The following is an 89,844-nucleotide window of genomic DNA, read 5'->3' on the forward strand; positions in this document are numbered from 1 at the left end:
ATCCACCGGACGGAACTGCTTCGCCATACCCAATGATCGATCGAGTACCGCGAAAGCGGAACTATCCACACATACCGAAAACGCAACAGGCTCCCTGACGACAGCGATCCACAGAGCAAGCCTCGCGGCGCCCCGAGGGGCATCCGGTCAACTACGGAGTCGGACACGCGATGGTGCGCAATGGGCGCCGGCGACGCCCCCTACCCGCCACACGGCAGACCAGCACCGCGCCGTCCGACCGGCGCCCCGACCCGACCCGCCCCGCCCCGGCTCTACTCGTCGCGCCCCGTGGCCGGCTCCGCCTCCGTCGACAGCGGCGGCGCCGGCACCGCCGCCGGCTCCGGGAACGGTGGCGGCGTCCCGCCGAACGCCGGGCAGAGTGCCTGGTGGGCGCACCACCCGCACAGCCGGCTCGGCTGGGCCCGGAAGTCGCGCTCCGCCGTGGCCCGCTCGATCGCCTGCCACAGCGCGAGCAGGGTCCGCTCGAAGCGCTCCAGCTCCTCGGCGTCCGGGGAGAAGTCGCAGACCTCGCGGTCCTTCAGATACATCAGCCGCAGCACGCGGGGCACGACGCCGCGGGTGCGCCACAGGACCAGGGCGTAGAACTTCAGCTGGAACATGGCGCGGGCCTCGAACGCCTCGCGGGGCGCCCCGCCGGTCTTGTAGTCCACGACGCGGATGTCGCCGGCGGGCGAGACGTCGAGCCGGTCGATGTAGCCGCGGATGACGAGCTTGCCGTCGACCTCGGCCTGGACGAACGCCTCCCGCTCCGCGGGCTCCAGCCGGTTGGGGTCCTCCACGGCGAAGTAGCCGCCGAGCAGCTCCCGGCTGGACTCCAGGAACGCCTCCGTGTCGGCGAACAGGTCGGCCAGGCCCTCCTCGGTCTCCACCAGGCGCTGCCACTGCGGCGCGACGAGGGCGGCGGCACGCTCGGGGGTGCGGGTGCCGGTGGGCTCCTCGAACAGCGCCTCCAGCACCGCGTGCACGAGGGTGCCGCGCATCTGGTCGGGCGTGGGGCGCTCGGGCAGGCGGTCGATGCTGCGGAACCGGTACAGCAACGGGCAGGTCTTGAAGTCCGCGGCCCGCGACGGCGACAACGTAGGCAGGGTGGTGATGGTCTCCGTCATGCGTGGAAGGTTAGGCCACGGGTACGACAGTTTTCGCGGACCGGCACCTTGGCGGGTGGTACCCGTAGCATCATGGGCAATGGACGACTACCGCTCGGCACCCGCGCCGGCGTCGTCGGCTGCCCGGACCCGGCCGCCTGAGCGCGGCTCCGGGATCCCGCTGGGGCGGCTGCTCGGCGTCCCGATCTATCTCGCCCCGTCCTGGCTGCTGCTCGCCGCGCTGATCACACTGACGTATGGCCAGTTCCTGACCTCGCGGCGGGAGCTGTCGCTGACCACCGGTCTCGCGGTCGGGTTCGGGTTCGTGGTGTGCCTGCTGGTGTCGGTGCTGCTGCATGAGCTCGGTCACGCGATCACCAGCCGGCAGTCCGGGATCGGTGTGAGCGGTATCACGCTGGAGATGCTCGGCGGGTACACCGAGATGGAGCGGGAGGCGCCGCGGCCCGGGGTCGAGCTGTTCGTGTCGCTCGCCGGGCCGGTCGTGTCGCTGCTGCTCGGGCTCGCGGCCGGGGCCGCCGCGGTGGTCCTGCCCGCCGGCGGGATCGCCGAGACGTTCGCGTTCCAGCTGGCGCTGAGCAACATCGTGGTCGCCGTGTTCAACGCGCTGCCCGGGCTGCCGCTGGACGGCGGCCGGGCACTGCAGGCCCTGGTGTGGAAGCTCAGCGGCGACCCCAACCTCGGCCGGCGGGTCGCCGGCTGGTCCGGCCGGCTCGTCGCGGTGGCCACCGCCGTCACGGCGGTCGCGCTGTTCGCCCAGGGAGTGCTCAACGGGTACTTCGGGCTGGTGTTCACCCTGCTGGTGAGCATCACCATGTGGGTCGGCGCCGGCCAGGCGATCCGGCACGGGAAGGTCGCCGCGAGCCTGCCGCCGTTCAACGCCCGGGAGCTGGCCAGGCCGGTCGTCCCGGTCGCGGCCGACACCCCGCTCGCCGAGGCGGAGCGCATCGCGGCCGATCTGCACCAGCATCTGGCGGTGGTCGACGGGGCCGGGGCGATGCTCGGGTTCGTGCACGGCGCGTCGGCGCGGGCGGTCCCGCCGGAGCGCCGGCCGTGGGTACCCGTCGGCGACGTCACCCGCCGGCTCGACGAGCACCACGTCCTACCAGGCGATCTGAGGGGTACTGACCTGCTGCACGCCATCCGTGACGACCCGGGCGGCGACTACCTGGTGGTGACGGGCGAGGATGTGCACGGCGTCCTGCGCGGCGCCGAGCTGCTCTCGCTCGTCGAAACACGCCGGTCCGACGACCGGCCCACCAGAAGGAATCGCACGTGACTGTGTCCCTCGACCTGCCAGCGACCCGCAGGGGACCGTTCCAACCGGGTGACCGGGTCCAGCTGACCGACCCCAAGGGCCGGATGCACACGATCGTGCTCGAGCCGGGCAAGGAGTTCCACACCCACCGCGGGGCGCTGCCGCACGACGACCTGATCGGCGCGCCCGACGGCAGCGTGGTCACGTCGGCCGGAGGCACCGCGTACCTGGCGCTGCGGCCGCTGCTGTCGGACTACGTGCTGTCCATGCCGCGCGGCGCGCAGGTCATCTACCCGAAGGACGCCGCGCAGATCGTCGCGATGGGCGACATCTTCCCCGGTGCCAGGGTCCTGGAGGCCGGCGCGGGCTCCGGCGCGCTCACGTGCTCCCTGCTGCGGGCGGTCGGTCCGGCCGGCACCGTGACGTCGTACGAGATGCGCGAGGACTTCGCGGCGATCGCCCGGCGCAACGTGGAGGCCTTCCTCGGCGGCCCCGTGGAAGGGTGGACCTTGCGGGTAGGTGACGTAGCGGGCTGCGAAGATGTCGGTTTTGATCGGATAATCCTAGACATGCTGACCCCGTGGGAGATCCTGCCGCTCGTGTCCCGGGCGCTGATCCCCGGTGGGGTGTTCATCGGATACGTGGCGACCACGCCGCAGCTGTCCGAGCTGGTGGAGGCCCTGCGCGAGGACGGTGGCTACACCGAGCCGCGCGCGTGGGAGAGCCTGGTGCGTGACTGGCACGTCGAGGGACTCGCGGTGCGGCCCGATCACCGGATGATCGCGCACACGGCGTTCCTGGTCAGTGCCCGCAAGCTGGCGCCGGGGGTGACGGCGCCGCCGCGGCGGCGCAAGCCGAGCAAGGGCGCCGAGGCATACGCGGCGCGGCGGTTGGCAGCCGCCGCGGTCGCACGGGAGGAGGAGGCAAAGGATGAGCCGTCCGAGCTTCAGTGACCTACCTGCCGTTTTTCCGGACTGGTCGCCGTATCCGGACCTCGAGTCGGCGGCCAGGGCATACCTGCGCGACCCGGACATCGCCCTGGACGCGATGGCCGGGGTGCTGCGCGGGCAGAGTGTGCTCGGTTTCACCCTCGAACGGTTCGTCAACGACGTCAACGGGGTGTGGCAGGAGGTCGTCGTCTGCGACGGCACCCGGCTCATCCTGTGGCACGGCGAGGACATCCCGCCGGAGGAGGCCCCGCCGGGCTCGATGACGTCGTCGCTGCGGGTGGTGGCGCTGTCCGCGGTGACCGAGGTCGGCTGCCGCCGGCGGCTGAGCCGCAACCCCAACGGGCACGCCCGCGTCGACAGCGTCGACGTCTACCTGCTGCTGACCTCGCTCGACGAGGCGAACGTCGCCGCGGAGGAGGCCGGCTCGGTGATCCGGCACGACGCGCTGCGCTTCGGCAAGACCCTCGACGACGGCGGCGCCGGACAAATTGCCCGCTTGGAGGAGTTTGCCCGACTCGTCTCTTCTCTCGTGGGTAAACCGATGCTGTGACGAATCAGTCGGCGTTGGGCCCGGCGACCGGCACGTCGTCGGCCGCCCGGTGCACGTGGATGCAGTCGCCGGGGCACTCCTTGGCGGCGTCGATGACCTCGAGGCGGAGGTGTTCGGGCACGTCGACGCGGCTGCCCGGGGCCAGCAGGAGCTCGCCGTCGGGGCCCTTCACATAGGCCAGCCCGTCGACGTCGAACTCGAAGACCTCAGGCGCGTACTGCACGCACAGCCCGTCGCCAGTGCACAGGTCCTGGTCAACCCACACCTCAAGAGCGCTCACGCCGCAACATTACAGGGCTGGTGGAAAGTGCCTCCAGGCCGCAGGATTTGTAAAAGCCCTGTGGCGCACGGGTTCGAAGGAGCCCAGACCGGCGAACAGCGGTTAGTGTTAGAGCACAACGTTCAAAGCCCCCGGGGAGGTGGGACGTGGCACGCAGCGACGACGCGGAGACGCGCGCCGCACGATGGGAGAAGGACGCCCACGATCTCTCCACGCAGGTCGCTTTCCTCCAGGAGGAACTCGCCCTGGTGCGGCGCAAGCTGACGGAGACCCCGCGACACGTGCGACAGCTCGAGGAGCGGCTCGCCGCAGCGCAGGCGCAGATTGCCCGGCTGACCGAAAACAACGAGCGGCTCGTGGCCACCCTCAAGGAGGCCCGCGCCCAGATCGTGACGCTGAAGGAGGAAGTTGACCGCCTGGCACAGCCGCCGAGCGGTTACGGCGTCTTCCTCGCCCGCCACGAAGACGGCTCTGTCGACGTCTTCACCGGCGGGCGCAAGCTGCGCGTGGCGGTCTCCCCGGCCATCGAGGTCGAGGAGCTGCGCCGAGGCCAGGAGGTCCTGCTCAACGACGCCCTGAACATCGTCGACGCGCTCGGGTTCGAGCGGGCCGGCGAGGTCGTCATGCTCAAGGAGATCCTGGAAGGTGGTGACCGCGCGCTCGTCATCTCGCACGCCGACGAGGAGCGGATCGTCCACCTGGCCGACACCCTCGCCGACGCGCCCCTGCGCGCCGGCGACTCGCTCATGATCGAGCCCCGCTCGGCGTACGCGTACGAGCGGATCCCGAAGAGCGAGGTCGAGGAGCTGGTGCTGGAGGAGGTGCCCGACGTCGACTACACCGACATCGGCGGCCTCTTCTCGCAGATCGAGCAGATCCGCGATGCCGTGGAGCTGCCCTTCCTGCACGCGGAGCTGTTCCGCGAGCACCTGTTGCGCCCGCCGAAAGGCGTCCTGCTCTACGGCCCTCCCGGCTGTGGCAAGACGCTGATCGCCAAGGCGGTCGCCAACTCGCTGGCGAAGAAGATCGCCGAGCGGCGCGGTGAGGAGCGCAAGACCAGCTACTTCCTCAACATCAAGGGCCCCGAGCTGCTCAACAAGTACGTCGGCGAGACCGAGCGGCACATCCGGCTGATCTTCCAGCGCGCCCGTGAGAAGGCGAGCGAGGGCACTCCGGTCATCGTGTTCTTCGACGAGATGGACTCGGTGTTCCGCACGCGTGGCTCGGGGGTCTCCTCCGACGTCGAGAACACGATCGTGCCTCAGCTGCTGAGCGAGATCGACGGCGTCGAGGGCCTCGAGAACGTGATCGTCATCGGCGCGTCCAACCGGGAAGACATGATCGACCCGGCCATCCTGCGCCCCGGCCGGCTCGACGTGAAGATCAAGATCGAGCGTCCGGACGCCGAGGCGGCGAAGGACATCTTCTCCAAGTACATCCTGACCACGGTGCCGCTGCACAAGGACGACATCGCCGAGCACGACAACTCGCCCGAGGCGACGGTCGCGGCGATGATCGACGCGGTGGTGCTGCGGATGTACTCCGAGACCGAGGAGAACCGGTTCCTCGAGGTGACCTACGCCAACGGCGACAAGGAGGTCCTGTACTTCAAGGACTTCAACTCCGGCGCGATGATCCAGAACATCGTCGACCGGGCCAAGAAGATGGCGATCAAGGACTTCCTCAGCAACGGCCAGAAGGGCATGCGCCTCCAGCACCTGCTCGACTCCTGCGTTGACGAGTTCCGCGAGAACGAGGACCTTCCCAACACCACCAACCCCGACGACTGGGCCCGCATCTCCGGCAAGAAGGGCGAGCGGATCGTCTACATCCGCACGCTCGTCTCCGGCGGCAAGGGCGCGGAGGCCGGCCGGTCGATAGAGACCGCCACCAACACCGGCCAATATCTGTAGGACCGCGACACGGGCGGGCGGTGGCCTCAGGGCCGCCGCCCGCTTCGCGTGCGTCGAGGGTGCATGGCTCGGGTCCGCGGTGGTCCGGGCCGTCGCTCCCGCCAGCCACCGGTCGGCCGTGAACGGCCTCCCTGCCAGGTCCGTGTGCGGTTGCGCACACGCGGCCGCGGACGGCCGCGACGCGGCCTGGCGGCCGCGACAACCCCACCGCCGGCTGACCTTGGAGACCTTGACCCCGCCCAGGACGTGTCAAAGTCTCCAAGGTCAACGCGCGGCGTCCGTCAGGACCGACTCGAGCGTGGTCAGTACCGCCGACGCCTCCGCGAGGGACACGTGGTGCGTGTCGGCATAACACGTCAGGACCGTCGCCCGCCCCGCGTCGTCGGCGTGCACGAACACCCGGCTCGACGGGCTGTCCTTGAACGGCGTCCAGTCCAGCGTGCGGCGGGCCAGGGCCCGCTCCAGCGACCCGCGCGCCGCCGGCGGCTGCGGCCCGCGCCGGTCGTTGAGGTGGAAGTCGACCCGGAACTGCGGCCCGCGCTCCTCGGCGACCCGGTCCACCAGCGACTCCCGGCCGGCGGTGTCGTAGTACGCGTGCTTGTACGCGGCCGTCGCGGCCCGCCGGGCGCCGTCCAGGACCGTGTCGAACCCGGCGTCGGCGACCTCCACCAGGCACAGGCCCGGCTGCGCGACCGGCGCCACGACGTCGGCGAGCCCGGAGCGGAAGCGGTTGCTGGTGACCAGCAGCACCGGCACCGGGTCGACACCGGAGCAGCGGCGTACCGCCACCGCGAACGCCGCGAGCAGGGTCGTGGCCGGGTCCGCGCCGGTGCGCTCCTGCAGCAGCCGGGTGGCGAGGGGGATCGCGGGGGAGACCAGGCGGCCCTTCCAGTGCCGGGGCCGCTCCGGCCGCCGCGACCGGACCGGCCACGGCGCCGGCATCGCCCGCAGGACCCGCTCCCAGTGCCGCAGCGCGCTGCGGCTCTGCCGGGCGCCGGCCGCCGAGGACTGCCAGCCGGCCTGCTCGAGGGGCTGCATCCCGGCGACCGGCTCCTGGACCCTGGCGGCGACCTCCCGCAGCATCACCGCCGCGCCCGAGCGGTCCATCGCGAGGTGCCAGATCACCGCGCACAGGTGGGTGAGCCGGCCGCGGTGCCGCACGACCCCCATCCGCAGCGGCCAGTCCCGGGTGAAGTCGACGGGTTCGCGACGGTACCGCCGCAGCATGTCCTGCGCGGCGGCGGCCGGCTCGTCGGCGTCGAGGACCTCCAGGACGGTCTCGCCGGCGGCCGCCACGACCTGCCGCGGGGTGCCGTCGGCGGCGAACCGCAGGCGGGTGCGCAGCACCTGGTAGCGGCCCATGAGGTAGCGCAGCTCGGCCACGACGTCCTCGACGCCGGTGCCGTCCGGCAGCGGGTCGACCCCGCCGAGCGGCAGCTGCTCGCCGAACCTGGTCATCGACGCCCAGATGTCCTGCTGCCCCCACGTCAGCGGGGCCTCACCCGCGCCGGGACCCTCGAACGGCACGCAGATCCGCATCCGTGGATGTTACGGGGGGCGACCACTGCGCAACAATCGGACATCATGCAAACCTGGCGCGCCGCGGTGGAGGCAGACTGTCGTACCTTGCGACTAGGGTTGTGGGCATGAGTGTGCGGCGCGTGATGGGCACCGAGGTCGAATACGGCGTGTCCGTTCCCGGCCAGCCGGGAGCCAACCCGATGGTGACGTCATCCCAGGTGGTCAACGCCTATGGTGCCCGGCCAGAGCTCACCAAGGGCGGGCGGGCCCGGTGGGACTACGAGGAGGAGTCCCCGCTGCGCGACGCGCGCGGGTTCACCTACTCCGGCGCCCTCTACGACCCGGCGGAGGCCCTCGCGGACGAGGACCTCGGCCTCGCCAACGTGATACTGACCAATGGCGCGCGGCTCTATGTCGACCACGCCCACCCTGAATACTCCACGCCGGAGTGCACCAACCCGCGCGACATCGTGCTGTGGGACAAGGCCGGCGAGCGGGTGATGGCCGAGGCGTCCCGCCGCGCCGCCACGATCCCGGGGACGCTGCCGATCCATCTGTACAAGAACAACACCGACAACAAGGGCGCCAGCTACGGCACCCACGAGAACTACCTGATGCGCCGGCAGACGCCGTTCGCCGACATCGTCATGCACCTCACCCCGTTCTTCGTCACCCGGCAGATCGTGTGCGGGGCGGGCCGGGTCGGCATCGGGCAGGACGGCTCCGCCCCCGGCTTCCAGATCTCCCAGCGCGCCGACTTCTTCGAGGTCGAGGTGGGTCTGGAGACGACGCTGAAGCGGCCGATCATCAACACCCGCGACGAGCCGCACTCCGACGCCGACAAGTACCGGCGGCTGCACGTCATCATCGGCGACGCCAACCTGTCGGAGATCTCCACCTACCTCAAGGTCGGCACCACGTCGCTGGTCCTCGCGATGATCGAGGACAAGGCGCTGCCGTCCGACCTCGGGATCGCCGACCCGGTCACCGAGCTCAAGTCGGTCAGCCACGACCCGTCGCTCAAGCACCTGATCCGCATGCGCGACGGCCGGCGGCTCAGCGCGCTGGACATCCAGTGGGCGTTCTACGAGCGGGCCCGCGCCTATGTGGAGTCCCGGCAGGGCTCCGACGTCGACGAGCAGACCGCCGACGTGCTGGAGCGCTGGGAGAGCGTGCTGGACCGGCTCGGCCGCGACCCGATGCTGTGCGCCGGCGAGCTGGACTGGGTCGCCAAGCTGCGCCTGCTGGAGGGCTACCGGGAGCGCGAGTCGCTCGGCTGGTCGTCGCACAAACTGCAGCTGGTGGACCTGCAGTATTCCGACGTCCGCGCCGAGAAGGGCCTCTACCAGCGGCTCGTGGCGCGCGGTTCGATGGCGACGCTGTTCACCGAGGACGAGATCCAGCGCGCGATCGTCGAGCCGCCGGACGACACCCGCGCCTACTTCCGCGGGCGGTGCCTGGCGAAATACCCCGCCGAGGTGGTTGCCGCCAGCTGGGACTCCGTCATCTTCGACGTGGGCCGGGAGTCGCTGGTGCGGGTGCCGATGATGGAGCCCGAACGAGGGACCAAGAAGCACGTCGGTGCACTGTTCGACAAATGCCCGAGCGCGAAGGATCTGCTGGAAGCGATCACTTCCGGGTAAGTTCGATGCAGCGGTTGTTTGGTGGTCCCCCCGAGGAGGATGAGACATGGCTACGAGGGATACGGGCGGGCAGTCCCAATCCGGTAAGTCCCGGCGTGACGAGGAAGAGGACGTCGCCGCGCCCGAGGTGAACCCGGAGACAGCCGAGCGGGTCGAGCAGTTGGGTGAGGACGTCGACGACCTCCTCGACGAGATCGACTCGGTGCTCGAGGAGAACGCCGAAGAGTTCGTCCGCGGATACGTGCAAAAGGGCGGCCAGTAGCCGTCACCGAGAAGGTCCCGTCGGTCCGGGTGTATCCGGGCCGACGGGCGTATTGTTTGGTCAACTACATTCGATCATGTGAAAGGAGCTCCGTTGCCGACGGGTCTTGACCACTCTGGGCGTCTGCCGGCCGCGTTCCACGCCGCGGGGACCTCGTCGTTCAGCGAGTTCCTGTCCGCGGTCGCCCCGGAGATGCTCCCGGGCCGCCGGCCGCTGCCGCCGGGGATGGCCGCCGACGTCAGCGCGCACGCCACCACGATCGTCGCGATCACCTGCGCCGACGGCGTGCTCATGGGCGGCGACCGGCGCGCCACGATGGGCAACCTCATCGCCCAGCGGGACATCGAGAAGGTGTTCGCCGCCGACGCGTATTCGCTCGTCGGCATGGCAGGCACCGCCGGGTTCGGGCTGGAGATGCTGCGGCTGTTCCAGGTCGAGCTGGAGCACTACGAGAAGATCGAGGGCACCATGCTCTCCCTGGAGGGCAAGGCCAACCGCCTCGCCACCATGGTGCGCAACAACCTCGGCGCCGCCATGCAGGGCCTGGCCGTGGTGCCGCTGTTCGCCGGGTTCGACGTCGACGCGAAGTCCGTCGACAAGGCCGGGCGCATCTTCAGCTTCGACGTCGCCGGCGGGGTCTACGAGGAGCGCGGCTACGACTCGATCGGCTCCGGTTCGCTGTTCGCGAAATCGTCGATGAAGAAGCGGTACAAGCCCGGCATCACCACCGCGGACGCGGTCAAGGTCGCCGTCGAGGCGCTCTACGACGCCGCCGACGACGACACCGCCACCGGCGGCCCCGACCTGCTGCGCAACATCTTCCCGGTCATCATGACGGCGACCGTCGAAGGCACGCACCGCTACACCGACGAGGAGATCCGCGCGGTCGCCGAGACGGTCATCGCCGAGCGCGCCGAAAACCCGGGCGCCTGATCCCCAAGTCCTGTTCCGAGCCAGCAGTTCACCTACGCCAGAAGGAGAACCCGCCACCGTGGCAATGCAGTTCTACGCCTCGCCCGAGCAGATCATGCGGGACCGCTCGGAATACGCGCGTAAGGGCATCGCGCGTGGTCGCAGCGTCGTGGTGCTCAGCTACGAGGGCGGCGTGCTCTTCGTCGCCGAGAACCTGTCGACCGCCCTGCACAAGGTCAGCGAGATCTACGACAAGATCGGTTTCGCCGCCGTCGGCCGCTACCCCGAGTTCGAGAACCTGCGCTCGGCCGGGGTCCGCCTCGCCGACCTGCACGGCTACTCCTACGGCCGCCGCGACGTCACCGGCCGGCAGGTCGCCAACATCTACGCCCGCACCCTCGGGGCGATCTTCACGCAGGAGCAGAAGCCGTACGAGGTGGAGATCTGCGTCGCCGAGGTCGGCGCCACCGTCGAGGACGACGAGCTCTACCGGATCACGTACGACGGCTCCGTGCAGGACGAGCCCGGCCTGGTCACCATGGGCGGCCAGTCCGACGCCATCTCCGGCGCCGTGAAGAGCCGGCTGCGGCCCGACCAGACGCTCGCTGAGGCGCTCAAGCTCGCGGTCGAGGGTCTGGGCAGCGTCGGCGGCGAAAACGGCCAGCCGCGCAAGCTGGCGGCCAACCAGCTGGAGGTCGCGGTCCTGGACCGGCGCCGCCCGGGCCGCACGTTCCGCCGCCTGACGGGGCTCGCCCTCACCGCGATCCTCGAGGACCCGGCCAAGGCCGCGGACCCCGAGGCCGGCCTGGAGGACAAGCCCCAGCCCCCGGCGTCGCCGAACACCCCCGCCGACAACGCCAGCGGCCCCGCCCCGGACGGCGAGGGCACCGCGGGCGAGACCCCCGCCGAGGGCGACAAGCCCGCGGAGTAGCCCGTGGGGTGACCCCCGGACAGACACCTCGAGGCCGGGTGCGGCGATCCGCTGCGCCCGGCCTCGCCATGTCCGCGTGGAGTGCCTGCCGGCCCCGTCTGGGCGGCCCTGTCCGGCCGAGCTGCGCTGTGCTGGCGGCTGTGTCCGCGTGTGGCTGTGCGTGTGGGCGGCGCCGTGCCGGCAGCCGCGTGCGGGGCGCTTAATACGAGCGGCGCTGTGCCGGCGGCCGTGCGGCCGCGTCCGTGCGGGCGGCGCTGTGCTGGCGGCCGCGTGTGGCTGTGTCCGCGCGAGCAGCGGCATGCCGGCGCGCGTGCGGCCGTGTCCGCGTGGTGCCGCGGGCGAACTGTGGTCTTGCGGCGAGGCCGGGCCCGTTCGCGGTGAAGCCCGGGGCCTGTCTGCCGGTGAGCGCGGGAGCCCGTTCGTCGGCGAGTTCCGGTGTTGTCGGCCGACGCTCGTTGCACCGGCACGCGCGGGCGGGCGAGACCGTCGATCAGGCCTCTAGAGTGCGTCGGTGTGGACACTGCCGAGCCCGACGGCCGGCGCCGGTCGTTTGAGCAGCAGCTCCCGCAGGAGGTCGTGCGGGCGCTCGCCGAGCACGGTCACCTGGACCTGCTGCGCCGGGAGGCCGAGGCCGGCGACTACGAGTGCGCCGACGCGCTGGGCCGGCTGCTGCGCGCTCGCGGCGAACCCTCCGAGGCGGCCCTGAGGCTGCTGCGGCCGTTCCTCGACACGGACTGGGTGGCGCGGGCGGTGGACCACATCGCCGAGATCCTCGTGGAGGACGGCGACGTCGGCCCGGCGATGGAGCTGCTGCGCCCGTTGGCCGACGAGGGCCAGCTCGAGGCCGTGGAGCGGTTCGGCGCCCTGCTGGTGGGGCTGGGCCGCGACGACGAGCTGCTCGCCATGCTGCGGCGGGGGCTGGCCGACCACCTGCACCCGATCGACGTGGTGGTCGAGCTGACCCGGGACCTGGGCCGCGACGACGAGGTGATCGGCCTGCTCCGGTCGCCGGTCGCCGCCGGGGCGGGCGTGGACAGTCTGCTGGCCTCCGTGCTGGAGCGCGCCGGCCGCCCGGCCGAGGCCGTCGCCGTGCTGTGGGCGTGCATCCGCGGAGGGCCGTACGCCGTCCAGGACGCCGAACAGCTCGCCGATGTCCTGGCGCGGCACGACCCGGAAGCGCTCGCCGACCTCGCCGCGGGCCACCGCCGTGCGTTCGCCGCGCGTCGCTACGCCCGCTGGTGCGAGGAGCGGGGCCGTGTCGACGACGCGGTGGCGGTGCTGGCGGGCCTCGCCGCGCGGCAGCAGCGGAAGCGGGAGCGGGAGCAGCGGCGGGAGCACGGCCTCGTCCCGTACCGCATGGCGACGTGGTACGGGCCCGTCACCGAGGCCGCGCTCAACCGGAACGCGGCGTGGCTGCACGCCGACCTGCTGGCCCGGCACGGCCGGGTGCAGGAGGCGATCACGGTCCTGCGATCGGCGGCCGCTGCCGACCCGGCCCTCGTCCGCCCGCTGTGCGTGCTGCTGATCGGCCAGGACCGGCCGGACGAGGCGCGAGCCGTCGCGGCCGGGATCGCCGCCGCGGGATGGCCGGACCCGGTCCTGGTCCGACTGGAGTGGATCGAGGCGCTGGTCGCGGGCGGCCGCCACGAACAGGCGATCGCCGAGCTGCGCACCGATCCCGACGCGGACGGCGGGTACGCCCGCGAGCGCCTGGCCGCCCTGCTGGCCGAGGCCGGCCCGCCGGACGAGGCGATCGCCATGCTCGGCCCGGCAGCCGAAGGGCATAACCGGATCCTGCTCGCGACGGCGTTGATCCGCGCGGGCCGGCCCGATGAGGCGATCGCGGCGTTGCACGCCGTGCCGGCGACGCACTGGGTGTGAATGGACGCGCGAGTGCCGCCGCGTCCGCAGTTGGATGCCCCGGTGGTGGCGTTGGTGGACGGATGTCAGACGTGCGTCGTACATTGGTGGCATGCCGTACCGCTGGTGGCCGGCGACGCTCGCGGCGCTGGTCGGCATCACCGACACCGAGGTGCTGCAGGCGTTGAACGCCGATCGTCGGCGCCCCCTGCCGGGGTCCGCGCTCGGCATCCCGGCGCTCAGCATCTGGGCCCGCACCGAGGCGGGACGGCCACTGATCGTCGTGGTGAAGCAGGAAGGCCAGTTCAGCTGGGGCATCCTCGGAGCGAGGGACCTGAGCCCCGACGAGCTCGCCGAGTTCGAGAAGTGGGAGGCGAGCGCAGCATGAGCACCGACCCGCTCACCGAGCAGCAGATGGACGCCATGGTCGCGGCCGTCGCCGCCGGGGAGTTCACGTTCGACCGGGACGCGCCGCCGCCGGCCCTGCCGCCGAAGCCCGACGCCGAGGTCATGGCCGTCTACTCGATGCGGCTGCCGTCCGACGTGGCGCAGCGGCTCGCCGCCGTCGCGAAGAGCAAGGGTGTCAAGCCGTCGACGCTGATGCGGCAGTATGTCGAATGGTGCCTGGCCACCGAGCTCAACGACCGACCGATCTCCCTCACCGACGCCCTGCGCGCCCTCACCCAGCTCCGCCCCGCCGCCTGAGAGCCCGACCAGCCTGAGAGCCCGACCAGCCTGGGAGCCCGACCAGCCTGGGAGCCCGACCAGCCTGGGAGCCCGACCAGCCTGAGAGCCCAGCCGGCCTGAAGACCTGACCGCCGGCGCGGCGCCCGGGAGGGAACGGCCGCCGCCACCGGCCGGCAGGTCAGGTGCGGATCAGCGCCAGGAGCAGCACGATGCCCGCACGCCCCAGGTAGATCGTCGACTTCATCGGCGAGGCGCTCGGGGTGCCCGCCATCCGGGGGCGCATCGCCACGGGGATCTGCGTGATGCGGTAGCCGGACCGGGCGACCCGCACCAGCACCTCGATCGTGTCGCCGAGGTACTCCGCCGGATACCAGTGCGCGAAGAACTCGATGAGCTTCCGGTTGCAGGCACGGTGCCCCGACGTGGTGTCGGTGAGCTTCGTGCGGGACAGCCGGGACAACACCGCCGAGAGCATCCGCATCGCCCACTTGCGGGGCCCGGTGACGCTGTACCCGCCCTCGCCGGCGAACCGGGCGCCGATGACCAGGTCGTGCTCGTCCAGGGCGTCGACGAGCTTCGGGATGTAGCGCGGGTCGTGCTGGCCGTCCGCGTCGACCTGGATCGCCACGTCGTAGCCGTGGTCGCGGGCGTACCGGTAGCCGGTGCGCATGGCACCGCCGACGCCCAGGTTGAACGGCAGCCGGGCCACGATGGCGCCCGCCGACGCGGCACGCAGGGCGGTGTCGTCGGAGGAGCCGTCGTCGACCACGATGATGTCGACGCCGGGCAGCTCGCCGTGGACCTCGGCGACCACGTCGGCGATGGAGCCGGCCTCGTTCCACGCCGGGATGATGATCAGGACCTTCTTACCGTTGATCATCGGAGACCTCGGTGGTGGGGGCCGGCACGGCGGAGGACTCGCGGGGACGGCCGAGCTCGCTGCGCAGCAGGGCCAGGTCCTCGGCCAGGGTCCGGGTCTCCTCCTCCAGGCGGCTCACCTCCCAGCTCAGGTGCACCGTGACCAGGAGCAGGAAGACGATGCCGAGGAACAGCACGAGGCTGACCCCGGACGCGATGCCGATCGCCTCGGCCAGGTTGTCCGTCAGGAACGGGAAGAACGCCATCGGCAGGATGACGATGCTGACGACGAGCCACAGGATCGCGTACTTCTCCTGCAGCTGCCGGCGGCGCAGCAGCTCCACCATGAAGGCCAGGACCGCCAGGGCGGTCAGCCCCGTGACGATGGTGAGTTTCACCCGGCACCCCCACTGGTCGTGCTCACGACGGCTGCGAACGCGGGGTCGTGCAGCGCCGCGGTCAGCATGGTATGCCAGTCCCGCAGCGGCGCCATCCCCGCGGCCGCCCACCGGTCGTGGCCGAGCACGCTGTAGGAGGGCCGGGCGGCCGGGGTCCGGTACGCGGCGCTGGTCGTGCGCCGCACCCGGGCGGGGTCCAGCCCGGCGATGGTGAACACCGCCTGGGCGAGCCCGTGCCACGTGGTCTGCCCCGACGCGGTGCCGTGGTACACCCCGGCGGGGGCGTCGGCGTCGGCCAGCTCGACGAGCCGCCGGGCCAGGTCCCGCGACCAGGTCGGCTGGCCCGCCTGGTCGTCGACCACGTCGACGAAGTCGCGGGTGGCGGCGAGGCGCAGCATCGTCTTGACGAAGTTGCGGCCGGCCGCGCCGTACAGCCAGGCGGTGCGCACCACGTACCCGGTGGTGGGCAGCGTGGCCAGCACGGCCTGCTCGCCGGCGAGCTTGCTGCGCCCGTACGCGTTCAGCGGCGCGGTCGGCGCGTCCTCCGGGTAGGGCGACGTGCCCGCCCCGTCGAAGACGTAATCGGTTGAAACGTGCACAAGTCGGGCACCGGTCGCGTGGCACGCCGAGGCGAGCACCGCCACGCCGGTGCCGTTGACCGCGAGGGCGGCCTCGTACGCCGTCTCCGCGCCGTCCACGTCCGTCCAGGCCGCCGCGTTGAGCACGACGTCGTGCCCGGCGACCGCCTCGGCCACCGCCGGGGCGTCCGTGACGTCCAGGTCGGCGCGCTTGAGGGCGGTCACCGCCCGCCCGTCCAGCGCCGCGAGCAGGTCCTGGCCGAGCATCCCGCCCGCGCCGGTGACCAGGTAGCGCGTCACAGGGCCGCGCGCGTCTTCAGGGGCTCCCACCAGGAGCGGTTCTCCTTGTACCAGGCCACCGTCGCCGCGATGCCGTCCTCGAACGACACGGCCGGCGCGTAGCCGAGCTCGTTGCTGATCTTCTCGTGGCTCAGCGAGTAGCGCCGGTCGTGGCCCTTGCGGTCCTCGACGTGGCGCACCGCCGACCAGTCCCGGCCGGTCGCCGCGAGCAGCACCTCGGTGAGCTCACGGTTGGTGAGCTCCCGGCCGCCGCCGATGTTGTACACCTCGCCGGCACGGCCCTTCTCCAGCGCCAGCTGGATGCCCGTGCAGTGGTCGGACACGTGCAGCCAGTCACGGATGTTGCCGCCGTCGCCGTACAGCGGGACCTGCTGGCCGTCAATGAGGTTCGTGACGAACAGCGGGATGACCTTTTCAGGAAACTGGTAATGACCGTAGTTGTTGGAACACCGGGTGACCACGACCTCCATGCCGTGGGTGCGGTGGTAGGCCAGCACCAGCAGGTCGGAGCCGGCCTTCGACGCCGAGTACGGCGAGTTGGGCTGCAGCGGCCACTCCTCGGTCCACGAGCCCTCGTCGATCGAGCCGTACACCTCGTCGGTGGACACGTGCAGGAAGCGCCCGACGCCGGCCCGCCGCGCCGCGTCGAGCAGGACCTGGGTGCCGATGACGTTGGTCGTCACGAACGGCCCCGCGCCCAGGATCGAGCGGTCGACGTGCGACTCCGCGGCGAAGTGCACGACCGCGTCGTGCCCCGGCATGAGCTGCTCGACCAGGTCGGTGTCGCAGATGTCGCCCTCGACGAAGGTCAGGGCGGAGTCGCCGGCCACGGGTGCCAGATTGTCCCGGTTGCCGGAATAGGTGAGCTTGTCGAGCACGGTCACGGCCGCGCCGGCGTGGGCCGGGTAACCGCCTCCGAGGAGGGTGCGGACGTAGTGGGAGCCGATGAACCCGGCACCGCCGGTGACGAGGATTCTCACGGGTTCGGGAGTCTAGTCCACCACGATGGACGCTGAGTCGACCGAGGGTGCGCACAACCCGTAAGGTGGCCGGGTGCGTGGCATCATCCTCGCCGGTGGCACCGGCTCCCGCCTCTGGCCGCTGACGAAAGCGGTGTCGAAGCAGCTCATGCCCGTCTTCGACAAACCGATGATCTACTACCCGCTCACCACGCTGGTGATGGCCGGGGTGCGCGAGATCCTCGTCATCACCACCCCGGAGGACCAGGACCAGTTCCGCCGGCTGCTCGGCGACGGCTCCCAGTGGGGCCTCGAGCTCAGTTACGCGGCGCAACCACGCCCCGAGGGCCTCGCCCAGGCGTTCATCATCGGCGCGGACTTCATCGGCGACGACAGTGTCGCGCTGGTGCTCGGCGACAACATCTTCCACGGCGCGCAGCTCGGCCAGCGCCTCGCCGACAACGGCGAGCTCAAGGGCGGGCGGGTGTTCGCCTACCCGGTGGCCAACCCGCAGGACTACGGCGTCGTGGAGTTCGACGCCGACGGCAAGGTCCTGTCGATCGAGGAGAAGCCGGCCCGGCCGAAGTCGCGCTACGCGGTGCCCGGTTTGTACTTCTACGACAACCGGGTGGTCCAGATCGCCCGCGAGCTCAAGCCCAGCGACCGGGGGGAGCTGGAGATCACCGCGGTCAACGCCGCCTATCTCGAGCGCGACGAACTGCACGTGGCAATCCTGGATCGCGGCACGGCGTGGCTCGACACGGGTACGTTCAACACGATGGTCCAGGCCGCCGAGTTCGTCCGCGTGATCGAGGAGCGGCAGGGCCTCAAGATCGGTTGCGTGGAGGAGGTCGTGTGGCGTGCGGGCTTCATCGACGACGCACAGCTGCGCGCACTCGCCGAGCCGTTGCGCAAGAGCGGCTACGGCGAGTACCTGATCCAATTGCTGGATTGGGAAGGCTGAGCGGCGCTCCCACAATGAGCCGACAGAGCAACACAACGACATCGCGACGGGTGGGGCCGCATACGTGAAGTACCGACAGCTTTCGATCGCCGGAGCCTGGGAGATCACCCCGGTGCAGCACGGTGATCCCCGCGGGCTGTTCCTGGAGTTCTACCGGTTCGAGCAGCTCAGCGCCGAGGTCGGGCACCCGCTGCGGCTGGCGCAGGGCAACCTGTCGGTGTCCGCGCGGGGGGTCGTGCGGGGCATCCACTTCGCCGACGTGCCGCCGGGCCAGGCGAAGTACATCACCTGCACCAGGGGCGCCCTGCTCGACGTCGTCGTCGACATCCGGGTCGGATCCCCGACATTCGGCCGGTGGGAGGGTGTGCAGCTCGACGACGTCGACCGGCGGGCGCTGTACCTCAGCGAAGGCCTCGGCCACGGGTTCTGCGCGCTCACCGACGACGCCACCATCACCTACCTGTGCTCGGAGAGCTACAACCCGACGGGGGAGCACGGCATCCACCCGCTCGACCCGGAGCTCGGCATCGTGTGGCCCGTCGACGAGCCGCAGCTGTCCGCCCGCGACGCCGCCGCGCCGTCACTGGCCGAGATGCGCGACGCCGGGCGGCTGCCGGACTTCGCCACCTGCGAGGCGTATACACAAAGTCTGCGGGCGCAATAGGGCCGGATCGGCGTTCAGGCGGCTAATGTTCGTACATGGACCGGCGAATTTTCGGCCTTGAGACCGAATACGGGGTCACGTGCACCTATCGGGGACAGCGCCGCCTGTCCCCCGACGAGGTCGCCCGCTATCTGTTCCGGCGCGTCGTGTCGTGGGGCCGTTCCAGCAACGTGTTCCTGCGCAACGGCGCGCGCCTCTACCTGGATGTCGGCTCCCACCCGGAATACGCGACGCCCGAGTGCGACTCGGTGCCCGACCTGGTCGTGCACGACCGGGCCGGCGAGCGGATCCTCGAAGGCCTGCTGGTCGACGCCGAGCGCCGGCTGCACGACGAGGGGATCGCGGGCGAGATCTACCTGTTCAAGAACAACACCGACTCCGCCGGCAACTCGTACGGCTGCCACGAGAACTACCTGGTCAGCCGGCACGGCGAGTTCGGACGCCTCGCCGACATCCTGATCCCGTTCCTCGTCACCCGCCAGCTCATCTGCGGCGCCGGGAAGGTGCTGCAGACCCCTCGCGGCGCCGTCTACTGCCTCTCGCAGCGCGCCGAGCACATCTGGGAGGGCGTCTCCTCGGCGACCACCCGGTCCCGCCCGATCATCAACACCCGCGACGAGCCGCACGCCGACGCCGAGCGGTACCGGCGCCTGCACGTCATCGTCGGCGACTCCAACATGAACGAGGTCACCACGCTGCTCAAGGTCGGCACCGCCGACATCGTGCTGCGGATGATCGAGGCCGGCGTCGCCATGCGGGACCTGTCGCTGGAGAACCCGATCCGCGCCATCCGGGAGGTGTCCCACGACATCACCGGCCGCCGGCGGGTCCGCCTGGCCAGCGGCAAGGAGGTCAGCGCGCTGGAGATCCAGCAGGAGTACTTCGAGAAGGCCACCGAGTTCCTCGACCGGCGCGGCGCCGACGCGGCGACCAAGCGGGTCATGGACCTGTGGGGCCGGGTCCTCAACGCGGTCGAGACCGGCAGCCTCAAGGACGTCGAGCGGGAGATCGACTGGGTGACCAAGCTCGGCCTGATCGAGCGCTACCAGCAGAAGCACGACCTGCCGCTGTCGCACCCGCGGGTCGCGCAGATGGACCTGGCGTACCACGACCTGCGCCGCGGCCGGGGCCTGTACGGACTGCTGGAGCGCCGGGGCAAGGTCGACCGGGTCGCCACCGACCTCGACATCTTCGAGGCCAAGGAGACCCCGCCGCAGACCACGCGGGCCCGCCTGCGCGGTGAGTTCATCCGGCACGCGCAGGAGCGCCGCCGCGACTTCACCGTCGACTGGGTCCACCTGAAGCTCAACGACCAGGCGCAGCGCACCGTGCTGTGCAAGGACCCGTTCCGGGCCTACGACGAGCGCGTCGACCGACTGATCGCCAGTATGTGAACGTTGGGTTAGGCTGACCGGCGCTATGGATGACGAGATTCCCGCCGGTCAGCCCGCCCCCAAGCCGAAGGCGAGTGACAACCCGGACAAGCCGCGGTCCAACCGCCACGGCCGCCGGTTGCAGCGCATCCGCGAGGAGATCGAGCGCAACCGCACCGAGGGCCCGGCCATCCCGACGTGGGTCCTCGCGCTCACCCTCGTGCTCATCATCGCCGTCATGACCGCGCTGGTGGTCTACTCGTGAAGCGCCTCGCGGCCACCGCCGCTGCCGCCTGCCTGCTGCTCGCCGGCTGCACCGACGACGGCGAGCGCCGCACCCCGCTGCCCGCCAGCCCCGCCGTCACCGGCGAGGCGTCCGCGCTGCCGCTGCCCTCGCCGAGCCTGCCGCCGGTGGTCAACTCCGACGGTTGCCAGGGTCTCGTCACCGCCGCCCAGGTGCAGAAGGCCACCGGGCTGGCGGTGCAGGCCAGCGCCGGCGACGGCGCCGCCGCGGTCGCCCAGTACGGCCAGGCCGTGCAGAGCCTCGGCCTCAACGCGCGCGCCCGGATGTGCCCGTTCGGCAACGCCGCCGGCGACCAGGTCACCGTGGTCGCGCTGACGTTCCCCGACGCGGCGCAGTCGCAGAAGCTGTGGACGACGATCAAGTCGCTCGAGGCGGTCGGCGGCGTCGGCGAGGCCGCGCTCAGCGACCGGACCAAGACCCTGCTGGCCCGCCGCGGCAAGGCGATCGTCGCGGTCTACCTGGTCGCGGCGGCCGCGCCCGAGGCCAACCACCTCGGCCAGCTGCAGTCCGTCGCCAACGCCGCCCTCGCCAAGGCCTGAGCCGGCGGCCCTCGCGAGGGCTCAGCGGCCGCGTTCGTCGACGCCCGGGTCAGCCCCGCTCGGCGAGGCCGGCCGCGGCGACCCGTCCGGCCGCCGCCGCCGACAGGAAGTACGCCCGGTCCTGCTGGTAGCCGCGGCCCATCGTCGACAGCCTGACCGGCAGGGCCAGCAGCGCCGCCTCGAGGTCCTGGGACGGGGCCGTCACCACGCGGTGCGGCGGACACAACGGCCGAAGCTTTCCATGTACGACCGCCGCCAACTCCTCCGGCAGGTCCGCCGGCACGGCCAGGTCCGCCGGCGCGAGCGCCACCCGCCCGAACGCGGTCAGGCTGTGGTGCGACACGCCCCGGTGCCGCGGCCGCGGGTCCGCGTCGGAGATGCGCGGCGCGGCGACCGGCCGGCCGCCGAGCGCGGCGACGGCGTTGACGGCCTCGCCGGCGGCCACCCCGGAGAAGCCCCACGACGTGCCGGTGCCCAGGTTGCCGGGGCCCTGCGTGACGACCGCCAGGTCGGCGCCGAGGCCGTGGCGGGCGGCGAGCAGGCCGCTGTGCACGTTCGTGGACTCCAGGTCGCCGCCGAACGCCTGGCCGGTGGTGACCGTGCCGGCCAGCAGCGGGCGCAGCGCGTCGAGGGTCCGGGAGAACCAGGCGGGCAGCGCGCCGCCGTCGGTCATCACGTACGCGACCCGGGCCGTGGGCCGGTCGGCGAGCACCCCCGCCAGGACGGCGGGCAGCGCCGAGTGCAGGTCCGCCACCACGACCGGCATGCCGGATATGTCGGTCTGCTCGGCGAGCGCGCCGCGCAGCGGCGAGGCCTCTTCGTCGGCGGCGAGCACCACCGCCTGCAGCGGCGTGTACCGCGCCTTCACCACGTGCCCGGGCGCGTCGACGTCCTCGGGCAGGCGGTCCGGGATGGCGACGATCAGCGCGTACCCGCCGGTGCCGAGACCCAACGCGAGCGCGTTGACGTTCAGCAGCACCCGGTCACCGACCCGCGGCTCGCCCACCAGGGCCGGATACGCCAGGGCCCGCACCTGCCCGGGATCGTCCGGCCGGCGCGCCTCCACGGCCACCTGCACCTCGACGCTGCCCTGCCACGATGTACGGGGAGCGACGACCGTCCCCCAGCGCCAGCGGATCATCGGCACAACCTACCGTGTCAGCGTCCCGTGTCCGCGCTGTGACGCTACGTTGAGTCACCGCGTGGGCGACGCCGTTTGGGCGTCGGGGCTGGTAGGTTCGCTGGCGTGTCGCGGACCCGAACCGAGCGCCTGGTCAATCTGGTGATCTGCCTGCTCTCGACACGCCGCTTCCTGACCGCCGGTCAGATCGCCTCCATCGTGCCCGGATACGAGCACGACCCCGAGGACGAGCGCGACCACGAGGCGTTCCAGCGCAAGTTCGAGCGGGACAAGGCCGAGCTGCGCGAGCTCGGCGTGCCGCTGGAGATCGGCACGCCGTCGGTGTGGGACAACGAGCCCGGCTACCGCATCGCCCGCCGCGAATACGCGCTGCCCGACATCCCCCTCGCGCCCGACGAGGCGGCCGCCGTCGGCATCGCCGCCCGGCTCTGGCAGCAGACCGGCCTCGCCGCGGCGGCGTCCTCCGGCCTGGCGAAGCTGCGCGCCGGCGGCATCGACGTCGACCCGCACGCCACCCTCGGCGTCGAGGCCGTGGTCACCGTCGATCCCGCGTTCGAGCCGCTGACCGCCGCCGTGCGCGACCGGCAGGCGGTCACGTTCGACTACCACGTGCCCGAGCGCGACACCGCGCGCACCCGCAAGCTGCAGCCGTGGGGCGTCGTGTGTTGGCGCGGCCGCTGGTATGTCGTCGGCCACGACCTGGAGCGCGGCGCCGAGCGCTGCTTCCGGCTGTCCCGGATCGTCAGCGGCATCCGCCGGGTCGGCCGGCGCGGGGCGTATGAGCCGCCCAAGGTCGACCTCATCGCCTATGTCGCGAAGACCAGCGGCCCGGTCGAGCGCACCGGCCGCGCCACCGTCCTGGCCCGCTCCGGCCGCGCCGCCGGCGTGCGCCGGTGGGCGGAGACGTGCGTGCCCGGCCCCGACGGCGACCGGCTCACGCTGCGCTACGCCGACGTCGACTTCTTCGCCGGCTGGCTGGTCGGCTACGGCGCCGACGTCGTCGTGCTCGACCCGCCCGAGCTGCGCGAGGAGGTCGTCAAGCGGCTCAAGGCCATCGTCGCCGGCGCGCCCGGCCTGCCGGACGCCCCCGCGCAGGTCACCGACCGGACGGAGGTGGCGGTGTGACCACGTCCGTGGACCGGCTCGGCCGGCTGCTCAACCTCGTGCCGTACCTGCAGGCCAGGCCCGGCATCACGCTCGCCGAGGCGGCCGAGGACCACGACATCACCGAGCGCCAGCTGCGCGACGACCTCGAGCTGCTGTGGCTGTGCGGGCTGCCCGGCTACGGCCCCGGCGACCTCATCGACATGGCGTTCATCGGCGACGGCGTCACCGTCACCTACGACGCCGGCATCGACCGGCCGCTGCGCCTCACGCCCGACGAGGCGCTCGCGCTCATCGTCGCGCTGCGCATGCTCGCCGAGACCCCGGGCGTCGCCCAGCGCGACGGCGTCCACCGCGCCCTCGCCAAGATCGAGCACGCCGCCGGGGACCTCGCCGACGCGCCCGTCGCCGTGCGCCTGCCCGGCAACGCCGACCGCCTCGAGGAGCTGCGCGGCGCCGTCGAGCGCCAGCACGCGCTGCGGATCACGTACTACACCGCGACCCGCGACGAGACCACCGACCGCGTCGTCGACCCGATGCGCGTCCTCGTCGTCGGCCGGTGGGCCTACCTGGAGGCGTGGTGCCGCCGCGCCCAGGCGGTCCGGCTGTTCCGGGTCGACCGCATCGACGCCTCCACCGAGCTCGACGAGCCCGCCCGCGTGCCCGTGCAGGCCCGGCCGACGGACACCCGCACCGGCACCCTCTTCCGCCCCACGCCCGACCTGCCGCTGGTCACGCTGCGGGTCGGCCGGGGCGCCCGGTGGATCACCGAGCAGTATCCGTGCGAGGAGGTCGTCCGAGGGCCGGGGGAGCACTGGACGGTGTCGCTGCGCGCCTCCGACCTGGACTGGGCCCGGCGGATGGTGCTCGGGCTCGGGGCCGAGGTGTCGGTGGTGTCGCCGCCGGAGCTGGCCGCGTCGGTGGCGCAGGAGGCGCGGGCCGCCCTGGCCGCCTACGACGCGCCGGTGCCGACCCTGCCGTGACCTGACCCGCCGCCGCCCGTGCTGTCCTTTCCGGATTCCGGGTTTTCGGTCGGTGCCCGGTGCCCGGCGCCTGGCGCCGGGCACCGGGCACCTGATGTCTGGTGCCGTCCGTGCGCCGCGCTGCCGGGTCTGCGGGGGTGCATTAAGGTCGGTGCGTGCTCTGGTGGATCTCGGGTGGCATCGTCCTGCTCTCGCTCGTCGTGTTCATCGCGGTCGTGATGTCCACGGCGGCCCGCGTGCGTCAGTTCGGTAACACCGCGCTGTCGCTGCAGCGGCGGCTGCTCGACGGCGAGAAGCGACTGCAGCCCCATCTGGCCCGCCTGCAGCAGACCGCGGAGGAGATGCAGCCCCGGCTGCAGGCCATGCAGGAGCAGGCATTGATCATCCAGGCCCGCCGCGGCGAGCTCGAAGACGCTGATCAGCGCCCTGCCAGCCGGTAACAGTTAAGAATCCTGGCGGATCAACCGGGCAATTAACGCCTTTGTCCGGACGGATGGTTGACGATCGGGCGTTCCAGCGTCAACACTCGTCAGGACTTCAGCGGCCGGACGCTTTCGCGCAACCGGGCCTCTGCCCGTCACCCGATGTCACCAGTACGATGGGTCGGGCAATACAAGACTGTGAGGTGGCTTCACATGGGTGCACTCAAGCCGTGGCACATCATCGTGCTGGTGGTGGTGCTGATCCTGCTGTTCGGCGCCAAGCGTCTGCCCGACGCGGCGCGGTCGTTGGGTCGTTCGCTGCGCATCATCAAGGCCGAGACCAAGGGGCTCGCCGACGACGACGTCGAGGCGAAGGCCGAGGCCCAGTCAGGTCGCGCGCCGCTGTCCGGCACGATCGACGACAACAAGCCGTCGCCCGCGCCGACCGTCGACCCCGTCAACCGCGTTCACGAGCGCTGAGGCGCTAGAGCGTCGTGAGCATCCTCGCCGGACGGCGCCGGAACAAGGCGCCGTCGCAGTTCGAACGCGCCGCAGACGGCTCCATGACCCTCATGGAGCACCTGCGGGAGCTGCGTAACCGACTGTTCAAGGCGTGTCTCGGTCTGGTCTTCGGCTTCGCCATCGGCTTCTGGCTGTCCGACCGTGCCATCGTGCTGGTCAAGCAGCCGGTCTGCGACGTCATGAAGTCCCGGGACCGCCCGTGCGACTTCGTGCAGCTGGGCGTGGCCGACTTCTTCCTGCTCGAGCTGAAGGTCGGCCTGTGGCTCGGCCTGCTCATCACGGCACCCTGGTGGATGTATCAGCTGTGGGCGTTCATCGCCCCCGGCCTGCACCGGCACGAGCGCAAGTACGCGTACATCTTCATCTCGATCGCGACCCCGCTCTTCGCGCTCGGCGCGTTCCTCGCCTGGTTCGCCCTCGGCCACGGCCTGCAGTACCTGCTGCCGGACGAGGACGTCGTGCACACCTCGCTGGACATCACGCGCTACGTCAACTTCATCACCACCGGCATGGTGGTGTTCGGCGTCGCGTTCGAGTTCCCGCTGATCGCGATGATGCTCAACTTCGCCGGCGTGTTGAGCGGCCGCAAGTTGCTCGGCTGGTGGCGCACCGTCGTGTTCGTCTTCTTCGCCTTCGCGGCCGTCGCGACCCCGACGCCCGACCCGTTCACCATGTCGGGTCTGGCCCTGGCGATGTCGCTGCTGTACTTCGCCGCGGTCGGCGTCGCCCTGATCAACGACCGGCGCAAGGGCCGCGACCGCCCCGCGTACGCCGACATCGGCGACGACGAGATCTCCTCGATCGACGACTACGCCCCCGAGCCGGTCGCGGCCGCGACCTCCGTCGGCGGCTACGACCCGATCGACGCGCCGACCCCGGTGGACGCGCCGACCCCGGTCGAGCGTCCGAGGTCCCTCGACAGCCGCTACGACGACATCACCTGATCCGACCGACCACACATCGCGCCCGCCGCAGGCCACGCCTCGGCGGGCGCGCTGCTGTCCGCAGGAGGCCGGGCGCGAGGTGCCGGGCGCGGGGTGCCGGGCGGGTATTGCCGGGCGGGTATTGCCGGGCGGGTATTGCCGAGCGCGGGATGCCGGGCGCCTTGTGCGGGTCCGGGCGCCGGAGTAGCGGAGGCTTCCGGTGGGCGGGCCGGGCGGGTCGCTGTTCGTGCGCCGGCGGTGGTGGGTGTGCGGGCGGGTCGCTGTTCGTGCGCCGGCGGTGGCGGGCGGGCGGCTGCTGTTCGCGCGCGGGCGGGCCGCTGTTCGCGCACCGGCGGTGGCGGGCGGGGATGCGGGCGGGCCGCTGTTCGTGGGGCGGCGCAGGACCTAGCATCCTCGCGTGAACATCGCGTTGCTCGCCAACCCCACCGCCGGCAAAGGGCGGAAGGCGGGACTGCTGCCCGAGGTCGTGGCGCGGCTGCGGGCCGGCGGGCACACCGTCGACGTGGTCAGCGCCGGCACCCGGGACGGCATGGTCGAGCAGGGGCGGCAGGCGGTCGCCGACGGGCGGACGGTCGTCACCATGGGTGGGGACGGCACGGTGCACCTGGGGCTGCAGGCGGTCGCCGGGACCGGTGCGCCGTTCGGGATCGTGCCCGCCGGCACCGGCAACGACTTCGCGGTGCGGCTCGGGCTGCCGACCGACACCCTGCGGGCGGCCGAGGCGATCGCGGCGGGCACCGGGACGCGCGGCGTGGACCTGGCGCGGGTCACCGGGGCCGACGGCACCTCGGCGTGGTTCGGGGCGGTGCTGGCCGCCGGGTTCGACGCGTTCGTCAACGAACGGGCCAACCGGATGCGCTGGCCCCGCGGGCCGCAGCGCTACAACCTCGCCATCGTCGCGGAGCTGCTGGCGCTGCGCAGCCGGCGGTACCGGATGCGACTGGACGGCGACGAGAGCGAGTTCGACTCGGTCCTTGTCGCGGTCGGCAACACCGAGAGCTACGGCGGCGGCTTCCGCATCGTGCCCGACGCCGACCCCACCGACGGGCTGCTGGACGTGGTGGTCGCCGAGCCGCTGGGGCGGGGCACCCTGATGCGGCTGCGGCCGAAGGTGTTCAAGGGCACCCACGTGCTCGACCCGCGGGTGTCGACGCACCGGGCGAGGAGCGTGGAGCTGGCCGCCGAGGGGGTCACCGCGTACGCCGACGGGGAGCGGATCTGCCCGCTCCCCGTGACGATCACCTGTGTCCCAGGTGCGCTGAACCTGATCGGCTAGGCGGCGTTGTGGATGCGCACCGTCACGCCGTCGGCGGACGGGGTGGTGGAGACGTCGGACTCGGTGACACCGTCGGGCAGGGAGAAGCTGCGGCTGAAGGAGCTGGAGCTCGACGAGCTCGACGTGAACGTGGCGCCGCCCTCGGAGCGGTGCTCCGAGGTGCTGGTGCCGCCGCCGCCCTTGATCGTGAGGCGGCCGCCGGAGACCTGGACGTCGACGTCGGAAGGGTCGACGCCGCTGACGGTGATGACGAGGTCGTCGCCCTCGGTCGCGGTGGACACGGAGGCGGAGTGGGCGTGCGCGGCGGCGTCGCCGACCTCGGCCTCGATGCGGGCAAGGGCGTCCGACGGGTTCCAACGGCTTAACGGCATGATGATCCTCCGGAAGTCAACGGTCTGTGTCCCTGCACTGTCGCTGCCTGGCGGGGAGCCGACAAGCACACAGGCGGTGTTGCGACAGTGGTGCCCAACAGGGGCGATGTTTAAAGCAGCCGCAGCACCGCGCCGAGGCCGTGCACCCTGCCCGGTTCACTCTCCGGGAGGACGAGCACGGAGCAGCCCGCGGCGGCGGCGCCGGCGTCCGCGGGGCTGTCGCCGACCATGAGGGTGCGCTCCGGGTCCGTGCGCAGCGCCGCGCACGCCTTCCAGAAGATCGCCGGGTCGGGTTTGCAGCGGCCCACCTCGTACGAGAGCACGAACTCGTCGACGAGGTCGGCGAAGCCCAGCTGGTCCGCCAGGTCACGCAGGTCGAAACCGATGTTGGAGACCACCGCCACCGGAACGCCACGCTCGCGCAGCGCCCGCAGGGTGGGGATGGTGTCGGCGTACAGCTGCCAGCCGTCGGCGACGAGCAGCCGGTCGTAGAGGGCCTCGGCGAGGTCGGGGTCCACGGTCGCGGCGAGCCCCGAGTAGGCGGCCCGGTGCGCCTGCACCGACAGGTCCCGGTCGGCCCACACCTCGGCGAGGTGCGCCGGCACCCGGTGCGGCTTCGGCCCGCCCGCCCGGCCGGCGGTCATCAGCCGGTCGGCGAGGACGGTCGCCCGCCCCCGGTCCAGGGTGGTGCCGAGGCTCGCGGCCGCCGCCGTCACCCACCTGACGGGGTCCTCCACCTGCGCGATCGTCCCGTGGAAGTCCAGGAGCACGGCCTCGACGGGCCGCCATGTACTTGGTGGTTCAGCGCTTTCCGGCACGCCAGCACGATACCCATGAGCGGATCCGGGCATCTTTCGCCTAGCCTTGGGGTCATGAACACCCCCGCCGAGCGGTACGAAGCGGCCCAAAGGCGGGCTCAGCGTCCTGCCCTGACCGAGTTCGTCGAGGAGCTGGACTTCGCGCTCGACCCGTTCCAGGCCGAGGCCTGCGACGCGCTGGAGCGGGGCACGGGCGTGCTCGTGTGCGCCCCGACCGGCGCCGGCAAGACCGTGGTGGGGGAGTTCGCCGTCCACCTGGCGTTGCGGCAGGGGCGCAAGTGCTTCTACACCACGCCGATCAAGGCGCTGTCGAACCAGAAGTACAACGACCTCGTCGAGCGCTACGGCGCCGAGCGCGTCGGCCTGCTCACCGGCGACAACGCGATCAACGGCGACGCGCCGGTGGTGGTGATGACCACCGAGGTCCTGCGCAACATGCTGTACGCGGGCTCGGCGACCCTGCAGGGGCTGTCCTACGTCGTCATGGACGAGGTGCACTACCTCGCCGACCGGTTCCGCGGCGCCGTGTGGGAAGAGGTGATCATCCACCTGCCGGACTCGGTGACGCTGGTCTCGCTGTCGGCGACCGTGTCCAACGCGGAGGAGTTCGCCGACTGGCTCGTCACCGTGCGCGGCGAGACCACGGTCGTGGTCAGCGAGCACCGGCCGGTGCCGCTGTGGCAGCACATGCTGATCGACCGGCGGATGTTCGACCTGTTCCACGACGCCGAGGCGGCGCAGAAGCACGACGTGCACCCGGAGCTGCTGCGGTACCACCGCGAGATGCTGCGCCGCGCCGAGCTGGCCGGCACCCGCAACGGCCGGCGCAGGGGCCCCTACCGGCCCGAGATCGTCGAACGGCTCGACCGTGAGGGGCTGCTGCCGGCGATCCTGTTCATCTTCAGCCGCGCCGGCTGCGACGCCGCCGTCCAGCAGTGCCTCGCCGCCGGCCTGCGGCTCACCGCGCCCGACGAGCGGGTCGAGATCCGCACCATCGTCGAGTCGCGCACCAAGCACATCCCGAGCGAGGACCTGCAGGTGCTCGGGTACTGGGAATGGCTGGACGGCCTCGAGCGGGGCCTCGCCGCGCACCACGCCGGGATGCTGCCGGCGTTCAAGGAGGTCGTCGAGGAGCTGTTCGTCCGCGGCCTGGTCAAGGCCGTGTTCGCCACGGAGACCCTGGCGCTCGGCATCAACATGCCCGCCCGGTGCGTGGTCCTGGAGCGGCTCGTCAAGTACAACGGCGAGGCGCACGTCGACCTGACCCCGGGGGAGTACACGCAGCTCACCGGCCGTGCCGGGCGCCGCGGCATCGACGTGGAGGGCCACGCCGTCGTGGTCTGGGCGCCGGAGCTCGACCCGCGGCACGTCGCGGGGCTCGCCTCCACCCGGACGTACCCGCTGAAGTCGAGCTTCCGGCCGTCGTACAACATGGCGGTCAACCTCGTCGGCAGCGTCGGCATCTCCGCCGCCAGGGAGCTGCTGGAGAGCTCCTTCGCCCAGTTCCAGGCGGACCGCTCGGTGGTCGGGCTGGCCCGGCAGGTGCAGCGCAACGTCGACACGATCGCCACGTACGGCGCGGAGACCACCTGCCACCTCGGGGACTTCGACGAGTACTTCGACTACCGGGTCCGCATCGCCGAGCGGGAGCGCTCGCTGGCCCGGCAGGGCGCCCAGCAGCGCCGCGCCGCGGCCCTGGAGTCCCTGGAGCGGCTGCGCCCCGGCGACGTCATCCGGGTCCCCACCGGCCGCCGCGCCGGCCTCGCCATCATCATCGACCCGGGCGTCGGCGGCCGCGGCTTCGGCGAGCCCCGCCCGCTGGTGCTCACCGAGGACCGCTGGGCCGGGCGGATCTCCGGCGCCGACTTCACCGCCGCCGTCGAGTCCCTCGGGCGGGTCCGGGTCCCCAAGCAGTTCAACTACCGCTCCGCGCAGGACCGCCGGGACCTCGCCGCGCAGCTGCGCCGGCTGGAGATCGACCCGCCCTCGCGGGGCCGGTCCCGGGGCCGGTCCCGGGACAACACCGACGACCACGAGCTGGAGCAGCTGCGCGCCGCGATGCGCCGCCACCCCTGCCACCAGTGCCCGGAGCGGGAGGAGCACGCCCGCTGGGCGGAGCGCCGCTGGCGCCTGGAGCGCGACACGGAGGCGCTGCGCGGCAAGGTCGCCAACCGCACCGGCTCCCTCGCCCGCACCTTCGACCGGGTCTGCGGGCTGCTGACCGACCGCGGGTACCTGTCGGCGAACGGCACCGTCACCGACGCCGGCCGTACGCTCGCCCGGATCTGGTCGGAGACCGACCTGCTCGTCGCCGAGTGCCTGCGCCGCGGCGTGTGGGACAAGCTCGGCGCCGCCGACCTCGCCGCCGCCGCCAGCATCCTGGTGTACGAGGCGCGCCGCGAGTCCGACGACCGCGCCTCGATCCCGCGCGGCGAGGTCTCCGACGCCATCGACGCCACCCTGCAGCTGTGGTCCGACCTGCGCGAGGACGAGGACGCGCGGGGCCTGCAGCTGACCCGGGAGCTCGATCTCGGTTTCGTGTGGCCCGTGTACCGGTGGGCCCGCGGCGAGTCGCTCACCAAGGTGCTCGGCAGCGTGCACGGCCTGGAGGGCGACATGCCCGCCGGCGACTTCGTGCGCTGGTCCCGGCAGGTCCTTGACCTGCTCGGCCAGCTCGCCGAGGCCCCGGGCGCCTCCGACGCCGTGCGCCGCACCGCCCGTCAGGCGATGGCGGCCATGACCCGCGGCGTCCTGGCGTACAGCGTCATGGCGTAGTCACACAGCGAGTTTTCATCCGGACGGATTAGAAAAATTTGTTTGGATCCGCCATGATGCACTCGCCGGTTGGACGGTTCCGGCGCGGGAGGAAGCATCGTGGGAGAGCTGCACCACTTCACGTACGGGCCTATCACCCCGATCTTCGCCTATGCGATGTCGTTCCTCGGATCCCTCCTCGGCCTGGTGAGCACAGCCCGGGCCCGCGCCGCCACCGACACCCGCCGCCGTGCGTGGCTGCTCGTGCTGGCCGCGTGGGCGATCGGCGGCACCGGCATCTGGGTCATGCACTTCATGGCCATGATCGGCTTCAGCGTCACCGGCTCCCCGCTGCGCTATGACGTGCCGCTGACCGTCGCCAGCTTCTTCATCGCCGTCATCACCGTCGGCATCGGCCTGTTCATCGTCGGCCTCGGCAAGCCCTCCATCGCCAAGGTCCTCATCGGCGGCCCGATCACCGGCGTCTCCGTCGCCTTCATGCACTACACCGGCATGGCCGCGATGCAGATCAACGGCTCGTTCGACTACAAGAGCACCCTGTTCTACGCCTCGTACGCGATCGCGGTCGTCGCCGCGACCGTCGCGCTGTGGTTCACCATCGTCGTGCGCGGCATCCCCGCCACGATCGCCGCCGCCGCCGTCATGGGCGTCGCCGTCTGCGGCATGCACTACACCGGCATGTACGCGATGCACGTCAACATCACCACCGACGCCGTCACCCCGGTCCCCGGCGTCGACGTCAACTGGTTCCTCGCCCCGATCGTCCTGTTCGTCCTGGTCGTGGTCATCGCCCTGGCCAGCGCCGTGATGGCCGTCCCCTCGGAGCGCGAGCAGGCCGAGGCCGCCGCCGTCCGGGACAAGATCGCCGCCGGTGAGGCCCTCCGCACGGCCACCGCCGGCCCCGTCTTCGGCGGCGGCTCCAACAGCACCCCGTCCGCCCCGGGCACCGGTCAGGCGTTCTCGGCCCGCGCCGCCAACGGCATCGCCGACGCCCGCCGCCAACGCGGCCGCTGATCGCCGCCGCTGGCCCCTGCCACCGCCGGCTGACCCGGCTGGCCGGCGGGCGCGCTGACGCTGCTGCCGGTGGGGCCGGTGGCTCGGCTGTCGGTCGGCGCCGCACGGTTCGCGGCCGCCGCTGGGTCCGTCCGCTGCCGCCGGTCTCCGTAGGCCGCCGATCTGCGTAGGCCGCCGGTCTTCCGTAGGTCGGCCTCCGTAGGCCGGCGCAGCGACTCGCGCGTCCACTGCTGACGTGGCGGTCGGCTTCCGCTGGTGGCTGCCGGGTCCCACTTGCGGCGGTCGGTCCGCTCGTGGGATTCGGGCCGCCCGGGTGTCCGTGGCGGGATACCTGTCACGCCTCGCGCGTGGGCGTTCGTCTCCGCTGGTGGCGATCGGGCTGCCTGGATGTCAGCGGTGGAGTGGCGTCGGTTTCGCGTGGTCGCTGGGTGTGCGCTGGTCGGGATTGGGCCGTTCGGGTGTCTGCGGCGCCGTGGCTGTCGGGTTCGCCCGCGGGAGTCGGCCCGGCCGATGGTCGCCGCCATCCGCGTGCCTGTCGCTGGCTCCGCCTGCTGCTCGCCTGCCCGTGCTCGCATGGTCGCCGCCATCCGCGTGTCTGTCGCTGGCTCCGCCCGCCGCTCGCCTGCCCGTGCCCGCATGGTCGCCGCTGACGTGTCTGTCGGCTCGCGCCCGGTGGCAGCCGGGTCTCGGCTGCGGCTGTCGGCCGGCCGGCGAGCGCCGCCACCTTCCGCGCCTGCTGCTGGCTCCGGCCGCTGCCATCGACTCCGGCCGCTGCCATTGACTCCGGCCGCTGCCATCGACTCCGGCCGCTGCCGTTGGTCTCAGTGCCGGGCCCGCTGCTGTCCGGCCTCTGCGTCCGGCCGACCCGAGGCGGTGCCAGGTTCGCGCTGCCGGCCCCTGGCGTTGGGGGGTGCGAGGGTGTCCGCCCGGCTCCGGTGCGGCGCCCAGGCGCGTTCACGGGCCTCGCCGGTGGGGTTCGGGCGGGTCGCCCGGGGTCGCCTTGCCGCAGGGCGTCGCGACGGGCCTGGGGGAGGTCCCGGGTGGATGGCGCCGGCCTCGGTGAGTGAGCGTCGGGGCGGGGACCGTCGGGGCTGGTGGGTGGGGGGATGGTGATGAGATCTGGGAAGACGTTCGGTGTTGGGTGATCGCGTGGCGGATACTGGGGGAGTGACCGAGGCCCGGCACCGACCCAGGCGCACCGTCGGAGATTCGCTCGAGGACTTCGAGCGGGACCTGATCTCCAACCTCTACTACCAGCGTGGCACGACGATCGAGTCGGCCAGTGGCCCCGACGGGTACCACACCTTGGCCGTGACCGTGCGGGACCGGCTGGTGGACCGGTACGCGCGCACGGCGGCGGCGCACTACGCGGCCAATCCGAGGTTCGTGTACTACCTGTCGGCGGAGTACCTGCTGGGGCGGCAGCTGCGGCAGAACCTGCTGTACACGGACACGGAACGCTGGGTCAGGCCGATCGCCGAGGACCTCGGGGTGTCCCTCGAAGCGCTCGAGGTGTACGACGTGGAGCCCGGCCTGGGCAACGGCGGGCTCGGCCGGCTGGCGGCGTGCCTGCTGGACTCCCTCGCGACGCTGGACATCCCGGCGGTGGGGTACGGCATCCGGTACGAGTTCGGCATCTTCAAGCAGACGTTCCGCGACGGCCGGCAGGTCGAGCGGCCCGACGACTGGACGTTCTACGGCAACCCGTGGGAGTTCCCGGCGCCCGACGACCGGCAGCTGGTCGGGTTCTACGGGGCCACCCAGCCGGACCCGCGGGACCCGGGCGGGCTGCGGCGCGTGTGGGTGCCGGGGGAGACGGTGCGGGGCGAGCCGCGGCACATGCTCGTGCCCGGGTACGGCACACAGACGGTGAACATCATCCGGCTGTGGCAGGCGCGGGCCAGCCGCGAGTCGTTCGACCTGGCGCGGTTCGGCGTCGGGCAGTACGTGGAGGCCGTCGACGACATCGTCAGGGCCGAGAACATCAGCAAGGTGCTCTACCCCGACGACAGCACCGAGCCGGGCCGGGAGCTGCGGCTCAAGCAGCAGTACTTCCTCGTGGCGTGCTCGTTGCGCGACATCATCCGGCGGTACAGGCTGCGCAACAGCGGCTGGGAGCACTTCGCCGACAAGGTGGTGATCCAGCTCAACGACACGCACCCGGTCATGGCGGTCACCGAGCTGATGCGGCTGCTGGTCGACGAGCACGGGGTGGGCTGGGACGAGGCGTGGGACATCACCCGGCGCACCTTCAACTACACCTGCCACACGCTGCTGCCCGAGGCGCTGGAGACGTGGCCGGTGCGGCTGCTGGAGCGGCTCCTGCCCCGGCACATGGAGATCATCTACGCGATCAACCACTTCTTCCTGGAGGAGGTGCGGGCGGCGTACCCGGGCGACACGGACATGCCGCGCCGCATGTCGATCATCCAGGAGGGCGATGAGCGGCGGGTCCGGATGGCGCACCTCGCGGTCATCGGCAGCACCGCCGTCAACGGGGTCGCCGAACTGCAGACGAAGCTGCTCGCCGAGACGACGCTGCACGACTTCGCGGTGCTGTGGCCGGAGCGGTTCCACAACGTCACCAACGGGGTCACGCCGCGGCGGTTCCTGCGCATGGCCAACCCACGGCTGTCGGAGCTGATCACCGGCGCGCTCGGCGACGAGGGGTGGCTCACGGACCTGGAGCGGCTGCACGGGCTCGGCACGCACGCCGACGACCCCGACTTCCGCGCCGCGTGGCGGGCCGTCAAACGGCAGAACAAGGGCGATCTGGCCGCCGCCGTCGAACGCGCCACCGGGGTCCTGATCGACCCCGACGCGCTCGCCGACGTGATGATCAAGCGGTTCCACGAGTACAAGCGGCAGCAGCTGAAACTGCTGCACGTGATCACGATGATGAACCGGATCCGGGCCGACCCGCAGGCCACCTACGTGCCGCGGACGGTGCTGTTCGGCGGGAAGGCGGCTCCCGGGTACCTCGCGATGAAACAGCTCATCGAGCTGGTCAACGCGGTCGCCGGCGTGGTCAACACGGACCCGGTGCTCGCCCGGCACCTGCGGGTGGTGTTCCCGCCGGACTACAACGTGACGAAGGCGCAGTTCGTCATCCCGGCCGCCGACCTGTCCGAGCAGATCTCCCTGGCCGGCAAGGAGGCGTCCGGGACGGGCAACATGAAGCTCGCCCTCAACGGCGCCCTCACCATCGGTACGCTCGACGGCGCCAACATCGAGATCCGTGACCGGGTCGGCGCCGACAACTTCTTCCTGTTCGGCATGGACGCGCAGGCCGCGGCCGACCTGCGGCGGTCCGGCTACTCGCCGCGCGCGTACTACGAGGCCGACTTCGAGCTGCGCCTCGCCGTCGACACGATCGCCTCGGGCGCGTTCGCGAAGGGCGACCGTGACGCGTTCGCCCCGGTGGTCGACGCGATGCTGCACCGCGACGAGTACATGGCCCTCGCCGACTACCGCGCCTACGTCGACTGCCAGGACACCGTCGAGCAGGCGTGGCTGGACACCGAGCGGTGGACCAGGATGTCGATCCTGAACACCGCCCGGTGCGGGTTCTTCTCCTCCGACCGCACGGTGCGCGAGTACTGCGAGCGGATCTGGAAGGTCGACCCGGTGCGCGTCAACCCGTAGCGCGCCGGCGGCCCGGCGCCGCCCGGTTCAGGCGGCGGTTCAGGCGGCGGTTCAGGCGGCGGCCAGGGCGTCGACGATGCGTTTCGTGGCGCCCGCGAGGCCCCAGCGTTCGGCGAGGGCGAGCAGCGCGTCCGGGTCGGCGGGCGACGTCGGCAGCTTCGTGTCCAGGTCGCCGAGCGGGATGGTGCGGGCCACCGCGACCACGTCGCGGGCGGCGGTCAGGTACTCGCGGCCGGCGGCGATCTTCGTGCGCAGGCCGGGGGCGAAGCCTGACGCGGGGTCGTCGAGGGCGGCGAGGATGCCGTCGAGGTTGCCGTACCGCTCGACGAGCCGCGCGGCGGTCTTCTCCCCGACGCCGGCGACGCCGGGCAGCCCGTCGGACGGGTCGCCGCGCAGCGCCGCGAGGTCGGCGTAGCCGGCGGCGGGCACCCCGTACTTGGCGCGCAGCGCGGCGTCGTCCAGCACCTCGAGCTTGGCGACGCCGCGGCCGCAGTACAGCACGGTGACGGCACGGTCGTCGTCGATGAGCTGGAACAGGTCGCGGTCGCCGGTGGCCACCTCGACCGGGCCCGGCTCGCGCGTGGCGAGGGTGCCGATGACGTCGTCTGCCTCGTAGTCGGGCGCGCCGACGGCGGTGATGCCGAGCGCGGCGAGGAACTCCAGGATGATCGGGACCTGGACGGACAGGGCGTCGGGCACCTCCTCGCCGCCGGCGGGGGTGAGCCGGTGCGCCTTGTACGACGGCAGCAGCGCCACCCGCCACGCGGGGCGCCAGCTCTCGTCGAGGGCGCACACGAGGCGGTCCGGCCGGCGGCCCCGGACCAGGGTCGACAGCATGTCGAGGAAGCCGCGCACCGCGTTGACGGGGGTGCCGTCGGGGGCGAGGGCCGCCTTCTCGGGCACGCCGAAGAAGGCGCGGAAGTAGAGGCTGGCGGAGTCGACGAGCAGCAGGGGACGGGCCACCCGGCCAGCCTGCCATGAACCGGGCCGGGAGCGAAGCGACGCCCCGGGACCGCCGCCCTACCGCAGCACGTGCACGCGGGTCGTGGTGCCGGTCTGGCTGGTGTGCCGCTGCACCAGGTCGGCGAGGTAGTGCACCATGACGAGCCCGCGGCCGCCGCCGTCGGGGGCGCGCAGCCGGCCGGCCATCACGTCGGTGACGTGGCCGAAGTCGCGGACCTCGCAGACCACCCGCACGTCGTCGTGCCAGGTGCGCAGGGTGCCGGAGCCGCCGGCGTGCATGACGCTGTTGGTGGCCAGCTCGTTGACCGCGCTCTGCAGGTCGCTGATGCGGTCCGGCGGCAGGTCCGCCTCGAGGCCGACCTCGGCGACCGCCCGGCGGACCTTGACCAGGTCGTCGACCTCGAAGCGCAGCGTGGAGGCGCCGAGCGGCGGCTCGGACAGCGGCAGGTTGTAGGCGTCGGTGATGCCGTAGGGGTCGTAGCCGTCGCTGGGGAACCGGGCGCCCTGCTCGATCATCACCGGGTGGGTCGCGTAGGAGTCCTTGACCATGTGCGGGTGCAGGCGGTCGGTGTCGTACGGGCACAGGATCGACGCCGCGCGCCCCGCGAACGCCACGTTGATCATCGCCTCGTGCTGGACGCAGGCGGGGTACTCCTCGTCGGAGCGCTCACGCCAGATCGGCTCGCCGACCACGCGGACCCGGTGGCCGGGGTGCTCGTCCATGAACCTGGACAGCAGCCACGGGATGATCCGACCCGGGTTGCGGCCGGCCTCCGTGATGTCGTGGAACGTGACGGTCTCGGCGAACGCGCCGAGGCGCTCGCGGATCAGCCGCATGTTGGCCGGCGGCACGGCGACCGCGACGGGCTCGCCGATCCAGATGCCGGCGTAGATGAACTTCATCGTGCCGTCGAGGTAGCTCGCCTGGTCGTGGTACAGCAACGCCTCATGGACGAACGGCTCGGTGAACCGGTCGCCGGGCGCGTGCGCGCTGCGGTGACTCATGAGATGCGCTGCTCATCCCGATTCGGCTACAGCTCGGGTCCTGGCCTCGTACCCGCGCGTCGATTGCAGACTACGCCCAAGGCGTGCGCGTCTGCAGCCGTCCGTCGGTATCGACCATCGCGCGGTCGACCCGGGACCCAAACGAACGTTAAGCTTGCCTGCGTGTCCCAGAAGGAACAGCGACTCCGTGCCGCGCAGCTCGCCGCCACCGCGGCCGGGCTCGACGCGCTGCTCATCCCGCCCAGTGCCGACCTGCAGTATCTCACGGGCTACGACGCGCACGCCCTGGAGCGGCTCACCCTGCTCGTGCTGCCCGCCGACGGTGAGCCGACCCTGATCGTGCCCCGCCTGGAGCGGCCCGCGGCCGAGGCCGCCGACCCCCGCGGCGTGCGCATCGTCGACCACGTCGACGGCAGCGACCCCTACGAGCTGGTCACCGCCGCGCTCGGCGGGAAGCCCGAGGCCGTCGGCCTGGGCAACCGGATGTGGGCCGAGCAGGTGCTCGCCCTGCGCGCCGCGCTGCCCGGCGCCGAGCAGCGCCTCGCCGGCGCCGTGCTGGCCGCGCTGCGGCTGCGCAAGTCACCCGACGAGGTGGCGGCGCTGCGCCGCGCCGGGCAGGCCATCGACGCCGTGCACGCGCAGATGGGCCAGTGGCTGCGCGCCGGGCGCACCGAGAACGAGGTCGCCGCCGACATCGCGGCCGCGATCCGCGCCGCCGGCCACGCCACCGTCGAGTTCACCATCGTCGCCGCCGGGCCCAACGGCGCCAGCCCCCACCACGGCACCTCGGACCGGGTCATCGCCGCCGGCGAGCCGGTCGTGGTCGACATCGGCGGCCGCATGCCCGACGGGTACTGCTCCGACGCCACCCGCACCTACTGCGTGGGCGAGCCGCCCGCCGAGTTCGCCGACTACTACCAGGTGCTGCTGGAGGCGCAGCGCGCCGCCGTCGCCGCCGTGCGCCCGGGCGTCACCGCCGCGTCCGTCGACGCCGCCGCCCGCGACCTGATCGCCGCCGCCGGCTACGGCGACGCGTTCCTGCACCGCACCGGGCACGGCATCGGCCTGGACGGGCACGAGGAGCCGTACATCGTCGCCGGCAACGACACGCCGCTGGAGCCCGGCATGGCGTTCTCCATCGAACCCGGCATCTACCTCGCCGGCCGGCACGGCGCCCGCATCGAGGACATCGTCGTGTGCACCGCCGACGGCGCCGACCGGCTCAACACCCTGCCGACCGAGCTGGTGATCCTGTGAGCGTCGTTGAGCGGGTCTTGCCGACAGAAGAGGCCGCCGATCTCATCGGCCTGGTCCGCGAGATCGCCGACGGCGAGCTCGCCCCGCGCGTGGACGAGTTCGAGGCCCGCGCCCAGTTCCCCCGCGAGCTGTTCCGCCTGCTCGGCCGGGCGGGACTGCTCGGGCTGCCGTTCGACACCGAGTACGGTGGCGGCGGCCAGCCCTACGAGGTGTACCTGCAGGTGCTCGAGGAGCTCGCGACCCGCTGGCTCGCCGTCGCCGAGGGCGTCTCCGTGCACAGCCTCGCCTGCTACCCGACCGCCGCGTTCGGCACCGAGACGCAGCGCAAACGGCACCTGCCCGACATGCTCGGCGGTGAGCTGCTCGGCGCGTACTGCCTGTCCGAGCCGCACAGCGGATCCGACGCCGCCGCGCTCAAGACGAAAGCCGAGCCCGACGCCGACGGGTACACGATCAACGGCACCAAGGCCTGGATCACCCACGCCGGCAAGGCCGACTTCTACAACGTCTTCTGCCGCACCCCCGAAGGCATCTCGTGCCTGCTGCTGGACGCCGGCACCCCGGGCCTGCTGCCGCAGGCGCCGGAGAAGACCATGGGGCTGCGCTCCTCCACCGTCGCGCAGATCGTCCTGGACGGCGCGCACGTGCCCGCGGACCGGCTCCTCGGCGAGCCCGGCGGCGGCTTCCGCATCGCGATGAGCGCCCTGGACGGCGGCCGCCTCGGCATCGCCGCCTGCGCCGTCGGCCTGGCCCAGGCCGCGCTCGACTACGCCGTCACGTACGCGAAGGACCGCGAGCAGTTCGGCCGGCCGATCATGGAGTTCCAGGGCGTCGGGTTCATGCTCGCCGACATGGCCACCCAGATCGCCGCCGCCCGGGCCCTGTACCTGGCCGCCGCCCGGCTGCGCGACGCCGGCCGCCCGCACAGCGCCGAGGCCGCCAAGGCGAAGCTGTTCTGCACCGACACCGCGATGCGCGTCACCACCGACGCCGTGCAGGTCCTCGGCGGCGCCGGTTACGTCGCCGACCATCCCGTCGAGCGGTACATGCGCGAGGCCAAGGTGCTGCAGATCTTCGAGGGCACCAACCAGATCCAACGCCTCGTGATCGCGCGGTCGCTCTGAGAACCGTGCCTGCGTCACGATCACCCCACAGGTTAGGGTTCGTGCCGTGGAAGAGACCGATCGCGCGATCGTCGCGGCACTGGCCGTGGACGGCCGCCTGTCCTACACCGACCTCGCCGAGCGGGTCGGGCTGTCGGTGTCGGCGGTGCACCAGCGGGTGCGCCGCCTCGAGCAGCGCGGCGTCATCAACGGCTACGCCGCGCGGCTCGACCACGACGCGATCGGCCTGCCGCTGACGGCGTTCGTGGCGATCCGCCCGCTCGACCCGTCGCAGCCCGACGACGCGCCCGACCGGCTGGCGAAGCTGCCGCAGATCGAGTCGTGCTACTCCGTCGCGGGCGAGGACTTCTACCTGCTGATGGTGCGGGTCGAGAGCCCGCTCGCGCTGGAGCGGCTGCTGCAGGAGATCCGGTCCGCGGCCAACGTCACCACGCGCACGACCGTGGTGCTGTCGACGCCGTACGAGCACCGTCCGCCGAAGATCTAACCCCGGCCGCGGGCGCGGGCGATCGCCGCGCCGACGCCCGCGGTGTCCGACAGATCGTGCAGCACCGCGTGCGCACCGGCGGCGCGCAGCTCGTCCGCGCCGTAGCGGCCCGTCGCCACCGCCACCACCCCGGCACCGGTGAGCAGCGCCGCCTCCACGTCCAGCGGGGTGTCACCCACCAGCACCGTGCGCCTGCCGTCGAAGTCGCGCTCGTACCGTCGCCGCGCCGCCGACCGGGCGATGCCGACGAGGTTCGCGCGCACGGCGTGGCTCCAGCCGTACGCGCCCGCGTCCAGGTCCAGGTGGTCGATCAGGCCGAACGGGCCGAGCTTCACCTCGGCGATCCGCCGCAGGTTGCCGGTCAGCACCGACTGCACCCCGGCCATGGTGCGCAACGCGTCCAGGGCGCCCGGCAGCGCCCGCCCGCGCACCGGCAGCAGGTGCGCCAGCTCCTCGAACGCCGTCTCCGCCGCGACCCGCAGCGCCTCCAGGTCCTCCTCGCCGGCCGGCGCGCCGTTGAGCCGCAGCACGTCGTGCGCGATCGCCCGGTCCGTGCGCCCCGCCATCGGCGGCCGGTGCGCGACCGGCCGGCCGAACCGGCGCAGGAACGCCAGCTCGTACGCCTCGCGACCCAGCCCATCGACGTCGACGAGTGTATGGTCAACATCCCAGAGCACCAGAACCTCGTCCACGGGACGCACTGTAGCGAAGCAGGGCAGAATGATGCGGATGGGCGACATCGTGGTGGTGCGGCACGGGCAGACCGAGTGGAGCGCCGGCGGGCGGCACACGTCGGTGACCGATCTCGACCTCACCCCGGAAGGTGAGGACCGCGCCCGCTCGCTGAGCCGCGCGTTCGTCACGGCGGCGTTCGTGGCCGTCGTCAGCAGCCCCCGCCGGCGCGCCCTGCGCACCGCCGAGCTGGCCGGCCTCACCGTCACCGCCGTCGACGCCGACGTCGTCGAGTGGGACTACGGCGAGTACGAGGGCCGCACCACCGCCGAGATCCGCGCCGAGCGACCCGGCTGGGACCTGTGGAGCGACGGGTGCCCGGGCGGCGAGTCCCCGCAGCACGTCACCGACCGCCTCGACCGGTTCCTGGCCCGCCTCGCCCCGATGCTCGTGCTCGGCGACGTCGCCGTCGTCAGCCACGGCCACGCCTCCCGCGCCCTCGCCTCCCGCTGGCTCGGCGAGCCGGTCACCTTCGGTGCGCGGCTCAGCCTCGACACCGCCACCCTGTCGGTCCTCGGCCACGAGCACGACCAGCCGTCGATCCGCACCTGGAACGCGCCGGTCCACTGAGCGCAATCGCGCCGCGGAATTCTTCGATTAATAGGGTTGTCGTCGTCGCGGCGGCGGCTTATCGTATTCATCAACACCGGATGAAACACGAAGTGACAGGAGACAGGCCATGAAGCGGCTCCCCTCGAACGCACCGCAGCGGCAGGCGCCGCTCGGCGGCGGGGAAGCCGTGCTCGAGGGCGGTCTCCGAGGTTATCGCGGATGTCGCCAGGAGCGACTTCTGGAGCACCAGGGCAGGTGGAGCGGCTAGCATCCCGCTGGCACGGCACCCCACCGCCCTTCCCGAACCGGGAACCGGGCGGTTTTTCTTTGCCCATTTCCCGCGATGAATGCTGTTCTTTGAAAACTCCACAGTGGATGACGTACGTCTATATGACGGTGCAATACAAAGCGCCCGTGAGGCTGAGGAAGGTAGACCACTGGACTCTCAATCCGGAAGACCGGGTTCAACCCCCGGACGGGCGACGACTCGTCGTACACCTGTACGATGGGGGCAAAGTCGGACGTGTTCGATGATCGGGAGCGGGTCGCGGCGGCCGTCGCGCAGGCTGGGAGCCGCCGGCAGGCGTTGCTCTTGCTGGGTCTCACGCCAGGGCGGAGCATGTACGCCCGACTCGCCGAGGCATACGCACGGCACAACCTGGCATTGCCGGCGCCAGTCGTCTCGTGGGATCCATCCGCTGCGATGAAGCGCTGCGTGGGATGTGGATCGGAGCTTCCGACGGGGGAGTTCGCGATCCGCCGCCGGAGCACGGGGCGCAGGCAGTCTCGGTGCCGGCCGTGTCAGGCCGAGCTTCGCCGTGACCACTACGAGCGAAACAAGCAGCGCCTTCTGTGGGAGGTCGCCGCCAGGAAGCGCGACGTCAAGATTCGAAACATGATGAGGATCGTTGCGTACCTGTCGGATCATCCATGCGTCGACTGCGGTGAGGCAGATCCGCTGGTGCTGGAGTTCGACCATGTCCGAGGTCACAAGACCGAGAACGTGACGGCGTTGGTGCACCTGGCTGACTGGTCACGCATCGCCGCCGAGATCGCGAAGTGTGTCGTTCGATGTGCCAACTGCCATCGCCGCAAGACGTTGGCGGGGCTCGGTTATCTGCGTGCGGTAGTCGTCCAACAGGTAGGACACCTGCCTTCCAAGCAGACCGTTGACGGGGTTCGAGTCCCCGCTACCGCTCCCCTGGAGGGGGTGCCGACAGAGCCGGGGGGACTGTCGGCACCCCGGTCCACCCCGGCGCCGGCGCAGGCGCCCGCACGAAGCACGTCCACGCGGTTGTAGCTCAGTCAGGTCAGAGCGTCGCCTTGCCATGGCGAAGGTCCCGGGTTCGAATCCCGGTTGCCGCTCAGTTCCTCAGGCCGGGCGGGCCATCACCCCGCCCGGCGCCTTGCAGGCTGGTGTAACCCGGCAACACACCCGGCTCTGGACCGGGGTCTGGGGGTTCGAATCCTCCGCCTGCAGCGCACGCCCCGGTCCGGGGCGCCACGCCCTCGTGGTCCAAAGGTAGAGGCACGGCGTTGAGGTCGTCGTAGTTGCGCGTTCGAATCGCGTCGAGGGCACGCACAGCACCACACGTCTTCGTAGCTCAGTGGAGAGAGCGCCAGGTTGCGGACCTGAAGGTCGCTGGTTCGAGTCCAGCCGAGGACACGCACGTTGCACTGCGGGGTGGAGGAGCTCGGTCGTCCTCGCCGGTCTCATACGCCGGAGCATCGTGGGTTCGAATCCCACCCCCGCGACTTCTTCTGGCACGGCAACGGCATGGCGCGGTGGACGAATTGGGAGAGTCGCCCGGCTTTCACCCGGGACACTGTGCGGGTTCGAGGCCCGTCCGCGCTGCAGCGTCGATCCGGCGTCGCCCAACGGCAGGGCACACGGCTGTTCACCGTCCAGGTCCCGGTTCGAATCCGGGCGCCGGAGCAACACCAGATCATGCGGGTGCGCCGACGTGGGAGAGTCGGGCCTGGCTGTAACCCAGGTGCAGCGCGCTCAGGGGGTTCGAATCCCTTCACCCGCACGCACGCGACGCCTTCGTAGCTCAGTGGAGCAGAGCACCAGGTTCCGATCCTGAAGGTCGCTGGTTCGAGTCCAGCCGGGGGCACGCACGAGACACGGTCGAATGCCCGAGAGGCAAGGGGGCCGCCTGCAAAGCGGTGGACGCCGGTTCGAATCCGGCTTCGGCCTCGGTCAGACGTACGTCATCCGCTGTGGAAGCATGTCGAGAACGCCTCGTCGGCTCCGTTCCCATGATGACCGCGCCGGACGGCGCGCGGCCTGACGTGAGGAGCCCGACATGGCCAAGTACCTGCTGATCGTGGACTACCGACCCGGCGTGGTGGAGACCCCGATGGAGCAGTGGGCGCCACAGGACATCGCGGCGCACATGGACTACTACACGGCGCTGCGGCACGAGCTGCTCGACAGCGGCGAGCTGGTGGACCAGCACGCGCTCACCGGGCCGGAGCGCGGCAAGGAGGTCACGTCCGACGGGGTCAACCCGCCGGTGGTGACCGACGGGCCGTTCGCCGAGTCCAAGGAGATGCTCGCCGGGTTCCAGCTGGTCGACGTCGAGTCCGAGGCGCGGGCGATCGAGATCGCGGCCAGGATCTCGCAGGTGCCCGGCCCTGGTGGGGTACCGCTGCAGCAGCCGATCGGCGTGCGCAGGGTGATGGACGCGGCCGACTTCGAGCTGCTGACCTCCGAGGTCTGAACCGTTGTCCGGCGCCGTCGAGGACCTGCTGCGCGAGCTGGCGCCGCAGGTCCTCGGCGTGCTCGCCCGGCGGTTCGGCGACTTCGACGCCGCCGAGGACGCCACCCAGGAGGCGCTGCTGGCCGCCGCCACGCACTGGCGGACCGTGCCGGACAACCCGCGGGGGTGGCTGATCCAGACCGGGTCGCGCAAGCTGCTCGACCAGCTGCGCGCCGACCGGGCCAGGCGGCGCCGTGAGGTGCTCGCCGTTGAGCCGCCGCCGGTCGTGTACGACCACGACGACACCCTCGTCGTGCTCTTCCTGTGCTGCCATCCGTCGCTGAGCGACGCGTCGGCGATCGCGCTGACGTTGCGCGCGGTCGGCGGCCTCACCACCGGTGAGATCGCCCGGGCGTTCCTGGTGCCGGAGGCGACGATGGGCCAGCGGATCAGCCGCGCGAAGCAGCGCCTGCGGGCCCTGGACGCGCCGCTGCGGATGCCGGACCGCGCGGCGTGGCCCGGGCGGCTGCGCTGCGTGCTGCACGTGCTGTACCTGATCTTCAACGAGGGGTACGCCAGCGGCACCGGCCCGCTCGTGCGCGCCGACCTGTCCGGCGAGGCGATCCGGCTGGCCCGGATGCTGCACGCGCTGCTGCCCGGCGACGGCGAGGTCGCCGGGCTGCTCGCGCTGATGCTGCTGACCGACGCCCGGCGGCCCGCCCGCGTCGACGCCGCCGGGGACCTGGTGCCGCTCGCCGAGCAGGACCGCGGCCGGTGGCTGCGGCCGTTGATCGCCGAGGGCACCGCGATCCTGGACGCGGCGTTCACGTCGGGCGCGGTCGGGCCGTTCCAGCTGCAGGCCGCGATCGCCGCGCTGCACGACCGCGCCGCGGGCGCGCCCGACACCGACTGGCCGCAGATCCTCGCGCTGTACGGGCTGCTCGAGCGCATGACCGCCAGTCCCGTCGTCGCGCTGAACGCGGCGGTGGCCGCGGCGATGGTGCACGGCCCGGCGGACGGGCTGCGCCGGCTGGCGGCCCTGGGCGGGCGCCTCGACGCCGGGCACCGCCTCGACGCCGTCCGCGCGCACCTGTACGAGCTCGCCGGGGACGCGGACGCGGCCGTGCGGCACTACCGGGCCGCGGCCGCGCACACCGCGAGCACGCCGGAGCGCCGGTACCTGACGACGCGGGCCGCCCGGCTCAACGACGGCGGAAGTGTCGTACCCCCGCCGTAGCGTGTGCGGCATGGCTGACACGAACCTGACCATCGCCGGCGACGGTGACGTCGGCGCGTTCGTCGACGGGGTCGCCGACGAGGGGCGCCGCGCCGACGCCCGGCATCTCGTCGCGCTCATGGGTGCCGTCACCGGGCAGCCCGCCGTCATGTGGGGCCGCGCCATCGTCGGCTTCGGGTCCCGGCACTACCGCTACGAGTCGGGCCGGGAGGGCGACACGCCGGCGGTCGGCTTCTCGCCGCGCAAGGCGCAGACGGTGCTGTATCTCAGCGGCGGCCTGGAGCTGTATCAGGACCTGCTGGACCGGCTCGGGCCGCACACCACGGGCAAGAGCTGCCTGTATCTCAAGCGGGTGGGCGACGCCGACGACGCCGTGCTGCGGGAGCTCATCGGCCGCTCGTTCCGCATGACCTTGTAACAAGGGGTTCACGAGACATTCATACCCTGATATACGTCGATGCGTGACGTCACCCGTCACGGATCGACCCATCCAGGGAGGGCCAGTGAGAAGAAGCATCGCGGCGCTGATCGGCGCCGTGCTCGTCACGCCCGCGGCGGCGACCCCGGCGTTCGCGGCACCGAGCTTCGAGGTGTCGGGCGGCGCCGTCAGCGCCGCCGACCGGGCGCTGCGGGTGCACGCCGCCGACGCGAAGGTCGCCGGCGGTGACGCGTTCCAGGTCTACCGCACCGAGGTCGACACCTCCGGCGCGGCCCACGTGCGCTACACCCGCACCTATCACGGCCTGCGCGTCTACGGTGGCGACGTCGTCGTGCACACCGACGCCGAGGGTGGTTACGCCGGCACCTCCAACAGCCTCGACGCGCCGCTGCGGCTCAGCGTCACCCCGTCGGTGACGGCCGTCGCCGCGCAGCGCACCGCGAAGGCGGCGTTCGCCGGCAAGGTGACCGCCACGCGCACACCGCAGCTCATGGTCGACGCCTCCAGCGGCACCGGCCGCCTCGCCTGGGAGAGCGTGGTCGAGGGCTGGGCGCCCGACGGGCAGACCCCGTCCGTGCTGCACGTCGTCACCGACGCGACCAGCAACGCCGTCCTCGGCTCCTGGGACGAGATCGAGACGGTGGCCGGCACCGGCAAGACCATCTACTCCGGCAACGTCACGGTCGACACGACGCTCAGCAGCGGCACCTACCGCATGAGCGACCCCTCGCACGGCAACAACACCGCCTGCGACATGAACAACCGCACGGCCGGCACCTGCACCGTGTTCACCGACGCCGACAACGTGTGGGGCACCAACGCCAACAGCAACCGCCAGTCCGCCGGCGCGGACGCCTACTTCGGCGCGGCGAAGACGTTCGACTACTTCAAGAACGTGCACGGCCGCAACGGCATCTTCGGCAACGGCTCGGGCGTGCCGTCGCGGGTGCACTACGGCAACGCGTATGTCAACGCGTTCTGGGACGGCAGCCGTATGACCTACGGCGACGGCTCCAGCAACGCGCGGCCCCTGGTCTCCCTCGACGTGGCGGGTCACGAGATGAGCCACGGCGTCACCGAGAACGTCGTCTCCGGCGGCCTCACCTACTCCGGCGAGTCCGGCGGTCTCAACGAGGCCACCAGCGACATCTTCGGCTCGATGGTTGAGTTCTACGCCAACACCTCCGCCGACCCGGGCGACTACCAGATCGGCGAGAAGATCAACATCCGGGGCAACGGGACGCCGCTGCGGTACATGTACAACCCGTCGCTGGACGGCTCGTCGCACAGCTGCTGGTCGAGCAGCACGAAGAACGTCGACGTGCACTACTCCTCCGGCGTGGCGAACCACTTCTTCTTCAACCTCGCCAACGGCACCGGCAGCACCGCCTACGGCACGTCGCCGGTCTGCGGCTCGGCGCCCGCGGTCGTCGGCATCGGCCGGTCCAAGGCCGAGCTGATCTGGTTCCGCGCCGTGAACGTGTATTTCACGTCCAACACCTCCTACGTCAACACCGCCAACCCGGGCAACACGGCCCGCGCGTACTCGCTGCGCGCGGCCGCCGACCTGTACGGCAGCTGCTCCACCGAGTACAAGGCGGTCAAGGCGGCGTGGACCGCGGTCAACGTGGCGGGCAACGACGCCGCCTGCCCGTAGCGGGCAGGCCGCGGGGCGCCGCCCGTCCGCGAGGCCGGGCGGCGTCCTGCGGGCCGCGTCAAGTGCGGCCTTCCTGCGGGCCGCGTCGGGCGCGGCCTTCCTGCGGGCCGCGTCGGGCCGCTTGATGGGGTTGCGCCGGATGGTGTGTGCCGGCCGGCGCGGAGGATGTGCGGGCCCGGTCACCTGGTGGCCGGGCCCTGTCGTTGTGTCGCCCGATCGGTCCTGGACCGCAGTGATGGCAGGTGGTGTGTTCGGCGCCGCGGTGGATCTGGTCCGGGGTTTCGGCCGTGCGTCTGCGGTCGGCCTGGGCGGCGACTGCTCCGTTGAGTGCGAGGCGGTCGAGGTGGCGTGGACCGCGGTCGCCGTCGGCGGCAGCGACGCCGCCGGCCCGTAGCGGGATGAGGCCGCCGCTCGTCCTTCAAGCGCCGTCCGCCCGCCAGGCCGGGTGGCGTCCTGCGGGCTTCGTCGGGCGCCTGGCGAGGTTGCCGCTGGTTCGTGCCTGCGGGCTTCGGCGCGGCCGTTGCGGTGTGTGTCACACCAGGCGGGCGGCGGCGGGCCGTGCCGGTGGGGTTTGATCGTCTGTGTGGCAGAATATCTGCATGACCGACTACGGACATGAGCTGCGCTTCGGGACGTTTCTGCCGGTGGAGGCGGCGACCGCTGGTGAGACGGTGCGGCTGGCGCTGCTCACCGAGGAGCTCGGGCTGGAGCTGACCAGCGTGCAGGACCATCCGTACCAGGCGCGGTTCCTCGACGCGTGGACGCTGCTGTCCGTGATCGCGGCGCGGACGACCCGGCTGACGGTGTTCCCGAACGTGGCCAACCTACCGCTGCGCCCGCCCGCCGTGCTCGCCCGGGCCGCGGCCAGTCTCGACGTGCTCACGGGTGGGCGGGTCGAGCTGGGGCTCGGCGCGGGGGCGTTCTGGGACGCGATCGCCGGCATGGGTGGCGAGACCCGCACCCCCGGCGCGTCCATCGAGGCCCTGGAGGAGGGGGTCCGGGTCATCCGGGCGCTGTGGAGCGACGAGCGCAGCGCCCGGGTCGACGGCACCCACTACCGGCTGCGGGGTGCCCACCCCGGGCCGCCGGCCGCGCACCCCATCGGCATCTGGATCGGCGGGGTCAAGCCCCGCATGCTCGGGCTCGTCGGGCGGGTCGCCGACGGGTGGTTGCCGAGCGCACCGTACGTACCGCCGCCGCAACTCGACGCGGCGAACCGGCGTATCGACGACGCCGCAGCCGGGGCGGGACGCGACCCGCGGGACATCCGGCGGCTGTACAACGTGGTGCCCGGCCAGGCGCCGCTGTCGGGACCGCCGAAGCTGTGGGCGTCGCAGCTGGCGGACCTCGCGCTCGAGCAGGGGATGAGCACGTTCATCCTGATGGTCGGCAACGGCGGGGACGCCGACCTGCGGCGGTTCGCCCTGGACGTGGTGCCGGAGGTGCGCGACCTCGTCGCCGCGGCCCGGGCCGGCACCGCCGCACCCGGCGACACCGCGAAGGGCACCGCCACACCTGGCGGCACCACAAAGGGCACCGCCACGCCCGGCGACGGCGGCGGCGGGCCGCCCGCGTCCGGCGCGGCGGCGCAGGTCGTGGCCGTGTCCGCGGGTGCCGCGCCGCGGGCCGTGATGCTGGACGAGTCGCAGCGCCCGACCGGGCCCGCACCCGACCCGGACGCGCCGCTCACGCCCGCGCAGCGGGCGTCCGGCCAGCACCTCGTCGAGGTGCACGACCACCTGCGGCAGGAGCTGGAGCAGCTGCGCGACCTCGTCGAGCAGGTCGCCACGGGCGGCGTCGACGTCGGCGACGCCCGTTCGATGATCAACACGATGACGATGCGGCAGAACAACTGGACGCTCGGTACGTACTGCGAAAGCTACTGCAGGGTCGTCACCACGCATCACACCATCGAGGACGTCAGCCTGTTCCCGCGGCTGCGGGCCGCCGACCCGCGGCTCGTGCCGGTCGTCGACCGCCTCGAGGCCGAGCACCACATCATCGCCGACGTGCTCGAACGCGTCGACGCGGCGCTCGTCGCCATGGTGTCGCGGCCCGACGGCATCGCCGCGGTCCGGGAGGCGGTCGCCCTGCTCGGCGATACGCTGCTGTCCCATCTGGCGTACGAGGAGCGGGAGCTCGTCGAACCCCTCGGCCGCCTGCGCATCTTCTGAGTGGTTCGCGCTCGGCGGCGAGCGGCGCCTGGCCGCGGTCAGCGCCAACCCGGTGACCACCGGCGCCGACGACCCGCCGGTGTACCTGGTCGACCCGGACGACGACGCCCGCGCGACACGCAGCCGGTACGCGGCGCGGTGAGCTGTCCGCGGGCTTCGACCACCCGCTGCCGCCGGACGCGTTCGGCGCGCTGGTCGGTGCCGGCTGAGCGGCTGGCATGATCGAGGGATGAGCGACGCCGCGGACGGCCGGCGGTTCGGTGAGGTCGCCGACGTGTACGACGAGGTGCGGCCCGGGTACCCGCCGCGGCTGACCGACGCGATCCGGTCCTATGTGGAGGGTCCACCGCGGACGGTCGCGGAGATCGGGGCCGGCACCGGGCACGGCACCGCAGTGCTGCTCGGGCTGGGTGCGCCGGTCACCTGTGTCGAGCCGGACCCGCGGATGGCCGCGGTCCTCGCCGCCCGGCATCCGGGGGTGCGGGTGGAGGTGGTGCCGTTCGAGCGGTGGAGCCCGCCGCCGGGCGGGGTGTCGCTGCTCGCGTGCGCGATGGCGTGGCACTGGCTGGACCCCGCGACCCGCAACCGCAGGGCGTTCGACGCGCTCGCACCGGGCGGGACGCTCGCCGTGTTCGGGCACCGGTACGCGTACGCCGACCCCGACCACGACGCCGCCGTCGGTGCAGCGTTCCGCTCCCTCGACGACGGCGGCGAGCAGCCCCCGGCGCGGCCGGACGGCTGGGCGCGTGACGACGTCACGGCGGCCGGGCTGTTCGGCGACGTCACGTTCGTACAGCTGACGCGGTCGCTGCCCATGTCCACCGCCGAGTACCTGCGGCTGGTGCGCACCTTCGGGCCGTTCCGGGCCCGGCCCCCGGCGCGGCAGCGGGCGGTGCTGGACGCCCTCGCCGCGACCCTCGACCGTCTCGGCGGCGGCACCGTGCTGGACCTGCGGACCAGCCTGACGCTCGCCCGGCGGGCGCGGGCGGCCTGACCGGGGGACAATCGGGGGCATGTATGTCATCAAGGAGCGGTTCTTCGACGTCGGTGAGGACTTCGACATCGTCGACGACTCGGGCCGGGTGGTCCTGCACGTCGACGGCAAGGTGCTGAGCCTGCGCGACAAGCTGGTGATCGAAGACCCGCACGGTGCCGAGGTGGCGTCGGTGCACCGGCAGCTGGTCGCGTTGCGGCCCACGTACCAGATCGAGATCGGCGGTGAGAAGGCCGCGGAGGTGCGCAAGAAGCTGTTCACGCCGTTCCGCGAGAAGTTCACCATCGACGTGCCCGGTGACGACGACCTGACGATGACCGGTGACCTGTTCGACCATGAGTACACCGTGGAGCGCGACGGCCGGGAGGTCGCCTCGGTGTCGAAGCGGTGGCTGAGCATCCGCGACAGCTACGCGGTGCGCATCGCCGACAACGAGAACCACGTGCTGATCCTCGCCGCGGTGCTCGCGCTGGAGCTGGCCGCCCAGCGGGAGAAGGACGAGGAGCGCAAGCAGGCCGACTGACGCTCAGCCGGTGCCGGTGCCGGTGCCGGTGCCGGTGCCGGTGCCGGTGCCGGTGCCGGTGCCGGTGCCGCAGCAGGCCTCGCAGCGCTGGTCGAGCCACTCGACGCGCCACCCCTGCAGCGCGAAGAACGCCGGCAGGTCGGGGGTCCAGTGGTCGCCGCCGGCGGACGGCTCGGCGATGTCGTCCACGAAGTAGACGATGAAGCCGCCCTCGACGGCCGCGACGTGCAGGAAGTAGCCCTCGTCCTCGCCGGCCACGATCCGGCCGAACCGGCCGAGCTCGATGTCTGGGGTCACCGCGCGGTGTCTTCCGTACGGGCGGGCCCGCCGTCCAGGTGCGGTGTCATCGCGCGGTGCCTTCCGTACGGTCGCGCCCGCCGTCCGTGTGCGGTGTCATCGCGCGGTGACGTCCGTCCTGGCACGCACGCCGTCCATGAGCAGGTCCAGCAGCCGGCCGGCCTGCTCCCGCTGGGCCGGCTCGCCGGTGGCGAGGCAGATGCCGTTGAGCGCGGTCAGCAGGTCCAGCGGGTCGACGTCGGCGCGCAGCGCTCCTTCGCCGGCCGCGAGCAGGTCACCGACCGCGGCGACGAGCCGCTCCCGGCTGTGCGCGAACGGTGTGCCACCCGCGGCGATCACCATCTTCAACGCGTCGGCCAGGCCGCGTTTGGTCGCCGCGTAGTCGACGAACCGGTCCATCCAGGCGCGCAGCGCACGGTCCGGCGCCTCCACGGCCAGCAGCTCCGGTACGGCGTCGCACAGCCGCGCGAGCTCCGTGCGGTACACCTCCTCGATGAGCGCCTCCCGGGTCGGGAAGTGCCGGTAGAGCGTGCCGATGCCGACGCCGGCGTGCTTGGCGATCGCGTCGAGCGTCACCTCGGGGGCGTTGGCGAGGGCGACGACGGCGACGTCGAGCAGGCGGGCACGGTTGCGCTGCGCGTCGGCCCGCAGCGGTCGCTGGGACATCACACCCCCGGGAGGTTGGCAAACGGAGGAAGCTCCGCTTATCGTGGAGGGCGGGTAGTGGAGGCTCCTCCACTTCCGATCGTACAGGGGGATCCCATGGCATCCATCACCACCGCCTTCACCCGCGAGTCGACCGCCGCGCAGGTCATCGAGGGCATCGACCTCACCGGCCGGCGGGCCGTCGTGACCGGCGGCGCCTCCGGCATCGGCGTCGAGACCGCCCGCGCCCTCGCCGGCACCGGCGCCGAGGTCACCCTGGCCGTCCGCGACACCGCCGCAGGCGACCGCACCGCCGAGGACATCGTCGCCACGACCGGCAACAAGCTGGTCCACGTCGCCCCGCTCGACCTCGCCGACCAGGCGTCGGTGCGGGCGTTCACCGCGGCGTGGGACGGTCCGCTGCACCTCCTCGTCAACAACGCCGGCGTCATGGCCGCGCCGCTGAGCCGCACGCCGGAGGGGTGGGAGCTGCAGTTCGCCACCAACCACCTCGGTCACTTCGCGCTCACCACCGGCCTGCACGCCGCCCTCGCCGCCGAGGGCGCCCGGGTCGTCAGCGTCAGCTCCAGCGCCCACCTGCGCTCCGACGTCGTCTATGACGACATCCACTTCGAGCGCCGCCCCTATGAGCCGTGGTCGGCCTACGGGCAGTCCAAGACCGCCAACGTCCTGTTCGCCGTCGAGGCGACCCGCCGCTGGTCCGCCGACGGCATCTTCGTCAACGCGGTGATGCCCGGCAGCATCCGCACCAACCTGCAGCGCCACGTCACCGAGGAGGAGCTCGCCCGCCTCCGCGCCGCGGCCGGCGGCGGCAGCGACTTCCAGTGGAAGACCACCGAGCAGGGCGCCGCCACATCGGTCCTGCTGGCGACGTCACCACAGCTGGAGGGCGTCGGCGGGCGCTACTTCGAGGACTGCGCCGAGGCGGCGCCGGCACAGGAGGGCAACGGCCGCCGCGGGGTGGCGGCGTATGCCCTCGACCCGGACTCGGCGGCGCGCCTGTGGACGGTCTCGGAGGCCATGCTGCGGCGCTGAGCCGTTCGGGGCGCGGGCTCTGGGAGCGTCGCGCGAAGCACGGAGGCGGTCGTGCGCTCTTGAGGTGGGCGGCCGCCGCCCTGGCCACGGCGCGCCGCGCCGGCGGCGGCCGGTGCTGCCCAGGGGAGGCGGGCGGCGGCTGCCCTGAGCCGTGCCGGCGAGGCCGTCGTGGTGTGCCGCGCCGCCCCGGCCGGTGCTGCCATCCGGCCGCGAAATCCGTGGAACGCGGACGGGCTTCGTAGCACGCGACGGGCGGGACGGGCGGTCGCCGTCCAGGGCTGCCATCGGTTGGTGGCGTCGGGGTGTGCGGCCGGTCGTGCTGCCGGGTCGTGTTGCGGCGGCCACCGCACCGTGGCGTCCGGAAGCCCGCCGCACCGCGGCACCGGAAAGGCTGCCGCTGCGTCGAGGCCGCCGTGGTGTGCCGCGCCGCCACGGCCGGTGCTGCCATCCGGCCGCGAAGTCCGTGGAACGCGGACGGGCTTCGTAGCACGCGACGGGCGGGACGGGCGGTCGCCGTCCAGGGCTGCCATCGGTTGGTGGCGTCGGGGGTGTGCGGCCGGTCGTGCTGCCGGGTCGTGTTGCGGCGGCCACCGCACCGTGGCACCGGAAAGGCCACTGCACCGTGGCGTCGGGAAGCCGCCGCACCGCCGCACCGGAAAGGCCGCCGCACCGTGGCGTCCGGAGGCCCGCCGCACGGTGGCGTCGGGAAGGCCGCCGCACGGTGGCGTCGGGAAGCCGCCGCATCGCAGCACCGGAAAGGCAGCCGCACGGTGGCGTCGGGAAGGCCGCCGCACGGTGGCGTCGGGAAGGCCGCCGCACCGGGGCGCCGGAAAGGAGTGGCGGCCAGCGGGGCGGTTGCCACGGCCGGGTCCATCGCTGGGCTATGACGGGGTGAGCCACTTGCGGAACGGGCCGATCACCGCGTCCGTCACGATCCGCACGTCGGCGGCGCGCGGGGTCGTGTGCCCCTCCGAGCCGCTGAAGTCGACCACCGTCACGACCGGGCCGATGCGGATGTACGTGGTGAACGAGGTGGCCTCGCCGGCGGGTTCGTCGGTGGCGGGGTTCAGCAGGGGGCGGGTCGACTCGACGCGGAACGCCTCGTCGCCCAGGTCGGGGAGGGGGACCACGACGCGGCGCAGGCGGCCGGCGGTGACCGGTTCGCTGGCGCAGGACGTGGCGGCGGCGCGCAGCCTGGTCATGAACGTCTCGGCCTGGCCGGGTTTGAAGACGCTGATGTTCTGGGTGATGGTCTCCGCCGACGTGCGCCCCGGGTCGCCGGCGTGGTGGAAGTGGGTCTCCCGGTTGCGCTGCACGACGACCTGGTCGCGGCCGGGCACGGCGGCTCCGCACGGAGCGGCGAGCGTGACCGGGCCGGTGTCGGTGTCGGCGACGTCGGACCGGTTCGCCGCCGGCAGCGCGAGCAGCGCAGTCGCCGGGATCGACGTCGGCGGCACGAACGCGGCCGAGGCGACCGGCCGGGTCGGCGACGCGGCCGAGCCCGGCGGCGGCGCGGCCGAACCCGAGGGTGACACGGCCGAACCCGAGAGCGACGCCGGCACCGACACCGCCGGCAGCGCGCCGCCCGACGGGGACCGCAGCAGCCCCCACGCCGTCCCGGCCGCCCCGACGGCCACGACGGTCACCGCCCCCGCCAGCAGCACCCGGGCGCGGGCCCGGCGGTCGGCGCGGCGGCGCAAGGCCTGCGGCGCGCTCAGCGGCGCGCGGTCGGCGTCGTCGGCGAGGGCGCCGTACAGGTGACCCAGCTCAGGCATCGTGCACCTCCACGCTGCGGTACGGGTCGAGGTCGCTGAGGATCTCGGCGAGCCGGTGCCGCCCCCGTGACAGCCACGACTTGACGGTGTTCGGGGACGCGCCGACCTCCTGGGCGATCTGCTCGACGGTCAGGTCGGCCAGGTAGTACAGCGCCAGCGCCTGGCGGTGCCGGGGCGGCAGCTGCCGCAGGGCGGCGCGCAGCAGCACGGCGTCCTCGCTCGGCGGGCCGGCCGGCTCCGGCGGGCCGGTGCGGGCCGCGACGCTGAGCCAGCCGCGGTGCCGCCGCCACCGGTCCGTGGAGAGCCTGGTCACCACCAGGCGGATCCACGACTCCGGCGACGGGTGGACACTGACCGTGGCCCAGCGCCGCCAGGCACGCGCGTACGCCTCCTGGACGATGTCCTGCGCTTCGGCCCGGTCGGTAATCACCGCGTAGCCGAAGCGCAGCATCCGTCCCGCCGTGGTGCGGTAGAACTCGTCGAATGCCTGTGCGTCCCGCACGTGCCCCCCGTCGCCCTCTCGTCGTCGGCCCCGCAGCGAGTAGCCCCGACGCGCTGGTCCTGCTATGGGTACGGACGACACCCGCGCCAGGTTGCGGCGACAGGGGCGGCGGTGCTCAGACCCGCGTCGGCCGTTGCGTGCGGGCGCCGGGCAGCTCGGCGCGCACGTCGCCGCCGACCGCGCGCTTGCGGGTGTCGGCGGTGGTGAGCGACCGTTTCGCCGCGGTGAGGGCCGGCCGGTAGGTCTCGGTGTACTCGCGGTACGTGGCCTGCGCTGGCCCCGAGATGGCCGCGCCGAGCGGCGTGACCAGGGTGCTCTTCAGTGCGAGGGGGCCGCCGAGGAGCACGGCGTACTTGATGGAGGCGCTGGTGCGGTTGAAGTACGCCTCGGTCTGCGGGCTCAGCGTGCCGGGGGTGGACAGCAGCAGCGGCCCGAGGCAGGAGCCGACCATCGCGCCGCCGGTGAGGGCGTCGAACCAGGTGGAGGCGGTCGCCACGGCCGCGGTGCGGGGGCCGCTGAAGAAGAACTCGGCGACGGCGACCGCGGTCTCGAACTCGGTCGCGCCGTACACCGGCCAGTACTCGAGGGAGCCCCACGAGGGCATCTGCCCGTGCTGGTACCCGCCGACCAGGGCCCGCGCGCCGGGGCCGCCGACACCGATCATCATCGTGCCGGTGTACGGGTCCGGGTCGAGGGTGTTGAGGTACGCGGCGGTCGCGCCCGGCATCGTGTCGCCGGCGGTGAGCACGATGACGGTGCCGGGGTTCGCGCCGGCGGCGGCGCCCGCGGCGAGCGCGTCGTAGTACTTCAGGGCGGTCGTGACGATGACCGCGACCGGGTTCGGCGTGATCTCGACGGCGATGGCGACCGCGGTGTCGTACTCGCTGTTGCCCCAGAGGCGCTTCACGGTGTACCCCATCTGCGTCACCTGCTGCTCGATCAGCGCCGACAGGGCGAGGGTGCCGCCGAGCAGGTAGACGGTGCCGGTGTCGCCGAGGACCCGCTCGATCTCCGCGCGGGTCGCCGGGTCGAGGCTGCCCTTGCCGGTGATGAGCAGCGGGCCCTCCTTGGCCACGGCGAGCGCCGAGCCGCCCAGGGCGTCCTGGTACATGTCGTCGCGGGACAGCACGACCACCTTCGCCTGCGGGCGGATGCCGTCGTCGACGCCGCGGTCGGCCCAGTTGTAGCGGGACGTGGCGATCGCCGTGCCGAGCGCGGTCTGGCCCCAGACCCGCTCGACGAAGTTGCCGGTGACCGGCTGCCAGGTCGGCTTCGCGACGAACTCGGTGAGGTACGTGACCTGCTTGGTCTCCACGTCGATGCGGGTCAGCGTGGGCATGCCGGTGCTGGCCGGCTGGGACGTGAACAGCAGATACCTGCCGTCCGGCGACCAGACCGGGTACCGGTTCCAGAAGCTGCCGCCGACGAGGGCCTCGGTGGTGAGCTGGACCTCGTTGCCGCCGCCGGCGTCGCAGATCCACAGGTGCCGGGTGCTCGGCGCGCCGAGCGTGAGCCGCTCGAACGCGAGCTTCGCGCCGTCGGGGGAGAAGTCCGGCGCCGAGCCGTTGGTGACGATCTTCGTGGTCTTCTTCGAGGTGTCGACGCGGTAGATGTCGCCGTGGTCGACGTACGTGCCGTGCACGTACACGATGGTGCCGTCGACCGACACGGCCGGGGCGAAGTCCTTGAGCCCGTCGTCGGGCACGCTGAACACCTGGTCACCGGTCTGCCAGCTGCCGTCGGTCGCGGTGTAGCTCAGCCGGCCGTACGCGGTGTAGAACAGGAACCGGCCGTCGGCGGAGACGACCGGCTCGCCGACCTCGCCGCTTCCCCAGGGGAACTCGAAGCGCCCGGAGCCGTCGGCGCGCACGGACACCGGCCCGTCGGCGGTGCCGAAGAAGAAGCGGCTGCCGTCCGGCGCCCAGCTGCCCGAGCCGGCGCCCCCGGTCGGGTCCGCGGCGAGCAGCTTCGCCGACGTGCCGTCGGCGTTGGCGATCCAGTAGTCGCTGCCGACCCGGTAGGTGATCTTCCCGAGGGCGCCGGGCAGCGCGGCCCGCGCCTCCCGGCCCGGCAACGCGATGGTGGGTGCGGCGGCGGCGGCGACGGCCGCCGCGGCGGCGCCGCGCATGGCGGCACGCCGTGAGAGCTGGAACGACACTGGTGGTTCCTCCCCGTGAGGCGACCGCCCGGCGGCGGCCACGGCGCAGTGTAGATCGCCGGTGATCACCGCACCATGGGCCTCACGGACCCCATCGGCCACATGGACCTCGGGTCGCTGTCACGCCGTGCCGGCGGCCCGGTCCAGCCACTCGCCCAGCAGCGCGCGCTCGGCGCCGGTGAGGCCGGGCAGCCGCGGTGCCACGGCGCGCAGCGCGACGGCGGCGGCGGTGGTGTCGCCGGACGGCAGCACCGGCGCCTCGGTGAGGACGGTGCGGGCCACGGTGTCGTACATGGTGGCGGACAGGGCGGGGTCGCGCTGCCGCGGCGGCGTGGCGAGCAGCGTGAGCACGGTGCCGGTGCCGGCGGCGTGGATGAGCTCGACGGCGCGGCGCTCCGGCACCCGCAGGCGGCCGATCGCGGCGACCCGCCGCACCCGCGCGCTGAGCACGGCCAGGCCGGCCGCGGCCGCCGGTGAGCCGCTGCGGGCGGGGTTGACGAGCAGGCCGAACAGCGCCGCGTTGGCCAGGCCGAAGTCGATGTGCGCGTCCCACCCGGCGCGCAGGTCCGCGACCGGGTCGCCGTCCTCGGCGACGGTCTTGCCACTGACGTAGGTGGCGAGCACGTGCTCGGCGACGGCGTCGAGCAGCGCGTCCTTGTCCTCGAAGAACCGGTAGATGGTCGGCGCCTGCATGCCGGCGGCGTGCGCGACCGCGCGCGTGGTCACCGCGTCGGCACCCTGCTCGCGCAGCAGCCGCGCGGCGCTGTCCACGATGCTCGCCCGGGTCCTGCTCCGGCTGTCGCCGACCGATGTGCCGTCCGTCATGTTTCCGATGGTAACGCAGCCTTGCTATCCGCGTTGCTAACGCTGATAGCATCAGCGAGGAAACGGCGTTAGCAACGAAAAGGACGGAACCATGATCATCGTTACCGGAGGCACCGGCCGGCTCGGCGCCGGCATCGTCGAGCGGCTCCTCACCCGGGTCCCGGCCGACCGGGTCGGCGTGAGCGTCCGCGACCCCGAGCGGGCCGGGGACCTCGCGGCCCGCGGCGTGCGCGTGCGGCGCGGTGACTTCACCGACCCGGCGTCCCTGGCGGCCGCGTTCGAGGGCGCCACGCAGGTGCTCATCGTCTCGACCAACCAGACCGGCGAGGCGGCCCTCGCGCAGCACGTCGCGGCCGTCGACGCCGCGTACCGGGCGGGGGCCGGGCGCATCCTGTACGCGAGCCATCAAGGTGCCGCGGCGGACTCGCTGTTCGCGCCGATGCCCAACCACGCCGCGACGGAGCGGCACCTGGCCGGCGCCGGCACCCCGTTCACCGCGCTGCGCAACGGGTTCTACGCCGGCACCGTCGAGCACCTGCTGGGCCGCGCCCTGCAGACCGGTGACCTCGTAGCGCCGGCCGACGGGCCGGTGTCGTGGACCGCGCACGCCGACCTGGCCGAGGCGGCCGCGGTCATCCTCGCCGAGGACGGCGCCTTCGACGGCCCGACGCCGCCGTTGACCGCCCCGGTCGCCCTGGACCTCGAGGACGTGGCCGGGATCCTCACCGACCTCACCGGCCGGCCGGTCCGCCGGGTCGTCGCCGGCGACGAGGAGTGGGTCGCGTCGCTGACCGCGCACGGTGTGCCGGCCGCCCAGGCCGACCTGCTGCTCGGCATGTTCCACGCGTCGCGGCGGGGCGAGTTCGCCAGCACCGGCACGGACCTGGAGCGGCTCATCGGCCGCCCCGCCACGACGCTCCGCGAGGTCCTGGCGCCCGTGGTCGCCGCGCGCTGAGGAGGGCGCCGGCGCTCAGGACGGGGTGGCGGCGGAGGAGCCGGTGATGGCGGCCAGTGCCCGGCGGACCCGGCCGGCGGGGTCCGACCCGGGCGCGGTGGTGAGCGCGGCGTGGTGCACCACGCCGACCGCCGCGAGGGCCAGGGCGTCGGTGTCGGTGCCGGCCGGGATCCGGCCGAGCCGCTGTTCGGCGGCGAGGTAGGCGGCGGCCGCGCCCTCCAGGGCGGCGAGCCCGGCGGTGCCGGCGCCGAGGACGGCCTCCACCCCGGCGGTCAGGTCAGGGCGGTAGGCGGTCAGCCGGGTCGACACCTCGAGGGACCGCAGGGGTGTGCTCAGCAGCGCGTCGGCGAGGTTGCCGGCGGGCGTGCCGGTCCCGGCACGGGCGGGCAGCCCGGCGACGGCGGCGGCGAGCTGGAAGGCGCGGTCGACCGCATACCCGGTGAGGAACGCGTCGAAGTCGGCGAAGTGGGTGTAGAGCAGCCCGGTCGCGACGCCCGCCTCGCGGGTCACGGCCCGCCCGGTGAGCCGCGCCGGCCCGTGCGCGGTGACCACCCGCTCCAGGGCGGCGAACAGCTGCTGCCGGGGCTCGGCGATGGCGACTCCGCGCGGCATGCCGGCAGTCTACCGCCGCTTGCCACCGAAATGAACATCTGCTCATACTAGTTTGAGCATCTGTTCATTCTGGTGGAGGAGGCCGCGGTGCGGCGTGCGGTGATCGTCGGCGCGGGCGTGGCGGGGCTCGCCGCCGCCCTGCGGCTCGGCCGCGACGGGTGGGACACGGTCGTGGTCGAGCGCGCCCCGGCCCGCCGGCGCGGCGGCTACGCGGTGAACCTCCTCGGCGCCGGGTACGACGCCGCGGCCCGCCTCGGCCTGCTGCCCGCCCTCGCCGAGCGGGACCTCGGCCTGTTCCGCACCGTGCTGGTGCGCGCCGACGGGCGGCCCAAGCTGACGGTGCCGGCCGAGGTGGCCGCAGCGGCCCTCGGCGGGCGGGCCGTGTCGGTGTTCCGCGGCGACCTCGAGTCGGTCCTGTTCGACGCGGTCCGCGACCACACCGACCTGCGCCACGGCACCACCGTGCGGGCGGTGGACGGGGACACGGTGCTGCTCAGCGACGGCACCACGGTCGCCGCGGACCTCGTCGTCGGCGCCGACGGCGTGCGCTCGGCGACCCGGGCGGCGGCGTTCGGCGACGGGCACCTGGTCGACCTGCCCTACGTGGTCGGCGCGTTCCCCGTCGCCCACGCGGCGCCGGAGCCGTCCGCCGCGACGTTCATCGGCCCGGGGCGCACCGCGGCGCTGATCGACCTGGGGCCGGGACGGGCGTGCGCGTTCTTCGCGTACCGGTGCGACACGCCCCTCGAAGCGCTGCGCCGCGGCCCGGTCGAGGCGCTCACCGCCACCTTCGGGGACCTGGGCGGCGGCGTCCCCGACGCGCTGCGACAGCTCGGCGGCGACCCCGCCGGCGCGTACTTCGACGCGGTCGGCCAGGTGGTGATGCCCCGGTGGAGCAGCGGCCGCACCGTCCTGCTCGGTGACGCCGCCTGGTGCGTCACGGTCTTCGCCGGGCACGGCGCGGGGCTGGCCCTGGCCGGCGCCGACCGGCTCGGCGCCGCCCTGCGCGAGCACGGCACGGACACCGCGGCGGCCCTCGCGCGGTGGGAGGCGGACCTGCGCCCGGCCGTCGTCAGACGCCAGGCGCAGGCCCGCCGCGGCATGCTGCAGTACGCCCCGCCGACCAGGTTCCACGTCTGGCTGGGCGACCTCATGATCCGCGCGGTCGCCCTGCCTGGGGTGCGTGGCCTCGTCGGCCGGGCCTCGGCCAGGGGCCGGGCCGGGTCCTAGCCGCGGACCGCGACCGCGGTGTACGGCGTCGTCGGGGTCGGCGGCGTGGTGAAGCGGGCGTTGGGCAGGTAGAGCCGGTCGCCGAACTTCGCCACGGTGGTCGGCACGTCGAAGCGCGGGTCGGTCACCGTGCCGCGCAGCGTGCCGTCGCGGCCGTCCCTGGACAGCCGCACGGTGTTGAGCCTGTTGTCGCGGTTCTGCACCACGTACAGGGTGCGCCCGACGGTCAGCAGGCCGTCGCCGTTGACGAACACCAGGTCACCGACCCGGTCGGTCACGCCGGTGGCGGGGTCGATCCGGAACAGGAACCCGGTGCTGGACTGCACGGCGACGAGGGCCCGCCCGTCCGGGGTGACGGTGATGCCGTTGAGGTTCAGGCCGTCGGGGTTGAGCACGAAGTCGCCGGACAGCGGCAGGGTCCGGAACGTCGCGGACAGCTCGCCGTGCCGGCCGATCGGCACCGCATAGATGACGGCCTTGTTGGAGTCGGTGAAGTAGGCGGCCCGCTCGGTGAGCACGACGTCGTTGACGAAGGTGGGTGCGGTGGCGAACTGGTAGGAGCGCAGCACGGCGCCGGTACGCACGTCGATGACACGGGCGTTGCCGGCGGTGCCGCCGGCGACGAAGAGCCGGCCGCGCCGGTCGGTCTTCAGGCCCAGCGACGGGGTGCCGACCGCCGGGCTGATCACGGCGCCGGTGCCGGTGATGAGGTCGGCCCGGTAGATGCGGCCGTCGGCGCGGGAGCCGAAGTACGCGAACGGGCCCGGCCCGGTCGCGATCCCCTCCGGCTGGAAGCCGTCGGGCAGGTCGATCGTGGCCGGCAGCGGGGTGGCCTGCGGACCGTTCGAGGCGTGCGCCGGTGCGGACACCAGCGCCGTCGCCACCGCGACGGTCAGGATGGCTGTGACGCGCAGGTATTTCGACATGTCGTGGTGTACCCCGAATTCAGCCGTTCGCGTTCATGTGCCGGTCGATGCGGTCCACGGCGTCCGGCGGCGGCGCCAGGAACTGCAGCCCCAGCTCGGTGTGCCCGCCCTGCGCGACGCAGTGCACGACCTGGCAGTGCAGGCGCAGCGGCGCCCGGCCCGCGACGCTGTCGAGGGTGAGCTCGACGTCGAGGGTGTCCCCGGCGCGCAGCGGCACCGTGCCCTCGGCCTGGCAGCGCATCCCGCCGTGGCTGAGGTCCTGCAGCTCGGCGGGGACGATGTCGCGCCCGCCGGCGAGGGCGAGGCGTGCCGGCCCGGTCGCGGCGATGCGTTCGGCGTGGCGGCGCTCCAGCTTCTCCGCCAGCGCCGACATCTGCTCGATGCGGTCCATGGTGCCGTTGACCTGCCGGTCCAGGACGTCCACGACCGCGTGCTGGTCGACGGCGACGTGCCGCAGCACGCCGGTGGCCTCGCCGATGCCGCCGACCCCGGCGACCATCGCGGCGATGGTGGCGGTCATGTCGGCGGCGCTGCGTTCCAGGGTGGTGAGGGTCGAGGCGATCTGCTCGGTCGACTGGGCGGTGGTGCCGGCGAGGTCCTTGACCTCGTTCGCCACGACGGTGAAGCCGCGGCCGGCCTCGCCCGCCCGGGCGGCCTCGATGGTGGCGTTGAGGGCGAGCAGCCGGGTCTGCGCGGCGATGCCGGCGATGAGCTGGGTGGTGCCGTCGACCTGGCGGAGGCTCTCGCCGAGGGCGGCGACGACCTGCTCGGCGCGCTGTGCCCGCGCCACGACCGACGCGGTGGCGTGGTCGGCCTCGGTGACGCGCTCCTCGATGGTGCGCGCGGCGTCGCGGACGGCGTCGACCTGGGCGCGCACGTCGCGCAGCTCGCGGGAGATCTCGCCGACGGACTCGTCCACCACGCCCTGGGCGCGTTCCCGCAGCTGACGCTGCGCCTCCCGCTGCTGCTCGAAGGAGGCGTGCAGCTGCTCCTCCCGGACCCGCTGCGCCTGGCGCAGCTCGGAGTCCTGCTCGGCGAGGCGGGACCGGGCCTTGCGCAGCGCCCGGCCGAGGTCGCCCAGCTCGTCGCGGCCGTCGGGCAGCTCCCGCTCGGCGAGGTCGCCGTCGGCGGTGGCGACGACGCCGGCGCAGGCGAGGTTCACGTCGTGCCGGGTGCGCCACCAGACGGCGGCGGCCAGCCACAGCGCGACGACCAGCCCGGCGGTGGTGGCGGTGAGGTTGATCAGCCGGTCCCGGCGCAGCTGCGCGAGGCGGGCGTCGAGCAGCCGGTGCAGGGCCTCGACGGTCGGTGCCACGGCGGCGGACACGGCCGGGGCGCCGGCGAACGCGGCCGGGCCGGGTGTGCCGAGCGTGGCGCTGAGCGTGGCGCCGAGCGCCGCGACGGCGTCGGCGGCGGGGCCGAGCGTGCCGAGCCGGGCGCCGAGGCCCTTGTCGGCGGTGTTGCGGGTGGCGGTGGTGACCGCCGCACGGATCCCGGCGGCCGTGTTCTCGAGGGTGCCGGCGAGGACCGCCTGGGCGGCCATGCGGTCGCCGGCCGGGGCGCCGCTGTCCGGCGTGGCCGCGCCCGCCGCCGCCAGCATGGCCTCGGGCAGGTCCACGACGAGGATGTCCATGACGTAGAACGAGTCGAGGTCCGGGTCGAGGATGAGGTTGGACGTGTCGCCGGCCGCCGTGACGAGTTCGGCGATCGCGGTGGCGGCGGGCAGCGTGCCCTGCGCGGCGGTGACCGCGTCCATCGCGGAGCCGAGCCCGAGGTCCGGGTGGGCGGCGACGGCGGCCCGCAGCGGCGCCAGGTCCGGGGTGTGGCCGCCGGCCAGCTCGGCCATCGCGTCCAGCGCCGGGCGGAGCACCTCGGTGCCGTCGACCTCGGCGCTGGTGAAGTCGACCCGCCGGTTCACGGATCCGGTGTACGCCCAGGTCGCGCCGAGCCCGGGCAGCAGGAGCACCACGCACAGCAGCGCGAGGCGGGTGCTGGTGCGGACCCGGTCCGCGAGCCAGAGTGCCGGCACCAGCAGCGACGGCCGTCCAGATGCGGTCACCCCGGTTGCATCGGCGTTGCCGAGCGGTTCCTGAGGGTTTCGGACACGCGGGCCCGAAACCCTCAGGAACGAGGGGCTACAGGAACCGGTACGCCGTGCCGCCGCGCACCGGGGCGACCCGTACGCCGGAGCTGGGGTTGGCGGCCTCGACCATCTTGCCGCCGCCGATGTAGATGGCGACGTGGCCGGAGGTGTGGATGACGTCGCCGGGCATCCACTGCCCGGACGGCACCCGCCGGCCCTTGGCGGCGATCTGCTCGCTCTGGTGCGGCAGCTTGATGCCGACCTTCGCGTACGCCGCGGCGACCAGGCCGCTGCAGTCGTACGTGTTGGGGCCGGAGGTGGCGTACACGTACCGCTTGCCGACCTGGGCGAGGGCGAAGGACACCACGGTGCCGGCCGCGCCCGACGGCGGCTTGACGGTGGTGGTGGACCCGCTGGAGCCGGAGGTCTTCTTCGGCGCCGGCTTCTTCGTGGTCGCCGGCTTCGATGCCGCGGGGGGCGCGGCCGCGGGGCGGCTGTCGGCGTCCGGGACGCTCGGCGCGCTGCGGGCGGTGAGCCGCAGGGTCCGGTACGCCTTGTCGGCGTGCTCGTAGGCGGCCAGCTGCGCCTCCTGGTCGGCGATCGCGACCGCCGGGTCGAGGCTGAGCTCGTTCGGTGCCGGTTGGGCCGCGGCCGCGGAAGGTCCGAGCCAGACGGCGGTGAGGGCGAGGGCGGTGGTGCCGGCTGCGATGCGGTGCAGCGGCTGGCGTGCGTTCAGGATGACTCCATGGTCGGCCCGGTGCTCGCATGCGTGTCTCGGGGATGCCTGCCGCTGTGGTAGCCGGCCGGGCCCCGAAGTACCGGGCGTAACGGACGAAATGGTGCGCGGCCGTCATGAGGGCCGTGGGCGACGCTAACCACTCGCCCCGCCGGACGTTGGCGGGCGTGAAATCATTCACAGCCACCATTGCCCGCCTGGATCCGTGTATCGCCGGAAATGTCCAACCCGAACGGCCCCTGCCGTCCAACCGGACGACCGACCGCTGCGGATGACCCCCGGAGGACCGCGACGGCAACCGCGTTGCACCGCGTCGGACGTGCCCGGCCCCGGCGGCCCGCTTAGCTTCCGCCGCGCCGGGCCGATGTCTGCGGTGTGTACCAGCGGATGCGGCGCTGGGCGGGTGACCGCCGGATCGCCACGAAGATCATCAGCGTGTCGCTCGTCGTCACGGCGATCTTCACCGCGTCCGGCGTCGTCGGCCTGCTCAACCTGCGCCGCCTCGTCGCCGAGCAGGACCGCGAGTACCGCGTCAACGTCGTGGCCCTCGCCCGGATGACCGCCGTGCGCTCCGCCGTCGGCGCCCAGCAGGAGTCCGTGCTGTCCTACATCCTGTCCGAGCCCGGCTTCTACCGCGATTCGTACGCCACGGTCATCGCCGAGACCGACGAGGCCATCGACACCGACGTCGAGGCGCTCACCCGCATCGGTCTGCCCGCCGCCGAGCACGAGCGCCTGCGCGCGTTCGCCGCGACCATCACCGTGTGGCGCACCGCCCGCGACGACGCGCTGGCCGCCGCCCGCGCCGGCGACCAGCGCAGAGCCGCCTCGGCCGTGCTGGTGCGCTCCGAGGCCATCGCCCGTGCCGTCAAGGACCGCGCGAGCGGCTTCCTGGACCAGCTCGTCGACGCCGTCGCCGAGGGCGCCCGCCGTACCCGGGCCAACAGCGTGCGCACCGCCCAGCTCACGGGCGTGCTGCTCGGCGTCGGCGCGATCACCGCCGTGCTGCTGTCGGTGCTCGCCGCGCGCACCATCTCCCGGCCGCTGCGCGAGGTCGTCGACGTCCTCGCCCGGGTGGCCCGCGGCGACCTGAGCCGCCGCGTCGAGCTGGACCGCGACGACGAGGTGGGCCAGATGGGCCGGTCCCTCAACGAGACCCTCGGCGTGCTGCGCACCGCGTTCGAGGAGGTGCACCACCGCGCGTCCCACGACGGGCTCACCGGCCTGGCGAACCGGGCCCTGCTGCGCGAGCGGCTCGCCGCCGCCCGCGGCAACGCCCTGGCCGGGCTGCCGGTGGCGATCCTGCTCGTCGACCTCGACGGGTTCAAACAGGTCAACGACGCGCACGGGCACGTCGCCGGCGACCACCTGCTCACCGTCGTCGCCGAGCGGCTCCTCGCCGGGGTGCGCCCCTGCGACACCGTGGCCCGCCTCGGCGGCGACGAGTTCGCGGTGCTGCTGGACGGCATGGACTCCCGCGAGGCCGTCGACGCCGTCGCCGACCGGCTCCTCACCGCGCTGCAGGTGCCCACCGGCCACCACGGCGCCACGATCACCCCGCAGGCGAGCATCGGGGTGTCGCTGTGGGACGGCGACGCGCCGATCGACGCCCTCATGCACGACGCCGACGTCGCCATGTACGCGGCGAAGACCGGCGGCAAGGGCCGGGTCGCGCACGCCCACCCGAACGCGCCGACCGGCGCGCGCACGCCCTGACCGCGCCGGCCGGCGCGCGCACGCTCACCTGAATGCGTCGGCCGGGTCCGCGTAGGCCATCATCAGCACGACCCTGCCGTCCTCGACGGTGAACACGTCGGCGACCGTCGCCTCGGCGTGGCTGCCGTCGCGCAGTACCCCCCACACGTGGTGCACCACGACGATCTGCTCGCCGCGGCGGTGCGCGACCGGCTCCGAGTGCAGCTCCGCCCACCCCTCGTAGGAGGCGCGCAGGTACGCCGCGACCGCGGCCGGGCCGCGATGGTGCCCGCCGCCGGGGAACTCGTCCGGCTCGACCCAGTCCACGTCGGGCGCCAGGTCCCGCACCGCGGCGTCGATGTCACCCCGGGCGAACGCGGCGTAGGCGCGCAGCACCAGCGCGGTGTCCGGGTCGAGCTCCTCCGCCGTGTAGGTCCCGCCGCCCGAGCTGTGCCGCGGCGCCGGGCGGTCCCGCTCCCGGGAGTACCGCCGCTGCTGGCTGCCGGGTCCGGTCCGCGCCGTCACCGGCAGCGCCACCAGGTGCACCCCGTCGGGGGCGGCGAGCCGGCCGTGGCCCCACCGCACCCACACCGCGACGCGCCCGGCGCCGGCCTCCGCGGCGAGCTTGTCGACCGTGCGCCGCCGGTCGCCGTGGTCGACCTCGACCACCACCGGCGGCCCGTCCGGCCGGGCGAACGCGACGTCGACGACGGAGTGCTGCCGCTCGTACGGCGCGGGCAGCCGCACGACGCTCGCCGCCCGGCGGTAGCTGCGCCACCCCCGCGCCTCGCCCCACGCCACGACCGCGTCCACGATGAGCGCGGTGACCTCCTCGGCGCCGCGGTCGGTGAACGTGATCGGCTGCAGCGCCTCGGCCAGATCCGGGACGATGTCCGCGACGATGTCCATGCGAAAACGCTACAAGGCAGACGCCGCAGGGCGCCGCGACGTTGCAAGCGCGGCAGATGGGATTTGTCATCTTGAATCGGTCATGGCGCGTGGTTAGCGTCCGGAACATGACGAACCAGCTCACCCGCCGCGCCGCCATCGCGCTCGGCGCCGGTGCCGCCGCCGTCCCCATCGTCGGCTCCCCGGCCGCGGCGGCGCCGTCCGCCGAGCGCTCGCTGCCGCCCGCCGAGCGGATCCGCCGCGTCTACGAGCGGCAGAAGGCCAGGGCCGGCGGCACCTGGCACTCCCACATCGCCCTGGTCGACGCGGCCGGGGTGCCGCAGCCCGTCGTGCAGGACGACGCCGACCACGTCACCAAGGGCTACAGCGTGCAGAAGCTCGCCGTGGCCACCGCCGTCATGGACAAGATCGACCGCGGCGAGCTGTCCCTCGGCCAGAAGCTCGACCTGCGGGCCGACATCATCCTCGGCGGCACCGGCATCTACTTCCTGCACACCGTGTGGGGCGACGAGATCACCGTCGCCAACTTCCTCACCGCGATGCTGCTGGTGTCGGACAACACCGCGGTACGCATGTGCGGCCGGGTCGTACCCGCCCTGGAGATCAACGAGATCCTCGCCTCGAAGGGGTTCGTGCACACCCGGGTCGAGCCGGTCGCCAACCCGAACCGGTTCTTCCTCGGCGACACCACCCCGCGCGAGATCCACGACCTGCTGTGGCGGCTGGCCACGAAGACGCTGCTGAGCCCGGCGTCCTGCGACTTCCTGCTGGGCATCCTGCGCTGGATCAACGGCTACCACGACGGCATCCGGCGCAACATGTCCTCCGAGGAGCGCAGCCGGGTCGCGTCGAAGTACGGCCAGGACTTCAACACCCTCGGCGCGTCCCGGCACGAGGCCGGCGTCATGTTCGGCGCCGACGGCGCCCCGGCGCTGGTGTACGGGCTGTTCGCGGAGGGCCTCGGCGACCTGGACAACTACGGCGCGACCCACCCCGCGGTCGAGGCGCACGCCGTGCTGGGCCGGACCATGTTCGACGTCATCAGCCGCACGACGGTGCCCGCCGTCACGGCGAAGCAGCCGCTGCGGCCCTTCACCGCGGTCGACGGGGGCTGACCCGGGCCAGGACCGCATCGAGGAGCCGGTCCGGCGCCTCGTCGGGGATCCAGTGGCTGACGCCCTCCAGGGTCACGAACCGGTAGTCTCCGGTCACGTGCGCCGCGCACCGCCGGGCGGCGTGACCGGAGATCGCCACGTCCCGGTCGCTCCAGACGTACGTGGTCGGCACGGTGACCGGTCCGATGCCCTTGAGGTCGTGGCCGGAGGCCGACCGGTACCAGTTGAGGGCGCCGGTCAGGGAGTCCGGCGGCAGCGTCGGGTTGCCGCCCGCGATGCGCCGCAGCAGCGCCCCGCCGCGGGCGGACAGCACCTTCTCCGGCAGCCACGGGGTGCGGAAGAACAGCATGTAGGCCGACCGGACCGCCTGGGCGGGATCCTTCTTGACCGAGGTCGCGTAGGCCAGGGGGTGCGGCACGGACACGGCGGTCAGCGTGCGCACCCGGTCCGGGTGGCGGGCCGCGACGTGCCACGCGACCACGGCACCCCAGTCGTGCCCGACGACGTGCGCGTCCGGCAGCCCCAGCGCGTCGAGGACGGCGACGGCGTCGGCGACGGTCTCGGCCATCCGGTACGCGGCGCTGCCCGCCGGCCGGGCACCGGGGGAGTAGCCGCGCTGGTCCAGGGCGAACGTGCGCAGGCCGGCGTCGTGCAGCCCGCCGGTGATCCCGTCCCACTCCCGGCTGTCCTGCGGAAACCCGTGCAGCAGCAGGACCGGGTCGCCGTCGGCGGGGCCGCCGGCACGCACGTCGAAGGTCAACCCGCGAACGTCGATGCGCATCCGGTGACGGTACATTGAGGCGCATGGTCGATCGGTACCGGTCGCAGTCCGCCTACAGTGACCCGGGACCGCACGCGGCGCTGCTCGACAGGGTGCCGACGGACGTTCCCGGCCTGGTCGGCGTGGTGCGCAACGTGATCGTGCACTACTACGCGCAGGGCCTGTCCTTTGTGGGCGAACGACTTGCCGAGGTCGACTCGCGGTGGGTGTCGCGGATCCTGACCGTGGACCGGTCCCGGCACACCCGCCCGCTCGGCGCGCCCCGCGAGCCGAAGTCCCGGGTGGTCGGCTGCGCCCGCGACTTCGCCCTGCTGACCGTCGCCACGCTGCGCCACCGCCGGGTCGCCGCCCGTACCCGCATCGGCTTCGCCGGCTACTTCGGCGACGCGTTCCACTACGACCACGTGGTGGCCGAGTACTGGAACGGCGAGCGCTGGGTCCGCGTCGACGCCCAGCTCGACCCGGGCACCGGCGACGTCGACCCGTTCGACGTGCGCCGGTTCATCACCGCCGCCGAGGCGTGGACCGCGCACCGCCGCGAGGAGATCGACCCCGACAACTTCGGTGCGGACCCGGTCGGGCCGTACCGCGGCCATCGCTTCCTGCTCGACCAGGTCCGCCACGAGCTGGCCCACCGCCAGCGCGACGAGCTGCTGCTGTGGGACGAGTGGGGGTCGATGGACGAGGACCTCGCCGACTGGGTCGCGCAGCGCCTCGTCGCCGCCGACGCGGGTGACGCCGCGGCGGAGGACGAGCTGGCCGCCCGCTACGCCGCCGACCCGGCCCTGCACCCCGGCGGCCGGGTGCACTGCGTCTCGCCGAGCGGGCTGGACGCCTGGGTCGACGTCTGACGGGTCAGGGCGGGGCCGGCTGCGCCGCGTAGAGGGCGTCGAAGACCGGCAGCGGGTTCAGCGTCGTGGACGACCGGGCCCGGTCGCCGGCGATCAGCGCCGAGCAGGTCGGGTCGACGAGCACCGCGACGGGCGGCTGCCCCTGGTACGTGAACACCAGGCTGAGCTGGACCGGCCACGTGATCGGCAGGCACGCCTGGTCCGCCGCGACGGGCGGCAGCGCGTTGAGGACCGCGGTGAGGCGGTCGACGCCGGTGGTGAGCACCCTCGGCACGGCCGCGCCGGTGCCCGGCGGCGCGGCCGTGCCCGTGCCGGGTGGCGTGGTCGTGCCGGGCGCGGGGCGGCCGGGCCGGGTCGCGGCCAGGGGTGTCTCGCACCGGGTGACGGTGGTGGCGCCGGGCGGGACGAGGAGACCGCCCGCGTCGGTGGGCACCAGCCCGCCGACCCGCAGCGGCACCTCGGCGCAGTTCACCGCGGACCAGGCCGCGCCCGAGGCGAACGGTGACGCGCCCGGCGACGGCGGCGCCATCGACGGCGACGCCGCCGCGCCGCCGGAAGCTCCCGGCGGGCCGCCCGGCGCCGCGCCGGCCGTGACGCCTGAGGTGCCTGGGGTGCCCGCGACGCCGGGGTCCGGGGGCGTGCCGGCGAGCGCCGCGGCGCCGCTCGCGGCGAGCGCCGCGGCGGCGAGCGTCACCGGGACGGGGACGGCCATGCCCTCCAGGCTAGGCGGGCCGCTCCCCGGCGGTGGCGGGTTGCCAGGGCTGCACCCATGGCGTCGCCGGCCAGCCCTCGGCGGCGGCCATCAGCGGCCAGCAGGTGGCGCCGTCGACGCCCTCCCTGACGATGTCGGCGTGCCCGGCGTGGCGGGCGGTCTCCTCGATGAGGTGCAGCAGCACCCAGCGCACCGACCAGTGCTCGACGTCGTCGGGGAACCACGGCACGCCCTTCGGCACCGGCACGGGCCGGCCCATGTCCTCGATCCCGGCGACCGCCGCGGCGGTCTCCTCGGCGGCCTTCGCGTAGTCGGCGAGGACCTCGGCGAGGGTCTCGTCCTCGCGGAGGCGGAAACCGTCCTCGTAGTCGACGGCCTGACCGGGCTCCCGCAGCATGATCGACACCCAGTTGCGCTCCATCTGGGCGAGGTGCTTGACCAGGCCGCCGACGGTGAGGCTGCTCGCGGTCGGCGCGAGCCGGGCCTGCTCGTCGGTGAGGCCGTAGGCGGCGTTGCGCACGCCCTGCCGCTGCTGGTCCAGGAAGGCGAGCAGCCCTGAGCGCTCGTCGGCGACCGGTGGCACGTTACCTGGCATGGCGGTGACCCTTCTCCGCGGGACTGATGGACACCATCCTGCCCAGGGTTGCGGCCAGTTTCTGTCCGCAACCGGAACCTGTCACCCGGCGGGTGTCGGCGGCAGCGGCAGCGGCAGGCCGGGCAGCCCGTCGAGGCTGGTGGCGACGTGCTCCTTGCCGGCGAAGTAGCGGTCCAGTGACGCGTCGTCCTCCCGGGCGAAGCGCTTGGCGTGCAGGTCGCGGTCGGCGTCGTACGTCATGAACGGCACCGCGTAGCCGCACGTGTCGCGAATCAGCTCGGCGTGCACGACGATGATCGCGCGCAGCCCGTGCTGGGTGGTGTCGATGCCCGGGAAGTGCGGCATCAGCTGCGCCCAGCGCGGGTCGTCGCGGAACACCGGCTCGCCGCGGCCGTGCACCCGCACGATGTTGGGCGGCCCGTCGAACGCGCACCACATGAGCGTGATCCGCCCGTTCTCGCGCAGGTGCGCGATCGTCTCGGCGTTGCTGCCGGCGAAGTCGAGGTATGCCACGGTGTGCTCGTCGAGCACGGCGAACGACCCGGTGAGCCCTTTCGGGGACAGGTTCACGGTGCCGTCGCCGGACAGCGGTGCGGTCGCGGTGAAGAAGATGTGCTGCGCCTCGATGAAGGTGCGCAGCCGGCCGTCGATACGTTCGTACACCTTGCCCATGCCGCCATCCTCCCGCTCACCGGGCGTGGGCGTCAGCCCCGTTTCCCATGACGGCGGTTACAGCGGCAGCAGCGCCGGCGCGGCCGTGCTCTCCCGGACCACGAGCCTGGTGGCCAGCTCGATGCGGGTCGACTCGATCCGCTCGCCGGCGATGATGCGCAGCAGGGTGCGGGCGGCGGCGACCCCCATCTCGTGCAGCGGCTGGCGGACCGTGGTCAGCGGCGGCGCCGTCCACTCGGCGAAGTTGAGGTCGTCGAAGCCGACCACGCTCACGTCGTGCGGCACGCTGCGCCCGGCCTGCCGCAGCGCCTCGTAGACGCCGGTCGCCTGCTGGTCGCTGCCGGCGAAGATCGCGGTCGGCGGGTCGGGCAGGGCCAGGAAGCCGGCCATCGCCCGCAGCCCGCCGTCGTGGTGAAAGTTTCCGTACCGCACCAGGTGCCGGTCGGCGACGAGCCCCGCGGACTCCAGCGCCGCGCGGTAGCCGGCGATGCGGGCGCGGGTGCACTGCAGCTGCTCCGGCCCGCCGATCGCGGCGATGCGCCGGTGCCCGAGCCCGACGAGGTGCTCGGTGGCCGCGTAGCCGCCGGCGAAGTTGGTCGCGCCGATCGACGGCACGTCCGGCGGCGGCTGGCTGACCCCGTCGACGACCACGAACGGCATGCTGCGGCGCGACAGCTCGGCCCGCTGGTGCTCGCTGAGCTCGGACAGCACCAGGATCGCCCCCTGCGAGCCGCGGGCCAGCAGCGACTCCAGCCACCGCCGGGTGAGGCTCTCCCGGTTGTGCACGGACGACACGACCAGGCCCAGGCCGGCGGCCTCGACGACCTCCTCGACGCCGGTGAGGATCGACAGGCCCCAGACGCTGTCCAGCTCGTTGATGACCAGGTCGACGAGGTCGCTGCGGCGGCCGGGCCGGCGGGAGGCGTGCGGGCGCTGGTAGCCGCGGTCGGCGAGCAGCTGCTCGATGTGTTTGCGGGTGGCGACGGAGACGTCGGTGTGCCCGTTGAGCACCTTCGACACGGTCGAGATGGCCACGTTCGCCTCGCGGGCGATCTCCGCCATGGTCGGCCGCTTCGTCACCATGCCGCACCCTCCCGTCACCGGCGCGGCATTTCGAAAGTTTCGGCCACGCACTGTCCTGATCAGGGACCGTACACCTCCCGAAGCATAGACGAAATACCCTCGAAACTTTCGGCCCGCTGACGGTGTCCGGGGACGGCCGGGTCAGCCGGTCCGGGTCGCCTCGGCGCGCAGCCCTTCGCCCTCCATCGCCATGTACCGCCGGACCAGGCCCGAGTAGAACAGCAGGGTCGGGCGGGCCAGGGGGCCGGCGAAGGACAGCGTGAGCGCCGCGGTGCAGGTGCCGTCGCCGGCGTCGGTGGCCCAGTGCCCGGCGACGTTGCGGATGCCGGGCGAGCGCGACGTCCACTCGAACCCGGTCGGGCCGACCTTCGTCACGGTCCACGTCGACGGCGGCAGCTTCGGCTGCTTGACCACGACGGTCTCGCCGACGCGCAGCGGGCCCGTCCCGGAGCGCTCCACTGTGGACACCGAGGCCGTCCAGCGCGGCCACTGCGCCACGTCGCACATGATGCGGCCGACCACCTCGGCCGGGGCGCCGACGGGCACCGTTTCGGAGAACTCGATCGTCATGCCCGACAGCGTAGGCCTGTCGGCCGCCCGACAGCCGGGCCGGCGGCGCCGCGGGGGCACACCGCCGGCCGGGTCGCGGGCGCCGCTACTCGAGCAGGCCGGCGCCGGGAAGTTTCGGGGCGAGGGGCGGGCAGTGCGTGTGGGTGGCGGCCGCGAGCCCGCCGCACTGCGCCGGCAGGCCGACGAGCAGGTTGTGGTCGTAGACCAGCAGCGCCCAGCGGCCGAAGTCGTGCCGCTCGACCGGCGGGCCGAACTGGGTGACCGCGCCCTCGACGGTGCCGTAACGGGGGTGCTGCAGGTCCACGACGAGGAACCGCGCGTCGTGCCGGGCGGCGTCGTACCAGTCGGCGTCGGACTCCCACCGGAACGAGCGCACGTCCGGGCCGATGACCGGCGCCACGCGGGTCCGCCCGCCGCTGGCCACGGTGATGTTGTTGGAGCCCCAGTAGCTGCCGAGGCCGTAGCGCAGGTCGTGGGCGACGAGGTAGTCGGCGACCGCGCTCGCCTCGGGCGGCTGCGGCTTCGCCGACACCGTCTGCCCTGCGAACGCGACGACGAGCACCACGCCCGCGGCCGCCAGGACCCGCCGCGCCGCCGGGCCCGCGGTGAGCACCCGGTCACCCCAGACCCGGCCGGCGAGGGCCGCGCCGAACGGCAGGACGGTGACGATCTGCCGGGCGCTGCCCATGTCGCCGGCCTGGGTGGAGGCGATGAACGCGGCGAGGTTGACCAGGATCGCGGCCGTCATGACCTCGGCGACCCGGTCGCCGTCGCCGCCCCGGCGGAGGAACCTGGCGACGGTCGCGCCGGCGGCGGCGGTGGCGAGCAGCAGCAGCGCCAGGTTGACGACGCCGGCGGCGAGCGCGACGGGGCCGTCGAGGTCGGGCAGGTAGGCGCCGTAGTTGTGCGCGGTCGCGGTCACCGCCGTCACCACGTGGTCGCCGAGCTCGGCGACCGGGCTGAACTCGGCGACGGGGGAGTGCACGGAGAAACCGCCGGCCCACCAGATCAGCGCGAGGGCGCCGTGCGCGAGCGCCGTCGAGCCGGCCGCGGCGAGCAGCAGCAGCGCGTCCGGGCCGCGCCACGTGCGGGCCTTCACCAGCCGCGCGGCGCTGACCAGCAGCAGCGGCACGGCGCCGACGAACATGGCGAGCGGGTCGGCCATCTGCGCGACCGCGAGGACGAGCAGCACGCCGACGGGCCACCACCGGCGCAGCGGCGGGCCGCCGCGCCGGTCGGCGATGAGCCACGCGAGCAGCAGCGGCACCGCGGTCCCGGTGTGGTCCGGCGCGTAGAGCACGACCGCCCAGCCGCCGTGCGGCTGCGGCACCAGCAGGGTCGCCACGACCACCGCGACCCGCGCCCACGCCGCGCGCCCGGTCGCGTCACCCTTGGCGACCAGCGACGCGAACACGATCAGCAGCAGGTACGTGGTCGCCGACGCGACGTGCACGACGTTGCTGTCCAGGCCGAGGAAGACCTCGATCAGCGCGTACTGGACGAGCTCCGTGGGGAAGAACGACACGTCGCTGAGCGTCCAACCGCGCAGCAGCACGTCGCCGTGCAGCAGGTCCCACGCCTGCAACGCGTTCGCGGCCGCGTCGCTGTTGGTCGGGGTCGCGGCCGCCATGCGCAGGTAGCCCAGCAGCAGCACCGCCACCCCGGCGGCGACGGCGCCGGCGGTCGCGAGGCGGACCTTCCGGCTCGGAGGCGCGGCCGGTGCGGCGGCGCCGTGGGCTCGGTCACGTTGACGCGGGATCGTGGGCAGGGTCGCCCGCTGGGCGGGCCCCGTCACCCCGCCGAGAGTTGGGCTCACACACCCTCCGACGCTTCCCCCACGCCGCGCGGTTGGCGGCCCCCAGTGAACGTGATCTACCTGTGACCAGTCCGCGGGTCATTGTGCAGCACGCGCGGCACCGTCCGGCGCCCCTTCGCCCGGGAATGTGGCGCACCCCTCTCCGGGCCGCCGCGGGCCACCGCGGTCACGGTGCGCGGTTCCCGGGCGCGCACGGCCGTGTCCCGGCCGGCCGTGGGGCCCGCCGGGACACGGTGGAGACGCTGGTCAGCCGAGCTTGAGCCAGAGCGCGCCGAGCGGCGGCACCCGCAGCTGCGCGGAGGCCGGCAGCCCGTTGCACGGCACGGCGTCCGCGTCGACCGCGCCGAGGTTGCCCACGCCCGAGCCGCCGTAGGTGTCGGCGTCGGTGTTGAGGATCTCCGACCAGCGGCCGGTGAACGGCAGCCCGATGCGGTACCCCTCGTGCGGGTGCGCGGCGAAGTTGACCACGACCGCGACCGCGGAACCGTCGGCGCCCCAGCGCAGGTAGGAGAAGACGTTGCCGCCGGAGTCCTCGTTGTTGATCCAGCGGAAGCCGTCGGGCGTCACGTCCTGACTCCACAGCGCCGGGGTGCGGTGGTAGACGGCGTTGAGGTCCCGCACGAGGCGCTGCAGGCCGGCACGGCCCGGGTCGTGCAGCAGCCCCCAGTCCAGCCCGCGTTCCTCGCTCCACTCCTGCTCGTCGCCGAGCTCGCAGCCCATGAACAGCAGCTGCTTGCCGGGGAACGACCACATGTACGCCAGCAGCGCGCGGGTGGTGGCGAGCTTCTTCCACAGGTCGCCGGGCATCTTGCCGACGAGCGAGCCCTTGCCGTGCACGACCTCGTCGTGGCTGATCGGCAGCACGTAGTTCTCGCTCCACGCGTACACCGTGGCGAACGTCATCTGGTTGTGGTGGTACTGCCGGTACACCGGGTCCTTGGCGACGTAGGTCAGGGTGTCGTGCATCCAGCCCATGTTCCACTTGAAGCCGAAGCCGAGACCGCCGGAGTCGGTGGGGCGGGTCACGCCGAGCCACGCCGTGGACTCCTCGGCGATCATCATGATCCCCGGGTGGTGCTTGTAGACGGTCGCGTTCGCCTCCTGCAGGAACGAGATCGCGTCGAGGTTCTCCCGGCCGCCGTACTGGTTCGGCGCCCACTGCCCGTGTTCACGGGAGTAGTCGAGGTACAGCATGGAGGCGACGGCGTCGACCCGCAGGGCGTCGGCGTGGAACTCCTCGCACCAGTACAGGGCGTTGGCGACGAGGAAGTTGCGGACCTCGGACCGGCCGAAGTCGAAGATCAGGGTGCCCCAGTCGGGGTGCTCGCCGCGGCGCCAGTCGCCGTGCTCGTACAGCGGCGTGCCGTCGAAGCGCGCGAGGGCCCAGGCGTCCTTCGGGAAGTGCGCCGGCACCCAGTCGAGGATGACCCCGATGTTCGCCTGGTGCAGCCGGTCCACCAGGTACCGGAACTCGTCGGGGCTGCCGAACCGGGCCGTCGGCGCGTAGTAGCCGGTGACCTGGTAGCCCCAGGAGCCGCCGAACGGGTGCTCCATCACCGGCAGGAACTCCACGTGGGTGAAGCCCATGTCGCTGACGTACTCGGTCAGCTGGTCGGCGAGCTCCACATAGGACAGCCCGGGCCGCCACGAGCCGAGATGCACCTCGTACACGCTGACCGGCGCCTCGTGGTTGCGCCGCTCGGCGCGCTGGGCGAGCCAGTCGGCGTCCTTCCAGTCGTAGCTGGAGCGGTACACCACCGACGCGGTCGCCGGCGGCACCTCCGTGTGCTGGGCGAGCGGGTCGGCCTTCTCGACCCAGCCGTCGTCGGGGGTCAGCAGCCGGTACTTGTACCGCTGGCCCGGCTGCGCGCCCGGCACGAACAGCTCCCACACGCCGCTGCTGCCCAGCGACCGCATCGGCCAGCCGTCGTGCGGCCCCCAGCCGGTGAAGTCGCCGATGACCCGGACCCCGCGCGCGTTCGGCGCCCACACCGCGAACGCGACCCCGCCGGGGCGGGTCTGCGCGCCGAGGACCGTCCACAGCCGCTCGTGCCGGCCCTCCCGGATCAGGTGCAGGTCGAGCTCGCCGACGGTCGGCAGGTGCCGGTACGGGTCGTCGGTCAGCACCCCGTCGGCGTCGATGCGGTAGTCGGTGACGATTCCCGGCAGCTCCACCTCGAAGATGCCGTCGCCGTGGACCTGACGCATCGGGTGGCGCTCGTCGTCGGCGACGACGGTGACGGTGCCGGCGCCGCGGCGCAGCGCCCGGATGACGGTGCTGTCCGCGTCGGCGCCACCGACGGGGTGGGCGCCGAGGACGCCGTGCGGGTCGTGCGACCGGCCGGCGATGAGGTCGTCGAGGTTCATAAGCTCCGTCACCTGGGTTCCGTCAACGAGCCCTTGACCAGCCGCTCGATGGACTGCAGGGGGATCCGCAGCCAGGTCGGCCGGTGCCGGGCCTCGTAGGCGCTCTCGTAGACCGCCTTGTCCAGCTCGTACGCGCACAGCAACGCCTGGTCCTCGCGGGGGTCGTAGCCGGCGGCCGCAGCATAGCCGTCGCAGAACGCGGCGCGGTTACGGTCGACCCACTGCCGGGCCCGCTCGGCGAGGGCCTCGTCGTCCTCCTCGCCGACGAGCAGCTGATACGCCGCGTACTCGTAGGAGCGCAGCATCCCGGCCACGTCGCGCAGCACCGAGTCGGGCCGGCGGCGCAGCTCCACCGGTACCCCCGGCTCGCCTTCGAAGTCGATGAGCAGCCACGACTCGGGGGTGCGCAGCACCTGGCCGAGGTGCAGGTCGCCGTGGATGCGCTGGACCTTGATCGGGTCGTCGCCGGCGTTGCGGATGATCGCCTGCGCGCCCGGCACGACGCCGGCCAGCTGCGGCACCGCCCGCACCGCGGCCTCCAGCCGCTCCAGCATCGCCTCGGCCGGCGACGGCGCGTCCGACGTGCCGAGCTCCACGGCGAGGGTGCGGTGCACGTGCGCGACCGCCTCGCCGAGCCGCCACGACTCGGCGGCGAAGTCGCCGCCGACCTCCTCCGGGTTCAGGTCGTGCTCGGCGAACAGGTCCCGGGCGCTGGTCGCCGCCATCGCCCAGCCCTCCGCGGAGTTCTGCGCGTACTCGGTGACCATCGCCAGGGTGACCGGGGCCCCGTCGGCGTCGGTGCTCTCGATCGCGCCGAGCAGCCGCGCCACGTTCGGGCAGCCGGCCCGGGCGAGGACCCGGTTGAGCTCCAGGTCCGGGTTGATGCCGGGCGTCACCCGGCGGAAGATCTTCAGGATCGCGGCGCTGTCGAACACCACGCTGGTGTTGCTCTGCTCGGCGTCCACGACCCGCGCCGGTGCCTGCACCGGCAGCGCCACGCCAGGCTCCGGCACGAACCGGATGCCCTCGACGGTCGCGCCGGTGTCGATCAGCCCGAGGAGCCGCTGCGCGGCCTGCTCGTCGTAGAGCGCGTCGGAGCCGGTGCGGTCCTCGTCGGCGCCGATCAGCGCCGCGGCCGCCAGCTCCGAGATGACATTGAGGTCCCACCCCACGAACACCTGGTAGCGCTCGGTGCCGCCGTCCTCGTAGTGCGCGTCGAGCAGCACGTGGTCGACCTGGTCGGGCAGCGGGGTGACGACCGCCGGGCGGACGTCGGTCAGGACGCGGTTCCGGCCCGCGTACCACCGCTGATGCGGCAGCCAGTCGGTGAACGGCAGGGACGTCATGACGAAGCTCTCTCCTCAGCTCTGCTCAGCCGGCGGGCCGCACAGCTGGAACCAGTAGAAGCCGTGGCCGGGCAACGTGAGCAGGTAGGGCAGTTGGCCGATGTTCGGGAACTGGACGTGTCCGGTGAGCTCGATCGGGGTCCAACCGGCCCACTGCTGCAGGTTCAGCTCGATCGGCTGCGGGAACCGCGACAGGTTGTTCACGCACAGCACCACGTCGTCCTCGTGGACGCGCACGTACGCCAGCACCGACGGGTTCGACCCGCCGAGCTCCCGGAACGTGCCGACGGCGAACGCCTCGTGCCGCCGGCGCACCCCGAGCATGGTCCGCGTCCAGTTCAGCAGCGACGTCGAGCTCTCCTTCTGCGCCTCGACGTTGATCGACTGGTACCCGTACACCGGATCCTGAATCGCCGGCAGGTACAGCCGTCCCGGGTTCGCCTGGGAGAAACCGGCGTTGCGGTCCGGGGTCCACTGCATCGGGGTCCGCACCCCGTCGCGGTCGCCGAGCCAGATGTTGTCGCCCATGCCGATCTCGTCGCCGTAGTACAGCACCGGCGACCCCGGCAGCGACAGCAGCAGCGCGGTGAACAGCTCGATCTGGTTACGGTCGTTCTCCAGCAGCGGCGCCAGCCGCCGCCGGATGCCGACGTTCGCGCGCATCCGCGGGTCCTTGGCGTACTCCGCGTACATGTAGTCGCGTTCCTCGTCGGTGACCATCTCCAGGGTCAGCTCGTCGTGGTTGCGCAGGAAGATGCCCCACTGGCAGTTCGCCGGGATCGGCGGGGTGTGCGCGAGGATCTCCGAGATCGGGAACCGCGACTCGCGCCGCACCGCCATGAAGATGCGCGGCATCAGCGGGAAGTGGAACGCCATGTGGCACTCGTCGCCGTCGCCGAAGTACTGCACCACGTCCGCCGGCCACTGGTTGGCCTCGGCGAGCAGCACCCGGCCCGGGAACTCGTCGTCGATGACCTTGCGGCAGCGGCGCAGGAACTCGTGCGTCGCCGGCAGGTTCTCGCAGTTGGTGCCCTCGTCCTCGAACAGGTACGGCACCGCGTCGAGCCGGAACCCGTCGATGCCCAGGCCGAGCCAGAACCGCAGCACGTCCAGCATCTCCCGCTGGACCTCAGGGTTCTCGTAGTTGAGGTCCGGCTGGTGGTGGAAGAACCGGTGCCAGTAGAACTGCCGGCGCACCGGGTCGAACGTCCAGTTCGACTCCTCCGTGTCCACGAAGATGATCCGCGCGTCGGCGTAGCCGGTGTTGTCGTCGCTCCACACGTAGTAGTCGCCGTACGGGCCGGTCGGGTCCCGCCGCGACTCCTGGAACCACAGGTGCGAGTCCGACGTGTGGTTCATGACCAGGTCGGTGATGACGCGGATGCCGCGCTTGTGCGCCGCGTCCAGCAGCTCCACGAAGTCCTCGACCGTGCCGAAGTCCGGCAGCACCTTGTAGAAGTCGCGGATGTCGTAGCCGCCGTCGCGCAGCGGCGAGTCGTAGAACGGCGGCAGCCAGAGACAGTCCACGCCGAGCCACTGCAGGTAGTCGAGCTGGCCGATGAGCCCCTGCAGGTCGCCGGAGCCGTCGGCGTTGGAGTCGGCGAACGCGCGGACCAGCACCTCGTAGAACACCGCGCGCTGGTACCACGTCTCGTCCGCCGGCAGGATCCGGGCGTTGCCGAAGTCGCTGGCCGAGGGATGCTCGACCGTCCCGTCGTGAACGTGGGTGCCCTCGACCGGATCCGTCATGCTGCCACCTACCTTGCTTGTTACCGGTGACGGTGCACCGTGAACACGTGCGCCGGCTCGTACAGGGGGTCGAGCCGGACCGCGTTGTGCTGTCCCCAGTCGAAGGTCGCACCGGTGAGCTCGTCGCGCACCGTGAACCGCTCGTGCCAGTCGAAACCGAGCGCGGGCATGTCCAACGTGGTGTTACCCCACTGGACGTTGTACGAATCAAGCGAAACCACCACGAGCACGACGTTGTCGCTGTCCGGGTCCCGCTTCGAGAAACACAGCAGCTGCTCGTTGTCGATGCCGTGGAAGACGGTGTTGCGCAGCCAGTGCAGCGCCGGATTGTCCCGCCGCACCTGGTTGAGTCGCGTCAGGTACGGCGCCAGGGACTCCCCGGCGGCCTCGGCGGCGGCCCAGTCCCGCGGGCGCAGCTGGTACTTCTCGTTGTCGAGGTACTCCTCGGAGCCGGGCCGGTGCAGGTGCTCGAACAGCTCGAAGCCCGCGTACATGCCCCACGACGGGCTGAGCAGGCTCGCCAGCACCGCCCGGATCTTGAACATCGGCGGGCCGCCGTGCTGCAGGTGCTCCGGCAGGATGTCCGGCGTGTTCGGCCAGAAGTTGGGCCGCATGTAGTCCGCGGCCTCGATCAGCTCCTGCACGTACTCGCGCAGCTCCCACGCCTGCACCCGCCACGTGAAGTACGTGTAGGACTGCGTGAACCCGTGCTTGCCCAGCCCGTGCATCATCGCCGGCCGGGTGAACGCCTCGGCCAGGAACAGCACGTCCGGATCGACGGACTTGACCTCGTTGATGATCCAGTGCCAGAACCCGACGGGCTTGGTGTGCGGGTTGTCGACCCGGAAGATCTTCACGCCCTGCGCGACCCAGTGCAGCACTACCCGCAGGATCTCGTCGCGGATGCCCCGCGGGTCGTTGTCGAAGTTCAGCGGGTAGATGTCCTGGTACTTCTTCGGCGGGTTCTCCGCGTAGGCGATCGAACCGTCGGCCCGGGTGGTGAACCACTCCGGGTGCTCGGTGACCCACGGGTGGTCCGGCGCGCACTGCAACGCCAGGTCCATCGCGATCTCCACACCGGCGTCGTGCGCGGCGACGACGAACGCCCGGAAGTCCTCCAGCGTGCCGAGGTCCGGGTGGATCGCGTCGTGCCCGCCCTCCTCGGCGCCGATCGCCCACGGCGAGCCCACGTCCTGCGGCCCGGCGACGAGGGTGTTGTTCGGCCCCTTCCGGTTGACCCGGCCGATCGGGTGGACCGGCGGCAGGTACACCACGTCGAAGCCCATGTCGGCGACCTGCCGCAGCCGCGGCGTCGCCGTGGCGAACGTGCCGTGCCGCACCGGCTTGCCGTGCTCGTCGACGACGGCACCCTCCGAGCGCGGGAAGAACTCGTACCAGGCGGAGAACAGCGCCCGCTGCCGGTCGCACCAGAGCGGCAGCTCCCGGGAACGGGTCACGTGCTGGCGCACCGGATACCGCCACAGCACGTCGGTCAGCCCCAGCGCCGGGGAGATCCGCGCGAACAACGGGATCGACGTGTCCGCGAGGGCCTGCGCCGCGCCCGTGACCCGGGGCCGCTCCGCCGCCGGTACGCCGGTCGCCGCCTGGTTGAGCAGCGCCGCGCCCTCCGCCAGGTCGTTGCCCAGCTCCTGCAGGCCCTGCCCGGCGCCGATCTTCTTGGTGACCGCGTCGTGCCACGTCAGGTACGGGTCGGAGAACGCCTCGACCGCGAACGTCCACGCGCCGACCGCGTCGGGCCGCATCGTGCCGTGCCAGCGGTCGGTGCCCGGCGCGCCCGGCGTCATCCGGCTGAACGGGCCCTCCCGGCCGTCCGGGCCGATGAGGACCACGTTGCAGCCCATCATCGCGTGGCCCTCGCGGTAGGCGACCGCGGTCACCGGCACCAGCTCACCGACGACGGCCTTCGCCGGGAACCGGCCGCCCTCCACCTGCGGCGTCACCTGCTCGATCGGGAACCGGTCCTCGAGCGGCACGCCGGGGCCGGCGCCCGCCGCGGCACCCGGCCCGGCGGCCGCCTGCCACGTGCCGGCGGGCGAGTCGGCGACCTCCACCGGGTCGTCGCTGGCGAGCGCGGTCTCGGTGTCGGTGCGGGCGATGGCGGGCGCGGTGTCGTCGGCGGCGATGGCAGACACTGTGGCTTCGGGCGTCGGGGTACCCATGATCCCCACCGTATCGAATCGGCGCGGCGTTGGCAGCGTTAGCGTCGTCTTGCTAGAGCTCGATGCGTTGACCCTTGCCGATGACCACGATCCCGCCCTCGGAGACCGTGTACCGGGTCCGGTCCTTCTCCAGGTCGACGCCGATCTCCGCCCCCTCGGGCACGATCACGTTCTTGTCCAGGATCGCGTTGCGGACCACGGCGTGCCGCCCGATGTCGACGCCCTCCATGAGCACCGACCCCTCGACGTGCGCCCACGAGTGGACCTTCACGTTCGGCGACACCACCGAGTTCTCCACCAGCGCACCGGAGATCACCGCACCGGGGGAGATCATCGAGCCGACCGCCCGGCCGACCCGCTCACCCCAGCCGTGCACGAACTTCGCCGGCGGCCACGGGCTGTTGCCCGTGTAGATCGGCCACTCGAAGTTGTACAGGTTGAACACCGGCTGGACCGCGATCAGGTCCATGTTGGCCTCGTAGAACGAGTCGAGGGTCCCGACGTCGCGCCAGTAGCCCTTGTCCCGGTCAGAGCTGCCGGGCACCACGTTGTTGCTGAAGTCGTAGACGGCCGCCTCGTGCTTGTCGACGAAGTACGGGATGATGTTGCCGCCCATGTCGTGCTTGCTCGTCGGGTCCTGCGCGTCGCGGGTGACCGCCTCGATCAGCGCGCCGGTGGTGAAGATGTAGTTGCCCATCGACGCGAAGATCTCGTCGGGCGCGTCCGGCAGCCCCTTGGCGTCGCGCGGCTTCTCCCGGAACGCGGAGATCCGCCGCCCGTCGTCGGCGACCTCGATGACCCCGAACTGGTCGGCGCTGGACAGCGGCTGGCGGATCCCGGCGACCGTCACCGACGCCCCCGACTCGATGTGCTGGCGCATCATCTGCTCCGGGTCCATCCGGTAGATGTGGTCCGCGCCGAACACGATCACGTAGTCGGGCCGCTCGTCGTTGATGAGGTTCAGGCTCTGGTAGATCGCGTCCGCGGACCCGGCGAACCAGCGCGGCCCGAGCCGCTGCTGCGCCGGCACCGGCGTCACGTAGTTGCCCAGCAGCGTCGACATCCGCCACGTCTTGGTCACGTGCCGGTCCAGCGAGTGCGACTTGTACTGGGTCAGCACGACCATCTTCAGGTAGCCGCCGTTGGCCAGGTTGGACAGCACGAAGTCGATCAGGCGGTAGATGCCGCCGAACGGCACGGCCGGCTTCGCCCGGTCAGCGGTCAAGGGCATCAATCGCTTGCCCTCGCCGCCGGCGAGGACGATCGCGAGGACTTTTTTGGCGGCCATGGTCGAGACGCTAAACGTGTCCGGCGTGTTGCGCCAGACGAACTGCCGAGATCGCGCGGCACGCCGGGGTGAGGTGGCGCAGCCCCCTCCACAACCGGCGGGCGCCGGCCCGGCGGAGCCGGAAACCGATTACTGTTTGGGTGTGCGTGTAGACCTGCTCACTCGAGAGTATCCCCCCGACGTCTACGGCGGCGCCGGCGTCCACATCGAATACCTGGCGCGGGAGCTGCGCCGGTTGCCGCTGGACGTGCGCGTGCACTGTTTCGGCGCGCCACGCACCGAGGCCGGGGTGGTGGGCTACCAGGACCCGTCGGGGCTCGCCGGGGCCAACGCCGCGCTGCGGACCATGGGCGTCGACCTGGAGATGGCCGCCGGCGCCGCCGGCACCGACCTGGTGCACAGCCACACCTGGTACGCGAACTTCGCCGGCCACACCGCCAAGCTGCTGCACGGCGTCCCGCACGTCATCACCAGCCACAGCCTCGAGCCGCTGCGCCCCTGGAAGGCCGACCAGCTCGGCGGCGGCTACGCCCTCTCCTCCTGGTGCGAGCGCACCGCGATCGAGGCCGCCGACGCCGTCGTCGCCGTCTCCGCCGGCATGAAGGCCGACGTGCTCAAGGCGTACCCCCGCGTCGAGGCGGACCGCGTCCACGTCATCTACAACGGCATCGACACCGAGCAGTACGCCCCGGACCCCGCCACCGACGTACTGGACCGGCTCGGCGTCGACCCGCACCGGCCCAGCGTCGTCTACGTCGGCCGGATCACCCGCCAGAAGGGGCTGCCGTACCTGCTGCGCGCCGCCCGCCGGCTCCCCGCCGACGTGCAGCTGGTCCTGCTCGCCGGCGCCCCCGACACCCCGGAGATCGCCGCGGAGGTCACCGCCCTCGCCGAGGACCTGCGCGCCACCCGCTCCGGTGTCGTCTGGGTCCAGGAGATGCTGCCCAAACGCGAGGTCATCCAGGTCCTCACCCACGCCACCCTGTTCGTCTGCCCGTCCATCTACGAGCCGATGGGCATCGTCAACCTCGAGGCGATGGCCTGCCAGACCGCGGTCGTCGCCACCGCCACCGGCGGCATCCCCGAGGTCGTCGCCGACCGGGAGACCGGCCTGCTGGTGCCGATCGAGCAGGTCACCGACGGCTCCGGCACCCCGCTGGACGAGGCCCGCTTCGTCGCGGACCTGGCCGACGCCATGAACGAGCTGCTGGAGGAGCCGGCCCGGGCCGCCGAGCTCGGCCGCGCCGGCCGCCAGCGCGCCCTGGACCACTTCTCCTGGTCGGCGATCGCCCAGCAGACCCTGGACGTCTACCGGTCCGTCTCGTAGCCACCGCAGTGGTGCTGGACCGCCCAGGCGAGGCGGTCCAGCCAGCTGTCCGGGTCGTGGACCGGATGGCTGGACCAGTCGACGCGCATCGCCCGCACCGCCGCCGGGTCCAGCGCCGGCAGCAGCCTGCGCAGCCGCGGCGGCAGGGTGACGTCCAGCTCGGCGAGCAGCACCGCGTCGTACACGTCCTTGCCGCGGGCGTCGCCCTCGCGCCGCTGGTCGTCGTCGATCCACTGCAGCTTCCACAGCAGTGACAGGGCCCGGCTCGCCGTCCACGCCACCGTCGGCACACCACCGGCGCCGCGCGGGACCGCGGTGAGCACCGGCGGCTCCGGCAGCGGCTCGTCGAACGAGAAGTCCAGCTGCACGGTGCCGGTCAGGTCGCCGGCCCGCCACGGCACCAGCACCCTCGCCCCGGCCTGCGTGCCGCGGCCGTCGTCGTCGCCGTCGTCTTCGCGGTGGATCCCGGCGTAGTCCCAGTCGCGGTCGGGTTGCGCGCCGGCGACGTCGAGGACCGCGCCGCCCGGCGTGCGCGGGTGCCGCTCCAGCAGCTCCAGCACCCGCACGTGCGGCTGCTCCTGCGGGTCGTCCGGACCGACCTCCTCGGCGTCCATCCAGCGCAGCCCCTCCGGTGGGAGCTTCGCCCGCACCCCGCCGGTCTCCTCGTCCAGGAACGCCTCCGGCTGCGCCCGGCCGGCGCCCTGGGTCGCCTCCGGCCAGTACTGCACCGGGTCGATCCGGTCCAGGTACGGGTACGGGTCGCGGCGGTCGACCCCGGCCACGGACGCGGGCCGGACCACCCAGTCCAGGTCCGCCGGCGGGCGGGCCCGGCCACCGACCCACGCCGGCATGGTCATGCTGCCGCGCAGCACCAGGTCGTCGCCGACGGGGTCGGCGGCGACCACGGCCAGGACGTGGTCGAGCACGTCGCGGTGCGCGCGGCCGCTGTCAGACACGGACGTGGTCGTGGATGAGCTGGGCGATCGCGTCGGCCTGCTCGACGTTGGCGAGGTGGGCGGCGCCCGGCAGCACCACGAGGCGGCTGCCGGCGATCCCCGCGTGGATGCGCTCACCGTGCTCCGGCGGCGTCGCCGGGTCGTCGGCGCCGGCGATGACCAGCGTCGGCGCCGTGATCCGGGGCAGCTCGTCGCGCAGGTCCATGCCGCCGATCGCCTCGCAGCAGCCGGCGTACCCCTCCGCCGGGCACGCCGCGATCATCGCCCGGTACGGCGCGACCTTCGCCGGCAGCGCCGCCCGGAACCGGGGCGTGAACCAGCGGCCGAGGACCGCGTCGGCGATGCTGCCCATCCCGGCGGAGCGGACCTGCTCCGCCCGGGCCGCCCACCCCTCGGCGGGCGGCAGGTGCGCCGCCGTGCAGATCAGCACCAGCTTCTCGATCCGCTCGGGCGCGTTGGCGGCCAGCCACATGCCGACCATCCCGCCCAGCGACAGCCCGCAGTAGGAGGCCTTCGCGATCCCGAGCCGGTCCAGCAGCGCCAGCACGTCGCGGCCCAGGTCCTCCATGCGGTACGGCCCGGGCGGCGCCGGCGAGGCACCGTGGCCGCGGTGGTCGAAACGCACCACCCGCAGGTCGGCGAGCGCGGGCAGCTGGGGGCGCCACATGTCGAGGTTGCTGCCCAGCGAACCGCCGAGCAGCAGGACCGGCGCGCCGGGGGGTCCACTGGTGCGCTGGAACAGCGTCGTTGCCGTCACCGCGTCGTTGTACCACGCCCGGCGCCGCACCGGCCCCCGGCGACCTGCCGTCAGCGTGTGAACAATGCCGCTGCGCGTCCGGCGGCGCGGGCGCCGCGCGGCTTGGCCGGTCGGGCCGTCAGCGGGTCAGCAGGGCCGCCGCGAACACGGCGACGATCCACGTCCACAGCAGCGTGAACCCGGCGTACCCGGCCCGGTGCAGCCTGGACCCGCGCCACGTCGCCGGCGGGAACGCGACGAACTGCGCACCCCACCGCAGCCCCCAGAACACGCACTCGGCGCCGAGCACCGCCGCCGGCACCCGCCCGGGCGCCAGCAGGTCCGCGGCCAGCAGCAGCGGCGCGAGCCCGAGCAGCACACACATCACACCGATGAAGAAGGTGTGCGTGTACAACACCTGCCGGGTCAACGGCCGCAACCCGGCGAACTGCGGCCGCCACGCCAGCACCCTCGGCAACGCCACGTGCCCGACGCCGAGCCCGACGAGCACCGCGCCGACCAGCCGCAGCTGCACCTCCACCGCCAGCAGCCCGGTCACCGCTGGAACACCAGCGCCCGGACCAGCGGGGTCATGCCGGCCTCGCCGGCCGGCGTGAGCCGCGCCCCGCGGGCCAGCCGCAGCCACTCCCCGCGCGGGTAGAAGTGCCAGGCACCGGGCCCGTACGCGGCCACCGTCGCCGGCCCCCGGCAGTGCTCCACCAGCACCAGGTGGCCGCCGGGCCGCAGTACTCGGGCGACCTCGGCGAACAGGGCCTGCCGCTGCGCCGGGACCCGCAGCTCGTGCGCCGCGAACGCGAGGAACACCGCGTCCTGTCCGCCACCGTCGACCGGCCACGCACCCGGCCCGGCCCGCAGCGCCCCGTCCGGCGGCGGGTTGATCCGGCGCGCCCGGCGTACAGAACCCTCGGTCATGACGACCGGGTCGTAGCAGTCGAGCACCGTCGGCTCGGCACCGGGCAGCAGCTGCCGCAGCGCCGCGCTGATCTCGTCCAGCCCCGTGCTCACCACGGCGTACCTCCGCGGTGGCGGCACCAGGTCCACCGCCCAGCGCCAGGCGTAGAGGGGACTGTGGTCGTACACCCACCAGGTGGCGACGAGGCTGACCGCGACGCACCCGCCGCCCGGCACCGCGAGCAGCCGCCACGGCCACGGCCACGGAAGGACCGCGACGAGCAGCAGCGCCGCGGCGGCCACGGCGTACGTCGGCCAGTTGTAGCGGACCATCCGCCCGACGCCGCTCACCGCCGGCCGCCGGCTGCCGCGTCGGGCACGTCCCGTCGGACCCCTCGGTGCCAGCCGTAGTCGAGCCCGGCGACGTGGAACGCCTGTGCCAGCACCGGCGTCGTCCCCGCGAACGCCCCCCGCTCCAGGAACGTGCACCGGCTCACCCGCACCGCCACCGGCTCCGGCACCCACGCACTGCGATGCGCCTTCACCACCACGATCGAGCCCGTCCGGGGCTCGTGGTCGAAGGTGTACGGTAAGGAGCCTGTTGCGTTTTCGGTGGTGGGGTTGGGTTGCTGAATGAGGGGGCGGCGCGAAGCGCCGTCCCCTCATTCAGGTGCTGGTGGTGAGGGTGTGGA

Annotated in this window: 86 protein-coding genes and 12 tRNA genes; 57 read left to right on the top strand and 41 right to left on the bottom strand. The window is 72.9% G+C overall.

Going from position 1 to position 89,844, the window contains the following annotated elements; all coding sequences use genetic code 11:
• Nucleotides 1-272: 272 nt before the first annotated feature.
• Nucleotides 273-1,127 carry a RecB family exonuclease gene (locus tag OP18_RS32160; protein WP_033362886.1) on the bottom strand — a complete coding sequence of 285 codons (855 nt, stop codon included), beginning with the start codon at nt 1,125-1,127 and terminating at the stop codon, nt 273-275.
• Nucleotides 1,128-1,206: 79 nt separating this feature from the next.
• On the opposite strand from OP18_RS32160, the gene OP18_RS32165 reads away from it, so the two are divergent.
• Genes OP18_RS32165 through OP18_RS32175 form a run of 3 tightly spaced genes read left to right on the top strand, consistent with a single transcriptional unit; the run spans nt 1,207 to nt 3,882 of the window.
• Nucleotides 1,207-2,403, top strand: a complete 1,197-nt coding sequence (locus OP18_RS32165; protein ID WP_156089952.1) for a site-2 protease family protein — start codon at nt 1,207-1,209, stop codon at nt 2,401-2,403.
• Complete coding sequence (locus OP18_RS32170; protein WP_033362887.1) at nt 2,400-3,335, top strand: tRNA (adenine-N1)-methyltransferase; 936 nt, start codon at nt 2,400-2,402, stop codon at nt 3,333-3,335. The genes OP18_RS32165 and OP18_RS32170 overlap by 4 nt, the downstream gene beginning before the upstream one ends.
• A complete protein-coding gene (locus tag OP18_RS32175) occupies nt 3,313-3,882 on the top strand; it encodes a hypothetical protein (protein WP_033362888.1) in 570 nt (189 codons plus the stop codon). Before OP18_RS32170 ends, OP18_RS32175 begins: the two co-directional genes overlap by 23 nt.
• Before the next feature lie 4 nt (nt 3,883-3,886).
• On the opposite strand, the gene OP18_RS32180 is transcribed toward OP18_RS32175, so the two are convergent.
• Nucleotides 3,887-4,162 (bottom strand): ferredoxin, encoded by a 276-nt coding sequence (locus OP18_RS32180; protein WP_033362889.1) that lies wholly within the window; start codon nt 4,160-4,162, stop codon nt 3,887-3,889.
• 146 nt (nt 4,163-4,308) lie between these two features.
• Here OP18_RS32180 and arc point away from each other — a divergent pair, with 146 nt between their 5' ends.
• Nucleotides 4,309-6,075 carry a proteasome ATPase gene (arc, locus tag OP18_RS32185; protein ID WP_033362890.1) on the top strand — a complete coding sequence of 589 codons (1,767 nt, stop codon included), beginning with the start codon at nt 4,309-4,311 and terminating at the stop codon, nt 6,073-6,075.
• A 264-nt stretch (nt 6,076-6,339) separates the two neighbouring features.
• Here the strand turns inward: arc and OP18_RS32190 are convergent, their stop codons facing one another.
• Nucleotides 6,340-7,614, bottom strand: a complete 1,275-nt coding sequence (locus OP18_RS32190; protein WP_052387652.1) for a condensation domain-containing protein — start codon at nt 7,612-7,614, stop codon at nt 6,340-6,342.
• A 107-nt stretch (nt 7,615-7,721) separates the two neighbouring features.
• On the opposite strand from OP18_RS32190, the gene dop reads away from it, so the two are divergent.
• The 7 genes from dop to OP18_RS32225 all read left to right on the top strand — a co-directional run bounded on the left by dop (nt 7,722) and on the right by OP18_RS32225 (nt 13,909).
• Nucleotides 7,722-9,239 (top strand): depupylase/deamidase Dop, encoded by a 1,518-nt coding sequence (gene dop / locus OP18_RS32195; protein WP_033362891.1) that lies wholly within the window; start codon nt 7,722-7,724, stop codon nt 9,237-9,239.
• Nucleotides 9,240-9,285: 46 nt separating this feature from the next.
• Entirely contained in the window at nt 9,286-9,501 is a 216-nt protein-coding gene (locus OP18_RS32200; RefSeq protein ID WP_033362892.1) for a ubiquitin-like protein Pup, read from the top strand.
• Between the two features lie 93 nt (nt 9,502-9,594).
• On the top strand, nt 9,595-10,434 hold the full coding sequence (prcB, locus tag OP18_RS32205; protein WP_052387653.1) for a proteasome subunit beta: 840 nt from the start codon (nt 9,595-9,597) through the stop codon (nt 10,432-10,434).
• A 58-nt stretch (nt 10,435-10,492) separates the two neighbouring features.
• Complete coding sequence (gene prcA / locus OP18_RS32210; protein WP_033362893.1) at nt 10,493-11,344, top strand: proteasome subunit alpha; 852 nt, start codon at nt 10,493-10,495, stop codon at nt 11,342-11,344.
• Between the two features lie 513 nt (nt 11,345-11,857).
• Nucleotides 11,858-13,225 (top strand): hypothetical protein, encoded by a 1,368-nt coding sequence (locus OP18_RS32215; protein WP_033362894.1) that lies wholly within the window; start codon nt 11,858-11,860, stop codon nt 13,223-13,225.
• Nucleotides 13,226-13,316: 91 nt separating this feature from the next.
• Nucleotides 13,317-13,592, top strand: coding sequence for a hypothetical protein (locus OP18_RS32220; protein ID WP_033362895.1), 276 nt, complete (start codon nt 13,317-13,319; stop codon nt 13,590-13,592).
• A complete protein-coding gene (locus OP18_RS32225; protein ID WP_052387654.1) occupies nt 13,589-13,909 on the top strand; it encodes a hypothetical protein in 321 nt (106 codons plus the stop codon). Before OP18_RS32220 ends, OP18_RS32225 begins: the two co-directional genes overlap by 4 nt.
• Nucleotides 13,910-14,069: 160 nt before the next feature.
• On the opposite strand, the gene OP18_RS32230 is transcribed toward OP18_RS32225, so the two are convergent.
• Genes OP18_RS32230 through rfbB form a run of 4 tightly spaced genes read right to left on the bottom strand, consistent with a single transcriptional unit; the run spans nt 14,070 to nt 17,005 of the window.
• Nucleotides 14,070-14,771 (bottom strand): glycosyltransferase family 2 protein, encoded by a 702-nt coding sequence (locus tag OP18_RS32230; protein ID WP_033362896.1) that lies wholly within the window; start codon nt 14,769-14,771, stop codon nt 14,070-14,072.
• Nucleotides 14,758-15,147, bottom strand: coding sequence for a DUF2304 domain-containing protein (locus OP18_RS32235; protein WP_033362897.1), 390 nt, complete (start codon nt 15,145-15,147; stop codon nt 14,758-14,760). Before OP18_RS32235 ends, OP18_RS32230 begins: the two co-directional genes overlap by 14 nt.
• Nucleotides 15,144-16,025 carry a dTDP-4-dehydrorhamnose reductase gene (gene rfbD / locus OP18_RS32240; RefSeq protein WP_033362898.1) on the bottom strand — a complete coding sequence of 294 codons (882 nt, stop codon included), beginning with the start codon at nt 16,023-16,025 and terminating at the stop codon, nt 15,144-15,146. The genes OP18_RS32235 and rfbD overlap by 4 nt, the downstream gene beginning before the upstream one ends.
• Nucleotides 16,022-17,005 carry a dTDP-glucose 4,6-dehydratase gene (rfbB, locus tag OP18_RS32245; protein ID WP_033362899.1) on the bottom strand — a complete coding sequence of 328 codons (984 nt, stop codon included), beginning with the start codon at nt 17,003-17,005 and terminating at the stop codon, nt 16,022-16,024. Before rfbB ends, rfbD begins: the two co-directional genes overlap by 4 nt.
• A gap of 73 nt (nt 17,006-17,078) precedes the next feature.
• Between rfbB and rfbA the strand changes: the two genes are divergently transcribed.
• From rfbA to OP18_RS32270, 5 genes are all read left to right on the top strand, one after another.
• Entirely contained in the window at nt 17,079-17,948 is an 870-nt protein-coding gene (gene rfbA / locus OP18_RS32250) for a glucose-1-phosphate thymidylyltransferase RfbA (RefSeq protein ID WP_033362900.1), read from the top strand.
• Nucleotides 17,949-18,012: 64 nt separating this feature from the next.
• Nucleotides 18,013-18,612, top strand: coding sequence for a dTDP-4-dehydrorhamnose 3,5-epimerase family protein (locus OP18_RS32255; RefSeq protein WP_033362901.1), 600 nt, complete (start codon nt 18,013-18,015; stop codon nt 18,610-18,612).
• 35 nt (nt 18,613-18,647) lie between these two features.
• Entirely contained in the window at nt 18,648-20,006 is a 1,359-nt protein-coding gene (pafA, locus tag OP18_RS32260) for a Pup--protein ligase (protein ID WP_033362902.1), read from the top strand.
• Nucleotides 20,007-20,031: 25 nt separating this feature from the next.
• Nucleotides 20,032-20,250 (top strand): hypothetical protein, encoded by a 219-nt coding sequence (locus OP18_RS32265; protein ID WP_033362903.1) that lies wholly within the window; start codon nt 20,032-20,034, stop codon nt 20,248-20,250.
• Nucleotides 20,247-20,828, top strand: a complete 582-nt coding sequence (locus OP18_RS32270; protein ID WP_033362904.1) for a hypothetical protein — start codon at nt 20,247-20,249, stop codon at nt 20,826-20,828. The genes OP18_RS32265 and OP18_RS32270 overlap by 4 nt, the downstream gene beginning before the upstream one ends.
• A 49-nt stretch (nt 20,829-20,877) precedes the next feature.
• Here the strand turns inward: OP18_RS32270 and OP18_RS32275 are convergent, their stop codons facing one another.
• Nucleotides 20,878-21,969 carry a DUF3866 family protein gene (locus OP18_RS32275; RefSeq protein ID WP_033362905.1) on the bottom strand — a complete coding sequence of 364 codons (1,092 nt, stop codon included), beginning with the start codon at nt 21,967-21,969 and terminating at the stop codon, nt 20,878-20,880.
• Nucleotides 21,970-22,074: 105 nt separating this feature from the next.
• Between OP18_RS32275 and OP18_RS32280 the strand changes: the two genes are divergently transcribed.
• The 6 genes from OP18_RS32280 (at nt 22,075) to OP18_RS32305 (ending at nt 27,220) form a co-directional block, all read left to right on the top strand.
• Nucleotides 22,075-23,094, top strand: coding sequence for a helix-turn-helix transcriptional regulator (locus tag OP18_RS32280; RefSeq protein ID WP_033362906.1), 1,020 nt, complete (start codon nt 22,075-22,077; stop codon nt 23,092-23,094).
• A complete protein-coding gene (locus OP18_RS32285) occupies nt 23,091-24,056 on the top strand; it encodes a helix-turn-helix transcriptional regulator (protein ID WP_033362907.1) in 966 nt (321 codons plus the stop codon). Before OP18_RS32280 ends, OP18_RS32285 begins: the two co-directional genes overlap by 4 nt.
• A gap of 155 nt (nt 24,057-24,211) precedes the next feature.
• Nucleotides 24,212-24,496 carry a hypothetical protein gene (locus OP18_RS32290; RefSeq protein ID WP_033362908.1) on the top strand — a complete coding sequence of 95 codons (285 nt, stop codon included), beginning with the start codon at nt 24,212-24,214 and terminating at the stop codon, nt 24,494-24,496.
• Between the two features lie 195 nt (nt 24,497-24,691).
• Nucleotides 24,692-24,958, top strand: coding sequence for a Sec-independent protein translocase subunit TatA (gene tatA, locus OP18_RS32295; RefSeq protein ID WP_033362909.1), 267 nt, complete (start codon nt 24,692-24,694; stop codon nt 24,956-24,958).
• An 83-nt stretch (nt 24,959-25,041) separates the two neighbouring features.
• Complete coding sequence (tatC, locus tag OP18_RS32300) at nt 25,042-25,944, top strand: twin-arginine translocase subunit TatC (RefSeq protein WP_052387666.1); 903 nt, start codon at nt 25,042-25,044, stop codon at nt 25,942-25,944.
• A 397-nt stretch (nt 25,945-26,341) separates the two neighbouring features.
• A complete protein-coding gene (locus OP18_RS32305; RefSeq protein WP_033362910.1) occupies nt 26,342-27,220 on the top strand; it encodes a diacylglycerol kinase in 879 nt (292 codons plus the stop codon).
• Here the strand turns inward: OP18_RS32305 and OP18_RS32310 are convergent.
• The gene (locus OP18_RS32310) at nt 27,217-27,591 is read right to left on the bottom strand and encodes an Hsp20 family protein (protein WP_052387655.1); all 375 of its coding nucleotides are present in this window, start codon (nt 27,589-27,591) and stop codon (nt 27,217-27,219) included. The two genes, OP18_RS32305 and OP18_RS32310, sit on opposite strands and share 4 nt — an antisense overlap.
• A 110-nt stretch (nt 27,592-27,701) precedes the next feature.
• Entirely contained in the window at nt 27,702-28,442 is a 741-nt protein-coding gene (locus OP18_RS32315) for an HAD family hydrolase (RefSeq protein ID WP_081971298.1), read from the bottom strand.
• Between the two features lie 21 nt (nt 28,443-28,463).
• On the opposite strand from OP18_RS32315, the gene OP18_RS32320 reads away from it, so the two are divergent.
• From OP18_RS32320 to OP18_RS32330, 3 genes are all read left to right on the top strand, one after another.
• Nucleotides 28,464-31,184 (top strand): DEAD/DEAH box helicase, encoded by a 2,721-nt coding sequence (locus tag OP18_RS32320; protein ID WP_033362912.1) that lies wholly within the window; start codon nt 28,464-28,466, stop codon nt 31,182-31,184.
• Between the two features lie 99 nt (nt 31,185-31,283).
• A complete protein-coding gene (locus tag OP18_RS51520; protein ID WP_211273741.1) occupies nt 31,284-32,198 on the top strand; it encodes an MHYT domain-containing protein in 915 nt (304 codons plus the stop codon).
• Nucleotides 32,199-33,365: 1,167 nt separating this feature from the next.
• Nucleotides 33,366-35,843 carry a glycogen/starch/alpha-glucan phosphorylase gene (locus tag OP18_RS32330; protein ID WP_033362913.1) on the top strand — a complete coding sequence of 826 codons (2,478 nt, stop codon included), beginning with the start codon at nt 33,366-33,368 and terminating at the stop codon, nt 35,841-35,843.
• Nucleotides 35,844-35,894: 51 nt separating this feature from the next.
• On the opposite strand, the gene OP18_RS32335 is transcribed toward OP18_RS32330, so the two are convergent.
• Both OP18_RS32335 and OP18_RS32340 read right to left on the bottom strand, forming a co-directional pair.
• Nucleotides 35,895-36,806, bottom strand: a complete 912-nt coding sequence (locus tag OP18_RS32335; protein ID WP_033362914.1) for a 5'-3' exonuclease — start codon at nt 36,804-36,806, stop codon at nt 35,895-35,897.
• Between the two features lie 57 nt (nt 36,807-36,863).
• On the bottom strand, nt 36,864-37,811 hold the full coding sequence (locus OP18_RS32340; protein ID WP_033362915.1) for a sensor histidine kinase: 948 nt from the start codon (nt 37,809-37,811) through the stop codon (nt 36,864-36,866).
• A gap of 162 nt (nt 37,812-37,973) precedes the next feature.
• Between OP18_RS32340 and OP18_RS32345 the strand changes: the two genes are divergently transcribed.
• From OP18_RS32345 to OP18_RS32355, 3 genes are read left to right on the top strand one after another with little or no spacing between them, the layout of a single operon-like run.
• Nucleotides 37,974-39,068, top strand: a complete 1,095-nt coding sequence (locus OP18_RS32345) for a M24 family metallopeptidase (RefSeq protein ID WP_033362916.1) — start codon at nt 37,974-37,976, stop codon at nt 39,066-39,068.
• Nucleotides 39,065-40,192 carry an acyl-CoA dehydrogenase family protein gene (locus OP18_RS32350; protein WP_033362917.1) on the top strand — a complete coding sequence of 376 codons (1,128 nt, stop codon included), beginning with the start codon at nt 39,065-39,067 and terminating at the stop codon, nt 40,190-40,192. The genes OP18_RS32345 and OP18_RS32350 overlap by 4 nt, the downstream gene beginning before the upstream one ends.
• A 46-nt stretch (nt 40,193-40,238) precedes the next feature.
• The gene (locus OP18_RS32355) at nt 40,239-40,679 is read left to right on the top strand and encodes an Lrp/AsnC family transcriptional regulator (RefSeq protein WP_033362918.1); all 441 of its coding nucleotides are present in this window, start codon (nt 40,239-40,241) and stop codon (nt 40,677-40,679) included.
• Here the strand turns inward: OP18_RS32355 and OP18_RS32360 are convergent.
• A complete protein-coding gene (locus OP18_RS32360) occupies nt 40,676-41,371 on the bottom strand; it encodes an HAD family hydrolase (RefSeq protein ID WP_033362956.1) in 696 nt (231 codons plus the stop codon). The genes OP18_RS32355 and OP18_RS32360 overlap by 4 nt on opposite strands.
• 37 nt (nt 41,372-41,408) lie before the next feature.
• Between OP18_RS32360 and OP18_RS32365 the strand changes: the two genes are divergently transcribed.
• The 21 genes from OP18_RS32365 (at nt 41,409) to OP18_RS32460 (ending at nt 51,692) form a co-directional block, all read left to right on the top strand.
• A complete protein-coding gene (locus tag OP18_RS32365) occupies nt 41,409-41,981 on the top strand; it encodes a histidine phosphatase family protein (protein ID WP_033362919.1) in 573 nt (190 codons plus the stop codon).
• Nucleotides 41,982-42,372: 391 nt separating this feature from the next.
• Nucleotides 42,373-42,446 (top strand) — tRNA-Glu (locus OP18_RS32370).
• Nucleotides 42,447-43,086: 640 nt separating this feature from the next.
• A tRNA-Gly gene (locus OP18_RS32380) sits at nt 43,087-43,161 on the top strand.
• Between the two features lie 92 nt (nt 43,162-43,253).
• A tRNA-Gly gene (locus tag OP18_RS32385) sits at nt 43,254-43,328 on the top strand.
• A 42-nt stretch (nt 43,329-43,370) separates the two neighbouring features.
• Nucleotides 43,371-43,443 (top strand) — tRNA-Gln (locus OP18_RS32390).
• Nucleotides 43,444-43,468: 25 nt separating this feature from the next.
• Nucleotides 43,469-43,541, top strand: a tRNA-Leu gene (locus OP18_RS32395).
• A gap of 15 nt (nt 43,542-43,556) precedes the next feature.
• A tRNA-Arg gene (locus OP18_RS32400) sits at nt 43,557-43,629 on the top strand.
• Nucleotides 43,630-43,641: 12 nt separating this feature from the next.
• Nucleotides 43,642-43,718 (top strand) — tRNA-Met (locus tag OP18_RS32405).
• Between the two features lie 24 nt (nt 43,719-43,742).
• Nucleotides 43,743-43,818, top strand: a tRNA-Glu gene (locus OP18_RS32410).
• Nucleotides 43,819-43,827: 9 nt separating this feature from the next.
• Nucleotides 43,828-43,899 (top strand) — tRNA-Asn (locus OP18_RS32415).
• Between the two features lie 14 nt (nt 43,900-43,913).
• Nucleotides 43,914-43,996, top strand: a tRNA-Tyr gene (locus tag OP18_RS57805).
• A gap of 10 nt (nt 43,997-44,006) precedes the next feature.
• A tRNA-Arg gene (locus tag OP18_RS32420) sits at nt 44,007-44,080 on the top strand.
• 12 nt (nt 44,081-44,092) lie between these two features.
• A tRNA-Cys gene (locus OP18_RS32425) sits at nt 44,093-44,163 on the top strand.
• Between the two features lie 109 nt (nt 44,164-44,272).
• Entirely contained in the window at nt 44,273-44,689 is a 417-nt protein-coding gene (locus tag OP18_RS32430) for a YciI family protein (protein WP_033362920.1), read from the top strand.
• A gap of 4 nt (nt 44,690-44,693) precedes the next feature.
• A complete protein-coding gene (locus tag OP18_RS32435) occupies nt 44,694-45,905 on the top strand; it encodes an RNA polymerase sigma factor (RefSeq protein ID WP_033362921.1) in 1,212 nt (403 codons plus the stop codon).
• Between the two features lie 10 nt (nt 45,906-45,915).
• Nucleotides 45,916-46,323, top strand: a complete 408-nt coding sequence (locus OP18_RS32440) for a DUF1801 domain-containing protein (RefSeq protein ID WP_033362958.1) — start codon at nt 45,916-45,918, stop codon at nt 46,321-46,323.
• Nucleotides 46,324-46,408: 85 nt separating this feature from the next.
• On the top strand, nt 46,409-48,001 hold the full coding sequence (locus tag OP18_RS32445) for a M4 family metallopeptidase (protein WP_081971300.1): 1,593 nt from the start codon (nt 46,409-46,411) through the stop codon (nt 47,999-48,001).
• A gap of 235 nt (nt 48,002-48,236) precedes the next feature.
• On the top strand, nt 48,237-48,395 hold the full coding sequence (locus OP18_RS57810) for a hypothetical protein (RefSeq protein WP_156089953.1): 159 nt from the start codon (nt 48,237-48,239) through the stop codon (nt 48,393-48,395).
• A gap of 205 nt (nt 48,396-48,600) precedes the next feature.
• Nucleotides 48,601-50,175: an LLM class flavin-dependent oxidoreductase gene (locus OP18_RS32450; protein ID WP_052387658.1), complete on the top strand. Its 1,575-nt coding sequence runs from the start codon at nt 48,601-48,603 to the stop codon at nt 50,173-50,175.
• A gap of 229 nt (nt 50,176-50,404) precedes the next feature.
• Entirely contained in the window at nt 50,405-51,169 is a 765-nt protein-coding gene (locus OP18_RS32455; RefSeq protein WP_033362922.1) for a class I SAM-dependent methyltransferase, read from the top strand.
• A 19-nt stretch (nt 51,170-51,188) separates the two neighbouring features.
• Nucleotides 51,189-51,692, top strand: coding sequence for an LURP-one-related/scramblase family protein (locus OP18_RS32460; protein ID WP_033362923.1), 504 nt, complete (start codon nt 51,189-51,191; stop codon nt 51,690-51,692).
• 3 nt (nt 51,693-51,695) lie between these two features.
• On the opposite strand, the gene OP18_RS59900 is transcribed toward OP18_RS32460, so the two are convergent.
• Together OP18_RS59900 and OP18_RS32470 are read right to left on the bottom strand one after the other, a co-directional pair.
• Nucleotides 51,696-51,989, bottom strand: coding sequence for a hypothetical protein (locus OP18_RS59900; protein WP_033362924.1), 294 nt, complete (start codon nt 51,987-51,989; stop codon nt 51,696-51,698).
• Between the two features lie 96 nt (nt 51,990-52,085).
• Nucleotides 52,086-52,655, bottom strand: a complete 570-nt coding sequence (locus tag OP18_RS32470; RefSeq protein ID WP_033362925.1) for a TetR/AcrR family transcriptional regulator — start codon at nt 52,653-52,655, stop codon at nt 52,086-52,088.
• A gap of 96 nt (nt 52,656-52,751) precedes the next feature.
• Between OP18_RS32470 and OP18_RS32475 the strand changes: the two genes are divergently transcribed.
• Nucleotides 52,752-53,690: an SDR family NAD(P)-dependent oxidoreductase gene (locus OP18_RS32475; RefSeq protein WP_033362926.1), complete on the top strand. Its 939-nt coding sequence runs from the start codon at nt 52,752-52,754 to the stop codon at nt 53,688-53,690.
• An 881-nt stretch (nt 53,691-54,571) separates the two neighbouring features.
• On the opposite strand, the gene OP18_RS32480 is transcribed toward OP18_RS32475, so the two are convergent.
• The 4 genes from OP18_RS32480 to OP18_RS32495 all read right to left on the bottom strand — a co-directional run bounded on the left by OP18_RS32480 (nt 54,572) and on the right by OP18_RS32495 (nt 58,950).
• Nucleotides 54,572-55,465: a hypothetical protein gene (locus tag OP18_RS32480; protein WP_033362927.1), complete on the bottom strand. Its 894-nt coding sequence runs from the start codon at nt 55,463-55,465 to the stop codon at nt 54,572-54,574.
• Nucleotides 55,458-55,967 carry an RNA polymerase sigma factor gene (locus OP18_RS32485; protein WP_033362928.1) on the bottom strand — a complete coding sequence of 170 codons (510 nt, stop codon included), beginning with the start codon at nt 55,965-55,967 and terminating at the stop codon, nt 55,458-55,460. The genes OP18_RS32480 and OP18_RS32485 overlap by 8 nt, the downstream gene beginning before the upstream one ends.
• A 115-nt stretch (nt 55,968-56,082) precedes the next feature.
• Nucleotides 56,083-58,125 carry a cell wall-binding repeat-containing protein gene (locus OP18_RS32490; RefSeq protein WP_033362929.1) on the bottom strand — a complete coding sequence of 681 codons (2,043 nt, stop codon included), beginning with the start codon at nt 58,123-58,125 and terminating at the stop codon, nt 56,083-56,085.
• A gap of 120 nt (nt 58,126-58,245) precedes the next feature.
• On the bottom strand, nt 58,246-58,950 hold the full coding sequence (locus OP18_RS32495; protein WP_033362930.1) for a TetR/AcrR family transcriptional regulator: 705 nt from the start codon (nt 58,948-58,950) through the stop codon (nt 58,246-58,248).
• Nucleotides 58,951-59,041: 91 nt separating this feature from the next.
• On the opposite strand from OP18_RS32495, the gene OP18_RS32500 reads away from it, so the two are divergent.
• A complete protein-coding gene (locus tag OP18_RS32500) occupies nt 59,042-59,905 on the top strand; it encodes an NmrA family NAD(P)-binding protein (protein ID WP_033362931.1) in 864 nt (287 codons plus the stop codon).
• Nucleotides 59,906-59,920: 15 nt separating this feature from the next.
• Here OP18_RS32500 and OP18_RS32505 read toward each other — a convergent pair whose 3' ends face one another.
• Nucleotides 59,921-60,517: a TetR/AcrR family transcriptional regulator gene (locus OP18_RS32505; RefSeq protein ID WP_033362932.1), complete on the bottom strand. Its 597-nt coding sequence runs from the start codon at nt 60,515-60,517 to the stop codon at nt 59,921-59,923.
• Between the two features lie 87 nt (nt 60,518-60,604).
• On the opposite strand from OP18_RS32505, the gene OP18_RS32510 reads away from it, so the two are divergent.
• On the top strand, nt 60,605-61,747 hold the full coding sequence (locus OP18_RS32510) for an FAD-dependent monooxygenase (RefSeq protein ID WP_052387668.1): 1,143 nt from the start codon (nt 60,605-60,607) through the stop codon (nt 61,745-61,747).
• On the opposite strand, the gene OP18_RS32515 is transcribed toward OP18_RS32510, so the two are convergent.
• The 3 genes from OP18_RS32515 to OP18_RS58780 form a co-directional block, all read right to left on the bottom strand.
• Entirely contained in the window at nt 61,744-62,673 is a 930-nt protein-coding gene (locus tag OP18_RS32515; RefSeq protein WP_033362934.1) for an SMP-30/gluconolactonase/LRE family protein, read from the bottom strand. The two genes, OP18_RS32510 and OP18_RS32515, sit on opposite strands and share 4 nt — an antisense overlap.
• Nucleotides 62,674-62,692: 19 nt before the next feature.
• Nucleotides 62,693-64,732: a methyl-accepting chemotaxis protein gene (locus OP18_RS53375; RefSeq protein ID WP_156089954.1), complete on the bottom strand. Its 2,040-nt coding sequence runs from the start codon at nt 64,730-64,732 to the stop codon at nt 62,693-62,695.
• A 76-nt stretch (nt 64,733-64,808) separates the two neighbouring features.
• On the bottom strand, nt 64,809-65,123 hold the full coding sequence (locus tag OP18_RS58780) for a C40 family peptidase (protein WP_052387660.1): 315 nt from the start codon (nt 65,121-65,123) through the stop codon (nt 64,809-64,811).
• A gap of 1 nt (nt 65,124) precedes the next feature.
• On the opposite strand from OP18_RS58780, the gene OP18_RS58785 reads away from it, so the two are divergent.
• On the top strand, nt 65,125-65,328 hold the full coding sequence (locus tag OP18_RS58785) for a hypothetical protein (RefSeq protein WP_033362935.1): 204 nt from the start codon (nt 65,125-65,127) through the stop codon (nt 65,326-65,328).
• Between the two features lie 551 nt (nt 65,329-65,879).
• Nucleotides 65,880-67,208 (top strand): diguanylate cyclase domain-containing protein, encoded by a 1,329-nt coding sequence (locus OP18_RS62015; protein ID WP_156089956.1) that lies wholly within the window; start codon nt 65,880-65,882, stop codon nt 67,206-67,208.
• 24 nt (nt 67,209-67,232) lie between these two features.
• On the opposite strand, the gene OP18_RS54530 is transcribed toward OP18_RS62015, so the two are convergent.
• Nucleotides 67,233-68,096 (bottom strand): nuclear transport factor 2 family protein, encoded by an 864-nt coding sequence (locus OP18_RS54530; protein WP_063745653.1) that lies wholly within the window; start codon nt 68,094-68,096, stop codon nt 67,233-67,235.
• Nucleotides 68,097-68,203: 107 nt separating this feature from the next.
• On the opposite strand from OP18_RS54530, the gene OP18_RS32555 reads away from it, so the two are divergent.
• Nucleotides 68,204-69,211, top strand: a complete 1,008-nt coding sequence (locus OP18_RS32555) for a serine hydrolase (protein WP_033362937.1) — start codon at nt 68,204-68,206, stop codon at nt 69,209-69,211.
• On the opposite strand, the gene OP18_RS32560 is transcribed toward OP18_RS32555, so the two are convergent.
• Nucleotides 69,189-69,992, bottom strand: coding sequence for an alpha/beta fold hydrolase (locus OP18_RS32560; RefSeq protein WP_033362966.1), 804 nt, complete (start codon nt 69,990-69,992; stop codon nt 69,189-69,191). The genes OP18_RS32555 and OP18_RS32560 overlap by 23 nt on opposite strands.
• 23 nt (nt 69,993-70,015) lie before the next feature.
• Between OP18_RS32560 and OP18_RS32565 the strand changes: the two genes are divergently transcribed.
• Nucleotides 70,016-70,843: a transglutaminase domain-containing protein gene (locus OP18_RS32565; protein WP_033362938.1), complete on the top strand. Its 828-nt coding sequence runs from the start codon at nt 70,016-70,018 to the stop codon at nt 70,841-70,843.
• Between the two features lie 4 nt (nt 70,844-70,847).
• On the opposite strand, the gene OP18_RS32570 is transcribed toward OP18_RS32565, so the two are convergent.
• The 11 genes from OP18_RS32570 to glgC form a co-directional block, all read right to left on the bottom strand.
• Complete coding sequence (locus tag OP18_RS32570; RefSeq protein ID WP_033362939.1) at nt 70,848-71,555, bottom strand: hypothetical protein; 708 nt, start codon at nt 71,553-71,555, stop codon at nt 70,848-70,850.
• A gap of 10 nt (nt 71,556-71,565) precedes the next feature.
• Nucleotides 71,566-72,150: a DinB family protein gene (locus OP18_RS32575; RefSeq protein ID WP_033362940.1), complete on the bottom strand. Its 585-nt coding sequence runs from the start codon at nt 72,148-72,150 to the stop codon at nt 71,566-71,568.
• 81 nt (nt 72,151-72,231) lie between these two features.
• The gene (locus OP18_RS32580) at nt 72,232-72,822 is read right to left on the bottom strand and encodes a pyridoxamine 5'-phosphate oxidase family protein (protein ID WP_033362941.1); all 591 of its coding nucleotides are present in this window, start codon (nt 72,820-72,822) and stop codon (nt 72,232-72,234) included.
• 57 nt (nt 72,823-72,879) lie between these two features.
• Nucleotides 72,880-73,905, bottom strand: coding sequence for a LacI family DNA-binding transcriptional regulator (locus OP18_RS32585; RefSeq protein ID WP_033362942.1), 1,026 nt, complete (start codon nt 73,903-73,905; stop codon nt 72,880-72,882).
• 141 nt (nt 73,906-74,046) lie between these two features.
• Nucleotides 74,047-74,475, bottom strand: coding sequence for an SRPBCC family protein (locus OP18_RS32590; RefSeq protein WP_052387662.1), 429 nt, complete (start codon nt 74,473-74,475; stop codon nt 74,047-74,049).
• 85 nt (nt 74,476-74,560) lie between these two features.
• Nucleotides 74,561-76,291 carry a hypothetical protein gene (locus OP18_RS32595; RefSeq protein WP_156089957.1) on the bottom strand — a complete coding sequence of 577 codons (1,731 nt, stop codon included), beginning with the start codon at nt 76,289-76,291 and terminating at the stop codon, nt 74,561-74,563.
• Nucleotides 76,292-76,537: 246 nt separating this feature from the next.
• Nucleotides 76,538-78,658 (bottom strand): 1,4-alpha-glucan branching protein GlgB, encoded by a 2,121-nt coding sequence (gene glgB / locus OP18_RS32600; protein WP_033362944.1) that lies wholly within the window; start codon nt 78,656-78,658, stop codon nt 76,538-76,540.
• Between the two features lie 8 nt (nt 78,659-78,666).
• Nucleotides 78,667-80,004: a maltokinase N-terminal cap-like domain-containing protein gene (locus OP18_RS32605; protein WP_033362945.1), complete on the bottom strand. Its 1,338-nt coding sequence runs from the start codon at nt 80,002-80,004 to the stop codon at nt 78,667-78,669.
• A gap of 15 nt (nt 80,005-80,019) precedes the next feature.
• Nucleotides 80,020-81,753: a maltose alpha-D-glucosyltransferase gene (gene treS, locus OP18_RS32610; RefSeq protein ID WP_033362946.1), complete on the bottom strand. Its 1,734-nt coding sequence runs from the start codon at nt 81,751-81,753 to the stop codon at nt 80,020-80,022.
• 20 nt (nt 81,754-81,773) lie between these two features.
• Nucleotides 81,774-83,933 carry an alpha-1,4-glucan--maltose-1-phosphate maltosyltransferase gene (locus OP18_RS32615; protein ID WP_211273742.1) on the bottom strand — a complete coding sequence of 720 codons (2,160 nt, stop codon included), beginning with the start codon at nt 83,931-83,933 and terminating at the stop codon, nt 81,774-81,776.
• 52 nt (nt 83,934-83,985) lie between these two features.
• Nucleotides 83,986-85,221, bottom strand: coding sequence for a glucose-1-phosphate adenylyltransferase (gene glgC / locus OP18_RS32620; protein WP_033362947.1), 1,236 nt, complete (start codon nt 85,219-85,221; stop codon nt 83,986-83,988).
• A 142-nt stretch (nt 85,222-85,363) separates the two neighbouring features.
• On the opposite strand from glgC, the gene glgA reads away from it, so the two are divergent.
• Nucleotides 85,364-86,548 carry a glycogen synthase gene (glgA, locus tag OP18_RS32625; protein ID WP_033362948.1) on the top strand — a complete coding sequence of 395 codons (1,185 nt, stop codon included), beginning with the start codon at nt 85,364-85,366 and terminating at the stop codon, nt 86,546-86,548.
• On the opposite strand, the gene OP18_RS32630 is transcribed toward glgA, so the two are convergent.
• From OP18_RS32630 to OP18_RS57825, 5 genes are all read right to left on the bottom strand, one after another.
• A complete protein-coding gene (locus tag OP18_RS32630; RefSeq protein ID WP_052387663.1) occupies nt 86,530-87,504 on the bottom strand; it encodes a nucleotidyl transferase AbiEii/AbiGii toxin family protein in 975 nt (324 codons plus the stop codon). The genes glgA and OP18_RS32630 overlap by 19 nt on opposite strands.
• On the bottom strand, nt 87,497-88,261 hold the full coding sequence (gene pcaD / locus OP18_RS32635) for a 3-oxoadipate enol-lactonase (RefSeq protein ID WP_033362970.1): 765 nt from the start codon (nt 88,259-88,261) through the stop codon (nt 87,497-87,499). Before pcaD ends, OP18_RS32630 begins: the two co-directional genes overlap by 8 nt.
• A gap of 118 nt (nt 88,262-88,379) precedes the next feature.
• Nucleotides 88,380-88,799 (bottom strand): hypothetical protein, encoded by a 420-nt coding sequence (locus tag OP18_RS62020; protein WP_033362949.1) that lies wholly within the window; start codon nt 88,797-88,799, stop codon nt 88,380-88,382.
• On the bottom strand, nt 88,796-89,503 hold the full coding sequence (locus tag OP18_RS62025) for a class I SAM-dependent methyltransferase (RefSeq protein ID WP_052387664.1): 708 nt from the start codon (nt 89,501-89,503) through the stop codon (nt 88,796-88,798). The genes OP18_RS62020 and OP18_RS62025 overlap by 4 nt, the downstream gene beginning before the upstream one ends.
• Complete coding sequence (locus OP18_RS57825; RefSeq protein WP_156089958.1) at nt 89,500-89,673, bottom strand: hypothetical protein; 174 nt, start codon at nt 89,671-89,673, stop codon at nt 89,500-89,502. Before OP18_RS57825 ends, OP18_RS62025 begins: the two co-directional genes overlap by 4 nt.
• Between the last annotated feature and the right edge of the window lie 171 nt (nt 89,674-89,844).

Source organism: Dactylosporangium aurantiacum, assembly GCF_000716715.1.
Lineage (GTDB): Bacteria > Actinomycetota > Actinomycetes > Mycobacteriales > Micromonosporaceae > Dactylosporangium > Dactylosporangium aurantiacum.

Coding starts and splice junctions, on each gene's coding strand:
- OP18_RS32160 (WP_033362886.1), bottom strand. CDS start 1,127: ATGACGGAGACCATCACCACCCTGCCTACGTTGTCGCCGTCGCGGGCC.
- OP18_RS32165 (WP_156089952.1), top strand. CDS start 1,207: ATGGACGACTACCGCTCGGCACCCGCGCCGGCGTCGTCGGCTGCCCGG.
- OP18_RS32175 (WP_033362888.1), top strand. CDS start 3,313: ATGAGCCGTCCGAGCTTCAGTGACCTACCTGCCGTTTTTCCGGACTGG.
- OP18_RS32190 (WP_052387652.1), bottom strand. CDS start 7,614: ATGCGGATCTGCGTGCCGTTCGAGGGTCCCGGCGCGGGTGAGGCCCCG.
- dop (WP_033362891.1), top strand. CDS start 7,722: ATGAGTGTGCGGCGCGTGATGGGCACCGAGGTCGAATACGGCGTGTCC.
- OP18_RS32200 (WP_033362892.1), top strand. CDS start 9,286: ATGGCTACGAGGGATACGGGCGGGCAGTCCCAATCCGGTAAGTCCCGG.
- OP18_RS32220 (WP_033362895.1), top strand. CDS start 13,317: ATGCCGTACCGCTGGTGGCCGGCGACGCTCGCGGCGCTGGTCGGCATC.
- OP18_RS32225 (WP_052387654.1), top strand. CDS start 13,589: ATGAGCACCGACCCGCTCACCGAGCAGCAGATGGACGCCATGGTCGCG.
- OP18_RS32230 (WP_033362896.1), bottom strand. CDS start 14,771: ATGATCAACGGTAAGAAGGTCCTGATCATCATCCCGGCGTGGAACGAG.
- pafA (WP_033362902.1), top strand. CDS start 18,648: ATGGACCGGCGAATTTTCGGCCTTGAGACCGAATACGGGGTCACGTGC.
- OP18_RS32265 (WP_033362903.1), top strand. CDS start 20,032: ATGGATGACGAGATTCCCGCCGGTCAGCCCGCCCCCAAGCCGAAGGCG.
- OP18_RS32275 (WP_033362905.1), bottom strand. CDS start 21,969: ATGATCCGCTGGCGCTGGGGGACGGTCGTCGCTCCCCGTACATCGTGG.
- tatA (WP_033362909.1), top strand. CDS start 24,692: ATGGGTGCACTCAAGCCGTGGCACATCATCGTGCTGGTGGTGGTGCTG.
- tatC (WP_052387666.1), top strand. CDS start 25,042: ATGACCCTCATGGAGCACCTGCGGGAGCTGCGTAACCGACTGTTCAAG.
- OP18_RS32310 (WP_052387655.1), bottom strand. CDS start 27,591: ATGCCGTTAAGCCGTTGGAACCCGTCGGACGCCCTTGCCCGCATCGAG.
- OP18_RS32315 (WP_081971298.1), bottom strand. CDS start 28,442: ATGCCCGGATCCGCTCATGGGTATCGTGCTGGCGTGCCGGAAAGCGCT.
- OP18_RS32320 (WP_033362912.1), top strand. CDS start 28,464: ATGAACACCCCCGCCGAGCGGTACGAAGCGGCCCAAAGGCGGGCTCAG.
- OP18_RS32340 (WP_033362915.1), bottom strand. CDS start 37,811: ATGAGTCACCGCAGCGCGCACGCGCCCGGCGACCGGTTCACCGAGCCG.
- OP18_RS32365 (WP_033362919.1), top strand. CDS start 41,409: ATGGGCGACATCGTGGTGGTGCGGCACGGGCAGACCGAGTGGAGCGCC.
- OP18_RS32430 (WP_033362920.1), top strand. CDS start 44,273: ATGGCCAAGTACCTGCTGATCGTGGACTACCGACCCGGCGTGGTGGAG.
- OP18_RS32440 (WP_033362958.1), top strand. CDS start 45,916: ATGGCTGACACGAACCTGACCATCGCCGGCGACGGTGACGTCGGCGCG.
- OP18_RS57810 (WP_156089953.1), top strand. CDS start 48,237: ATGGCAGGTGGTGTGTTCGGCGCCGCGGTGGATCTGGTCCGGGGTTTC.
- OP18_RS32450 (WP_052387658.1), top strand. CDS start 48,601: ATGACCGACTACGGACATGAGCTGCGCTTCGGGACGTTTCTGCCGGTG.
- OP18_RS32455 (WP_033362922.1), top strand. CDS start 50,405: ATGAGCGACGCCGCGGACGGCCGGCGGTTCGGTGAGGTCGCCGACGTG.
- OP18_RS32460 (WP_033362923.1), top strand. CDS start 51,189: ATGTATGTCATCAAGGAGCGGTTCTTCGACGTCGGTGAGGACTTCGAC.
- OP18_RS32470 (WP_033362925.1), bottom strand. CDS start 52,655: ATGTCCCAGCGACCGCTGCGGGCCGACGCGCAGCGCAACCGTGCCCGC.
- OP18_RS32475 (WP_033362926.1), top strand. CDS start 52,752: ATGGCATCCATCACCACCGCCTTCACCCGCGAGTCGACCGCCGCGCAG.
- OP18_RS32480 (WP_033362927.1), bottom strand. CDS start 55,465: ATGCCTGAGCTGGGTCACCTGTACGGCGCCCTCGCCGACGACGCCGAC.
- OP18_RS32495 (WP_033362930.1), bottom strand. CDS start 58,950: ATGACGGACGGCACATCGGTCGGCGACAGCCGGAGCAGGACCCGGGCG.
- OP18_RS32500 (WP_033362931.1), top strand. CDS start 59,042: ATGATCATCGTTACCGGAGGCACCGGCCGGCTCGGCGCCGGCATCGTC.
- OP18_RS32505 (WP_033362932.1), bottom strand. CDS start 60,517: ATGCCGCGCGGAGTCGCCATCGCCGAGCCCCGGCAGCAGCTGTTCGCC.
- OP18_RS32515 (WP_033362934.1), bottom strand. CDS start 62,673: ATGTCGAAATACCTGCGCGTCACAGCCATCCTGACCGTCGCGGTGGCG.
- OP18_RS62015 (WP_156089956.1), top strand. CDS start 65,880: ATGCGGCGCTGGGCGGGTGACCGCCGGATCGCCACGAAGATCATCAGC.
- OP18_RS54530 (WP_063745653.1), bottom strand. CDS start 68,096: ATGGACATCGTCGCGGACATCGTCCCGGATCTGGCCGAGGCGCTGCAG.
- OP18_RS32555 (WP_033362937.1), top strand. CDS start 68,204: ATGACGAACCAGCTCACCCGCCGCGCCGCCATCGCGCTCGGCGCCGGT.
- OP18_RS32560 (WP_033362966.1), bottom strand. CDS start 69,992: ATGCGCATCGACGTTCGCGGGTTGACCTTCGACGTGCGTGCCGGCGGC.
- OP18_RS32565 (WP_033362938.1), top strand. CDS start 70,016: ATGGTCGATCGGTACCGGTCGCAGTCCGCCTACAGTGACCCGGGACCG.
- OP18_RS32570 (WP_033362939.1), bottom strand. CDS start 71,555: ATGGCCGTCCCCGTCCCGGTGACGCTCGCCGCCGCGGCGCTCGCCGCG.
- OP18_RS32575 (WP_033362940.1), bottom strand. CDS start 72,150: ATGCCAGGTAACGTGCCACCGGTCGCCGACGAGCGCTCAGGGCTGCTC.
- OP18_RS32580 (WP_033362941.1), bottom strand. CDS start 72,822: ATGGGCAAGGTGTACGAACGTATCGACGGCCGGCTGCGCACCTTCATC.
- OP18_RS32585 (WP_033362942.1), bottom strand. CDS start 73,905: ATGGTGACGAAGCGGCCGACCATGGCGGAGATCGCCCGCGAGGCGAAC.
- OP18_RS32590 (WP_052387662.1), bottom strand. CDS start 74,475: ATGACGATCGAGTTCTCCGAAACGGTGCCCGTCGGCGCCCCGGCCGAG.
- glgB (WP_033362944.1), bottom strand. CDS start 78,658: ATGAACCTCGACGACCTCATCGCCGGCCGGTCGCACGACCCGCACGGC.
- OP18_RS32605 (WP_033362945.1), bottom strand. CDS start 80,004: ATGACGTCCCTGCCGTTCACCGACTGGCTGCCGCATCAGCGGTGGTAC.
- treS (WP_033362946.1), bottom strand. CDS start 81,753: ATGACGGATCCGGTCGAGGGCACCCACGTTCACGACGGGACGGTCGAG.
- OP18_RS32615 (WP_211273742.1), bottom strand. CDS start 83,933: ATGGGTACCCCGACGCCCGAAGCCACAGTGTCTGCCATCGCCGCCGAC.
- glgC (WP_033362947.1), bottom strand. CDS start 85,221: ATGGCCGCCAAAAAAGTCCTCGCGATCGTCCTCGCCGGCGGCGAGGGC.